Source organism: Boudabousia marimammalium (assembly GCF_001936115.1).
GTDB classification, from domain to species: domain Bacteria; phylum Actinomycetota; class Actinomycetes; order Actinomycetales; family Actinomycetaceae; genus Boudabousia; species Boudabousia marimammalium.
Window position 1 is genome coordinate 230,686 of the sequence record NZ_MPDM01000002.1, and the last position, 107,447, is coordinate 338,132.

The following is a 107,447-nucleotide window of genomic DNA, read 5'->3' on the forward strand; positions in this document are numbered from 1 at the left end:
AGTCGCCACCGTAAAAATCAGGTTCAGTTAGCACTGAAATAGCGGTCGCGTAGCGAGAGTAAGTTTGGGCGATGGCACTGGGATTGTAGTGTTCGCGAATCATCTCACTGGAGGGCGATGCCGCCTTGCATTCCATAATAAAATGATGGTCGCCGCGTTTACCTTCCCCCATGGCCCGGTAGAGGCTCCGCGTCGAGGGAGTAATCTCTTCGTCCTTCACATGGGCGATGCGAGCCGCAATCTCCGGCAGATGTGAGCGCCGTTTCTCCACGATTCTATCGAGCAGGTTTGCTTTCCCGTCGGGGCTGAAAGTGAAGGATTTAAACTTCGGCGTGGCACTCATTCAGGTTCTCCTCTCATTGCGGCAACGTCACCCTACCGTGACGTATCCGCCTAGCTACCACTATATCGTTTCGCTCTGCCCTTGGGGTCAGGACTATCAGACTATTCCTACCAAAACTATCGACCCAGACAGCGATGGGGCCCTACTTTGTAAAAAGTAAGGCCCCGCCGCATTATGGTCTGCTTATAGTTCGTACGCTGGCAGGCGGTTGAACTCTTCGCGTCGTTTCGCTTGCTCAATCGGGTCAGGCACTGGCAAAGCGGTCAGTAGCCGCTTCGTGTAGCCATGCTGTGGGTTTTGCAAGACGTCACGGGCGACACCCTGCTCCACAATCCGGCCCTTGTACAGGACGAAGATGGAGTGTGAGACTTCATCCACCACAGCTAGGTCGTGCGAAATGAACAGGCAAGCAAAACCGAACTGGGTTTGCAGCTCTAGGAACAAGTCCAAAACCGTCGCCTGAACTGACACATCCAGAGCGGAGGTGGGTTCATCAGCAATCAGGAGTTCCGGGTCTAAAGCTAGGCCACGTGCCAGTGAGGCGCGCTGACGCTGTCCACCGGAAAGCTCATGCGGGTAACGGTCAGCGTAGCTGGAAGCTAGCTCTACCGCATCCAAGAGTTCATTAACCCGAGGGCGGGCCCGGTGCGCGTCTTTTGCCATGCCGTGCACAATCAGCGGCTCCGCGATGGCTTCACCAATGGTGAGCAACGGGTTGAAGCTGGCGGCGGGATCTTGGAAAACGTAGCCGATTCGTGAACGGATGGGACGGAAATCGCGTTCCTTCGTGGCGGACCTCCATGTCCCGAGAGCACACCGCAATGGGTCGTCCTTTGAAACGCGGCTCCTTTGTGTCGCCCGGCTCAGCTTCCATCAGGCCGTGCTCCGCATCGGTGCTTCGATTCACTGTGAAGGAAGCGGCGACAGCGCTCAAAGATTCTGAGACTTCACCGGTTTCACGGTCAGCCCAGTCAGCTACCACACTCATATTGTGGGTAATCAGCATCACGGAAGCGCCGAACTCGTTACAGCACTCATGCAGCAGCTGTAAGACTTCGACCTGCACTGTCGGGATGATTACCATCAGGACAGTATGTGTACCCTAAATGACGCGAAAGAGGACATCAAAACCAGAGACGATTGCGCCTAAGCAGTTGCGGGCACTGGGGCCTACTGGGTTCCAAACGACCCCATTGCATCGGAGGTCTGCGCGTAACCGTCGGGGCGATGAGCGAGCCAATCAGTCCAGTTAGGACGAAGAGAACAACAATAGTTAAACCAATCATCATCATGATTCGCTGCTAACTGCGGGCTTGATGTACTAGGCTCAAGAAGCGAAAATGTTTCTCAGATTTCGGTATTTATGCTACCTTTTCTACCGTCTCAGTTTTAGTTACTTGATCGATATTACTCATTAGTATCTCACCCTCGGGTCAATCAGGGCGGCAATAATGCCAATCAAGAAGTTGGTGAGTGCTACGGTCACGGCCAGCATGAAGCCTAGACTCTCCGCTCGAAAGTGGTTTCGGTAAGTACCGCGTCAGCTAGCATCAGCGTAATCTGCATACCCATCACCGTGATGGTAGGAATCAGAGCGGGGACGGAAAGCGTGACGGTTAATCAAACGACGCTCCCCTACGCCTCTGGAGCGAGCCGCATTAACTTGGTCCCCAGAGAAAACACCAATCGTATTGGACAGACCAAGCTAAGGAATGCGGCGCCGGTCAACAGGCCAAACGCCAATGAAGCTGATGCTACTATGCAATCAAGTCCTAGTGGTTTACTAGGAAGTTGTCCTTCACGAAGAGGGGGCCAGGTAGGTATCCGCATCGGAGTAATCCGGGAACCATCCCAGCTGGTACGGCGGGTACACGTCAGCGGAACGATCTTTCAAATACTGAACCCATTCAGTGGACTGTAGGCCAACGGTGAACAGTCCATCCTTTTCTAGCTGAGTCTTAATCATGGCGTATTCATCGCCTGAGGAAGGACCGTAGTGGCCGGGTGAGTACCGTAGCTTCATGTCAACCAGACCGGTTACGCCAGCTTTAGCAAGAGCCTTCTCAGGATCTGCGTCAGCCTGCTTCTCACCGAAGGGCTTGGTGTGGAAGTTGAATACGATGTAGCGGATTTCGCCACCCGGACCGGTTTCAATCTTGACCTTGTCGTTGCTCCGCAAGTCTTCAATATCGGTTGCGGACAATGAACGGAATGGTACATTCACGTCACCTTGCTGCACGCTGAGTTTCAGGTTGGAAGCATCTGCGAAGTACCTGATATTTACGCCACCATTTTGGGCGGGCACGCAGATACCCTAGTAGTTCGGGTTAACCTCGAACTGGACGAGGTTGTTCAGATCGAACTTAGCAATCATGTACTGACCAGCAAAAGCGCCGCCGGAAATAATCTTCGCAACATCGATGATGACATCAGCAGAGAAAACCTCTTCATCAACAATCGGACCAGCTGGGAGGACAGAAAGTATTTGAATAGCTGGTCGTTAGCTTCCTTACAGATGGAAGACAACCGTATTGTCGTCAACAGCGTCAACGGACTCAAGGTTGTAAAGCAATAAGCTGAGGTCCTGTCCGTTAGTGAACTTGAGACCTTCACGAAGCTTTACAGTGAACTCTGTCGGAGCGTTAAACTCATCAGATTCTGCCAGGTCAGGCTTTACCTCAGGCTCACCATAGGGCGAGTTGCAGAGGAAGGCTAAGGCTTGAATAGCTACGTAGAAAGTGCCATTATCGTAGGATTCGGCTGGATCCAAAATAGTGACCTCATTGGTCGCACCCATGGCGATAACTGACTTGACATTGCCGCCAGTACGTTAGACTAGAAACATGAACATAGTCAGCTCCCGCCAAATCTACGAACGTTTAATCCCCCATGTGGACTCCGGCGAGCTCCCAGGCTTCTGCGCAGTAGTAAGCAATAATGGCCACACCGTGGTGGCCAGCGGCGGCTACAGCGATCTCGAGTTAAAGAAAACCATGGACGCAGAATCGCTCTTCCGTCTGGCTTCCCTTACTAAACCTTTAACCGCAGTTTTAACACTCCAAGCAGTCGAGATGGGCGACATCACCCTCGACACTGAATTAGCTGAACTGGTTCCCGAACTAGCCAACCCGCGGGTCCTCACTAACCCTCGGGCCCGTTTTCAAACCACGCTAGATTCCACCGGAAACCCCCGCTACGAAGTGGAAACTGAAGCCCTCAAACGCCCCATCACGGTTTACGATTTACTTACCATGACCTCAGGTTACGGTTTCTGGGTAGGCACCAGCCTGGCCGCCGCCTACAAGACCGCGAATATTAACTTCGGAATCCAACACCATTACAGCAGGGCTGACTTTATTCGCCTTATCGGCCAGATGCCGCTTTGTTTCCAGCCCGGCGATGGCTGGGCCTACAACTGGTCCGTTGAGGTCCTAGGTGTAGCGCTACAACGAGCGACCGGCATCCCTATGGAAACGCTAATGGAAGAGCGGATTCGTCGCCCCCTCGGCCTGAAAAACCTCAGCTACACGATGAACTCCCTGGCTCACGCCACCAGCATGTACAAAGCGAGCCCTTCCGGTCCAGTGCTCCTTGACCCACGCGAAGGCGACTACAGTCGGGAGCCAAAATATTATTCAGCCCGCACCGGCCTAGTCACTACCGCACCCGAGTACCTGCGAATCCTCGATGACCTCTCCAGTGAAGACCCGATTCTGCTCTCCCCTGAGTCAGCTGAACTGATGCGCACGCCAGCTTTGAATGAGCATCAGCTCAAGAATAAGTTCTTTGAGCCCAACGCCAACTTTGGCATGTTCGTTCAGGTGGCAGACGGTACCGGTGTCTTGCCTGAGGGCAGCTACGGCTGGTCCGGCATCAGTGGAGTCAAAGCGTACTCTGACCCTCACACCGGCACCAGTTTCGGACTATTCACGCAAATGTCCACCATCACGACTAGGCCACAGCCCTGGTTCAATGATTTCTGGCATCTGTTATTCGACTAAGTTCCCCGACCCCCGCAGAGAGACGATTAATAGATGAATAAGACGCGAAGCGCCGTGAAAACCAGACCTGAAGCATCTCAAATAGACAGCGACAAGCCCAAGCACTCCGAGAATGAGCACATCAACTATACGGAGCTACCTGCTCTGGAACGCTATTACAGGCCTGCCCCGACCATAAAAGAAGCTTGGGCGCAGCCCGGCCTAATAAATAAGGTCATGCACCTGCTGCAGTGGTGGAACGGAACCCGCATAGGCCGCACGCTCACCCGTTATGGGATTCAACGTGGCGCTTTGATGTCGGGCGGCATCGCTTATTCTGCCCTGTTCTCCATCGGGGCTGGTTTGACTATCGCCTGGACAGCATTCATGTATTTTGTAGGAGACAACGCGGCGCTAAGATTGCGTGTCATCAAAAGTGTCAATGTGACAATGCCGGGGCTGCTGTCCACCCCCAGCAAGGGCGGCCTAGTAGACCCAGCGGACCTAGTAATGGATAATCCCATTAACCTGGCCACCATCATTGCTGTGGTTTTACTGCTCTTCGCCGCGACCTATGTGATGGCGAACCTAAAGATTGCGATCAGGTCAATGTTTGGAATCTCCTATTTCCCATCGAACTTCTTCGGGGAGAAACTGCGTGACCTCCTCGGATTCGTACTTCTGGCAGTCAGCGTCTTGCTCACTACCGGTTTGGGTTTCGTAGTTTCTGCATTGGGAAACTATTTCCTTGACCTGCTGGGGGTAACAGGTAGCGCCTCCGGCATCCTGCTAAAGGGTGTCTCTCTGCTGACTGCTGGGCTAGTGGACGCGGGAATCTGGTGTATGCTGGTTGCTTTTATTTCCGGTGTCAAAGTGCCACTTAAAGAGCTTTTAACTGGCGGCATAATTTTTGGGGTGTTCGCTGGGATTATCCGTTATTTGGGAACCGCAGCGGTTTCTTCCGTATCCGATAAGCCACTGCTCGCGTCGGTAGCGGCTTTTGCCACCCTACTGCTATGGGTCAACCTGCTGTCCCGCGTAGCCCAGATGGTAGCTGCATGGACCGCTAATCCGCCGGCTCCGGCCTACCCGAATGATGCCGCGCAGGTACATATGAATGAGCGTCCAAACTATGTGACACTGTCCAAACCAGAAACTCTGGAGTGGCCGCATCAGAAAGTTACCGGAACTATGGATGTTGACCAAAGCGGCGACCCCTACGTGGAAGTGGCTGAGGAAACACCTCTGGAACCGCGCTTTGGAGGACTGATTGGCGCGTATCAGCGCCACCGCATGGCCCGCCTCGAAGCTAAGTTGGAGAAAGCACGCGCGAACTACTATCAGCCGCAGCGCAAGCAGTAGCTTCCCTCAGGGGAAGTTTCTCCCAAAATGAGGTTCACCCCTAACAGCTTTCATCCCTAACAGCTTTCACCCTAGACAGGTTACAGCCGAGACAGGCTTCGCCCGGGATAAGTTTCACCAAGGACAAGTTATACTGGGGCCGGTCTTCATTTCTGGGGCCGGGGGCTACACACGCCCCTTTCACTCTAGGCCTTCACTGGCCTCCAGCCACTCAAGCTCCAGCTGTTCCAGCTGCTCTTCGGCGGCCTTCAGGTCCTTACTTAACTGGGTCAGCTCATCAACCTTCTCAGGGTTTTCTACAATAGCGGCAGAAGCCTTCTCCATCGCGGCATGCAGCTTATCAATCTGTTTTTGTACTTTATCCATGCTGCGATCAATCCGCGCCACCGCTTTTTGTGCCAGCCGCTGCTGGGCTGAGCTGCTGATCCGGGCTTTATCCTTCACCAAGGTGCCGGCGCCGGAATCCCCCTCGGCAATCCCCTCACTGAGACCCGCCTTCAGGTCGGCGCGACGACGCTGCAGGTACTGGTCCACCCCACCGGGCAAATCAACCACTTTGCCATCCCCATAGAGGGCCACCTGATGATCGGTGATGCGCTCTAGCAGGTAGCGGTCGTGAGAGACCACGATTAGCGTGCCGGGGAAGGAATCCAGCAGGTCCTCCATCGCGGCCAAAGTGTCCGTGTCAAGGTCGTTGGTAGGCTCATCCAGCATCAGCACATTAGGCTCACCCATCAGCAGGCGCATCAGTTGCAGGCGGCGGCGCTCACCACCGGAAAGTTCCGCCACCCGGGTCCAGGCCCGCTCTTTTGTGAAGCCCATCCGCTCCACCATTTGGGAGGCGGTGATTTCTTTATCCCCCACCTGAATGATGGGGGCAACCTCATTGACGGCCTCCACCACGCGCAGATGAGAGACCTCATCCAGCTCATGGGTAGACTGCGAAAGCACCGCAATCTGCACGGTTTTACCGTGCTTGATGCGGCCTTGTGTGGGCTCCAATTGTTTTTGCATGAGCCGCAGCAAAGTAGTCTTGCCGGCTCCGTTGACGCCGACAATGCCGACGCGCTCCGCGGGGGCTAGGCGCCAAGTCACATGGTCAAACAGGGCTTTGGTTCCCGTCTCTGCTGGGGCCGAGGGCGCATCGGCACCTTGACCGTAAGAGAAGCTGACGTCTTCAAGGTCAATCACATCTTTGCCGAGGCGCGCGGTCGCCATCTTCACCAATTCCACCTGATCACGCGGCGGCGGCACGTCCGCTATCAAAGCTTCCGCAGCGTCAATCCGGTAGCGCGGCTTTGAGGTGCGGGCGGGGGCGCCACGACGCAGCCAGGCCAGCTCTTTGCGCAGCAGGTTCTCCCGTTTACTGGCGGCAGTGGCAGCCTGCCGGGCACGCTCCGCGCGTGCCAGCACATAGGCAGCATAGGAGCCCTCGTACTGTTCAATACGTCCCGGAATCTGCGGACGACCGTAGCCGGGGTCGACGCCGGGGACAACTTCCCAAACCCTAGTACAGATTTCGTCAAGGAACCAGCGGTCGTGCGTCACCACCACTAGGGCACCCTTCGCGTGGGGACCGCTAAGCGGGTAGCGTTCTTTCAGGTAGGTGATCAGCCAGTCCACGCCCTCCACATCCAGATGGTTGGTAGGCTCGTCCAGGAACAGCACGTCCGCCTGTTTGGTGAGTTGCGCGGCCAAAGCGACGCGGCGTTTCTGGCCGCCGGAAAGCTCCCCCACTTTGGCAGATAGATCAAGATCGTTGAGCAGTCCGGCATGAATCTGCCGCACGGCGGAGTCCGAAGCCCATTCATGTTCCGCCTGATTGGGGTGCACTGTTTCCACGACGGTCAAAGCCGGGTCTAAAGTATCCGCTTGGTCTAGCATCGCCACACTGACGCCGTCAGTGCGGGTCAGCAGTCCCTCATCGGGGGCTTGCTTGCCTGAGAGCAACCGCATCAGCGTGGATTTACCGGCACCGTTCGGCCCCAAAATGCCCAGCCGGGTCCCGTCATCAATGCCGACGGTAATATTGGCCAGCAGGATCCGTGAACCCGCTAAAGACAGCAGGTTTTGTGCGCCAATCAGGTGTGCCATCTGCTACTCCCCACTCGCGTCAATCTGGGCGCCGGCAACTGGGCCGGTCAAGATTATAGCCTGATGCAAAGTTTCACTGCCTTGCACGGCCGCCTTCACTGCTTCAGCTTCAGCTAGGTTTTGCACCGGCACCGCAATGGTCGGACCGGACCCAGAGATGATGGGTTTGGTAACTACCGGCGTGCCATCTGGTAGCTGAGCTGCGGCTGCTTGCTCCATGATTTCAGCTAGATCAGGACGCAAATCGAGGGCCGGAAGCTGCAGGTCGTTTTCTAACACCGCAAGGAACTGCTGCCAGTTTTCTGCCGTGAAAAGACCGCGGCTTTGCGCTTCGGTGAGCTCTGTGGGGACCTCCGCGGGGAGCAGATAGTTTTGCGAAATCTGGAGGGCGGCGGCGATATCCCCCTCGGCCTCCACCAGCTCAGAGAGTTTCTCCAAGCCGAGGGCGTGCCGGTGGTCCGCCTGCGCGAAAACCCCGGGAGTGGAAAGGCCCCGCTGATTTGTCAGCATCACCCAGGTGCGCGTAGGCCCGTCTGCCAAGGCGGTCAGTTCATCGCCGCGACCGCGGCCCAAGGCTAGTCCACCTTGCAGGCAGAAAGGCACGTCCGCGCCTAGTTGCGCAGCCAGCACATCCAGTTCGCCACTCTCATTCAGACCAGTTGCGAAAAGCGTGTCTGCCGCGAGGAGGGCAGCTGCCGCATCCGCGGAGCCTCCCGCCATGCCGCCAGCCACGGGGACTCGCTTAATTACGTGAATATTAGCGCCCGCATCAATGCCCGCATAGTCCAAGACCGCTTTCACTGCCCGATAGGCAAGGTGCTTAGCGGGGTCTAGGTCGCTTAGCTCTGCGGCCAGCTCAGCTGGCTCATCCGCAGGGGTGCGAGCTTCTTGAGTGAGGTACAGTTCGTGGTCATCACGGCGTTGCAGTCGTACCGTTTCCCGCAGGCTCAAGGCCTGGAAGACCGTGGTGAGGGGATGGTAGCCGCCGGCTTCCGCGGGGGCGCCGCATTGCAAGATCAGGTTAACTTTCGCGGGGGCGCTGGCTTCCACCCAGGTCAGGGCCGAGGGCGCCGCAGTGTTTGCAGCTGACGGTGTATTCATAGCAGCCTAGTTCTCTATCTGTTTTTTCGCGCGCGCCAGAGCAATGAAATCGTTGATTACTAGGCGTTCACCACGTAGCGAGACGTCAACCCCGGCGGCTTCAGCAATCCGGGCGGCGTCCTGTGGGCTACCCGCCCAATTCGCTAGGGCGCTGCGCAAGGTTTTGCGACGCTGGCTAAAAGCAGCATCAACAGCGGCGAAGACTTCTTCCCGGGAGACCTCTTGGTCACTGACGGCAGGGCCACCCTCGGTGTAACGACTAATGCGCACCAAGGCGGAGTCCACGTGCGGGGTGGGCCAGAAAACATTGCGAGACACAGCGCCCGCAGTGCGGGCCTTCCCATACCATTGCACTTTAACGGAGGGCACCCCGTAGGTGCGTGAGCCCGGACCAGCAGCTAAGCGGTTAGCGACCTCAGACTGCACCATGACGAGGACTTCCTGGATGGAAGGTAGTGCCTCTAGCAAAATCAGCAACACTGGCACTGCCACATTGTAGGGCAGGTTGGCGACCAGTTTCGTGGGCGCAGCAGTGACAGGGAATGCTCCCTCGACAACCTCGGTAGCAGAATCTAAAAGCTGCGGCGAGGTCACCTTCATGGCATCCATTTTGAGGACCCTCAAGTTAGCGGCCTGCTCACCTGCCATCGCTTTTACGGTTTGCGGTAGAGCCGAAGCCAGAGCCGGATCAATCTCTACCGCGGTGACGTGAGCGCCCGCTTCCAGCAGAGCCAGAGTTAAGGATCCTAAACCGGGACCGACCTCCAGCACATGCTCGCCGGTTTCAACCTGGGCTTCACGCACAATCCGGCGCACAGTACCGGCATCGTGTACAAAGTTTTGGCCCAGAGTTTTAGTAGGGCGAATATTGAGATGCTCGCATAGTTCACGAACATGCGCTGTTGTTAAAAGTTCCACGTATCTATGTTATACGCGATGGTTTAATACCACCCAACTCGGTGCGAGTGCGCTAAAGCACCACACGGAGTCCCATAGCGCCCCTGAATGTAGCCCAGTCCCCAAGAAATCTGCGTGGCCGGATTGGTACGCCAGTCCGCGCCAGCGGAAGCCATCTTACCTCCCGGCAGAGCCTGCGGAATACCGTAAGCACCGGAAGAACGGTTCTGGGCACGGTAGTTCCAGTTAGATTCGCGGTTCCACAAGCTGACTAGGCAACGGAACTGGTCATCGCCCCAGCCGCGGGCTGAAACCATTTTCTGAGCAATGGCCTGCGCGCCAGCAGGTGAGGTGCCAGCCGCCCCGGAGTCAGCAATCACTGCGGCATCCGAAGCGCTAGCCGAAGCATGTGCTACCGGATCTTTAGTGCCCTTGAGAACTACCTGAGTTACCGGCTGGGTGAGAACACCATCTTGGACTACGACTTCGGCTTTCACTTCACCGTTCACGGTTTCACGGTAAACAACCTTACGGTGCTTACCAACCACACCGGCGGTCTTCACCTTAGTGGTGCCCTTGAGCAAGCTGTCGTCTTCAACTTCCTCAGTTGAGAAAGGAATATCAGTATCAGTGACGATATCGCCACGGGTGACGCGTTCGATTTTTACAGTCAGCTTGCCATTTTCGTGAGAGATCCGGACCCGATCAATCGGGCTGGTTTCAACGTTTTGCTGTTGCAAAAGCTGCTTCACGGTGAGGTGGGCAGGAATCTCGATTGGGCGGCTTTCCCCATCAACAACCAAGGTCCCATGGGTCGCACTCTGAGACAGTGTGGACAGAGGGGAACGCTCGGAGCCACGAGTGGCAGAAATAGTGACATTACGGCCAGTGGCGGCAAAATCATTCAAAATCTCTGAAGAGTTGCGGGCGGTAGACCATAGTTCCACCCGCTGGCCGTCCACATTTACGGTGTACTGACGGGAGGTGAGAACCTGAATCCGGGAACCGTCCAGCAGGTCAGAGTCCAGAGAGGGTGTCACCTCATCATGCTGATTGACCTTAATGTCTGCGGCGTTTAGCGCATCCGATACGCTACTGCCCCAGACAGTTACCGGACGGGAGACCCCGTCAACCTCGATAACTAAGTCATGGTGTCCAGATACCACTCCGAAAGCGGAGATTCCCAGCACAGCTGAGCAGGCGATTGTGGCTCCAGCCCAAACTTTCTGCTGGAAAGTACCCCAATGCCTAGTCTTTTTCACTGATTCAGTCACTGATTCCCCATTTGAGTTGGTGTCACCGTAAATCCAATCACGATGTTTATCATACCGTTACCTTACCTTCTTGTCTCAGAAAAAGGAAGCTGAGCTACTTTACTTAGCGGACACCAATTTTTCGTGAACATGCCGGCCATTGCCCCCACCCGGAGCGGGCCTGCAAGATCTTGGCGCGCTGCAACTGCTCAGCAGGTGAAGCCTGCGAAGGAAGCCCGCTACCACCCACTGAACGCCACGTGGAGACACTGAACTGGTAGAGGCCGTGGTAGCGGCCGTTACGACTCACTGCACGAGGATTACCGCCTGATTCGCATTTAGCTAGCGCCGCCCAGACTCCGCCCGCCGGAGCTACAGCAGGGGCGCCGCTGGTGGTGGAATGCGCGGGAGCTGACTTTGTTCCACGCAAAGTAACCTGTTTCACGGGTTGCGTCAGGATTTGGCTGTCAATCTCTTCGCTGGAGACTACTTCTCCGTTGACCAGCTTGTCACGGTAAGTGATTTGCTTCTTTCCCTTCACACCTTTTTGCTTTACCCTGGTCTGGCCTTTGGTGAGCTTGTCCGTGTTAACAGTTTCATTAGCGAAAGCGATTTCAGTTGTCTCCACGCGGTCTTTGAACTCAGTCCTGGTGATAGCTACCTGAAGTTTTGAGTTGTTTCTAGTTACCTGCACAGTATCGTGCTCACCCAAAGTCACATTGGCTAGTTCCAGAGCCTGAGTGAGCGTGGTACCGGCAGGGAGAACGAGGGTGCGCGACTCTTTCCCAATCAGGAAGGGCACCTCAGTCTCAGTTTGAACGAGGGGGAGCTCTGCTCTCATGGCGCCGCGGGATGCGGTAACGACGGCATCTCGGCCGGCGATTTCTTGTTCTTTAAGTAGCTGGTTAGCTGTATCTGCTGTGGTCCAGACCTCGATGGTTTCACCGTCCACATTGATTTTACGAAGCTTCGCTTTCGCAACATGGATTACCATTCCGTCAGTCAGCGGGGTATCTAGGCTAGGTTCAACCTTATCGTGTTCGCCTAGCTCAATATTATTGTCCTCTAACGCGGATGCGACAGTGCCGCTCCAGGAGTAGCTGGCCAGCACAGTGCCGTCTAAGTCAAGTTTGTATGGGTGGTGGATGGAGGCGGCGCCCACCCCAATACCGGTAAAGGCAAAGGCAAGGGCAGTGATAGCGGCAATCCACCTGACTGAACGTCTCCTAGGTGGACGTGGCGCAACTTCTTCTTCGCCGCTGATATTGACTTGCACAAAGTTATCGGTTTGATGCTCAAAAGTGGGCATTATTGGCTGTTTTCCTTCTGTTCGACAGCAGATAAACGCCTATTCTTATGCAAGTTCCCCTAAAACGCGAGCTATCATGGCGTATCGCACACCAGTTTTCAAGAAAAATCCGCTAATTTCAGAGAGGTGAGTCACCATTTCCCGTAGACGCGGTAAGTGTTCTCCGCCAGCTGACGGCAAGCGTCCTCAAGAGGCATCTCCCACTGTTGGGCAATGAACCTGACAGTGTGAGCCATTACGTAGCTGCCGTTCGGGCTGCCCCGATGTGGTTCTGGCGTCAGGTAGGGCGCATCCGTTTCCACTAGGACTAGCTCCCTCGGCAAGACAGCGAGGGCATCACGCAAACCCTGATTCGCCTTATAGGTGATCGGGCCAGCGAAGGAAGCATACCAGCCGTTTTCCTTGAGAATCTGCGCCATCTCACTATCCCCCGAGTAGCAGTGGAAAACGGTTCTCTCTGGGGCTCCCACAGTTTTCAGCAAGCTAATCGTGTCTGCATGAGCGTCACGGTCATGAATCTGCATCGGCTTATCGAGGGCTTTCGCGATTTCACAGTGAGCAGCGAAAGCCTGCTTCTGTGCTTCCCGCCCAGGCTCCGCGGTCCGGAAATAATCCAAGCCGGTCTCCCCGATAGCGACGCAGAGCGGATGGGCAGCCGCGTCACAGACTGCGCCGATGGCTGAATCTAGCGACATTGAGTGGTATTCCTCAAGTTTCGGCTCTAAGCCATCCGGGCTTTTCTCTGTGAAGCCCGCATGGAGCGCCGCCTCATTGGGGTGAATCGCGACAGAGACTCTCACCTGATCTGGGTGCGCTTCAGCCAGTTCGAGGGCGGGATTGAGGTCCATGACCTCACAAGCTGAAGTAATCACTTTCGGAATATTAACCTCGCGCGCCCATTGCAACTGCTGCTGCAGGGAAGGGCGCACACCCTCGGGACTGGGAATCTCACCCGGATGTAAAGGCAGATGCGTGTGGTTATCGGGAACCGGGTAAGGAAGCGCCTCAGGGACTTCCGGCCACATGCGACGTTTCTTCTTACCCATTTACATCTCCTCTATGTTTTAGGAAGCGGCAAGCTCCCCGGCATTATGCTTCTTCTTTGCCATCATACCGAAGATGACAATCAAGATAACACCCAGAGCGGAGGTGACGAGGGAGCCCTCGAAACCAAAGTTGCCGCCGGAGATGAAATCTTTACCCGGAATCGGCACTGAGGTGAGCACGCTACCCTGCATGGTCAAACCTGACACGAGTGAACCATAGATGAGGCCCTGAGAGAAGTTCCAGACGGCGTGCGCGAAGCCAGCAATCCACAGGCTACCCCAGTTATAGAAAATCGAGGCGAACACAAGTCCCGCCAAAACTAGGTTGATTGCGGGAACAACGGTGATGCCGGGGTTCAGACCGTGCAGCAAAGCGAACATCAAACTGGAGACAACAAAGCTAAACAGAATTCCTTTCGCTTTAGAAAAATGCGGCATCAGATACCCGCGGAACAAGATTTCCTCAAAGGGCCCTTGCACAAGGAAGAAACCAAGCCCCAGCAGCAAAGCCGGAAGCTGGGAGGATTGGAAGTTGCTGCTGACGGAAACGCCACCCAGCAACCAAATCAGGAAAGCGACTGCACTGATTGCAAGAAAACCAGCGAAAGAGCCGGCAAGAGCGCCTGTGATGACCTGGTTTTTGGTAAAACCCAAATTTTGGGGGGTGACTTTGCTGATTCTACGAATCAGGTATAGGGCCACCATGACTATGAGGATCTGGGCAATCAGCCGGCTTAAAGTAAGCCGTTGATTGGGGTCGCCGGTTGGAATCAGGAACAGCACAATCTCAATTGGTACTGAGACACCAATCAAAATTAGTAGTAGCACACCTAAGGGAATCCATAGCAAATGTTTGCTGTCACGGTAGGGAATCGCGTCTTCAAGTTGCTGATACATGATTGAAAGTTTAACCAATAATGAAGTCGGCAACGATTTCTAGCGGGCTACGTTTATCTAGCTGCTGTAAAGCATCTCTTATCGCGGTCGGGTGGTCAGTAATGATGCCATCCACGCTTGAGCGGATGAACTGCTGGATTGACTCTTCCGTGTTGACGGTCCAGACTACGGCTTTCTTGCCGGCAGCGTGAATCTCATCAATGTTCTCTCCGGTGGCTTCACGCTCTTCCATGATGAGGTAGTCGCCCTTAAGGTCTTTCAAGTCACCTGATGAGAAGAAGTAAAGGAATCCGGTCTTGATTTCGGGGTGGCGGAGCGCAGTGTATTCAATGATTTTGTAGTCGAGGGAGAGAATCACACACTCATCTAGCATGTTCTTGTCTTTGATGAGAGCAACGACTTCATCCACCATTTTCTCGTCAGCGCTTTCTCCCTTGAGCTCTACGAACACACCAATCTTGCCTTTGGAGGCGTCTAGGATTTCCGTGAAAGTGGGGACCGGCTGCGCCGGCTGATCGGGGTAGAACTCATTTTTGACCTGAAGTTCTTTGATTTCTGCTAGGGTCATTTCGCCGGGTTTTTTAGCGACCCCGGTGACTCTAGCGAAGTCCTTGTCGTGGTTGATAATGTACTGATTATCTTTGGTGCGTTGCACATCAATCTCAGTCCATGCAACGCCCTGATCGATGGCTTTTTGGATGCCTTGGATGGTGTTTTCCGCTCCCAGATCCCCGCCGCCACGGTGTGCGACCAGTTCAATTTTCTTACCCGTGAGGAAGATTTCCGTGAAATAGGTTTGCATGATGGTCGCCACGGTCAGGTTGAAAGCGGTGATTAGGACCAGCACGCCCACGACCTCGGCCTTGGTTTTGAAACGAATCTTTTGCACCAGCTCTTCGCCGGTGAGAGCTGTAGCTTGGGTGTTAATCTGAAGCTGAATCTCACGGCCATCTTGCTGATTGAACTGGTAGAACAGTTTGGTCAAGTCCCCAATCAGGATGGGAACGGACACGAAAGCGAAGAATCCGAAAAGTTCAACACCGGAAAGCAAAAGTAGCGCGGTGGCACCTTTAACACCCATGAAGCTATAGCTCAGAGCGTAGGACAGGCCGGCCAGGATTGCTCCTAGAATTGCTGCGATACTAAGGAAAATCAGGGCGATTTTAATGATTGCCCAAATATATTTCGGGAAGAAGGCCTTCCAGTGTTTCCGCATGAGTTGGCGTGAACTGCGCAGAGCCTGCAATTCGCTTCGCCCGTCAATCAAAATGAAATGGACGGTGAAAATGTAAATCACTGCCAGCAAGGACAGCACCACTAGGGCGGCAACATAGCCTGCATAGTACAGCGGCTGCTTGAAGATGACTGAGGTGATAAAGTTCGGAATCTGGAACTGGGAGAATGGGCCCAGACTGATACCCAAACCAATCAGCGGCAACACTAGGGCCGTATAGATAACTAAGAAAACACCAATCGGGGAGAAGAAATGCTTCGCCGATTTGAGTGAAGCCCACAAGATATTTCGCATCTTCATATTGAATTTACGCTCTTGCACAAGGGAACTAACAATAATGAAAGTGTTGATATCGATGGCGAAAATAAAAATCAGCATGACTGCGCCGACCAAGATTACGGGCAAACCGTACAGACTAAAAAGGAAACCCTGATAGTCGCCACTGGAAATATTAGTGCGGCCACTGGCATGAACTAGCGCCTGCATCATCATGTTAAAAAGCGGCAGAATGAGCCCAGTAACCAGAAGTTTTGAGATGAGCTGATATTTTGCATACAGCCATAGGGTGCGGCCATTGATCGCGATCTGGTTGGTTTTTTGCTGGTCGCTCATCTATTATTCACATCATTTCTGGTCCAGATTAACCCTCGGGGCAAGCAACCTTACCCTACCAGAAGCTGTTCGTTTAAGGTTACTTCTACTATTTTGGCGGCTGTTTAGCCTCATCTAATGGTAAGCATGTAGTCGTATAGCTAGGCGACGCTCTGGTTTAGCTGCCGGATTCCTTATTTGAAGGTGGTGATTTCTTCGGCTGCTAGCCTAACGGTGTCGTGCGGCTGATAGTTGGCTTTCCCGATCGCAACAATCAGGACGGGCAGGTACCGTTCCGGATCCAGGCCCAGCGCTTGCGCAATCTGGTCTTTTTCGAATCCGCCAATAGCGTTGGTGTCGTAGCCGTGAGCGCGCGCGACCAGCATCAGCTGCATTGCGGCAAGACTGGAGTCCAGCAGGGCTTTGTCCGCAATCTCACGTGGGGTGGCGTTCTCATATTTCGGCATGAAGAAAGCCATCTTCTCGGCTTTGAACTCTGGCGTCATGTAGCCTTTCTCAACGGCCCGGCTGTAGATAGTTTCCGCATTCTCATAGGAGCGTAAATCTCCAAAAATCACGATCATGGCGGCGGAGGTGTCGTTTTGGCGAATATTTTTGCGCACCAGCGGCCGCAAAATATTCTTCCCTTCTTCGCTTTCCACAATGACGAAACGCCACGGCTGCAGGTTCACTGAGGAGGGAGCTTTCGCCGTCTGGTTAATGATCTCCAGCATTTCTTCGCGGGGAATCTTCACGGTTTCATCGAAGACCTTCACTGAGGCACGATTTAGCACAACATCTGTAAAACTATCGTTAATCATGGTTCTCTTTACTAAAGGAATCGTGGGTTTTAATCACCACACATTATAGTCTTGGATTCCCCCGTCAGCTAGCGGCTCTGAGCGGTCAGGCTACGCGGGTAGCTCAACTTTGATGCTGAGCTGTTCCCCATCACTGCTGGCCGCGGCCTTGCCCCGATATTTTTCCACTATTGACTGCAAAATGGCGAGGCCGATTCCGTTGCCGCCGGTGGCGGCGTTGCGGTGCTCATCAAGTCTGGTGAAGCGGTCAAAAATCTCACTGTAGGAGCGTTCTTCCAGCCCGTCCGCATGATTACGGGTTTCAATGATGACCCGCCTCCCGCGCTTGCTCACTGTCAGCTGGGATTCCGTGTTCACGGTAGCGTATTTGCTGAGGTTGGCCAGCAAAATAGTCAAGATTGAGGTACTCCCCCTCGTCCCCATGCGCAACCAGGCCCGGTTCCACCTTGACCTGCAAGGCGCCACCCTGTGCGGCAAGCAGCTGCACGTAATGGTCCGCGATTTCTTCCGCAACCTCGGTGAGGTCAAAATCAGCGGCCGCAAGGGGCTGCCCCTCATCCAGTTTCACCAACGTCATCATGTCGTTAATCAAGAAGTTGAGCCGCTGCGAAGCCGCCTTAATGCGGCCCAACGACTCATGCTGACCAGATAGATTTTTGCCCGGCGGTGTCCTTATGGAAACGGTAGTTTTTGTGGACGCCCTCACCCCTGTCCCCTGCCGCAATGTCACTGACGGCTTCCAGCACGTGGCTTTGATGTCCGGGCAAGCAGTTCCGGCGCAGCGAACGGCTTCGCCAGATAGTCGTCAGCCCCCAGGCCGAGGCCCTCCGCTTTGTCCTGCATCTGAGATTTCGCGGTCAACAGCAGGACAGGCGTGGTTCTGCCTTGTTTTCGGACGCTTTTGAGGACTTCCAGCCCGCTGAGTTTCGGCATCATAATGTCGAGAATGATGATGTTTAGTCGGTAACTGCCAGATAGTTAAGGGCATCTTACCCGTCGTAGACACTGTCCACAGAATAGTTGTTCTTAGCTAGAATCTGGCTGATGGCGTCGCTCAGCCCTTTTTCGTCTTCTGCGTACAGGAATCTCATATCTACAATCACATCACACTTTAGCGGTTTTCGGGGCTGGCTTGACGCTGCGCTGTTTGCTCAGGGCTGGGGCGGTTGCTGTTCTGTTCGGCTCCGCGCCGGCCGCGGTCGTGGTTGCGAGGCCCTTCTTGGCCACGGTGACCATCTTGCCCGCGATGCTCACGGGGACCATTCTGCCCTCAGTGGTCTTGACCGGGGCGTTCACCGCTTTCAGCACGGTTGCGGGTGGTGTTACGCTCCATGTCTTTGACATGTTTTTCAGGTCCGCGTTTATTAGCTCCGGGCACGGAACGAATATCTCCAGGTAGTAGTCCTGACGGGTTTTCCTGTGAGGCTTCTACTTCCTGACGGTCCGCGACGCGGCGCCTTTCATGACGGAGGTCGCGGTCACAGTGAGACTTGTACTCTTCTAGGCTGGTCACCTACATAACAACCGGAGTGGGCTCAGGGGTGGGCGTTTCTAGGTTATTGCCGGAAGGTCCAGCAATGATCGCTACCATCGCTAGTGCGCTTAGTACGCTCATTTTCTTCTCCTAGATAGTTTCAAGTTTTGCAATCAAGCGGGTTTGATTTCTTGCTTACTTTCTAATCTAGGGGGGTGAACCTTAAACGAACCTAAAACGGCACTATTTCGCTTTTGGTTTAGATTTTAGAAGCTCCCTGAGGACAACTCTGTGTTTGATTAGTACCCGAGCTCGTCCATGATTTGGTTGATGCTGGCGAACATATCTTTAATATCGTCAAGGGTTTCCTCCGGGCTGATAGTGATGATTCGAAGCGCGTTTTTGTGGTCAAGTTCCGTAGTGAAGATGCCTGCCACATTATCTCTTCTAAGCCGTTCCGCGAGCGCAATGTTTCGCTTAGCGCTTTCCTTATCGGTTTCGGCTTTGACCCTGAATGTGACGATGGCAAGGCTCGCTTTTGACACTAGCTCTAGGCGTTCAGATTCGACGATTTGGGTCTCAAGCCATTCCGCGTATTTGATTGAAGAGTTAATCATTTTGCTTAGTTTCGCGCTGCCCAAAGTTTTCAGGGTAAGCCAGAGTCGAGGTCCGCGGGGCGGACGGGTGAGTTCCGGGCCTAGGTCCCACCAATTCGGGTATTGGTCGCTATCTTTAACATCTTGCAGGTATTCACCGCCGACACTGTAGGTTCGTAGAAGGTTTCTGAGATCCTTCACAAGGCAGAAAGCGACTCCGTAAATTTGGAACAACCATTTGTGTCCATCCCAAGCGATAGAGTCTGACTTTTCGATTCCTTTGGCGAGATGCTTGTATTCGGAGAGGACTACCGATCCACCGTAGGCTGCATCTACGTGAAACCAGAGGTCTTGGGCTTCGCAGATTTTGGCGATTTCATCGAGGGGGTCAATTGCTCCGGTGTTGGTAGTTCCGCAGGTGCCAATAACAACGAAGGGGATGAGGCCGGCAGCTTTATCCTTTTCGATTTGAGTTTCAAGGTCGCTGGCAACCATAGCGAAGTTATCGGTTTTTATGTAGCGCCAGTTTTCTTCGGGGATCCCGATTAAGTGCAGACATTTGTGGTTAGCGGTGTGGGTTTGATCAGTGAGGTAGACAGTAGCTTTTGAGATATCCCTAAGGCCAACCTTGGCGTCACGAGCAGCGGTGAGAGCAGTGAGCCCCGCCATGGTCCCACCGGAGGATAGGATTCCTCCGGCACGAGGGTTAGTATCGTATCCAACTAAGCCGAGAGCCCAGTTGATAACCTCTTTTTCCATTGCACTAACCCCAGGAGCAAGATGCCACCCTCCGGCATGAGAGTTGTATGCGGTTGAGATAAGATCTCCCAGCCAAGAGACAGCTTGTGCAGGGCCGGGAATGAAACCGTAGTAGCGGGGATGGCGCAGATTAGCGTCACGTTCCAGTAGTTCGATTTCTTCTTTGATAGCGTCTTCCAAGTTTGAGCCGGTTTCCCCAATAGGTGAGATTTCAACTTTCTTGCGTACTTCCTGACGATTTTTGAAGCCTTTTAAGGGGTTGAAGTCGTTTTGTTCGTAATCGTTGAAAATTTTGTGGATAAACTGGCTTGCGATTTCCGCTATTTGACTCTCATCGGGTTGCGCAACAGGGGTGCCTGCCACTTCTTCGTTCCGTGTTGAATCTTCGTCAACCATTCTTTCCCTCCCATTTTCTTTAGCTTTATCGATTGCGTGCAATACCCTATTTTGGGGGCGTTCTCTTAGAGGAACCTCATGGCTCCGACATGTGAACGCCCACGCATTCATTATCGTTCCTTTATTTCATTTCCTCAACTGTCCTAGTTTCGTCAAAGTCTTCGACAAAGTACAGGGCAGGTTTTCGCGGAACTTGCTCCTACTCGGCCTTTTGATTATCTTAAGGATGGGCAATCAGAACCAAGCGGCAGGACAAAGAAAAATGGGGAAAAAGCAGGCTTTCTTAGTGATTGGAATTTTCCTGATTATTTTTGGCCCCTCGACCGCATTGCTATTTAGTAACTACTTTCCGGGTATATTGGTGTCGGTTTCAGGAGTACCCTTCCTTGTAATCGGGCTAACCAAAGACAGCGAAGACGAGGATGAGGATGATTCCTCTGACCTGCACTAGGTGAAGCCTAGCTCTTAGCGCTGAGTTCGATTAGTTTCAGCGTTGTCTTCCAATTTCGGGTTGTGCAGGCGACTTTGAGTTTTCTTTCAAAGAAGGTGTTAGTCAGCTTGGTTTGGTGATAGCTGCCCTTCGCGTACACAAAAATGTACCGGCCTGCAATAGCTAACCTGTCATCACCGGTATCAGCAGCCAAGACCTCGGCAATGTTCTCTTGGTCAGGTTCAGTCTTAAGCGTCGTCAAATATAAATGACCATGGTCATCAGTCAGCTCAAGAAGCGGATTACGTGAACAGGATTCAGTAAACTCTGCAGCGTCTCGAACAATCACCGGGACCTCGAAACCGTACTTCTCCAAGATGGCTTGTTCCAGAGTATCTTCCAGGTCAGAGAGCTCATCATGCGAAGTAAAAATAATATTTCCGCTTTGAATATAGGTTCGCACCTCAGTCCAGCCCAAGCCTTCACACAAAGATCTCAAATCTTGCATCAAAATCTTTCGTGTGGCGCCCAAATTGATTCCGCGCAGAATCGCTATCTTAGTTTCCGTCATGGATTCACCCCTCGTTTCCTAAAATCATATGACAAACCTCAAGCTTAGACATCTATGCCAGGCACGTAACTGGCAAGTGTCGAGAGCTATTTACAAAACGTTGTCAGCCTGCCAGATTACGCTACTGCGAAAGCCGTCATCGGTGAGGCAAACATAGGAATTTCTCTTAACAGCCGACCTTAGGATGATGAAGCTATCCGTTCGATTAATCCGTTCACCCAGTCCACCGCCTCCTGAAGACTCTGCCTCACCGGAAGCGAAGAAGCATATTCCACATAGGGCACTTCCCAGTCCTCGTGGGCTGTTATTAGTGGCGGCCACACTTGCGCTTTCCTGTACGCGAAAAGACGCTCACATACATCCCTAAGTTCCTCTAGCTCAACTTCAGCGTTACTGTCGATAATCTGCAAATCAACGAGATCTCTAACCCTGTCTGTGTTTCCACTAAGAGCATGAATCTTCTGAGCAACCTGATGCGTCAACGGCATCAACGGGACTTCCCTAGGAACTGGCAAACCAACAGCAGTAAAAGCCCGAGCTATGTGACCTGGAGTTTGCCAATTGGCTTCGTCCGCGTCACCGATCTCGTTGTGCCCAACCTCAAAGGGAACAGTGCACCAAGGTTTACCCATGTAGGAGATCTTCACATCATGTGGCCTCATTACGTAGTCTCTCGGAATTCCGTGCGGCGATGGCGGCTCACGTTGCAATACTCGTCCCGTAAACCCCTCCCAGCCCTGATATAAGGTCGCGCTTAAGGACTCAATATATGTTTTCACATCTGAGGTAGCGGCAGTATCTAAATCAGTCGTGAATCTAGTGGCTCTATCGCCAAACCTCATCTTTATGGCAGTCCCTCCTTTAACCACACCGTCAGGCAGCATAGTTGCAACGATCGCGTTTGCCATCATCGTTCTAATCTCAACATAATCGGCGCTTTGATTAGCGCACATACGTCTTATCGCATTGTCGAGATGACGCAAACTCCGTGGTTTCTGACTCATTCGCCTATCTCCTGTTTTAAAGAAGCCGCCTCATCTTTGGAAAGATATCCTTGCTCTTGTGCAACTAAGGCAGCTTGTAAAGCCCTTTCTCTCCCCAAAGTTGCGACCGCAGTTACAACAGCTTCCCGGATTGGTTGTGCCGGAACCCCATCGTAGCAAGTCCGTTCGGGTAGAGGTTTTCTATCCACAATTTGTATTCCGGTTCCGACCTGGCGTCTAACTCTGCTAGTGGAAGCAACCCACATTTTCGTCGGATCTGTCGGCACTAATCCCAATAGAGCAATCACCGATTCCCCATATAGATAGGCGTCAACACCAACCGACTTTACTGCAATAGCAAAAGGTAAAGACGATTGAAAAGGCCAAACCGGCATTTGATATACCCCACGAGCAACCCGCGCCAACTTGCCCCTCCTAGAGAATTGAACCATCTCAGCGTTAGAAACGCCAAGGCGTCGCGCTTCAAAGGAAGTGATTAAGCCGAATTCGTCGACGGCATCATAGATTGAGTCAATCTTCTTCATGTCAAAAGTATAGCATTTTCACACTATTTTTGACTGTCACCTAGATTGTTCTGCTTGTCTAGCACACAAACCTATCTAGCTTCGAAAGACAGGTTTTGAGATCCTTACGAATCGCTTTCAGACTCTTTAGCGCCTTCTTATGCTCATTTTCTTCGTCAGCTTCAGCCTGCTCAATTAGCTCACTGATGAGGTCTAGTTTTTGCATTATCTGTATCCGCGCTGTGCGGGGCACGAAACAAAGCTGATATGGCTCAGTCATAGCTGCCTTTGACAAGGCCAGGACCCTAGCACAATACTCCCGAGTGATCTCCACAGAGTCATCCCCGTACAAGGCGAGTAGGGATAACGCCCCAGAACCAGCGAGGCCGAGGGCGCCCGCCCCACCAGCGATAACTGCGGTACCGCCGGCCATCCCTAAGCCACCTGCGGCGAGGGCCCCACCACCGGCTGCGGCCAGACTAGCGCTAGTTAATGCTGCGCCGCTGAGTCCAGCGAAAGAGCCACCAAACAGGAGCACGGCAAGTTCAGGCGCGAACAGTAATCCTGCTCCCCCTGTCACTATTGCCCCCAAACCGGTGAGTGCGACTCCACCCACAATCTTCTTGGTTGTCCCTAAGAGTGCCCGTCGGGATGAAGAGTATGAGTGTTTCAGCTCCTCAATGGTGTCTTTACTGATCTTTGTTTGGCTAGCTAGGAATACGTCTTGGATATAGTCGGACCCGATTTTGAGTTTCTTGTATTCTTTATCGTTTTCGGAGTTGAGCGGAGCGTAGGGGTTGAAGGCATTTAGTTCTTGCGCAATCAGCAGCGCTTGAAGTCGGTCTTCCTCGCTATCAGATAGGTTCTGCAGCTGCTGGTAGGCGATCTTCTCGGCGAGGGCGGGGCGGGCTTCAATCTGTTTAACGTCCTGCATCGCTTGCAGCCATTCTTGTTTCCACTGTTGCTTCAAAGCGACCTCATCTAGGGAGCTGGCCGACCAGCAGTCATGCTCAATAGCGGCAACCTGCAACGCGGTAACAATGCGGCGGCTATCTTGGCTTAGTTCAATCACGCTGGGTTCAGTGACGGGTACTTCGTCTACATACAGCACCTTGATTTCTTCGCTTTCCGGGTCGCGGTGTTTGAAGTGATTTACCCAGAACTCGCCGATATCACCTTTAAGATAGTCAGAGTCTTGATAGATAGCTACCCCCATCCTGACTACCCCAACATAATTGATTCTGAGGAAGAAATCGCCAACAGCGGCAGGGCTTCCACCGGTTTCCACTGCTGCTTGAACAGCGGCGGTTGTCATGTTTGTGCCCACAAATGTGCTGCTGGCAATGGTGAGCATCCGGGTGAGCGCCCGGCTCTTGTGTGGCATGAAGGCTTGAGGGTCCAAGAGTTTCAAATCTGAGATGCTACGGACGTTCTTACGCTCAATCTCATCTTTGAGCCTGGTAATCATGTAGAAGGCTCGCACGATTGCTTCATTGATTGCGACGGCTTTAAGTTGGCTGGTTGCCTGAGCGAATAGACCCAGTTCTGTTCGCAAATCGAATCGGAGTGGTTTTCCATCCGAAGTTTTGAACATGGTTCCGTTAAAGAGCTTCGACACCCATTGTGAGAACGCAATCTTATCATCCCCATGTTTCAGGTTAATGTTTTTAAATAAAGGTAGCGAGGATAGTTCTTTGAGCGTGCTCAGGAGTGGGCCGGGGATCCCTGTACCTTCACCCGGGTTAGAGCTAGATCCTGCCATGTCGCTAACCAAGTGCATGGCCCAGTTAAAGGTGCCTAATAAGATTTTTTCCCCGAAGGTTTCTCCGATAAGTTGAGCTTCTGCACCAGCGACTCCAGCAGACATCTCGAAGACAGCGAACTTGCCTGCTGTGTTGGTCCCGTATCCTTTTTGCGTGAACTGGGACAGGATGGAGAAGACCAGGCCAAGTGCTGTCGGGTGGTGCGTGAAATCGCGGAGGTGATGTTGTAGTCCTCCCCCAAAATCTGCGGTTAGCTTGTCGGAGGACATCGGGTATTCTTTCTCCAGGTACCTGATTGCCTGCTCAAGGCTAGTAATTCTGGAGCCTTTTCCGGTGCGTTTTGCATCCAGTTTCGCTGCTTCAGTTACGAAACTGCCGACTTTTTCCCTGCCCCAGTTGTGCGCATTTTCAAGGTTGAATTTCTTTTGCAGAAAGATATTTAAAATCCCGGTCAGCATTCCGCTGGAGACAGCAACGAGGCAATCACTTCTGTCAGCTTTTGCGACACTGGGATCGAAATCTGCCTGAAATTCGAAGGTGTCTATTGCCGAGGGCGTCTCAACAACCTCAAACTGGAAGCGCGAGCCGCCCCAAACAATATCAGGCAGCCGGGTAGATAGCTCTGGAAGATTGATTTGCTTCGCTACAATTTCTTTGCCCACGCTGGCCTCCATTGACTAGTTTCTCAGAGCTACAATACTAACTGGCAGTATAAAAAGGATACATGTCCCCTATATTTCTTCTATACCTATCTTTTTCAGATACTCGTATATTCCATCGTAGTATTCCGGTGGCGCGGTAGGGTCATCATCGCTACCTGTGGGAACAAAAATCACCATGCCTTGACGTGCTCTAGTTAAGAGAACTCGATAAGAGTTCTTAAGATACAAGATGTCTTCAGCTTTCCTAACATTCTGCCATTTTGTACCTTTGAAAGCGTAATATGAGAATTTGCCGTCCACCATTCTTAAATCGGCATCCCAACCGACGATGGTCCAGTCTAGTTCGAGTCCTTGGACATCAAACTCTGTTGCCGCTTCTTCCAAATGGCATGACGATCTAACGTCCTCTTTGGCATTAAGAAACCAGACTGGAGCACTGACTTTGCTTTTTACCCAAATACCTTCTCTACGTAGGCGGAGTGCGCGTGAACTTGCTATCATCCCGTAGCGTTGACTACCTTTGGCTTTGCTCTTTACCCATTTCCGAGCAGTTTCTATATTCCGGGTAACCAAAATCGGGAATTTATCCGCAAATCCTGCGTGAAGCTCGCTAGCTGCTTCAACATCGCAGTCCAGCAAGTGCTTCACAAATGTTGAAACCTTTTCGCTCCGGTATGAGCGAAGAGAAACTCCTAAGTGCAAATCTTTTTCGATGTTGCAGTTAATTCCTTCAATGAGTTGCTCTAGCGGTTCACCTTTCGAATACTCTTCATCAGTTATCTTGTCTGAAATATAGACATCCCAATCCCTGAAACTATGCCTAATCGCATCGAACCAGCCTGATATGCCGGCTGATTCACCGCTGTTTATTTCTTGCCCACCGCCAACTAGACAGACAATAGTGGCCCAGTCCAGGTGCCTATCTAATATGCTGATCAAAAACTCAGGTTCCGAAATATCAAAATTCGGATGGTTCTTTTTCTCTTTCATAAACTGTGCAAGCTTTGGCTGATCCCAGGCACGTTGAGCTTCATCAAAGATTACAACTTTTTCTGTTGGAGCTTTCTCTGTGGACAATGCATCATCACGGAAATGATGTATGAGCTGAATGAACTCCTTTGCCTTTCTATCAGCTTCTTTCTTTCGAATATCATTACGTTCATGGTCGTCCCTTGCTAAGGCTTCTTGCAAAACGGCAACTAGGGGACCATTCCCAGAAAGGAAAACCGCGTGTTCGTTCTCGTCAACATTTTGTCTCTGAATCGCAAGATTAAGGCCTGCCAGTGTTTTCCCTGCGCCCGGAACGCCTGTTATGAAACAGATTGATTTCCTTCCCTCACGTTTACTGTGATCGATAATCCTGTTCACAATAGCTGCGGTTTGATTGAGGTTCTTCGCATTTGCATCGCTACGTGCGATATCCTCCACATGGTGCCCGTTGTATAGCACCTTCGCGGCCTCGACAATTGTTGGCGTCGGCTTGTATGCAGATCCCACCCACTGCTGCGGATCAATATGCCTGCCACCGTAGTGTTCTACAACTCTTTTTATATAGCTGGACAGGTCTTGACCGTTTGAGCGGTATACCTCAATGATGTTATCGATATTCTGGGGGACGGATTTTTGACTGGTCATGGATGAACTCGCGCCAGTACAGATTAGGATTGGAGAAAGTATAAGATTATGGCTTTCCTCATGGAAATCCTTAAGATCCAAAGCATAGTCAATAACCTGGTCCAATGCTTCACGGGTATACTGCGTTGCTCCCACCTTGAACTCCAGCAAAAACACAACCCCACCATAGATCAGCACGTTATCGATCCTTTTACCAATTCGGGGAATCGTGTACTCAAACAACAAGTACCCACCGGGTAGTGACGACAAAGCTTCTTTCAGTAGCCTGATCTGCTCTTGCCAGGCGTTCTTTTGCAAATCCCCTGCACTAGATTGATCGTTCTGAATAATCTCTCCGAAGATCGCGTGTTTTTCTGAACCGATAAACTTATCTACGTAGTGAGAATAATATGCCCTTCGCACAAGCTGCTCCCAAAGTTGCTTATCTTTAAAACATTAGATCCGCTTGAACGGCCGTATTTATTGAAAACTAGGCCCCAAGCGAATCACCTTATCGTTACTAGTCTAATCCCATAGCAGCAGACGTATCCCAAGCCTCGCCAAAACTCTCCACACAAAACCAGAAGAGATTGCTTCTTTATAGCAGTTCGGGTACAGCTTGCCGATCACCCACCAAATCAAACAAACCAGCAAGCAAAGCTATCCTACGACCAATCATAGGTGAACAACACGATCCGGCTCTTAGGCTCGAAGAACAGCAAAATAGCGTCGGCCCCGCTGCCGCAATAGTTGTAGCCGGCAACCTCACCCACATCCAAGAACTCTCTGCCCTGATGGGAAAGTGAAATCCTGTCATTAGGTAGCCCCTCCACCGGATCAATCGTCAGCACAAAAGCCAGCGAGTTCTCCCCACCCAAAGAGCGAGACACCAATGAACAACACTCAAATCACCTAGCCCTAAAACCTAGGACACTCCACCAGACCGTTTTCATGTAGTACGAAATAAAATCAGCAACAATAGATAGCAACGGCTAAGAAGCTCATTTTGGTATTATAAGCTGAAAGTACATCTTTGACATCTATGCACCATTTAAAGGAATATCTATATTGAGAGAGTTAATCCTACTCCTTATCGCTGTTACCCTTGCAATTTTGAAAATCCGCAAGCAGAGTTCCACTACTTTGAAAAAAGTTTACTCAGTGGCGCAGTAAGCATCATCACAGCCTTTGCAATCCGAATCTTTTTGCAGAAGTTAGATACCTGTTTACTCACTCCTGATTTCCTCTCAATAACAGCAACAGTATTGTTCCTAACAGGCATCTTTAGCACAGCCTTTGGCCTAATCATTAAAAAACTGGAGAAAAAGTTTGGTTGTTTACCCATAAGACAACTTATTCAACACTTTTTTCACAGTACTTGGAAAAATATTACAGAAATATTCAATAGCATAGCGAAGTCTACTATATCTGGCTATAAAGAAATCATAAATAACGAACAAGAAGAAGAGTGGAAAAAATTCCTCAAATTTTATCTGGCCGCTATTATCGTCCCAGGAGCCATTGCTGCGCTTAGTGCCCCTACCTTAATATCCCAAAGCGAAAACAATACAGGCAACTCCTTCATCACCCTAATTGTTACTTACAATTTTCTTTCCATTATCCCAATTCTCGCTACTTGGCTTTTTTGTTTAGTTGCCCTTGCATTCAGTATGGGAATTTTCAGCGATAACTTAAAGTTTAAAATGAACATAAAAGGAAGCTTCACTACAGTTGCCCGCTTTGTTGGATACGGGACTCTTTTGGGCTTGATAAGTGCGACGCTAATGCCCATTACCGCACGATTTCACTATACAGACAAGCCAAATCTTCAAATAAAACCGGAAGCCTTTATCACATTTCCTTCGTATGGTGCATTCCTATTCTTTTCCGTTGGGTTATGTATAAGCGTTTTCACCTTATGGGATAAATATGACAGCATTATTTGGCGACGGCTGATTATGCCGTTAGCGTCATATCTACTACTATGGGCCGTAATGAGATTCCCTAAATTTAAGCTCACACCGCGAGAAATCTTTAATAGCTCTATCGTCGAACATGCTAAAACCTCGATAAAATGTACACCAGAAGCTATAGTCTCCCAAGAGCCGTCATATACTTTCATAGAAGACTTTTTCCGTAAATGTGGAAGTGCCTCCATCATGAGCGAAGGTGGTTTACTCATATCGGTTGGAATAATCTTTATCGCAAGCGCAATTTACTTCCTACATGAGGATTTTAAATCACGCTTGAGCATCGATGCTGCAAATGATGATATTGACAATCCATTACGGTCTGAACATACAATTTCCTAGATGCCCGTTACTTTATTTAGGAGCCCATATTCTTGCAGTTTTACGACATGACAAGTTTGTTAGTTGCACAATCCCGGTATGGCTGTTTACCCCTTCTATTGAACGATTCGAGGAGTGTTGTTGCCGGGGCCGATGGAGTGTTCTAGGTTTTTAGGTTCTGGTGGTTTGAGGGTTGGCTATTGGCGCCTCACTTTTTGGGTGGGGAGAATAGATGAATAGTGAAGAAGTTTACGAAGCACACTCCAGAACAAATTATTTGCAAGTTGGAAAAGACCCGGGAACTCAAAGAGACCGGATCTGCCACGGCTTAGATTCTGACTCAAACGGACATTTCGCAACACTGGAAATAATTACTTCTTTCTCTTTGGTTTGGGGGCAGGTAGATCATCGTACATTGCGTTAAGTAGACCAGCTAGAAATTCCTTATTGTCCAGTTCCTCTATCAAAAGCATCTTTTTGGCACCCTCGTAAGGTAACTCGTATCGATGGTTTGGCAGGTATTCTTTTGCAGAGTCTACGGCCTTAAGCAAAAATCTATTGTCATAAATGCCGCCAATGATTTTGCCACGATAATAGATAATAAACTCACCCATCATGGACCGATAGGTTATTGATTCCAGCTCAGATAGTTGCTCTAAGATGAACTCCAAATATTCTCGTTCTGACGCTATTGTTCTCACCCACAAAACCTATAACTGTACTGTAATACTTACGACCAATCATAGGTAAATAACACGATTCTGTCTTGGGGTCGAAGAACAGCAAGATAGCGTCGGCTCCGCTACCGCAGTAGTTGTAGCCGGCAACCTCGCCCACATACAGAAACTCTCTGCCCTGATAGGACAGGGAAATCCCATCGTTAGGCAGGCCGTCCGCAGGATCTATTGTCAGTTTGAAAGCAGGCGGCACAGGAGCTGTCTCAGACCAGTTTCCATACCAGATTTCCCCACCGAAACCATCCAGGAAAGCCTGCGGATTATCTTCCTGCCAAGGCAGCAGCTGCCCAGTCGCTTGGAAACGCTCACGACTACGCTGATAGGTAGCTTTCATCTTTTCAATGACTTCAACCATGTCTTCATCCTCGTCCCCATGGGTAGGTGAGGAAACGAAATAGTCTTCGCTAGCTAAAAACCGGTACCTGTTATCTGCGGTCAACTCGAAAGCCAACCAGTTCTCACCACAAAACTCGGTATGGAACTCCTCAGTCCCCTCTCCAATCAAACCGTCATGGGGCTCGAAGGGATTCAACATATGCACAACAGTGCCACGCAACTCCTCTTGCAACAGACCCAAATCGATAGAGATCAACGGCAGAAAATAATTGGCGAGCCAAGGCTGTTCCTGAACAAACACATCCTCAGGGAAAGGCGACAGTCCCGCCACAACCTCGCGAACGTCTTCTTGCTGAACAATCCTTAGCCATACAACTCTCGAATCAGCTCTTGAGCCTGCGGCGAATAGCAAACATTGACGAAGGTTTCACCATCGCGAGACTTTCCTAGATATGCTGCAATGCCTACTTCAGCTCCACGACTCGTTGGAGATAGCATTCCGGCGTCATCACGGGTCAGGTAACCGGCCTCAATCAGTGAGGCATTGAGCTCTTTAGCGCTCGTAGTGCTACCCCAATCTTTCAACATAGCCCCAGCGAGCTTATAACCTTGTTCAGTCCAGTAGGATTTTTCGTAAAGTTGGTCTCCCCCAAGGGCATCTTGGCTGTCGCCGAGGGTGTCTTGCCTATCGCCGAGGGCGTCTTGCGCGTCGCTAAAAACAAAAGGAGAAACAATCGGCACTTGAGCATATTTGCGCACTAGACTAAATACTCTACCTTGGTCCTGCCAACGTGCTTGGCAGCCAACGACCACGAATAAATCCTTCGCCCGCGACACCGCGACATTCATCAATTCCAACGTATTATCAATAAATGCTGCCCGCTCACTGGTTTCCCCATAAACCGATGAAAAGACGATGACCGGCCGTTCTGCACCCTGGAGACTATGCGCGGTGCCAACGGTAATGTTGCGGGCAATATCTGGGCAGCTCTTATGTAAGGCACGTCTGATACGGGCTGCTTGCGCAGCAAACGGCGTAACGACACCGATAACAGCTTTCTCACTCACTCGGGCATCGCCTTCGTCATCCTCGCCGCAGTACCGTGTCTTGAAAAACTCATAGTTGTCTCGGATCCATCTGGCTACGGCTTCGGCCTCCTGTTGATTCACCCGGCTCGAACCAACAGTTTGGTCCTGCGTGCCCGGAACTAGATAAAACAAGAACGGGTTAGAAACCTTATCGGCAAGCTGATAGCCTTTGTCGGGGCGACTGGGCACAAGTTTCCCGTCATAAATAAGTTCGTTACAGAATCCAATAATCCCAGCATGGCACCGGAAATGTTCGGACAAGAACAAGCCTGGGTACGGCTGCCCAGACGATCCTAAATAAGCCCAATTGCCCGCGTGACTGGCTGCTCTCATTACTGAGGACGGCTGTGAGGCAGTTAAACCACACCTCTTCATGGTCTCCCAATACGATTCCACACCGTTCAGCTCCGGCGCGCCACCAGTGGGGTGTTCCTCGCCGGTAGCAAGCCTTTCATCATTGATAGGATCAATATTCCAGATCGGAGAGAGCTGGCGTTCATCCCCCACAACAACGGCACGCTTAGCGAAGGCGAAGGCTGAAGCACCAATCGAGGTATCTATCTGCCCGGCTTCATCAACAATGAGCAGATCTGCGCGAGAAAAACTGTACTGGGGTTGAGCCAGTTTACCCGCCCATAAAGAGAAATATCTCGGCACTTGGTACGCAGTCATCACGAAACACGGAGTTAACGCACAAGCCTGTGGCCAGTATCTGTCCATTACCCTTTCGGTGGTTTGCCACCTATCATCTTCTGGAACAAACGAATTACTCTCTGCTGTGCGCAACCAGGTTGCTTCATAATAGTGCACAGCTAACCAAAACTCGCGATACCGCAGCGTCACATCAAGAAGCTCATCGAGTTCATGAAGAGATTGAAGGCTACGAAACTTCTGACCATGTTCAGCAGTTATGACGCCCTCGGCGCAAAGCTCATCTATGATATTCTCCAGTTCTTGACCAGCTTTCCTCCCCCGAGATACGAGGGCTAGCAGATTTTCGTAACTGTTATCAGCTTCGCGCCATTGACGCTCGCATTGGGACAGTGCCTGGAGATAGAAGTCGAGGACGCCAGCAAGTGTTCGCACTTCCGGCGGGAACGTTTCACCAAGTTGCTTGTTTGCAGCGATCACTAAGTCTTCCGGTTCAGAACGCCGAAAAATCCTCTTCAAAAAGCTTTGCTTAGAGTCTTTTATTGCCTGCCAACGGCGTATGGCCTGCTGGTATTCTTCACATTCTTTTGCTTTGGTGTTGCGTTCTTCTTCTTGGGCTTTCACCTGGGCAGGGTTGGGGGTTTCTATATAGTCTTTGAAACTCATGATAAGTTGACGACGACGGTAGTCAATATTCGCTAGTTGCTGCCTGAGTTTCCGCTGAATAGCCGCAACACTGGCCGCTGCCTCCATTGGGCCGAATCGAAGATATGCTGACGCTTGTCTTTGAAAATATGCAATAGCTAATTTGGTGTATTCCAAGGTCGAATAATCCGTGTACACGCCAGCTTTTTTCACACTGTCAACGAGGTAACCAAGTTTTTTAGCTGTCTCATACTTTGAAACGGACGGACAGTAAGTAGCCAAGCCATGCAGGGGACGTAAACCACCAGAAACGGCTGCATCTGGTAGCCAACGAGCATCTACCCCGCCCGCCTCTTGCGTACCTACTGAGCTAAACGAATCGATAATATTCGTAACCGCTTGATTATTGGTTGACGTACACAATATCAGTGGAGCATCAGCTCCACGCAGCGCATGCCGTGTTACAAGGTTCGCAACTACCGCTTGAAGCATCGTAGTTTTCCCGGTGCCCGGCGGTCCACTAACTGCGGTGACATCGCCCTCGTCATCAGCCAAGAACCCGTGGAGCGCAGTGCGTTGCGATGGTGTCAGCGGAAACTTGCTTCCCATATTTGCGCACGACTTCAGCATGCTTTCAACATGCGTCTCCTGATCGGATAGAGCAGTGTCTATTCTCTGCGTAAAGTCTTGAACCGAAACGAGTTTCTCATATAACGGAACTGGGTGAGCCGCTAACACCTTTTCGAGAACAGAATATAACTCAACAATCGCCTTATTCGCGATAATGTTCTCACCAACAATGAGATAGCAGGTTTCAGAACTTACACTCAAAGTCGAATCGGCATCGAACGACTCCTCCCAGTCGCCCAGTTTCTTCCCCACGACACTTTCAAACAACGAAATCGCATAGGAAAGATAATCTGCCCAAGTATCTACCCGGGAGGCTTGAGACACTCCAGTGCTGACGCGAAAGCTCCAGAAATCAGCAAGCGTACCAATAGTGAAATTGGTGTTCCCGGGATACTCCAACCACTGCGCCGGAATCCAGGGTTCACCGTCAGCAGGGCTGCCAGAGAGAACTCCCTTTTTGTCCACAGTACAAGGAACAAGCAGCAGCCCAGACTTCATATCATTGCGCTCTACCGTCACCAGCGAGACGATAAGGCTACGGCTACTGGATTTATTATCCTTTTTAAAGATTTCTTTAGTTATCTCTGGCGGAAGAATACCTTTTTGTAGTTCTGAAAAAGCAAGCTGGAGAAAAGGCGTACGCGCACTAAATGTCTGCTCAGGTAAGCAGGCGCGCTTTTGCACATCATGGAAATAGCGGGTGATTAGAGGTGCTGAAACGCTAGTTGGTCTATTCAATTTGGCTTCATTGCGCTTTACCACGAGCTTCATCCTTTACTACAGCAGAGTGGTCTTTAGGCTGATACTGCCAACAACCACCACATAGCCTGCCAGCAATATTGCATCACATAATTGTATCTACTATGCAACACTCCACATATACTACTTTTACGAAAAGAGGATCCCTTAAGATTGAGTCAGGCAGTGGAAAATCCAGATTGCATTTCATCCTCTACTCTACGGATTTCTTGATTGCATTGGGCTATCACATATTGTGGTATCGTGTCATAGTCACGAGGATCCAGCTGAAAGAGATAATCATTTTCAACATGAAACGATTCATTGATAAACTTTCTAATCACGTCATTAGAATGATTCTCATTGAATATTATTCGAAATAGCTGCATCTTTTCATAGTTGCTACTACTCTTTCTATACAAATCTATTAGCAGAGTTACGTCCTGTGTTTTTTGATACTCATTCTCATAAGTAAAATTTGGAATCCGACTTCGGATTTCCAGTGACGCTCTCTCAATCTCCGTATCCGTCATCTCACGAAATGTTCCATCTTCGCACTTAACCGTTGGATTTTCCCTCCTATGGAAAACATTTGAGGCCAGTTGCCAAGCAATCCCCTTATCCCCTTCCATCTCCTGCAAACGACGAAAATACACTAGCTTATTCAGAGAATCAATATTCGAGACAAATGCAGCTTCCGCTATATTCACGAAAGATTTTATGTCTTGCCCACGGATGGGCAGTTCGACAAGCTCCCCATCTTTATTCGACAGAAAACTCGCTGTAGGAGACGGTTCAATCTTTCCCGACATATTCTTGATAGCATCAATAACAGTACCGAATTCGTGAGTAAAGAGCAGGACGGTACTATTTTTAAGGCTCGTCTTCCCCATAAATAGCATGTTCAAAATAGCAAACTTCTTGTTTCCATCAAAAGACGATATCGGATCATCCAAAATCACCAAGTCAACATTGTTACTAATGGTTTCATACATAAAAAGCACTAGAGCAAACGCGTTTCGCTCTCCGTAGCTGAGATGCTCGTTAGCATTCTCAAGACGACTATTGCTATCGATATGCCTTAGCAACAAACGATAATTGCTATCTTCTTCATATTCAATTGAGACTTGATACTTGTAGCCAGCATAAAACAAGAAGTCATTTATTTCTTTACTATATTTATCAATTGTATTTTTTATGTGCCTCTTTTGCTGATTAACCTGACCCTGCAGTCTTCCAGCTACTTCAATCACCTTATCCAATCTCGAGTTTAGTTCTTCTACTATGTTACCCATCAGCTCTGATTGCAGATTAGAGCATTCTGAAATCGAAATTCTGTACTCTGCGAGCGCATCTCTTATACTCTCAGAGTATTTGAGCGTGTGAAAACCAAGAGATTTCAACTTATTCAGTTGTTGCAGTACATTATTAGCTTGGTCTTTAATCTCAATCAAGTACTTAATTTGATTATCTGTTAGCCCTATAGAGCTCTTATATATTTGTGTAAGCTTGGTCGTAGTGTCAGTTGACAAGTATGGCTTCAGACCATCAAAAACTGTGAGTAGACGAGTCAGCTTTGTAACTGAGTTGCGATCGTATTCATTTCCTACGTCTAAAATAGTGTCTCGATGCGACTCCTGCAAATTGCTAGCACAATACGGACAGGTATCCGCGATTTCGAGGTACTCTTTGCCTGCAAGCTGCCATCTGAGCCAGTCGACATTTGAGGGTGAATGTAGATAGGGTTCATAGACTTCAAGACCACTAGGAATATTATCTATATTATTACCTTTACCAAGTCCCTTAGCTATCTCTCCAGCTTTAGAGTATCCACTTTTAGCTTTACCAAAACTACGTACGAAAGTTTCAAAAACATAGATTAAATCCCCCAAATCAGAGTCTTCAGCAAATGAACTACTTACACAACTGATCAACTCAGCAATCTCAGATTCGTATCGGTCATAGTTAGCAGTTTTAACAAAAATCTCAAAGCTATTCTTAATAATCTCATCTGCTTGAAACACATAACTTTGAACGTACTCTTCATCAAAAACAGCTACACTTCGAAATCTTTCATACCCAGATAGATCGGGCTCTACCCCAGAATCAGTTTCGCGAAACTTAAACGGTATTAGTTTCTTTTTCTCCTCATCATTGCCTGACAAAAACGCTTGAAGCGCCTTGGAAATAGTAGTCTTGCCGGTACCGTTAACGGCATACTTAATGTTCAGACGATTTTCTTCTATAACAACGATACCCTCGTCTACACTATTGCAATTATTTATTTTTATTTCCATACTCACAGCCCTCTCAAACCCCGTCAAACATCACTCTAAAAGAATGTTTAGAATCACACCACTATAACAAACATTACGGACTTCAATGCGACTTCTGAACAATACCTCATAGACCAGCCACGTATCACATCGGACACTTCTTTATGATGTGTTGCAGACAGAAGCGGAGATAGCTCAATGTCGATGGAAGGATTTCCCAACTTATGAACATGAAGAATAATGCATTTACAATCGGTTTCACTGCCGTGATAACTTCTTCTCACACATAAACCATAGTATTTTTGTCTCTAATAATGACTTCTCATCATAAATACACAAACATGGCGTCTAACCATGGCGTGCAATCCACATAATAGAACCAAGCTTCCACAAGTCGTATCCCACACCTCGCGCTCGTGATATTAGGGAACTACATAGAAGCTTCTCGCTTATACGGCTTGACGTACGGAAAGGCTGTTCTGTAACGTGGCAAAATTTTAGTATCAGAAATCCAAATTCACACGACGAACAGGTTACCTCTCCCGAGAATCGACTGTTAATTACAAAGAATTACAGCATTACAGCCATACCATTTTCAGTGTGTTCACAAATAGATACGCTCTGATAGAGACTAAAGTCCAACTAATCTCAGCGAGAGTGCTGGGAATAGAACCTGGCTAGTATTCCAAGCGTGTAGGACCTATACAGGATTCTAAGTGTTGTCATCCTTGGTAAAGAATGGCGACTGTAACTCACTCAGAGCTTCAGCGTCGCAAGAATTTCGTCGCCCACCATCTCATCGTCTTCAACGAACCCAAAAGATGAGTACAGCCTCCGCGCGGCAGTATTCTCTGCCCCATAGGAAATCCAGCAGACTTCAGCATCTCCAAATGGCGATGATTTTATAAACTCTATCGCCAGTTCCACTGCTTTCTTGCCATACCCCAAGTGCTGATGTTCTTTCCCTATTAACACTCGCAATATGCCATAGTTATTTCTGGCAATGGTTAGACCACTATCCCATGATGCAGCTCGCCCATAGCTGATCATGATAAAGCCAACCGGCAAATCACCAGCATAAACGCCAAAAGGAAAAACCTTTGCGTCACTATTACGTAGAGAGTATGCCTCCGCTAAGCTAACTGCATTAGTTGCAACAAAACGACTTTGGTCATCATGAACTGTAAGTTTCAGAATTTCCCAAATATTAGATTCGTTAATTTCTTCTAAATGCAGCATTGATGCACTAAGCTTTCCAGGCTTACTCCCACTCAATAGTCGCCGGCGGCTTGGAAGTCACATCCAAAACCACCCGGTTCACATCAGGCACACTGTTAGTGATCCGGTTAGAAATCTTCGCCAAAATATCGTAGGGCAGGCGGGTCCAGTCAGCCGTCATCGCGTCCTCGGAAGAAACCGGTCGCAACACAATCGGATGACCATAGGTACGACCATCGCCCTGCACGCCCACAGAACGCACATCCGCTAACAGCACCACCGGGCACTGCCAAATCTCCTCATCCAGACCAGCCTTAGTGAGCTCTTCACGCACAATCAAATCCGCTGCACGCAGCGTCTCCAACCGGTCAAAAGTCACCTCACCAATAATGCGGATACCCAGGCCGGGGCCGGGGAAAGGCTGGCGGGCAACAATCTTTTCCGGCACGCCCAGCTCACGGCCAATCATCCGGACCTCATCCTTGAATAGTTCACGCAAGGGCTCCACCAGAGAGAAGCTCAAATCATCGGGCAGACCGCCCACATTGTGATGCGACTTGATATTCGCAGTGCCCTCGCCACCACCAGACTCAACCACATCAGGGTAAAGCGTGCCCTGCACCAAAAACTCGATATCCTTGCCGTCAGCGCCCGCCTGCGCAATCATTTCCCGCTGAGCGGCCTCGAAAGAACGAATGAACTCACGGCCAATCGCTTTGCGCTTAGCTTCCGGCTCAGTCAGGCCTGCCAGAGCGTTCAAAAAACGCTCAGACTCATCAATCGTGACAACTTTAATGCCCATTGTGGCGGCATAATCGCGCTCCACCTGCTCACGCTCACCGGCTCGCAACAGGCCATGATCAATGAAGAAGCAAGTCAGCTGATCGCCTACAGCTTTGTGGACGAGGGCGGCCGCAACGGAAGAATCCACGCCGCCCGAAAGCGCGCAAATCACCTGCTTATCCCCCACCTGGCGGCGAATCTGCTCCACCTGCTCATCAATAATATTGCCGGGCGTCCAGGTCGGTTTCAGACCGGCACCCTCATACAAGAAGTTCTCCAAAGCGGACTGGCCATAAGCTGAATGCTTCACCTCAGGATGCCACTGCAGACCGAACAGTTTACGCTCCCGATTCTCAAAAGCGGCGACCGGCGTCTGATCCGTCGATGCGGTCACCGTGAAACCCTCGGGTCCGGCCTGAACCGCGTCCCCATGACTCATCCACACGGACTGCTCCAGCGGGGTGTTCGCAAACAGGCAGGAACCCTCAGACACCTTAGTTTCGGTGTGCCCGTACTCGCGGGTGCCAGTGCGGCCCACCTTGCCGCCCAAAGAAGCGGCCATCACCTGGAAGCCGTAGCAGATCCCCAACACGGGGACGCCCGCCTCGAACAGGCTGGGATCCACATTGGGAGCGCCCTCGGCATAAACCGAGGAAGGACCGCCAGAGAGAATAATGGCGGCCGGGTCTTTCTCCAGCATTTTCTCCACACTCATGGTGTGGGGAACAATCTCAGAATAGACGCGGGCCTCCCGCACCCGGCGGGCAATCAGCTGCGCATACTGGGCGCCGAAATCGACGACCAAGACTGGGCGTTCATTAGTACCGTACTGGTTTGAGTTCAAAGCATTCGTAGTCACCCGTATAGATTACCTGATTCCGAGGGTTCCGCGCCCACTACCGCACATATTTTTACAGCGAAACAAAATCTGAGTACAATCATCAGGCAACCTGCCGCCAACAGTGTAGTGGCAGCAGAAATAGTTGCCCCAGCTAGACGTCATCATACGCCAGGAGAAGGCATGAACTTCCTCGCCAAACAAGGATTCCACTCGAAACAGCAGCTGTCCGCATTCCTCACCGTAGTGTTTTCTGGACAAATCATTTACTCAGCTTTCGAGAGTTTCAAGATTCCTTTCTACCAGCGCATTGTTGACTACTACGGCCTCACCGACCAACAGTTCGGCCTGCTGTTCACCATGCTGGGGACAGCCGTGTTCTTCTACATTCCCGCCGGCTGGATCAACAACCGTTTCCATGTTCGCCATGTCCTCATGACCGGCTTAGCGTACCGTCTGGTGACGGCACTGATCATGATTTTGTTCCGCCCCAGCTTCACCATCATGCTGATTATTACTTTCACCTGGGGTGTGTGGGATGCCATCTTCTGGCCAGCCGTCCTGAAAGGAGTCGTGCTCTTTTCAGGGGAAAACAATAAAGGAATCGGCTTCGGCGCACTCACTGCATTCCGCGCCGGCGGAGAAGCCCTCCTGAACGGGATAGCCATCGCCACGCTTGCCCTCTTCAGCGGCATGATGCTGGTTTTCCAAAGCATCATGGTGATCTATGCGCTGCTGACTTTGCCCATGATTCTGTTCATCTACCTATGGGTGCCGAAAGATCCCGCGAAAGACGGCGAAGTCAGTGAGGATACCGAGGTGGTCGCAGTCTCCAGCAAAGAAGCCTTCCAAGGTCTCATCCAAACCCTCAAATTCCCGCGTATTTGGCTGGCCGGCCTCGTCGGTCTTTGCGTGTACTGGGTTTACACCACTTTGGTTTACACGACACCGTTCTTTGTTCGCGTCTACCAGATGAGTGAAACCACAGCCAGCACTTACGCAACCGTGAACGCCCTCGTCCTCGGCCTCGGTGGCGGCCTGGTCGGCGGCTACCTAGCTGACCATATCTTCAAATCCAGCACTCTCACCTTGGGAATCACCATGCTGGCGTCCGGAGCGGTCCTGTTTACGCTGATTATGGTGCCGGGTGAAAAATCCTGGACGGTTCCCGCACTCATCATTATTTCCCTCTCCGCTTTTGTCATTATGATGGCTAAAGCCCTCCAACAGGCGCCCGTCGCGGAACTTAACCTGCCGCATGAGCTGGTCGGCTCCGCCATGAGCGTGAACTCTTTTATGGCTTTCGCTTCAATTCTTTGGGCTTTGCAGCTCAACGGCTACATTCTGGACAGCTTGCCGGGCGACCCGAAGACCGCATTCAACTACATTTTCATACTGATCACTGCTGTCGCTGCGGTCGGGTCCGCTTCCGCTTTTGCACTCCTCTACTTAAACCGACGGGCTAACAAGCGGGAGATTCTCTCTGACCAGCGCACCCAGTAAGAGATCGTCTCAACGCCGGCCTGACTGTAGCTATTTGCTTTCGTGACCCCTAGCTTCCTCAGTGACCGCTTCCATGAGGACCGGGATAATAATCCGGGCGTGCTCACTGGGATCAATCAGGTTTTCAGTGCGACCACTGGTCAAAGCTGCCTCCGAGGCGTGACGAAGCAAAGCCACAATCGTCTCGGTGATAGCGCGGCGGTCGCCCCGCAGTTTCAGGCCGAGGGCGCGCAAAGACAGCTCCAAGAAACTACCCAGCTCCTGATGGAAAAGCTCCCGCGGGACCGCAAGTTTTTGACGTAGCTCCGGTTTGCGAACCATCAATAATGCCAGCTCCGACTGGATCAGATAGAAGTCTTTCCCCAAAGGGATGGCGGCCAAAAGTTTTTCCGCAATCTCGCTCAACGACAGGGCATTATTCGGGTTCTCAGCCAAGACCCGCTCCCATGCCTCCTTCAGGCCCTCTTGCAGTTTTGCGAACTCTTGGGCGGAAACAATAGTGAGAATGTCGTAAATATCGTCAAAGTTTGAATAGAATGCGCCGCGGGTAAATCCTGCCCGCTCTGAAATTTCTTCCACCGAGGTGGCAGCAACACCCCGCTCAGCGATGAGTTCACGCGTCGCGGAAACCAGCTTTGCCCTAGTTGCGGCGCGTCGCGGGGTCACAATCTTTCCTGCACCTCGCCCAGATCCAAGTTGAATAGTGAAACTTTTCACGGTCTTCCCTTCTTTCCACGAAACATTGTCTCATGTATCACCCTGCGACACATTGCCGACATGGATACAGGAGTGTATCGTTTTTATTAATGATACTCGAAAGGAATAATCGTGAAACGACTATCCGGAAATAGAATCGCAAACGGGATTATTATCGCAGCAGTTATCTGCGTCCCCTTGCTCTACAGTGGTCTCCTCACGTGGACTTACGAAGACCCCTTGAACCGACTTGATCGGCTTGACGCAGCCGTAGTGAACCTAGACTCTCCCGCTACCGCAACCACCCCCAGCGGGGATGAAAAACGGATTGATGTGGGCACCGAACTCAGTGACCGCCTCACCCACCCCAAAGATGATGAAGAAGTCGGTTTCAACTGGAAACTAACGGATCAAAAGACCGCCCGTGACGGCCTCACCAACGGCACCTACCGTGCAGTCCTCACCATCCCCGCCGGATTTTCTAAAAACCTCACCGGCCTAGCCGGGGATGACGCAGATAAAGTGGAGCCCTCAGTCCTAAAACTAGATACCGATGACGGGGTCAACTACCTAGCCGGCACCATGGCGCAAAGCGTCTCCCGAGAGTTAGAAAACATCGTTGCCGGGGATGGCGCAGAACGCTACATTGATAACGTCCTCGTCTCCATTGACAGCATCCACGAAGGGATGGACGAAGCCGCAGACGGCGCCGGTAAGCTTGAAGACGCTACCGGGGAACTCTCTGAAGGAGCAAAAAAGCTCAGTGACGGCACCGAAACTCTAGCCGACGGTACTAGGCAGCTAAAGAATGGGGCCCAGAAACTGGCCAGCGGTAACCATGAACTGGCTCATGGCACCACCCGCTTGGTCACCGGTTTACGTGAACTAGCCTCCGGCGCGGTCCAGTTGAACTCCGCTAACGGCCAGATTGCGACCGGCGCAGTCGCCCTCAATGAAGGCGTCCAGAAACTAAACAGTGGCACGCAGCAAGCCCAGGCCGGCGCGAAGCAACTATCCACCGGCGTGCACGGTTACACCGGCGGCGTTGACCAACTAAAGAATGGCGCCGCCGCCCTCCTAGCCGGCATGACAACCTCAAACGACCCGAGCACACCCTCGTACGTAGCGGGCTCCCAGCAGCTAGCTCAAGCTCTCCAAGCTGGAAACGACCCCACCAACCCGACCCTACGCGACGCCACCGGGCAGCTGGTGGCCGGTAGCGTAAAGTATGAAAAGGGCCTCCAGAAGGCCGCCGCCGCAACCAAACAGCTGCAACAAGGAGCCCAACAGGTGGCAGGCGGCGTAGACCAGTTGGCCGCACAGATGAAACTTAGCGACCCCGCCACCACCCCAGATCAGCCCAGCTTGGCTGATGGTGCACTAATGCTGGCGAACGGTTCAGCTCAGCTCAGCGCTGGCGCCGACCAGGTGAATCAGGGCGTCGGTGCAGTCGCTAAGCAGTTCCAGCCTGGCATCGTTGACGGTAAGCCCTCCCTCTACTCTGGGGTTAACGCACTACATGACGGCACCAAGCAGCTGAAATCTCAGACTCCGCCACTATTTGCCGGCATTGCGAAAGTCATTGCACAACTATCCCCGGGCACCGACCCAGCGCAACCAACTCTGCGCGATGGCGTGGGACAACTGGACGCCGGTTTGAAACAGCTCAAGACCGCTACCGCTCCCCTCGCTGCCGCCGATCAGCTTCCCGCGCAGGTAAACCAATTAAAGACCGGGGCGGGGCAGCTAGCGGCCGGCGCGCAGGCAGCCCAAGCTGGCGCCGACCAGCTCCACACCTCGCTGGGCACCCTCAGCCAAGGCACTGACGCAAATGCGCAGATTGTTGCCTCACTGGTGAAGCTCTGCCAGGCCCTCCCCACCGATCCGGTTTGCACCCAGCTTGACGCAGGTTTACGCGCCAAAGGTATTCCAGGAATTCCCGGCTGGTCACAACTGGCTAACCAGGTGAAAGGCGGCGCAACCGCCACCCAGGCTGGCGCCGGTAAAGTAGCGGCCGGTAACCAGAAAGTAGCCGCGGGGGCAAATCAGCTCAACCAGGCAATCATTAAAGCCGGCCCCCAGCTAGAGAAACTGGCGCAAGCCTCCCAGATTCCCGCAGCCGTGACGCAGCTGGAAGCTGGCTCCGCCCAACTGGTCCAAAAACTAGATGAAGCCGCTACGCAGGCGAAACCGCTTGCTGCCGGAGCAACCGCACTACAGGGTGGCATTAGCCAGCTAGATCAGGGCAGCACTCAGCTACTCGATGGCATGAAAGCCAGCCAGCCGAAGCTACGGCAGCTCTCCGCCGGTAGCACTGAGCTGGCGAAACAGCTGAAGGTACTCTCCGCGGGGGCTAAGCAGCTTTCCGACAAGGTGAACGCCGCAGCTCCCCAAGCTGCGCAGCTCAGCGCCGGCGCACATCAGCTCTCTGCCGGCCTCGGCCAGCTGGATACTGCTTTCCAGTCAGCTGACCCGGCGCAGGCACCGAACACTCTGCTGGGCGGCTTCGCGCAGCTAAAGAACGGCATGAACCGTCTCGATGCCGGCGTAGCAAAGGCTGGCGCCGCAGCGCAGAGCCTGCATGAAGGCCTGACCACCCGGATTGTTCCGGGCGTTCGTAACCTGGCTGGCGGCTCCGCCATGTTGGCTGACCGTTCCGCTGAGCTAGTTTCCGGGGCGGATCGCCTAGCCGCCGCTTCCACTCAGATTGCGGATGGCTCTCAGCAGTTGGCTGCCCAGACCCCGCGTTTGGCGGATGGAGCGAAGCAGGCTGCCAGTGGCGCGACCCGCCTCTACGGCGGCTTGGTGACCGCACAAGATGGCGGCAAGTCCTTGCAGTCTGGCGCAACGCAGGCGGCTTCCGGCGCGAACACCCTCGCCAATAAGCTGGGTGACGCACACTCTGGTGCGCGTGAACTAGCTGACGGCTCTGAGCGTTTGGCGGATGGCTCCCAAAAGCTCAATGAGGGTGCCGACACCCTGGCGGAAAAGCTACAGGAGGGAGCGGATAAGATCCCGAGCTTCTCTGATGCTTCAGCCGCTGCGGTAGCGAAGACTGCTGGACATCCGATTAAGGTCGATAGTCAGCGCCTCCATCCGGCTTCCCATAACGGCATCGGTTTCGCCCCCTTCTTTATCGCTCTGGCACTGTATGTGGGCTCCATCGCAATGTTCTTCGTGTTCCCGGCTTTGGACGCCCGCCGCTTCAAGAACGAGAAGTGGTGGCTGTCCGCAACCCGCTCCTTCACTACCACGGTGCTGCTGGGCATCTTGCAGGCACTCGCGGCAGTTGTGGGTCTGCAGTTGCTTCTGGATTTGAATGCGCAGAACTTGGGCACGCTCACTGCAATCATGGTCTTGGCTTCGATCTGTTTCGTTTCCATCAACCAGGCTTGCGTTGCCACCTTGGGGTACCGAGGGCGTTTCGTGTCGGTCGTGCTACTGATCTTGCAGATTTCCTCCATGGGCGCGACCTTCCCGATCGAGACCGCACCGAAGTTCCTGCAGATTATTTCGCCTCTGCTTCCGATGACACACTTGGCTGCCAGTATCCGCACCAATATTGTGGGCGGCGGAATCCCGCTCTCCCACGGTCTGCTGGTAATCCTGTTGTGGACGGTAGTTTCTTGGATTCTGACTCTGTGGGCTGCTAAGGCCCGTTCAGCTCAGCGTCCGCTACCTTTCGATCCGGCTTTGGCCTTCCCTGGTACGGCCGCAGAGAAAGCAACCGACCGTCTCTCAGTGGTGTCTCCTGAGCGCGTCTTGCTCCGCATGGAAGAGCCGAAATAAGCCTTCATCCACGCGGCACCCTGCGCTAGTGCAGAACCAGTGAATCGCCACATTGTTCAATCCGTAACATTGTGGCGATTCACATAGGTCTGGGGACCCATATTGGACTGGAACGTACTAACATTGGCAACGGAAAGACTATTCACACCATTTTCTTTTGGGAAGGAATCCTATGTCTCGCAAATTGTCAGTGTTGACTGTTGCCCCCGTTGAGGCCCGCGACGCCGTAATCAAGGGACTCACGCAGATTCTGGAGGAAAAGGGCCAGTCCGTTTCCCTGTTCCGGTATTTGACGAATGAGCGCACCCTGCAACTGGGTGAAGGCATGCCCACTGGTGCAACCTACAAGGCTTTCCTTTCTGACCCTGACGCGAAGATGACGGAGATTGTGGAGAAGTTCCGTCAGTTGGATTCCGACGCTATCATCTCAGCCGGTTCTGATTACGCTTTCATTGGCGGCTGGGATGAGTTCGGCACCAACCTTGACATTGCGGTGAACACAGGTTCCCCGGTGCTGCTGGTGTTGTCTAACCGGCACGGCTGCCCCTGCCAGGGGGTGCGCACCGCACTGGCTACCGCTCAGGCTCATCACGCGACTGTTGCGGGCGTCCTAGTCGTGGATGCGGGCAACCCGGAACGTAAAGCCAGCCACCTGAAGGAAGAACTAGCCCACTTGAACCTCAGCATCGCTGCTGTGAATGAGCTTTCAGCCGACACTGCCGCGCAGACGCTGCGTGAGGCTTTCGGTGATCAGCTGGATGCTTTGCTGGACACTCAGGTTTCTGGCGTCGTTACTCCGCTCCAGTTCCAGTTGGACCTGGTGGAGCGAGCCCGCCAGCACAAGCGGACTATTGTTTTGCCCGAGCCCGAGGATGACCGCGTACTGCAGGCTGCCGACCGGCTGCTGGCTTTGGATGTGGCGAACCTGATTTTGATTGGTGACGAGGAAGCTGTCCGCGCCCGCGCCGCAGAGTTGGAGCTCAACATTGATGCCGCCAAGGTCATTTCGAACCATGATCCGGAACTGGTAGAGAAGTACGCCGCTGAGTTCGCTAAGCTCCGCGCCAAGAAGGGCGTCACCTTGGAGCAGGCCCGTGAGAAGGTACAGGATGTGTCCTTCTTCGGCACCATGATGGTGTACTTCGGTGACGCTGACGGCATGGTTTCTGGCGCCGCCCACACCACGGCTCACACCATTGTCCCCTCCTTCCAGACCATTAAGACAAAGCCGGGAACTTCCATTGTTTCCTCTGTTTTCTTGATGCTGATGCCCGATCAGGTGCATGTTTACGGTGACTGTGCGGTGAACCCGAACCCGACTCCGGAGCAGCTGGCTGATATTGCGATTTCCTCTGCTGAAACTGCCGTGGCTTTCGGCGTGGATCCGAAGATTGCGATGATTTCCTACTCTTCCGGTAACTCCGGTTCCGGACCTGACGTGGACGCCGTGAAGGAAGCCACCGCCATTTTGCAGGAGAAGGCCCCAGAACTAGTGGCGGACGGCCCGCTCCAATTCGATGCCGCCTACGACCCGCACACTGGCGCTTCCAAGATGCCGGGCTCCCCGGTAGCTGGACAGGCCAATGTTTATATCTTCCCGTCCCTGTCGGTCGGTAACGCCCTTTACAAGGCTGTGCAGCGCACTTCAGGGGCGACCGCTGTAGGCCCGATCTTGCAGGGCTTGAAGCGTCCGGTGAACGACCTGTCTCGCGGCGCCCTAGTGGAAGACATCGTGAACACGGTAGTTATCACCGCTGTTCAGGCACAATCCGTCGAGGGCGGCTCCCTCGCAAAGTAACGGTTTTATTACTGGACTTTCGTAAACCCCAACCCTGTTATACAATCCATTCCGTAAAGATAATTTTAAACTATCTTTACCTGTTAGTTAAAGGAACGTCATGACCCAACGCACCGTGCTTGTTATCAACTCCGGTTCTTCCTCCATCAAATACCAGTTGGTGGACCCGGACCAAGGGACCTCCTTGGCTGTTGGTCTAGTTGAGCGTATTGGCGACACCGGCCGAATCGAGCACACTTACAATGGCGAAGAAACCGAGCTGGACGTTCCGATCCCCGATCACGGCGTGGGACTGCGCTACGTCCTCGACCTCTTTGAAGAAAAAGGCCCCAACTTGGCAGAAGCCAATATTGTGGCCGTCGGTCACCGCATCGTGCAGGGCGGCAAATACTTTGATGGTCCGGCCGTAATTGACACTGCCGTCCACCAGAAGATTCGCGACCTGAGCCCGCTGGCACCCCTGCACAACCCGGCACACCTCAAAGGCATCGAAGTAGCTATGGAGCTACTCTCCGACGTTCCCCACGTTGCGGTCTTCGACACCGCCTTCTTCCAGCACCTCCCAGCCGAAGCAGCTACTTACGCGCTGGAAAAATCTGTTGCCGAAAAATATGAGATCCGCCGTTACGGCGCTCACGGCACCAGCCACCAGTTTGTTTCCCAGACAGTTAGCGCAAAACTAGGTCGCGACGACCTCAAACAGATTGTGCTCCACCTAGGAAACGGAGCTTCCGCCTCCGCCGTCGTAAACGGTGAAGCGGTAGAAACCTCAATGGGTCTGACCCCGCTAGAAGGACTAGTCATGGGTGGACGCACCGGGGATATCGACCCGGCAGTGGTCTTCCACTTGGTCCGTCAAGCCGGCATGACCATTGATGAGATTGATAATTTGTTCAATAAGCAGTCCGGGATGAAGGGCTTAACCGGACGCACTGATATGCGAGAGATAGCCAAGTTGATCCAGGAGGGCAACCCGGATGCACGCGCCGCAATGGACGTTTACGTGCACCGCCTTTTGAAGTACGTCGGCTCCTATACAGCGATTATGGGTGGCCTAGACGCACTTACCTTCACGGCTGGCATTGGCGAAAATGACGCCAAAATCCGGACCTACCTGTGTGATCGTTTGGCCTTCATGGGTGTGAAGCTGGATGAAGAAAAGAACCAGACTCGCTCCAAGGAACCACGCATTATTTCAACCGAGGACTCTGCTGTAACAGTCCTAGTGGTTCCCACAAACGAAGAATTATCAATTGCCCGTCAAGCAATGACGGTTATTTAGCCGAGGAGGCAATCCAGACTTTCAGTGTAGAGGCATGAACTAGTTTTCATGCCTCTTGCTGCTCTGGACACAAGCTCATGCAAACCAATAACAACAGCAGTGCTACTGCACCCCAGACCCTGCCCGGAGAAAACTCAGACAACAACCAGACCGCCCCCAGCGGAAACCGCCTAGAGCGTGGCCTACGCGCCCGCCACCTCATGATGATTGCGATTGGCGGTGCCATCGGCACTGGCCTGTTCGTCGCTTCCGGCGCCACCATCAGTCAAGCTGGCCCCGGCGGCGCACTATTGGCCTACACGGTGATTGGCGCCATGGTGTTCCTACTCATGCAGTCACTAGGCGAAATGGCCGCCTATATTCCCGTCGCTGGCTCCTTCCAAACCTACGCCAGCCGTTTCGTTTCCCCTTCCTTCGGCTTCGCCATCGGCTGGAACTACTGGTTCAACTGGGCGATCACCGTGGCCGCAGAGCTGGTCGCAGCCGCCCTCGTCATGAGGTATTGGCTACCAGAGGTTCCCAGCTGGATCTGGTCCGCTATCTTCTTAGCCATCCTCTTCGTCCTCAACTACCTGTCCGCTCGGGCTTTCGGCGAAGGCGAGTTCTGGTTCGCCGCCATCAAAGTGGTCACCGTCATCGTTTTCCTGATCGTTGGCGTCGCCATGATTCTTGGCATCCTTGGGGGCTCCTCCCCCGGCTTCTCCAACTGGACGCTAGAGGAAGCACCCTTCGTTAATGGCTTCGGCGGTATCCTCGCCGTCTTCATGATCGCTGGCTTCAGCTTCCAAGGCACCGAACTGGTGGGCGTCGCAGCCGGCGAATCAGAGCACCCCGAACGGGATATTCCCCGCGCGATTCACGCCGTATTCTGGCGCATCATGCTGTTCTACGTGGGAGCTATCGCAGTCATTGGGTTCTTGATTCCCTACACCAACCCGAACCTCCTAGATTCCGATGTTTCCGCTATCGCTATCTCCCCCTTCACCATTATTTTCCATAAAGCTGGCGTGCTGGCGGCAGCCTCAGTGATGAACGCAGTCATCCTCACCTCGATTCTTTCCGCCGGTAACTCTGGCCTCTACGCCTCCACCCGAATGCTGTACGCCCTCGCCCATGAAGGCATCGCCCCGGCCAGCTTCGGAAAAGTGAATCGGCGCGGCGTGCCCGTCAATGCGTTGCTGGCCACCACCGCGGTAGGTGCTTTCTGCTTCCTCACCTCACTAATCGGTACCGGCAGTGCCTACACTTGGCTAGTGAACATTTCAGGCCTCTCAGGCTTCATTGCCTGGCTGGGTATCGCCTGGTCACACTACCGCTTCCGCAAAGCCTTCCTCGCGCAGGGGCACACCCTCGACGAGCTCCCTTTCGCAGCCCGCTTCTTCCCCTTCGGCCCCATCGCCGCCCTCGCTCTGTGTTCCATTGTGGTAATCGGGCAAAACTATGAGGCCCTCTTCGTGACCTTCGACGTGTGGGGAATCATCTCCTCATACCTGACAATCCCGATCTTCGCCGCACTGTGGATCGGACACCGGATGGTCAGCGGAACAGGCTTCGTGAAAGCCACCGAAGCTGACCTCTCACGCGAGAGCAAACTGCGTTTCTGATACCCCACGCCCTAGCGGCAATAATCAAAACAGTGAGATAATAGCGGCATGGATTTTCGTAATATTTACCGTCATGGTCTAATCCGCGCCGCCGCCGTCACCCTCCCGGTGACTCCGGCTCAGCCCGCCAAGAACGCTGAAACTATTATCTCAGCTGCCCGCGACCTCGCCCAGCAGCACACTGCTTTAGCGGTCTTCCCGGAGCTTTCCCTAAGCGGATACGCCCTCGACGACATTTTGCTAAATCAGGTGCTGCTGGATGAGGTAGATGAGGCCATTTCCACAACCTTGAAACAGACCGCTGAGCTGATGACCATCCTAGTGGTGGGCGCCCCCTTACGGGTCGGCAACCGCCTCTACAATTGTGTCCTCACCATGCACCGCGGCACTATCTTGGGTGTCGCCCCGAAATCCTATATTCCTAACTACCGGGAGTTCTACGAGAAGCGACACTTCGCCCTCGGCACCGAAACCCCCGACTCCTGGGTGGAGGTCGCGGGACAGACCGCACCTTTCGGCACCAACCTGCTCTACATGTGCGAGGATGTGCCCGGATTTACCCTGTTCACCGAGGTCTGCGAAGACATGTGGGTGCCCATCCCTCCCTCCGCGAAGGCCGCTTTGGCGGGCGCGACCGTCCTGACCAATAGCTCCTCATCCCCCATCACGGTAGGTAAGTCAGATGATCGGCATCTGCTCTGCCAGTCAGCTTCCTCCCGTTGCGCGGCCGCCTACCTCTACTCTGCTGCCGGTGAAGGCGAATCCACCACAGACCTGGCTTGGGATGGCCAGACCATGATCTATGAGAACGGACGTCTCCTAGCGGAATCTGAGCGTTTCGCCGCCGGAATCACCTACTCCATTTCAGATATTGACGTGGAGCGTCTCCATTCGGAAAGAATGCGCAATGGCTCCTATGATGACAATCGCGTACAAGAGCTAGAAGCCACCGATTTTGTGCAGGTCAAGTTTGAGCTGGAACCGCCGACCACCGAAATCCCGCTGATTCGCAGCATCGACCGGTTCCCCTTCGTCCCCGACGACCCCAGCCAGCTGGAACGGGACTGCTATGAGGCCTACAACGTGCAGGTGCACGGCCTGGTGAAACGCCTGCAGGCGATTGGCAACCCAAAAATCGTGATTGGCGTATCGGGTGGCCTTGATTCCACGCATGCGCTGATTGTGGCTGCCCGGGCGATGGACTTGCTGGGTCGCCCCCGCACCGACATCTTGGCTTACACTATGCCTGGTTTTGCCACCTCTGATTTCACGAAGCAAAACGCCATCGACCTATCGCAGTCACTGGGGGTGACTTTCTCAGAGATTGATATTCGTCCCGCTGCGCAGCAAATGCTTTCCGACATGGGTCATCCCTACGCTGAAGGGGAATCGGTCTACGATATTACTTTCGAGAATGTGCAGGCAGGTCTGCGTACCGACTACCTGTTCCGACTTGCGAACCATCAAGGCGGCATAGTTTTGGGCACCGGTGACCTCTCAGAGCTGGCACTGGGCTGGTGCACTTACGGCGTGGGCGACCAGATGAGCCATTACGGCGTCAACGCGGGAGTCCCAAAGACCTTGATTCAGCATCTGATTCGCTGGGTGGTTTCCTCCCACCAGTTCGGTGAGGACACCAACCGCACCCTGCTAGCCATTTTGGATACGGAGATCAGCCCGGAGCTGATTCCCGCGAAGCCGGGTGAAAAACCCCAGTCCACGCAGGCGAAGATTGGCCCCTACCCGCTGCAGGACTTCAACCTGTACTACATGCTGCGTTGGGGGATGCGCCCAGAGAAGATTGCTTTCTTGGCCGAGGGCGCCTGGGCGGACAACAGTCGCGGCGAATGGCCTGCCGGCTTCCCCGAGGATGAGAAGGTCGCCTACCAGCTGCCGGAAATCTTGCACTGGGAGCGTTTGTTCATGTGGCGGTTCTTCTCCTCGCAATTCAAGCGTTCAGCGATGCCGAATGGCCCGAAAGTGATGGCTGGCGGTTCCCTGTCGCCGCGCGGTGACTGGCGGATGCCTTCCGACGTGTCAGCACTCGCCTGGGTGGACCGGATTGACCGCTTAGCGGCGGAACTAGGAATCGAGATTACTTCCGCCTAGCGGCGGTAAATACTTTATTTAGCCAGTGCCGCTTCAATATCCTTACGCAAGGATTCGGGCTTCGTGGTGGGGGCGAAACGCTTCACCGTTTTACCGTCGCGTTGCACTAGGAACTTCGTGAAATTCCACTTCACTTTGTCCCCCAGCAGCCCCTTCGTCTGGCTGCGCAACCAGACGAACAGCGGATCAGCGTCATCACCGTTCACGTCAACCTTCTTAGTCAGCGGGAAGGTAACGCCATGGTTCATCCGGCACACCTCAGTGGTTTCCTCGTCAGACTCCGGATTTTGGTTACCGAACTGGTTGCAAGGGAAGCCTAGGATCATCAGACCCTGATCGCGGTACTCTTGCCACAGTTCCTCAAGCGCATCAAACTGCGGGGTGAGGCCACATTTCGTGGCGGTATTGACCACTAGGATGGGACGGTCTTTCACAGTGTCCATATCGAAATTTTCACCCGAGGCAAGGGTGATGGTGAAATCGGAGAAGGATTGATTATTACTCATGGGAACTCATTTCTGGGTGGCGATTGTTTTTACCGTTCGTGGCTGCTAGTTTGGCACGCGCCGCAGCCTCTGCTTGCGCTTTGGAGAGGGATGTTACACCCTCGACAATGGCCTCAACTGCCTCCTGCGCAGTGTCCACCACCTTCAACAATTCCAGGTCGGGCTCACTAATGGTGCCCTTCGCCAGCAGGGTATCTTTCAGCCAGCCCAAAAGCGGCTGCCAGAATTTGACGCCCACCAGCACGATCGGGAAGTTTTGCACTTTCTTCGTCTGCACTAGGGTGATGGCTTCGAAAAGCTCATCGAGGGTGCCGAAACCGCCGGGCATCACAATATAGCCGTAGGAGTATTTCATGAACATGGTTTTACGGGCGAAGAAGTAACGGAAGTTGATTCCCAGATCAATCCACTGATTCAGGCCCTGCTCATGCGGCAGCTCAATGCCGAGGCCGACAGAACGCCCGCCGGCCTCCCTCGCCCCCTTATTGGCGGCTTCCATCATGCCGGGTCCACCGCCAGTGATGACGGCGTAGCCTTCTTCAACCAGCAGGCGGCCAATTTTTTCAGCTTCCCGATAGTAGGGGTCTTCCGGCTGGGTTCGGGCGGAACCGAAAACGGAGATCGCTGGGCCAAGCTCAGCAAGCGCCCCGAAGCCTTCCACAAACTCAGATTGGATGCGCAGCACGCGCCAAGGGTCAGAGTGTAGCCAGTCGGCATCTTGGCGGGTAGCCAGTAACCGGGCATCCGTCGTGGTCGCAGGGATCATTGACCCGCGTAGGATTACCGGGCCGCTTTGATATGTGTGATTCTCTTTTTTCATCACTTCTAGCATGACTGAAAACTGTGACCTAGCGCAACATGGCGGCCAAGAATCCGCATAACTGCGGGGGCTACTTAGCGGGCGGCGAAACTGACGGCCCGCTGGGTCACTATTTTGCGGTGCACTGCGGGTTTGCACCATCATTGCAGACCACGGTGACAGCCCAGGCGCCAGCACTACCAGTCTGCTCATGGATGGTGACCAGTTTTCCGCTCATTTCCTCAGCCAGCTTGACGGAAACCAGCTGCACTGCCTCATCCGGTTTAGCTTCCACTAAAGTCACCGATGGAGAATCACCAATCCGCACCAGGATGGCACCTTCGCCAAGGTAGCGGGCCTGCAGTTCCATGCCTGAGAGTTTACCGGAGGGTAGTTCAAAAGCAGGGTCAAAGGCTTCGACGGTCCCCTCCACAGGCTCAGTGACAATGGGGCCCAGCTGGTAGATATGATGCGGGAAGGAGGACTTGTCGGCAGTAGCTTTAAGCTCTTCGGAGAGCTTCGTAACCCGCTCCAGGGAGGCTTTACGCCATTCTTCTTGGGCTTGCTTCTGGGGTTCCGCCGAGGGGGCCGAGGGCGCGCTTGTGGCCGGAGGTTTTGGCGGATAGTAAGGATTATCCCCCAGATCTTTACAAGCTGAGAGAGCGGGGACCATAGCAAGCGCAATCGCTGCCACTGCCATTCGCTGTCGCAGGGGGCGGCTGTGCTTAAAACCTGGTTTCAACATGTCTCTAGTTTACCCCTTTACCGGTCAAATACTGGGCTACGAATCCCTGCCAATATAAGTGTGCTATAGGCCGCCTATTAGGATAACCTCTATATATGAGTGATATTGAACAACCTTATTTACAGATCGCCAATGAAGCCGCTGCGGTGATTCGCGAACGTAGCGGCATTGAATCCCACCAGATTGCTCTGGTCCTTGGCTCCGGCTGGGGCGGCGCAGCTGATTTGATTGGGGAAACTGTTTCTGAAATTCCGTCCGCTGAGATCCCGGGCTTCCACGCTCCCGCGGTGGCCGGCCATAATCCGACGATTCGTTCCGTCCGCCTAGCCGACGGTCGTCACGCCCTCGTCCTCGGCTCCCGCACCCACTACTATGAAGGTCGCGGCGTGCGCGCGGTGGCCCACGGGGTGCGCACCGCCGCCGCGGCAGGTTGTGACTACCTGGTTTTAACGAACGGTTGCGGCGGTTTGCATCCGGAATGGGCTCCGGGCACCCCTGTCCTAATTCGTGACCACATTAATCTGACGGCTGACTCCCCCATTGAGGGCGCACATTTCGTGGATTTGACGAACCTGTATTCGCAGCGTTTGCGGGCTTTGGCGCATCAGATTGATCCTTCCCTGCCCGAGGGCGTGTACGTGCAGTTCCGCGGACCTCACTATGAGACGCCAGCGGAAGTGCAGATGGCGGCCCGCCTGGGCGGCGACCTTGTCGGCATGTCCACGACTTTGGAAGCGATTGCGGCCCGTGAGGTCGGCTTGGAGATTTTGGGCTTGTCCTTGGTGACGAACGCGGCTGCTGGCATTAGTAAAGATCCGCTGTCACATGAGGAAGTCATTGAAGCAGGGCGCGCGGCCGGGCCCCGGATTGCCGCTCTCCTTGCTGACATTATCCGTGCTTTACCTAGTAAATGATTTATATGGCACTGCTCCCTGCTCCGCGGCGTCCTCTAGCGGACACTGTGTTGCGCTCCGTCGCGTCGATCAGGACAGTTTTAGGAGGTTCTAATGACGGTCGATAAGACTCGTATTGAACAATGGATTAATGATGATCCGTCAGAAGTTGACCAGCAGAAACTGCGTGACCTTCTGGCTGCTGCCAGCCAGTCAGGCCCCGAGGCTGAGGCCGCCGCAGCTGAGCTGGAAAATGCTTTCGCTGGAGAGCTAACCTTTGGTACTGCAGGCTTGCGCGGCAAGATTGGGGCCGGCCCGAATCGGATGAATCGCGCAGTCGTGATTCGCGCAGCCGCAGGTTTGGCCGCTTTCTTGAAAGAGTCCGTGGGTGAAGACTTTGAGGTCGTCGTCGGCTACGATGCCCGCCACGGTTCCAGCCAGTTCGCCCTCGACACTTGCGCTGTCATCACGGCAGCTGGCGGTAAGGCGAAACTGTTCCCGCGTGCGCTACCTACCCCGGTTACCGCTTACGCTTTGCGGTACTTGGGCGTGGATGCGGCCGTGATGGTGACGGCTTCCCATAACCCGCCGCAGGATAACGGCTACAAGGTTTACTTGGGTGGCCGCGCTGTCACTGGTCCCGGTCAGGGCGCACAGATTGTGCCGCCCTATGATGGGGAGATTTTGGCGAAGATTCAGGCTGCCCCGGCAGCTAATCAGGTGCCGATGGCTGAGTCTGGCTGGGAGATGGTGCCGGAAAGCCTGATTGAATCCTATATTGCTCAGGCTGTGTCCCTTGCCTCTCCCGGTCCGAAGGACTTGCGTATTGTGTTGACCTCCATGCACGGCGTGGGCGGCGAGCCCTGCTTGCAGGCGCTCAATATTGCGGGCTTTAAGGATGTCCACATTGTTGCTGAGCAGCATGAGCCGGACCCTGATTTCCCGACCGTTTCCTTCCCGAATCCGGAAGAGCCGGGCGCTTTGGATCTAGCTATGGAGCTGGCCCGCAAGGTGGACGCCGACATTGTCTTGGCGAACGACCCTGACGCTGACCGTTGCTCTGCCGCGATTCCGGATGCTTCCGTCGAGGGCGGCTGGCGTCAGCTGACCGGTGATGAGATTGGTTCACTGCTGGGTGAGCAGTCCGCTAGCTTCTGGGAGGAAAACTCCAAGCAACGCGAAGCTGATGGCATGAATATGTTCGGCCCGGGTGAGACTGGCACTTTGGCCTGCTCCATTGTCTCATCTCGGTTGCTGTCGCAGATTGCGAAGGCGCACGGCATGAACTTTGAGCCGACCTTGACTGGTTTCAAGTGGATTTCTCGCGCACATAACTTGGTTTTCGGCTATGAAGAAGCGATTGGTTTCTGCGTTGATCCGCAGCATGTTCGCGATAAGGACGGCATTTCTGCTTCATTGCGTTTGGCTTCCTTGGCTCAGAGCATGAAGGCTGCCGGCCGTAGCCTAGATGACCTGCTGAACGATTTGGCGTACCAGCATGGTTTGTATGCGACCAGCCAGCTGGCTGTGCGCGTCACCGACCTGTCCTTGATTGCTGACGCCATGAAGACGCTGCGGACCAAGGGTCTGCCTGATTTAGATGGCTCCAAGGTGGTTGAGTCCGTGGATTTGGCTGAAGGCTATCAGGGCCTACCTCCGACCGATGGTATGCTGTTCCTCTCTGCAGACAACAGTCGCGTGATTGCCCGCCCATCCGGCACAGAGCCGAAACTGAAATGCTACCTTGAAGTAGTTCAGCCGGTTGCCGAGGGTGAAGCAAAGGAAGCACGCGTGGAAGCTCAGAAACGGCTTGAGGCGATTAAGACTCAGTTGCGTGAATACTTAGGTTTTAACTAAGCAAAACTGATTGCTGGGGTGTGGATGCCGGTTGGGTGTCTACACCCCAGCTTTCGTTTTAGCTATTTTCCCGTTTTAGCTCTTTTTTCGTCTGATTGCGGCAATCATTTTCCGCATCTCTTTTGACTTTTCAGAACGCTTGAGAAGCTGATCGTAGATTGGCTCTGAATGGAGTGCGGTCGCCACCAGCATCGCTAGGGCGCAAGCACCCAGCATGGGCGGCAGCATGGCAACCCGACCGGTCATTTCGGTGGCCAGGATAAGTCCAGTAATGGGTGCGCGCACTGTCGCTGTAAAGAACGCGGCCATTCCCACCAGTGCCATCGCCGGTAGGGAGAGGTCCACCCCTGGCTGCACGTATTCGGCGATTTGCCCGACCAGTAGTCCCGTGCTGCTTCCAATCACGAGCATCGGCGCGAAGAGGCCGCCAGGCGTGCCGGCAGCGTAGCAGACGGGCCCCAGCACGAAGCGCAAGCCTAGTACGCCCAGAGTTACCCAGATGGTCCCATGCGCCCAGAGGGCTTCTTGGGTGAGGTAGTCGCCGCCGCCCACTAGGTGTGGGCTAAACCAGCCGATGACGGAGATGACCAGGCCGATTGTGGCGGCCCGAATCCAGGTGGGTATTTTAATCGCGTCAGCGACGCCGAGGAAGAAAACCACCAGCCATGAGTAAGTCACTCCCAGCAGGCCGCAGGCAATGCCGGCGAGGGCAATCCAATGGGAGGTCAGCAGGCTCGGCGGAGGTAGCGGCCCCATCCTAAATTCAGTTTCGGAGCCAACAATCGCAATTGAGGCTACGAAGCCACTGGAGGAGGCCGTCAATGTAGCCAGCGTGGTGCGCACATCAAAGCGCCGCACCAGCTCTTCCAGAATAAACACACCACCAGCGATGGGAGCGTTAAAGGCGGTGGCAAGACCGGCAGCGGCGCCGGCCCCAATGATTACACGCAAGTCCGTTTTGTTGACTTTGATGAACTTGTTGACGGTGGAGGCAATGGTACCGCCCATTTGGACGAGGGGGCCTTCCCTGCCCAACATTAGCCCAGCGCCGATCGCGAGGATGCCGCCCACAAATTTGACGGGTAGGATACGGGTCCGGCCCGGTCCGACATCTCCGGCCACGATCTGTTCAACATGCGGAATACCCGACCCTTCGGCGTGCGGCTCAATCTTCGTTACGAGGATGGCTGCCACCGCGGTGGCGCTCATACAGATAACTAGGAAAGTGAAGAAACCTAGGGTCGGGTATTCGCCATGTAGGTATCCGGTCAACCAGATTCTAAACATTTCAGCGAGGCGCAGGAAGATTTTAAAATATGCTGCCACCACGCCGGTAAGCATTCCCACGATGCCGGCCACTACCGTGAGGAGGATGAGGTTGAAAGACTCTTCCGAAATCCTCGGAGCTTTAGGCATTCGCATTGTGTTATCGGCTTACTCTTTAGTAATCAGTCGGTTTTCCAGCTTGTTGAGTGTTTTAGTCTTCGTAGCCTTCGAGAACCGCGGCAGAGGAAGACAGTCCGAGGCGGCTGGCGCCCGCCTCGATCATGGCCTGAGCGGTTTCCGCATTGCGGATACCACCGGAAGCTTTCACGCCGAGGCGGTCGCCCACAGTTTTACGCATCAGTGCGACAGCGTGAGCGCTAGCTCCACCGGCAGGGTGGAAACCAGTTGAAGTCTTGACGAAGTCGGCGCCGGCAGCTTCAGAAGCTTCACAGCACTTGACAATCTCCTCATCGGTGAGGGCTGCTGATTCAATAATGACCTTCAGCAACTTGTCGCCGCAGGCTTCCTTGACTGCGTGAATATCAGCCTGAACTGCGTCCCAGTCGTGCTCTTTGACCAGCTTCAAGTTGACGACCATGTCAACTTCGTCTGCGCCTTTAGCAACTGAGTCGGCAGCTTCAGCGGCTTTCACCACGGTAGCGTGAGCACCCGAGGGGAAACCACATACGGTGGCTACTTTCACTGAATCAGGTGTCTCGATTGGCAACTGATTGGGGGAGACACAAACGCTGAAGGTGTGCAAGCGAGCGGCTTCTTCAATCAGCTCTTTTACCTCAGCTGCGGTGGCCTGCGGGGCCAGCAGTGTGTGATCAATCATTTGTGCCACATCGTTACGTTTCATTATTTCTCCTTTAACAATTAGTGGTTTTCCTACCCTGATTGTACTAGGTAAGTTCAGTGAAGCAACTAGGCCAAATAGAGACTATTTTGTGGCTACTCTACTCCGCTTTAGCTTCCGCTCCGGAGCGCCCGGGCAAGAAACTGGAAACCAGGTAGGTAACCAACATATTGGCCGCGAATCCAGGCAGTATTTCGTAGAGATCGAAAATACCGCCGCTGAGGTTCTTCCAGAGAATCACCACTAGAGCGCCGGCAACTAGACCTGCTACAGCTCCCCTAGATTCAAGCTTCTTCCAGTACAGGGCGAGGATAATGGTGGGCCCGAAGGAGGCACCGAATCCAGCCCAAGCGAATGCTACGAGCTGCAAAATGGTGTCCGAGGGAGACCATGCCAAGATGGCAGCCACCACGGCCGTTGCGAGAACGGCTCCACGGCCCCATAACACGCCAGCCCAGTCGCCCAGCGGTTTCTTAGCCACTGCATGGTAGATATCTTCGACCAGAGCCGAGGACGTCACCAGCAGCTGGCTGGAAATCGTGGACATGATAGCTGCCAAAATAGCAGCTAACAAGAAGCCGGCAATTAACGGGTGGAAAAGCAACTGGCTGAGCGCAATGAAGACGGTTTCACCGTTTTCTAGTGGTTGCCCCTTGGCGGTGTACATGGCGATACCTACCAGTGCGGTAAGGGTTGCACCAATAACAGCTAGGAGCATCCAGCCGATGCCAATCCGACGGCCGCGCTTTGCTTCACCGGCGCTACGTAGCGCCATGAAACGAACCAGAATGTGCGGCTGTCCAAAGTATCCCAGGCCCCAGGCCAGGGATGAGAGGACTCCAATGATGGTAGCCCCACCCGTGAGGGAGAGTAGCTTCGGGTCGACCTGATTAATCGCGTCGATGACTTCACCTACCCCACCGAGTTCGTAGATGCCTACGACCGGCACCATCACGAGTGCGGTCACCATCATGAGGCCCTGAACGAAATCCGTCCAGGACACAGCAAGGAATCCGCCGATACCGGTGTAGGCCACCGTAATTGCGGCGACGATGACCATTCCCAGTCGGTAGTCGACACCGGAGAAAGACTCGAAGAAAACGCCGCCAGCAACCATGCCTGAAGAGACATAGAAAGTGAAGAAGACCAAGATTACGATGCCGGAAGCGATGCGGATGACATGGTGTTTGTCGCCCACCCGGTTCGAAAGGAACGTCGGAATCGTAATCGAGTTATTGGTCTCCTCACTGACAGCGCGTAGTCGCGGCGCCACCACTTTCCAGTTCACCCATGCACCCACAGTCAACCCGACTGCGATCCAAAGGTTCACTAGACCTGCGGCGTAGATCGCGCCAGGCAGGCCCATGAGGAGCCAACCTGACATGTCTGATGCGCCAGCGGAAAGTGCTGCGACCATTGGCCCCAGACCGCGTCCTGCTAGCATGTAGTCGTCAAAAGTGTCGTTCTTTCGATAGGCACTAAAGCCGATGGCAATCATTCCCAGCAGATACACCACCATGGCTATTGCTAGATAAGTGTTATCGGTCATGGGACCTCCTTACATAAGTCTTCTCCTTTTGCTAGGACAAACGTCCTAATATCACAGAGGATGCCAGATTGGGAGCTACTGTGTCAAGCGTCACTGCATTTTCGAGTGTTTCGAGTGCCCGCTCGAAGCGTTCCGGGGTCTCCGTGTGCAGTGTCATGATTGGCTCGCCACGTTTCACTTGGTCCCCTGGCTTCACGTGCAGCTCAATCCCGGCGACAGCCTGTACCGGATCTTCCTTACGGGCTCGACCCGCACCCAGACGCCATGAAGCCACGCCTACCGCTAACGCGTCCATGGTGTGCACATAGCCGTCAGCGTCCGCCGTCACGGTGTGAGTTTCCGGAGCGACCGGCAACGGGGCATCCGGGTCTCCGCCCTGGTCAGAAATCATCTGACGCCAGCGATCCATCGCCCGACCGTCCTTCAAGGCGGCTTCCACGTCCTCGTCGGGGCGTCCCGCACCAGCCAGCATTTCCCGCGCCAAAGCCAGCGTCAGCTCCACCACGTCACTGGGGCCGCCACCAGCTAGCACCTCTAGGGATTCACGAACTTCGAGGGCGTTACCAACGGTCTTACCCAAAGGAGTGGACATATCGGTAAGTAGTGCAACGGTATGCACACCCGCGTCCTTACCCAAGTCAACCATAGTCTGCGCCAGCTCACGCGCCTGCTCCAAGTCCTTCATGAAGGCACCAGATCCGACCTTCACATCCAGCACTAGAGATCCGGTACCTTCCGCAATCTTCTTCGACATGATCGAGGAAGCAATCAGCGGCACACAGTCCACAGTGGAAGTGATGTCACGCAACGCGTACAGCTTCTTATCGGCGGGGGCAAGACCAGCACCGGCTGCACAGATCACTGCACCCGGACCGGTCCCCAGCATCTCCATGATCTTTTCGTTCGAGATCTCAGCCTGCCAGCCGGGAATCGACTCCAGCTTGTCGAGGGTGCCTCCGGTGTGACCCAGCCCGCGGCCAGACAGCTGCGGGACAGCCACGTCAAAGGCTGCTACAAGCGGAGCCAGCGGCAGAGTAATCTTGTCGCCGACACCGCCAGTGGAGTGCTTATCCGAGGTGGGGCGCGGCAGGCTACCGAAGTCCATACGCTCGCCCGAAGCAATCATCGCAGCAGTCCAGTGAGCGATTTCTTGACGGTTCATACCGCGCAAGAAGATTGCCATAGCCAGGGCAGACATCTGCTCATCAGCCACCACACCGTGCGTATAAGCGTCGATTACCCAGTTGATTTGTGCTTCAGAGAGAACTCCCCCGTCGCGTTTCGCGCGAATAATATCTACTGCATCAAATGTTTTACTCATACTTATTATCTTTCTTATTTAGAGTCGTCCTCCGCTGGAGCGTCAGCGCTCAACGAAGAGACAACTGTCCGTAAATAGTCGGGTCCGAAAGCATCGGGTAGCACTTCTGCCATCCGCTTCATACCGGAAGGCATCAAGATTAGCAGTTCAGGCCCGCCATGTTCATATAGTAACTGGCGGCAACGTCCACACGGCATGAGTAGCTCATCCTTACCATTGACGCAGACGAAAGCCACGAGGTGGCCGCCACCGGTCTTGTGCAATTCTGACACTAGGCCGCACTCTGCGCACAGAGTGGAACCATAGGCTGCGTTTTCAACATTGCAACCAGAAACAATCCGCCCGTCATCAACGAGGGCGGCTGCCCCTACTGGAAATTTTGAGTAGGGAGCGTAAGCGTGACGCATAGCCGACTGGGCGGCTTCACGAAGAGCCGCCCAGTTAGCCTGCGACACCTGATCAAAAGACGGTGTCATATTCAATTCCATTTTCTATGCAGGATACGGTTTACCTTCAGCTGCCGGCGCCCGGACCGCACCAACGAATCCGGCCACAGCCAGAATCGTCACCACGTAGGGCAGCATCAGCATAAATTCCGCTGGAAGCGGCGAACCAACTGACTGCATGATAGAGCCGAGGTTAGTTGCGAAGCCGAACAGTAAGGATGCAGCGACTGCACCCTTGGGGTTCCAGCGACCAATAATCATAGCAGCTAGAGCGATGAAGCCGTTACCGGCGGACATTTCCTTGCTGAAGGCAAGACCAGCGCCGAGGGTGAAGAATGCGCCCCCTAGGCCGGCCAGAGCGGAGGCCGCCACGACGTTAATCCAGCGGGTTACATTCACCTTAATGCCGACGGTGTCAGCTGCCTTCGGGTGCTCACCGCAAGCGCGGGTACGCAAACCCCAGCGAGTGTTGAACAGCGCGAACTGCAAACCGATGGCGGCCACGTAAACCAGATATACCAGCAACGACTGATTAAAGAAAATCGGGCCGATGAACGGAATATCCTTCAAGATCGGAATCGGAATCGGGGTTAGCGCGGTAACTACATTCAAATCTGGGTTATCGCTCAGCACAGTCGAGTAGAAGAATGAGGTCAAACCAATGACCAGCATGTTCAACACGACACCCACAATGATGTGGTCAGTGCGAAGCGTAACCGTGAACAGTGCCAACAGTACACCCACTAGGGCGCCACCAATCAGCGCACCAATCAAACCAAGGTAGGCGTTGGAGAAGATTGACGCGGTCACTGCACCTAGGAAAGCCCCGAAGAGGAGCTGACCTTCAATAGCAATGTTAATAACGCCAGAGCGCTCACAGACCACACCGGAAAGCGAACCGAAGATTAGCGGCACAGCTAGTGCCAGACCACCGACCAGCAATGAGACTACCGGCATGATGGAGCCCTGTTTGCCTGCCACAGTCCAGATCAGGAAGGCGACCACGAAGATTACGCCAACCCCACCAAAGTAGAGTCCAGATAGGCGCTTGCGGGCAACTGCACGCTGCCAGGCCAAAGCTGTCAGAACTACTGCGATGACGCTAAAGGCCCAGAGTGTGGGAACTGAAGGCACACTCAAATCTGGAATATTAAACCAGCCAGTAGCACCAGCGAAGGACATTACTGAAGTACCGCTGGTGGTGACAGCCATGAAAATCACTAGTACGGAAAGAACCGTCATCGAGATAGGGTCGCGACGTTTAATGGGAAGTTTGTAGTCTTCCGGAAGTTCAACCTTATTTTCCATCTTGGTTGAAGCAGCCATCAGGCCACCTCCTTTCGCGGAGCTACAGCAGTTGCTTTAGCTGCGGCCAGCTTCTTCGCTTTAAAGTACTTACGTGCCTCAGATGCCGCAATCAGCAACACGATGATTGCCTGAGTCACCTGAACAATATCAATCGGGATCCCAGCGGCCGCCTGCATGGTGGAACCACCAGCATTGAGGGCGCCAAAAAGAATACCAGCCAATACTGTACCGAGCGGCTTCGAGCGACCCAGCAAGGCGACGGTAATAGCGTCGAAACCAAGTGAACCGGCAGTACCGGAGGTCAAGAAGTGCTCAGTGCCCTGAATCGGGGCGGTGGCGGAAAGCCCAGCCAGAGCACCCGAAATGGTCAGGGTCAGGAAAATTACGCGGTTAACATTAATGCCGGCAGTGGCAGCGGCGGACGGGTTAGCACCCGCCGCGCGAAGCTCAAAACCGAAAGTGGAGCGCTCTAGTAGCCACCAAACAAAAACAGCGGCCAGCAAAGCGATCACGAATCCGAAGTGCAGGCGGAACTGGCTGCCCATCAGCATCGGGTACCAAGCGTTAGCCTGCGTGTTCAAGGACTTCGAGGGCAAGCCGTCACCAATCAGGATGGGCTGCTGAAGAAGCCATCCCACCAGGTACAGCGCAATCGTATTGAGCATGATGGTGACGATAACTTCATTAGCGCCAGCGCGGGCTTTCAGCAGGCCAGGGATAGCACCCCAGAGGGCGCCGCCAATAACTGCTGCCAGCATGGTGACGATAATGCCCAAAACCGGAGGCAACGGCAGATTAATACCAACGATTGAACCAACAATCGCACCCAAAATCAGCTGCCCTTGTACACCAATATTGAACAGGCCAGCACGGAATGCCACGGTAATGGCCAAGCCAGAGATAATCAGTGGGGTGGCAAAGACCAAAGACTCCGTGATGGGACGGAACATACGCGCTGCCGAAGCTGCTTCCCAGTCGAAGATTGAGCCACGTATCAAAGAAGCAAAGAAAGCTACGAAAGCTGATCCAGCTGCTGAGAAGAAGTCCGACGGGCGGGCGAGCAGATAGCTAGCAGTCTCTTGCACCTTCGGATCGAAGGCAACCACTAGTAGAGCGCCCAATACTAGCGCCAAAGCAATCGCACCAGCGATGGTTCCTACATCGGGACTGAAGAATGTCTTCACAATCCGGGTGAGGAAAGGAGTCTGAGACTTTGTGGGAGCCTGCTCCTGGGTTTCTTTCAATTCGTCGCTCACTTGGCGACCTCCTTCTGTGAAGCCTTGCTGAGAGCTTCCTCCAAGGGCACACCGGCCATCATCAAGCCAAGTACGGAGCGCGGCGTATCGGGATCAACGATTCCAACGATACGGCCGTGGTACATGACGGCGATGCGGTCAGCGAGGCCAACAACTTCGTCAAGCTCAGTGGAGACCACGATGACGGGGATACCACTGTCACGTTCTGCGATGATGCGTGAATGCACGAACTCGATGGAGCCGACATCCAGGCCACGAGTCGGCTGCGAAACCACCAGAAGTTCCAGCTTCTTGGACATTTCTCTGGCCAAGATAGCTTTCTGCTGGTTACCACCTGACAGAGTGGAGATAGGATCGTGGACCGAGGTGACACGCACGTCGAATTCTTCACGAAGCTTTTCAGCATGTTCAGCAATGGTCTTCACCCGCATGGAGATGCCCTTAGCGAAAGGCTCTTCATCATACTGGTCGAGGATGAAATTCTCCGCGATGGTGAAAGAGGCAATCATACCGTCTAGGGAGCGGTCTTCCGGCACGAAGCCGAGGCCGCCGTGGAGACGTTCCTTAATGCCTTTACCGGTGAGCGGGCTTCCATTTAGGGAAATACTTCCAGCGGTGGGCTCCACGGAGCCGAGGATGGCTTCCGTAAGCTCAGTCTGTCCGTTACCCTGCACACCGGCTATACACAGAACTTCGCCGCCCTTAACTTCGAAGGAAACCCCGTCAACTAGCACCTGGCCAGTGTCAGCGGCGACAGTAAGATTGTCAAAGACAACCGAGCTGTCGTTAAGCTTCGGCGGATTCTTGGTAACTGAAAGATCAACCGGACGACCCACCATGGCGGAAGCGAGTTCCTTCTCGGTGGAGGTCGGTTCAGCTTTACCTACAACTTTTCCGCGACGGATAACAGTAATTTCATCCGCGACGGCTTTGACCTCACGTAGTTTGTGAGTAATTAAAATAATAGAGGTGCCCTGGTCGCGTAGCTGCTTCATAATGGCGAGAAGCTCATCAGTTTCCTGCGGGGTTAGCACAGCTGTAGGCTCGTCTAAAATCAAGACTGAAGCATCGCGTGAGAGGGCTTTAATAATTTCGACACGCTGCTGAGCACCTACCGGAAGGTCTTCAATCAGCGCATCAGGGTCAATATCGAATCCGAAACGATCCGCTAGTTCACGAACGCGCTTACGGGCTTCTTCAAGTTTTAAAACTCCACCGGTAGCGGTCGGTTCATATCCCAAGGCGACCGATTCGGCGACAGTAAAAACGGGGACCAGCATAAAGTGCTGGTGCACCATTCCGATTCCAGCGGCAACAGCGTCGCCAGGACCGTTAAATTTAACTTTTTTATCATCAATCAGGATGTCACCACCATCAGGCTGGTACAGGCCGTACAACACGTTCATTAGCGTTGATTTACCGGCACCATTCTCACCCAAGAGCGCGTGAATAGTTCCTGGTTCAACAACCACGTCGATGTGGTCATTGGCTACGAGCGGACCAAAAACTTTGGTGATTCCGCGTAATTCAAGCTTCACTATAAGCTCCTAATAATAAATCAATAGCGACGTGGCCCAAGCCGAAAGCTCGGGCCACGTCGTAGCTATCATTGACAGTTAGCTGTTATTTCGGGATCCCGAAATGAACTGTCTACTTCGGGCTGTTAGGCGACTCAATCTTGAGCTTGCCGGAAGCGATGTCAGCGGATAGCGCTTCCAACTTAGCCTTCAGATCAGCAGAGACCTTGGCATCGAAACCATGGAACGGAGCTAGGGCAACTCCCTTGTTAGCAATGGTGCCGATGTAAGGCTCAGAGGTGAAGGGCTTGCCATCAACCAGATCCTTGGTGGTGTCGAAGACGGCCTCACCAATCTGCTTCATCACTGAAGTCAAGATGACGTCTTTAGCGTCAGGGGTGGTCTCAACACCATCAGCGTCAACCCATACAACGGAGACGTTCTTACCTGCAGCATTAGCTTCCTTAGCGGCAGCCAAGGTACCTGCACCCACCGGGCCAGCAACCGGCATGATAATGTCGGCGCCCTGGTTGATCAGGTTAGTGGTGGTTGCTTTACCCTTGTTCTGGTCGGAGAAGTCACCGGTGGCCTGACCATCCTGGGCCTTCTTGTCCCAGCCGAGAAGCTCAACGGATGTGCCATTGTCTTCGTTGTAGCGCATGATGCCGTCAGAGAAACCATCAGCGAAAATAGCGGTGGTCGGGAGCTTCATGCCGAGGTAGGTGCCAACCTTGCCGGTCTGGGTCATGCCAGCGGCAACATAGCCAGCGAGGAAGCCAGCTTCAGCGGTGTTGAACACCAAGGGGCGGAAGTTGGGCAGCTTTTCCTTCTTCGGGGGCTCGGTGGAGTCAATCAGAGCAAAGTGGACATCGGGGTGGGCCTGCGCTGCAGCGTAGGTTGCGTCAGCCAGCTTGAAGCCAACACCGAAAATAATGTTGCATTTTTCAGCAACTAGACGATCCAAGTTGGGTGCGAAATCAGCATCATTCTTAGACTCGGTGGCCTTAACCTCAATACCGAGTTCCTTACCTGCACGCTCAAGACCTTCGTGCCCAGACTGGTTGAACGACTTGTCGTCAAAGCCACCCTCATCTGAAACCATGCAAGCCTTGAAATCTTTAGCCATAGTGCCGGTTTCTTTCGTAGGCTCTGCAGTTGCAGGACCGGCCTTTTCAGGGGCTGCCGAGCAAGCACCCAGGGTCAGTGCTGCACATGCTGCAAGAGCAGTAAGGCGAAGCGAATTCTTCAATTTAGTCTCCTTATAATTAGAGTTTCCCCACACAGCCCGGATCTATTCCGGGCTGTGCTAATGCAATCTTAGTCACAAACTACTTAAACTGCTATGCAACGGTGGGAACGTAACCCATTTGTGAGCAATTTTGAAACAAAATCGGGCCCGTCACTATCACTAGTGGCGGGCCCGAAACGCTAGGTTTTGAGGTCGCAAATTCAGCAACCCGATTTAGCTAAAATCACTCAGCGTCTTCAGCGGCAGCTACTTCACCCTCGGAGGTTGCTTCACCCTCGCCCTCGGCGGGCTCCGGCTCAGCCTCAGCCTGCGGCACGGAAATTGAAACAATCTCAGTATCGGGATCAAGGGTGCATTCAGCATCCTCAGGCAGAGTCATGTCGGATAGGCGAATAACTGTGCCTTCTTCCAAGCCCTCGACAGAAACTTCGATGCTCTCGGGAATGTCGACGGCGGGAACGGTAATTGGGAGAGTGTGAGCTTCCAAGGTGTGGATGGTGCCGGAAGCAGATTCACCCACGACAACGACGGGCACATCCACGTCGACTTTTTCCTTGCGGCTAATCGCCAGCAGGTCAACGTGCTGCAGGTTGCGGGAGACGGGGTGACGCTGCACGTCCTTCACCAGCACCAGCTGCTTTTCGCCACCTTCGATGTTCATTTCGATAACGGCGTTAGCGGAGCTCTTCAGCACCATGAATACTTCGTGGCCGGGCAGGGTCACGTGAATCGGAGCGTCCAAGTGACGTGAGTAAATCACGCCCGGGACCTTGCCGGCGGCGCGGGTACGACGAGCGTAGCCCTTACCAAAATCGCTACGCAGCTCAGCGTTCATACGGTTCTTTTGCATTACAAACCTCCAGGTATGTCTTCTTTGTCCGGCCCCGGATGGTCGCATACGCGAGCCTTGTCGATAACGGATCAACCCAGGTTGGGTCTCCCTCGCCGAGGCAACTGTTTGATATTAGCGCAAAGACTGGCTCTAAGCCACTCCGTCAAACAAAGAAGTGACGGAGCCATCATCGAATACTTCACGGATGGCCTTAGCCAACAGCGGGGCAATCGACAAGATGGTGAGCTGTTCAAACTTCTTGTCATCAGTGATCGGTAAAGTATCGGTGACAACCACTTCACGTGCACCACAGGTGGATAGGCGCTCACGGGCCGGTCCGGAAAGCACGCCGTGAGTGGCGGCGACGATAACGTCCTTGGCACCTGAAGCCATAAGCACCTTGACGGCCTCCGCGATGGTGCCGCCGGTGTCAATCAGGTCGTCAGTAATGATGCAGGTACGGCCTTCCACTTCACCAACCACGCGGTTAGCGACCGCCACGTTGGGACGGGAAGTGTCACGGGTCTTATGGATGAAAGCTAGTGGGCAGCCCCCCATCTTGGCGGCCCACTTCTCCGCCACGCGGATACGGCCAGCATCGGGGGAAACTACGCACACATTACTCAAGTCAACACGAGTGCGGACGTAGTCAACCAGCACATCCATGGCCCACAGGTGATCGACGGGACCATCAAAGAAGCCCTGCTCTTGCGCTGCGTGAAGATCGACACTCATGACGCGGTCAGCGCCGGCGGTCTTGTACAAATCAGCGACGAGGCGGGCAGAAATAGGTTCGCGACCTAGGTGCTTTTTATCCTGGCGAGCGTAGGGGTAGAAAGGAGCTACCACGGTGATGCGCTTGGCAGACGCACGCTTGAGAGCATCAACCATAATCAGCTGTTCCATCAGCCATTCGTTGATGGGATTGGTGTGGGACTGTAATACGAAAACATCACATCCGCGCACTGACTCATTGAAACGAATGTAGATTTCCCCGTTCGCAAAGTTGTATGCGGTGGTGGGGAGAAGATCAATGTTGAGGCTCTTAGCGACCTCTTCAGCTAACTTGGGGTGAGCGCGACCGGTCACAAGGACCAGACGTTTCTCTCCGGATGTGATGATACCTGTCATTTGAGCGTTGCTCCTTTTAGCGGGACGGATAAGTTGAGAGCAAAGTTTAGGGGTCCCGAGGGCGTAGCGAACGCCAGCATAACCGCATCGGCGGAAGCGGGACAGGTACACGGAGTATCCAAACAGGCAGAATTACGATGCACTTCACCCGGGCTAACGCCTAAGCTATTAGCCTTCACCTCGCAGGCAAGTGGTTGCATGAGATAGTGCGCCTTTTCATTGTTACCGGTTCTCCGGTTCATCATAGGTCAGTTTCCTACTGATGTCATGGCTTTCGCCATGTTGAGCTCCGCCCCCAGGATTCGAACCCGGACTACAAGGCACCAAAGGCCTGCGTGCTACCATTACACAAGGGCGGATTATGCGAGTTTTATTTTGCCATCTTAGCTCCCGTTCAGCAACCTTAAACTCAGGTGAATAGCCTTCCTAAAACCCTCTCCCCAGACGCTTTTCACCTGTCTAAATTCGTTCGCAAGAATGAGGAATTCTGCAGATTAGCGTGATTATACTGGCAAATATGGAAAACGAATTTGTTTCAGATACACCCGATAATATTGGTTTAGAACTCCCAGCGCAGATCTCTCCTTCGCCTCAAGTGCAAGAAAAACCACACTCAGAAATTGCTCTTTCAATCCGTGGCTTAGTGAAAGTTTTTGGCGACTTTGTCGCCTGCGCCGGTATGAACCTAGATATTCCTGCCGGATCGTTCTACGGCATTGTGGGACCTAATGGGGCAGGCAAAACCACTATGCTGTCGATGGCTACCTGCATGCTCACTCCGACGGCTGGCACGGCTTTGGTGCACGGTGTTGATATTTGGAAGGATTCGGCCTACGCGAAAAGAACCCTCGGTATTCTTCCTGATGGCGTACGCACCTTTGACCGCCTCAGCGGCGGTGAGCTGGTCACCTACACGGGTCTGTTACATGGCATGGAGCCCGAGGTGGTGCGCAGTCGTACCACTGATCTGCTCCAAGCCCTCGGACTCGACACTGCCGGAGACAAACTGGTAATGGATTATTCGGCGGGCATGCGAAAGAAGATCCTGCTGGCGTGCGCCTTGGTGCATTCCCCCTCGGTACTGGTTTTAGATGAACCCTTTGAAGCGGTAGACCCGATTAGTGCAAAAACTATCCTCAATATGCTTAACCATTTCCGTTCGCGTGGCGGGACCGTGATTTTGTCCTCTCACGTGATGGACACCGTGGCCCGCATCTGCTCCCATGTGGCAGTGATTAACCAAGGGCAGGTTGTCGCCTCTGGAACTTTGGCGGAGGTCGAGGACGGAATGGATTTGTTCACCCGCTTCGAAAACTTGGTGGGAGCTCGCAGCGAAGGGGGTGACCTAGCTTGGTTGGCACCCTCGTCAAATTAAGGTTCAAGCTGACTTGGAATAATCTTAAACGCAACACTGCCCAACTGGTTGGCGCTATCTTCGGATACCTCTATTTAGTGGGATTGCTGGTGGGAGCGGTCGCTGGTCTGATAGCGGGCGCCTACGCCGGCTACATGAGCCAGATTGGGCAGCTGCTTCCGATTGCTGGATTGGGATTGCTACTGTTGTCAGTGCTCGGTCCGGTTGTGCTAGCTTCTCTGGATGAAAGCGTCGAGCCCAAACTTTTTGTGAACACTAATGTTCCCGACCGAAAGTTTGCCATCAGTTTCATACTGGCAGAAAACCTTTCCAGTGATGGGCTGCTAACCGCAGTACTGCTCCTCCTCCCTGCCGCAGGCTGGTTAATCGCCGGAGATATTCCTGCCGCATTTGTTACTTTTCTGATTGCTCCCGGCGCTTACCTCCTGGTTGCGGGCGCCTCACGGGTGACCGCCGTTTTAGCAGATCGGATTATTTCAGCTAAACGCGGAGTAAAAACGGCTCTAAACCTAATCCTATTCGCTTTGATGATGCTGTTTTTCATTGGCTTTGGTTACGGCATAAACGTAGTCATAAAGTACGGGATTGGCACCCTCGACATTCTTTCCACTACCGCTTGGGTCTTGGGTTGGACTCCTTTGGGTGCTCCATTTATTGCCGCACATTACGCTAGTTTGGGGCAGTGGTGGGCGGTTACCCTCACGTTGCTCATCACCTACGTAACCGCTGCACTGCTAATCTGGGTGTGGATTCGCCTCCTCCCACAAGCCATGTCGGGGGTGGCAGAGAATTGCCCCGACTGGGAGCGTCTCTACGCCCAACAAAACTCCCGTACAGCCCATCTCACCGCCGCCCGACTAGACAGTTCTCAGCAACGGTTCTTACCTACTACGGATTGGTTCCGCCGCCTGGGTGCTTCCCCCGCAACGGCTGGCACTGCCGCTCGAAGCCTCAAATATTGGTTTAAAGATCCACGCTATTCAATGGGTTTAATTTTGCCTGCAATTTTCATTCTAGGTGCCTACCTGATGGGTCAGGTTGCCACCTTCAACCTTGATGTGGACGAGGCTTCCGGTGTCGCTACCACCAACAACTGGCTGGTCTACTATTTCCTCATCTTTGCTTTCGCTAGTACCGGCATGATGACCATGGCTGACACTGCCATGGATTCCACCGCATTTTGGCATCACGGGACCAGCGGGATGAAAGGTCGCGAAGACCGCTTGGGCAGATTATTGGGGGCACTAATCTGGCAGTTGCCCTACTTGAGCGCGCTACTGCTCTTGGCTGTCTTCTTATTCGATATTAACTGGATACTGCTAGTTACCCTGTCATTCCCGCTTCTATTCACTTTGCAAGGCGTTGGCCTATTCGTCTCCGCCCGTTTCGTGTATCCCACCAAAGCGCCCGGCACCAATGGGCTCTCCAATAGTGGGGCGGGGGCCTCCGGCTGGCAGGCCTTGGTTCAGTTCGTCACCTACTTGGTGGTTTCCGTCCTGACCTTCCCCGGCTGGGGGCTCTACCTGATCTTGAGCTACACCGCTCCCGCATATGTCTGGGTTAGCATGGTGACAGGTTTCGGGCTCAGCCTGCTCTATCTCACCATTGGGGTTTGGAGTGGTGGAAGAATCCTCGACCGGAACTGGGCGAAAACGATTTCCACTATGAGGACCTGGCCGGGGCACGCGATTTAGGCCGAGGATTTTCAGACAATTTGCTAACTCAAAGATTTGGGGCGCTGTGAGATTCTTCTCTAAGCACCCCAAATCTATCTCAAAACTGCCCAATCATGACCGGATTTCCGACGAAACTTGCAGCTTCGCACTTTTCCCACAAAATCTAGGGAATAAGCCCTAGTAAAGCTGGGGTATCACCGTTAGTCTGGGATAACCCTTGCCACACTCCGAGGTGTGAAAATGGGACCGTATTCTTCAACAGTAAGGAAAATTTCATGGCCTCTTTAGAGTCTGATATTTTGACGCATGTTGGCGGAGTTGACAATGTCAAATTCTTGACCCACTGTGCAACCCGTCTGCGTTTTACTCTCAATGACAGCTCGAAAGCTGAAATTGAAGCACTAGACCATCTTGATGGTGTCCTCGGCGTCATTCCTCAAGGTGACACGGGCGTACAGGTCGTGATTGGTGGCGGCGTCGCCTCCGTCTACGACCAGATTATGCACGAACCCGGCATGTCCGGGCGCGGTGAAACCGAGGCAGGCTCCGACGCTGATGTGAAGGCTGCAGCCCGCTCAAAGGCGCGCGGCAAGAACGCCATCGTTGACGCCTTCTTTGAGTACCTATCTGACTCTTTCCGCCCGCTGCTGGGTGTACTGTTGGGCGCATCCTTGTTCATCACCTTCGCAGCGGTGCTGGATGCGGTCGGCGTGGTTGATTTCCGCTCCCCTGAGAAGGGCGCCACCTGGGTCTTCATTGACGCTATGTGGCGTTCCGTCTTCTACTTCCTGCCCATCATGGTGGCCTACAATGCCGCTAAGAAGCTCCGCATTGACCCCTGGGTTGGCGCCGCAGTCATGGCCGCCGTTATGACCCCCGAGTTTGGGGCGCTCTCTAAGCTTCCTGGCACCGTCTGTGTCACCAACGAGGTTTTGGGTACTGAACAGTGCACCGCCTACGTATTCGGCGGCCTGCCTATGCAACTGAACGGCTACGGCGGTCAGGTCTTCGTGCCGCTGATTATGGTGGCAATCTTGGCGTTGGTTTACAAGGGTTTCCAGAAGGTTATCCCCTCCGCCGTGCACATGGTTTTCGTCCCGTTCCTCACCATGGCTGTAATGATTCCGATGACCGCCTTCCTGATTGGCCCGCTGGGCATCTGGTTGGGCAACGGCTTAGGCTTCGGCTTAGCTTGGCTAAACGGTAACGCCCCGATTGTCTTCGCAATCATTATTCCGCTACTTTACCCCTTCTTGGTGCCGCTAGGTCTGCACTGGCCGCTCAACGCTTTGATGCTGGTCAATATTCAGACTTTGGGTTACGACTTCATTCAGGGCCCCATGGGTACTTGGAACTTCGCTTGTTTCGGCGCTACCGCTGGTGTTCTCTACCTGTCTATGCGCTCTAAAGATAAAGCAATGACCCAGACTGCTACCGGTGCTCTCGCTGCCGGACTTTTCGGCGGCATTTCTGAGCCCTCCTTGTACGGCATCCACCTGCGTTACAAGCGTATCTACCCGCTGATGCTGGTGGGCTGTTTGGTTGGCGGCTTGACCGTTGGTCTTGGTGGCGGCATTAAGGCTCAGGCCTTCGTGTTCACCTCACTGCTAACAATCCCCGCTTTCGACAATATCCCCTTGTACGTGATTGCCATTACTTTGGCTTTCTTCACCGCCATGTTGCTGGTTATCTTCTTCGATTACCGTACCCCTGAGCAGAAGGAAGCCGCCCTCGCTGCTGCTGGCGTAGCTGCTGGCACTTCCGCTCCGGCCGCAGCTCCCGCAGCTGTCGCTACCGCAGCAACTGCAACTAAGGTGGCAGAAGCCCCCGCCAAAGCTGCCGTAAAGACAGCCCTAGAGCCGGGTGCGGTGACTACCTTGACAGCTCCTTTGCAGGGACAGGCCATGGATTTGTCAGAGATCCCTGATCCTGTCTTCGCTCAGGGCACCATGGGTAAGGGTGTGGGCGTTCGCCCCACCGGCGACCAGGTGGTCGCTCCGGCAGCTGGCACCGTTGTGGTGGCGCCTGATTCAGGTCACGCAGTTGGCTTGAAACTGGACTCCGGCGTGGAACTACTGGTTCATGTCGGCATTGACACCGTGCAGATGAAGGGTGATGGTTTCACCGTTCACGTTTCCCGCGGCGACCGCGTCGAAGCTGGCGCCCCGCTGGTATCCTTCGATTTGGCAAAGATCGAAGCTGCTGGGTATTCTCCCGTCACTGCTGTCTTGGTTACCAATACGAAGAAATTCGCTGAAGTGACCGGCCCGCTGGCTGACTCTGCCGTCATCAATGCGCCTCTGTTGCAGATCACTGCTAAAGACGCCTAACACTAGAGCTGGGGAGTTCGTTCCTTAGCTACCTGGTAATTGTTTGTGGCCCCAACCGAAAGGTTGGGGCCACAAACAATTCAGTGACTAATGAAGTATCTCTATTGTGTAAGCCTGCTAGTTAGCCGGCTTCCCGCCTAGAGGTCGTAGCTGACTAATAAAGGCGCATGATCTGACCAGCGGCTATCGTAGCTCTCTGCCCGATCAACCCGGAATTCACCGGCCACTCCAGCTAACTGCGGGGTTGCCATCTGATAGTCAATCCGCCAGCCGGCATCGTTATCGAATGCCTTGCCGCGCTGCGACCACCAAGTGTAGGGGCCTTGCGCTTCAGCGCCAGCCAGCTGTCGTTGCACGTCAACCCAGCCGGCCCCGAACCATTCATCTAAATAGGCGATTTCCTCATCCAGCACACCAGCGGTCTTATTGTGGTTCCCCTTCCAGTTCTTGATGTCGCGCTCAGTGTGAACGATATTGAAATCACCGACCATTACAACATGGCTTTCTTCGCGTAGCTTTTGCAGACGCTGAGAAACCCTAGCCAAATGGGCGTACTTGAAATCCATTTTCTCTGTGCCGACCACACCAGAATGCAAATATGCGGATACAACAGTGACGGGAGTCCCACCCAGCTCCACCGTCGCTTCAATCCAACGGCCGGTATCAACATCGGGCTCTTCCTCGACCAGTCCATAACGAACCTGCTCCAAGGGGTGACGCGACAAGATTGCGACTCCCGCGCGGCCTTTCAGCTGGCTGGCCTGCGAAACCAGATGCCACTGATCATCAACCAGTTCACGCAAAATCTCATCAGGCGCGCGCACCTCCTGCAAGGCGACCACTTCAGCTTCAGTTTCAGCCAGCCACTCCCCCATGCCTTTACGGTAGGCGGCGCGGACCCCATTCACATTGCAGGTAGCGATAGTTACGCTCAACTTCAGTCATCTCTCCTTTTTCTGTCAGGCACGCTGACAGGCTACATTTCTTCCAACTGCTCTTTCAGGCCGTTCACAGTCTCCCAAGCAGCGTGGTTCTTCCAGCGCGGGTGCGCAAAAATCTCCTCGATGCGGGCAATAGCTGCCCGCGCAGAAACCGCATCCCGCAACTCATTCACGTAAATATTAGCGGCGTAAACCAAAGCACGAACAGCTTCTTCACGGTCACGAATCAGATAGTTCTCCGCAGCCTGCTGGAAAAGCTCAGCCGCCTCACCATTACGATCGCAACGCCACAGCACATAGGCGCGGTCATCCATTGAATCTCCCAGCTCATACTGCTGAGAGAAGGTAGAGTCATCCTTCACGGTCCGCACCAAAGCATCAGCATCGTCCAACAGAGACAAAGCCTCATCCAAGTACTGCTCCGCTACACGCGGAGTCACACGCATCACCAGAGTGCGTGCACGGCGACGCTTAGCCCGGGCCAGATTCAAAGTCTTCACTTCGCTATCTTCCACATGCTCAGCCATCATTTCTTCGCGCTCACGCAAAGTCTCGGCGGCCTCATCGGAACGCTCCAGGCGCTGCAGAGCCTCCGCTGCTGTCATCAGCATCCGAATCGCCGCATCATAGTCACCTAGGCCGACCATAGTTTTCACGGCCTTGCGGGCTTCCTGCACGACTCTGTCATGCTCGCCGAGGGTGTCAAGGCATCCCACCAGGTAGTGCCGCAGTACCGCAATCAAACGCACGTGCCCCAGAGTCTGGATTTCTTCCAGCACCTCTTCAAGGACTTCCGCCGCTTCCAGATCACGATCTTGTGCGGCCAGCATTCTGGCTAGGTACAAACCCAAAGAGCCCTGTATCATCCGCAAACCAGCGTTGGAGGCCAGAGTGAGAGCTTCCCGAATCTGCACTGACGCTTCCCGGTTATCATGCACGTCCTCAGATGCTTTAGCCAGCATCAGGCGGCCCTGAATCTGATGACCCAGGTTATCGGGGGTTTCCAAATGCATGGCCTGATCCGCGGCAATAGCACCATCGTAGACTTTACCGCGAGACAGCAAATCACGGGCCGCAGACAGCTGGTAGGTGGATTCAAGAACCGGATACCGGGACGCAATCTCTTTCTCTAAAGCTAGCGCCTCATCGACTTTCTCATAGTCGTTCACGGAGGACGCCAATTTCTGGTATGACATCAGCAGATAGAAACGTTCAGCTACCTGCAGGCTAATGAACGGATCAGTTTCATCCTTTCTGGGCTCAGCAGAGCGAGAGAACAAGGAGCGCAGACCACGCTTCGGCTGCTCTGCTACCGGCAGTGCCTCCCGAGCCAGCGAAAAGACTTGATCGTGGACTTCTTGGAGCCATTCCAAAATGGCGTACTTACCTTCGGTTTCCATATCGAAAGCAGTGTCATGCGCTTCGATTTCCAGTCGCACTTTCATGACCGGGTCGTCAGCATTCTCCGCACCACGCTCATAAAGGTCCTTAGCTACTTCCCGCTGCAACAAGCCATAGTTCACTGAGGCAAGGGAATAGAGCTCTTCCGGGTCGGTAATATCGTCGTAGCTATCAGGCATCAGGGAGATAATCTTATCTTCCAGCTGCTTGTAGAAGGTCGCATACTCAGGGATGCGGTGGTCTTGACGATGTTTAATTTCAAAAGCGACTAGCTCTGAGACACTGTCAAAATGAGGCACCTGCTGACGGTTATAAGTGGGCAGCGGATAGTCGGGGGCATCTTCCGGCAAAGGCAAAGAGGCTGAAACTAGCTGCGGGATTCCTTCCATTTTTGGTAGCGGGTTCTTTTCCGCCTCAATGAAGCTGAAGATTTCGGAGCTGTTCTTACCGGCATCCGGATAGTGAGGCGCATCGAAGATGGCGTTAACGCGCTTGCTAATGGAATCGTTACCATTGCGTTCATCAAACTGCTTCGCAATCGTCAAGGCAGTGTCACGGACAATGGGTAAAGCCTCAGCCACCGTCAGGGTAGACTCCAGACCGGGGAACCCAACCGGCTCATTAGCGGAAGCGCGCACCCCCAGTTTTTCGTCCCCATGACCGGTCTGGGCCAGCGACTCCAGCGCCACAGTCAGACCCGCAGTGAACCACATGGTGTCCACAATAATGCTGGTTTCAGACAAGAATGGAAGCACCTCACGAATCGCGCGCAGGCTACGGTTGGTGGCCTCTAAGCGCCCCAGGTAAGTCAGATGCCGCCCCATATGAACTAGATCGTCCACGTCCGAACGCATTGCCCGCCATGACGACAGGTGACACTCCCAAGCGGAAGCGGCACGCCCGGTGCGTGACAGTGCATCAAGCACAGCAGTCTGGGTTCTGAATGGCTGCGCCTCACAGGTATCAGTTTCCGCAATGCTCGGCAGACCGGAGGCAATAGTTTCGTCCCACTGCTCATTCCAGTCAAAGAAGATAATCTCCTGCAAGGGATCACAGCCCAAACAGTCACTGTTCTCATCGCGGGTAGAACTGCGCCACAGGTTCAAGTACTCTTCTGCGCTTTCCATGCGGCCACAAATCATATCTACCTGGGCGTGTACCCGGTAGTAGGCGTGGAGGCTGGCACCGTCCGCCAGATAGTAGGTGTGCATCTGCTCCAGCAGACGATCGATTTGTTGCAGGGAAACGCTGGGGTTATTAGCCAGTGTCGTAACAGCGGTCTTAAAGAACCAGCGCACCATCTCGCGGACATCATCATCACTGTCCTCAGGGTGCTGTTCAGTCAGGTTGAGTAGCCACACGAAAGGCGCAATCATTCTTTCGTCCTGACCGCCCCGCAGATAGGCGTTAATCAGGTCGATGCGGCCGCGGATTTGCAGCTTGGTGTATTCCCCCTCGTCGGCCCACGTGACGGCCTCAGCGATAGCTGCGGAGCGGGCCGGGCCCCAGGGGAATCCGGTGGCCTCTTCAAGTTTGTTTTCAATTTCGATTTCGTCGCGCATGAGTTACTCCTCGGTGGGTTCGGACGGGGATTGATAGCTCGACTCTAAGGCTCGATCTAGCAGGGTCATATAAAGATCGTTAGCCCAAGCACGATCTTTCACATTCATCGGGTGCCGTCCCGACATGAGGGCTTGCACCCACAGCGTGCGGACCATGATTTCGACTAGTTTCAGGTCCTGCAGTGAGCACAGTTTCGCAATCATCGGGTTGGCACGGTTGAGCACCAGGCGTTTCGTGGCAGTGCCATCGAAAGGATTGACTACGCCCAGCACTTCCTCCCAGATTCCGGCGGCAGTTCTCCGGCCGGACTGGTCTACTAGTTCGCCGGCAAAATCCGCATCCACCAGGTAGATAGTCGGAATCGTCGCCGGCTCAAAACGGCGCAAAACCACGTTGACTTCGCGGTCTTGCAGAATCTGATCAGCCATCAGAAGCAGGTCACTGGCCTGGGACTGTTCAGCCGGGGAGGGTTGAGCCAGCCTTCCCACGATTTCGCTGGGATCAATCAGGCCGATTTCCGCGCCGGTATCTTTCACCCAGGCGCGCAGGATTTCCTCATCAAAAGCGTAACCGGCGTTGACCAGGCACACACCTTGGGCTTGGGCCACATCGACGAGGGAGCGGAACTGGTCCACGGTGCGGGTGTAGCGCACCAGCATTCCAGAAGAGAACACGTCACGCAATGGGCGCATCCCCAAGGCGGATTCGAAAGGCAGATTCTCCACCACCAGCTGACGCATATGCGCATCAGTGACAGCCACAGATTTAAGAGCGGTGCCGTGCACATCCAAGAACCGCTTGAAAGTGCTGGGGGCATGCCGACTGATTCGCGCAATCCAGTCCCGAATCTGATCTGAGATTTCTTCTCTCACCTGCTGCAGCAAGTCATCGTCGAAAAGCGCCTCACGGGAGGCAGTGGGACGCAGATAAGCGGAATCCACAATCAGACGCGCAAAAGGAGCCCAATCGTCCACTAGGGATTTCACATCATTGTTGATGAGCATCCCCCGCAGATAGACAGAGTGTGACTGCCCGGAGCTGGCGACCGGCTGGTCAGGGATGAAAGCCAAACCACGCAACCCAGCAGCCGGAACCAATACTTCAATTACGTCTAGGGGCTTGAAACCGAAGTTGCTGCGGCACCAGGCTTGCCGTGCGGAGGCGCCCAGCTCCCACGGGAATTCTGAGGTTGTGCACAAATCAAACTGGTGCCCCTCCCCAACCAGGACGGGAACTTCCAGGTAACGACCATAGTGACGGACCAGCTGAGCGACCGTGTCGACCTTGAGCCAGGATTGCCCGGGACGCTGCTGTAACTCCACGATGGTGCCCGCTTCAGGCAGCTGCGTTTCAGCGTATTCAACAGTGAAAGTACCGCCAGAGTCACCGCGCCAAATAATTGTGCGGGCCTCAGAGGTTTTCGCAGAACGTGAGGTCACCGTGATGGAATCCGACACCAAGAAACAGGAAAGCAAGCCAATGCCGAACTGTCCTAGGAAATCTGAGCGCGCAAAGCCCAACTCATCGCGTTTAGAGGACGCCCCGATGGTGGCTAAGAGCTCTTCTGCCTCTTCATAGGTCAAGCCGATTCCATTATCTTTGCAGCTCAAAGAGCTACCGGTTGCGGTAATGCGGATGACCGGGGAGATAGAGCTGTCAATCTCTTTTCTGGCGGTGATTGCATCAACTGCGTTCTGCATGAGTTCGCGGATAAAAACTTTCGGTCCCGAATAAAGATTTCGAGAAAGCAGTTCCACCAAGCCACGCAAATCGACTCTAAAGTTAGCCACTAAAAAATATTCCTCACTGCTACGACGATAAATTTAAAGTAGGGGTAGTCCCCTACCCCTACTTTAAACTATGCAGATTCCGGCTGGATACCCAAGAACTCTTGGGCGTCCGAAAGCCGGCTAACAATCGTCTCTAGGCTCACTCCCATAACCATCTTCAACTGATCCTCAGTCAGACCAGCTTCACAGGGAGAATAGATTTCGGAGTAGACCTGCAAGCCGTCTTCATCCTCAACTAGGTAAGTCTTCGGGAAATACTCTTGCGTGTGGCGCTCATTCACCCATTCCGTCAAGCTCTGGCGGGTTTCGCTTGCATCCAGATTGCTGCCCAGCCAAGAACGAACCAAGAGCATCTTGTTTTCGTTTTCGAGGGCGAAAATTGTGTTAAAACCGTTGAATCCCGCATGCAGGTATTCGCCTGACTCATGCACTCCCACGGTGTACCCATCAGACTCTAGAGCCTGCTGCATACGTTGAATCGTTACGGGTTCGGGGCCTACGGCGGCCGCGGGCTTATTCCACCATGCCATCTTGGTCTTCTTCCTTCTCAACTAGGTAGGGTAACTCTTCAGTCAGGTGCTGAGCATAGCTAATTAGCTGTCCCATGCTGACGTGGAAGAAGTTCTTTAGCTGTTCGTCGGTCCATTCGGTGAGCGCCATAGTGCACTCAGCGGCCAAGTGAACAACTTGGTTGCCGTCCTCATCTTCACCAACAGCCCAGTAGGCTTTCGGGCCGGTACGCTCACGGTTGCAGGTTTCAACCAGTTCAACTACGCGAGGCAGATCTTCAAGCTTGGCGTCGCCGCGAATATTTCCGCGGAGGTTCATGAGCTGCTCTTTCAAGGTAATCCAGACGATAACCTCATCGAAGGGGATACCGATTTCACCATCATCATCAATGGCGAAGCGCAGTTCTTCACTGGTGGTCAAAAAGTTTGTTAAACGCTCTTGCGTCAACGGGGCTAGTGTCATTAACCGCTCCTTTCATGTGAACCGTATCTTACCAGAAAAGAGCGCGAGTTTTTAGAGCCTTTCAGCGGCTTCCACGACGTTTACGATGAGCAACGCCCTCGTCATGGGTCCAATCCCGCCCGGGTTTGGGGAGAGCCAAGCAGCTACCTCATCCACTCCGTCAGCCACGTCCCCAGTCAGCTGGAACTTGCCAGTCTGCGGGTTCTGGACGCGGCTAATTCCCACATCCAAGACCGCTGCACCGGGCTTAATCATGTCCGCGGTAATCAGCCCCGGAACCCCGACGGCACTAATGACAATATCTGCCACCCTAGTGTGTTCGGCAAGGTTTCTGGTACCAATATGACAGGTCGTGACGGTAGCCCCCGGCTGCACGCGTGAGGCCAGCAGACCGAAGCTGCGTCCGACCGTCATCCCATTCCCGACCATACAGATATTGGCCCCTTCCAGCGGCACGCCACCCCACTTTAGGAGCTCCAAACAAGCGCGAGGTGTGCACGGGGCAGGAAAGTCGAGGGGGCCTGACAGGCTGGCAACCAGTTTTCCCAGATTCATCGGATGCAAGCCGTCAGCGTCCTTCTCCGGGTCGATCGCGGCGATTATCCTAGCCGTATCAATCTGCTCCGGCAACGGCAACTGTACAATGAAGCCGACACAGTTAGGGTCTTCATTTAGCGCAGCTATTTCAGCTAAAACAGCGTCCTGGGAGGCGTCTTGCGGCAAATCGACGCGGCGGGAAGCTAAGCCGATCTCCACACAGTCCTCATGCTTATGTTTCACATAGGTGGCTGAAGCCGGGTCATCCCCCACCAGGATGGTGGCCAAGTAGCAGTTCTTTCCTGCGGCTTTGAGTTTTTCCACTCGCGCAGCTAAGTCTGCTTTGATTTCCTTAGCGCACTGAATGCCATCCAGTTTTTGGGCTGAACCCGACCAGCCTGCGCGCATTAGATTCCCTCTTGGTCTGATGTGATGGAGCCGCCCTTAGCGGTGTAGGTGCCGGTGTCACCAAGTTCAGAGTAGAGCGGGAATTTCATGGTCAGCGCATTCACCCGATCACGTAGCTGCGACAGGCGGCTATCCGTTTCAGCGGCGGCCACGACGTCGCGCTCCCCCTCGGTCTTCCCGGAAGCTAGCTCCACACCCAGCAGCAGGGTTTGCGCAATAATGTCAGCAACCTCAGCGAACTCCTTATCCCCAAAGCCGCGCGTAGCTAGCGCAGGCGTACCAATGCGCAGGCCGGAGGTGACTCGCGGGGGACGCGGATCGAAGGGGATGGCGTTACGGTTCACGGTGATTTGCACACGGTCCAGCAGGTCCTCTGCTTCCTGACCGTTCAGCGGTGAGTGCTGCAAATCTACCAGCACCAGATGCACATCGGTACCGCCGGTGAGGACATTAATACCAGCTTCTTGCAAATCAGCTTGTGTCAGGCGCTGCGCAATAGTTTTCGCGCCTGAAAGGGTGCGTTCCTGTCGGTCTTTAAACTCATCGGTCATGGCCAGCTTCATGGCGACCGCCTTGGCGGCAATCACGTGCATGAGCGGGCCACCTTGCTGTCCGGGGAAGACCGCGGAGTCTAGTTTCTTGCCTAGCTCCGGGTCACGCGACAGTAACAAACCTGAACGCGGACCACCCAGTGTCTTATGCACAGTCGTGGAAACGACATCGGCGTAGGGAATCGGGGAGGGGTGCAGACCGGCAGCAACCAGGCCCGCAAAATGCGCCATATCCACCCACAGGTAGGCGCCAACCTCATCCGCTATCTCCCTGAACAGCGCGAAATCAATCACGCGCGGGTAGGAAGACCAGCCGGCAATGATGACCTTGGGGTGGTGCTGATGGGCTAGTTCGCGCACCTCATCCATGTCCATGAGGCCAGTCTCTTGGTTCACATGGTAGGCGATCGCCTGATAGTTCTTACCGGAGAAATTTATCTTCATGCCGTGAGTGAGGTGACCACCATGAGCGAGGGCGAGGCCGAGGACGGTATCTCCGGGATTCGCTAGGGCGTGCAGTACCGCGGCATTAGCCTGGGCTCCAGCATGTGGTTGCACATTGGCCCACTGCGCTGAAAAGACCTTCTTGGCGCGCTCAATCGCTAGTGACTCTGCAATATCTACGAATTCACAACCACCATAGTAGCGGCGACCCGGGTAGCCTTCAGCGTACTTATTGGTGAGGACTGAGCCTTGTGCTTGGAGAACTGCCGGGGGAACGAAGTTTTCCGAGGCAATCATCTCAAGGGTGGATCGCTGACGCGTCAGTTCTTGATTAACTACGCGAGCAATCTCAGGATCGAAGGTGGCCAAATCTGAGTTCATTACTGAGTCATGCATAGGAAAAGTATAACCGGACAGGGGCGATTACGTAACCATACTTACCTGCCAGATAAAAATCCTGCCCCGCAAGTAGAAACTCACGGGGCAGGAGGCAGAGATTTGGTTCTGAAAGTGGCTGATTATCCCTTCACTGAACCGGACATTAGCCCACCAACGAAGTACTTGCCTAGCAGAATGTAGACAACCAGTGTCGGAATGGAAGCAATCAAAGCACCAGACATGGACGCGCCATAGTCCGCCATGATGGAGCCGTGAGCGAGGTTGTTCAACGCAACGGTTGTGACTGGGCTTTCTCCGCCACCGAAGAACAGTGCGAAGAGGAAGTCATTCCATGCCGAAGTGAACTGCCAGATGATAACCACCACGAAGGACGGGATGGAAATCGGTAGCACCACGCTGAAGTAGGTGCGCAGCATGCCGGCACCATCTACACGGGCAGCCTCAATCAGCTCACTGGGGATAGTCTCATAGTAGTTACGGAAAATTAGGGTGGTGATTGGAATACCGTAAACCACGTGCATCAGAATCAGGGTGTGGATTCCGAAGCCAATCTCCGCGTTGATGACTACCCTCATCAGCGGAATCATGACTGCCTGGTAGGGCAAGAACATGCCGAACAGGATCAGTGTGAAGACTAGGTTGGCGTAGGGGAAACGCCACTTAGAGAGCACGAATCCGTTCATCGAACCCAGCATGGCTGAAATCAGTGAGGATGGGATTACCAGCATCAGCGAGTTCAACAATGAGGGGGCGAGGGTGTGCCATGCGCGGCCCCAGTTCGTTGTGTCCCAGACCTGAGGAAGGAACCAGGTACGTGACGGGTCAGCGTCTGCTGACGTCTTGAATGAGGTCACGAACAGTACATAGACCGGAATCAGTACTAGGAATAGCGACAGAATCAAGAAAATGTAGCGGAACAGGAGGGACCAAGCGAAAGGTTTCTTGTCGTGCTCAGTTGAGACTAGTACTTCCCCACTGGCGGAACCGACTGGGGCATCCACTGTTGCTGTTGGAGTTTTGTTTTCAGTTGCAGTGCTCATCGTTCTTTACCCGCCTTTGAATCGTGAATCAAGTAGGGAATCACGAAGATTGCCACAATCACTAGAAGCACAGTGCCGATGGCAGCCGCATTGGAGTAATCATTATCAGTCATGGCATTGTACATGCCGATAGCGGGCACTTTAGTTGAGTAGGTCCGTTGGTCGGTGATTGCCATAATCAAGTCGAAGGACTTCAACGACATGTGGCCGATGATAACAACTGCGGAGAGCGCAATAGGAGCAAGCTGGGGGAAGATGACCTGACGGTACATCTGCCATTCGGTGGCACCATCTACACGGGCGGCTTCACGGAGTTCTTCGGGGATGCCACGGAAGCCTGCTAGGAACAGCGCCATGACGTATCCGGCTAGCTGCCAGATTGCGGGAAGAGCAATCGCGCAGATACCGAAAGTAATGTTCTGAGTCCAGCTGTTTTGCAAGAAACCGAGGCCCACCTGCTGGAATAAGCGGTTCAAACCGGAGGCGCTTTCACCCATTGCCGGGTTTAGCAGCCAGCGCCAAACCACACCGGAGGCAACGAAAGAAACAGCCATCGGGAACATGAAGATGGATCGGAAGATGCCTTCACCTTTGAGGGGACGTTCCAAAACCCAGGCCCAGACGAAGCCAATAATGAGGGTGCCCACTAGGAACACCACAGTGAAGAGGATTAGATTGAGTAACTGATGCTGAAAATCGGGGTCACCAAAGAGCTCGATGAAATTATCGAAGAATACGAAATGAGATGGTTCGCGGCCGCTGACCTGTGCGGCAGTGTGCGTGTCTTTCATCGAAGTCCAGATATTGGCGCCGATAAGCCCGTACACAAAAATGCCAATCAGAATAACTGAAGGAGAGATCAGTAGTACGCCGGGACCCCAGGAAGCCATTCTTTTCTTTGACGACACGGCTTTTGTTTTCTTAGCCATGATGATGTTTACTCCATTTCTGGATCGTTGTTTTAGTTCAGCCACCCTGCTGAACCGTTAACAGGAGCATAAATGCCCTATTAACCAGATTAGAGTTGGGGGCGGATACTTTCAGAGGGTTCCACCCCCAACTCTAATCAGCTAGTTTTTTTACTTCAGATTCTGGGTTGCTTTAACCAAGTCAGCCTGTAGCTGAGTAGCATCTGAAGCTCCCTGACCGAACTTGGCCAGAGCATCGTTGATTTCGTTAGAAACCGGGGCCGGTACGGCAGCACCGTGAGCGATGGAGGAAACAATGGTGTCCTTCGCGAAGTCAGCCATTGCGTCCTGCTGGTACTGCGGGAACTTACCCAGCTGCTCAGCGGTTAGGTCAGAGCGGGCCGGGATGGAGCCCTTGATGGAGTTGAAGGCAACCTGGCCTTCAGGGGAAGAAATAGTCTTCAACCAGGCCTTAGCAGCTGCCTCATTCGGTGCCCCTACGGGGAGGGTGAAGGAGTCAGCTAGGAAGTTGAAGGTGCCCTTGGTGCCAGGAACCGCGAAGTAGACATAGTCGGCAGGAGCCTTCTTGTCTGCGCCGTTGAATGCGGCTAGTGCCCAGTCACCCATCACGTTGTAGGCAGCCTTGCCTTCAATGATCGGCTTCATAGCGGGCTCCCAGTCCTCATTCATGAGGGTCTTGTCGGCCAGTTCCAGAATCTTCGCGTAGTGGTCGATAGCTTTCTTTACGCCTTCGCCATTCCAGTCGGTCTTGCCGTTGAACAAGCCGGAGTAGCCTTCTGCACCGAGATCAGCCAAGAGGATGTTCTCAAACAGGTGCAGCTGAGTCCATGCCATACCAACAGTAATTGGGGTCTTTCCAGCTGCCTTGACCTTCTCCATGTCAGCAATCCAGGCGTCAACGTCGGCCGGCGGGTTGGCCGGGTCGAGGCCCGCTTCCTGGAGCACTGCCACGTTAGCCCACACCACGTTGGAGCGGTGGATATTGGAAGGAACAGAGTAAATCTTGCCATCAACCGTGAGGCGATCCAGCAAGGACTTAGGGAATGCGTCTTTCAGTTTGAACTCATCGTATAGGCCGGAGACATCCTGCAGGTAGCCTGCGTCAATATTCTCGGAGAGTTCCGCACCCGCGTGTGCCTGGTAGGTGTCCGGCGGATTCTTGGCTGCTAGGTCAGCAGCTAGCTTCTGCTTAGCCTGTGAGCCGGCACCGCCAGCCACGGCTTTGTTTACGAACTTGTAACCCTCGTTCTGCTCTTCGAAGATCTTGACTAGAGCTTCCAAGCCTTCTTTCTCAGATCCAGCGGACCACCAGGTAACTACACCGACCTCTTTGGCGCCATCGCCAGCGGGCTCGGAGCTGCCTCCCCCAGTTGTTCCGCCTGAAGAGCAGGCGGTCAGCATCAGCGCAAACGCCGCAACTCCAGCGGTAATGAATTTCTTACTCATGTTGAATCCTCCATATACGGGAAATCCGCATTGATTATTGTGAATATGAGGCTAGGGTTTTGAACAGCTTTGTTCAAACTTCCTACGTGACCACTTTAACAGTGTCAGAGGTCATCAGACCACATTTTATGAAACTGTGACCTACCCAGATTGTGCACACAAATGTAATAATGCCCTCCCAGCGCAATGCTGAAAGGGCACTATTGACTGTTATTTCGCGATTATTTTCGCGAAATTGAGCCAAACTTAGAGCAGGCCAAGTTCGCGGACAGCGTCACGCTCAGACTCGAGGGCTTCAATGTTCTTTTGGATGCCGGCCTTAGTAGCTTCGGAAAGCTCCAGCCCCTGAACAATCTCCCACTCTGCACCCTTCGAGGTGCAGGGGAAGCCGTAGATGAGGCCTTCGGGAACGCCGTAGGAGCCGTCAGAGGCAACGCCAGCGGTAACCCAGTCGTTCTCCGGGGTGCCGTTCACCCAGTTGTAAACATGATCGATAGCTGCGTTAGCGGCTGAAGCAGCGGATGAGGCTCCACGGGCTTCAATGATGGCTGCGCCACGCTTAGCAACGGTGGGGACGAAGTACTCTTCCAACCAGGCGCTGTCTACCATGTCCGCGGCGGGCTTGCCGGCAACAGTGGCGTAGGAGACGTCGGGGTACTGGTCTGCGGAGTGGTTACCCCACACCAGCATCTTCTTAATGTCGGCAACCGGCACGTTCAGTTTCTCAGCCAGCTGAGAGATGGCGCGGTTGTGGTCAAGACGCATCATCGCGGTGAAGCGGGAAGCGGGAACGTCCGGAGCTGCAGCGGAAGCAATCAGAGCATTGGTGTTGGCGGGGTTACCCACGACGAGGACGCGGATGTCGTCTGCAGCGTGATCGTTAATGGCCTTACCCTGGGGGCCGAAGATGCCGCCGTTGGCCTTCAGCAGATCAGCGCGCTCCATACCTTTGGTACGGGGACGAGCACCAACGAGGAGGGCAACATTGGCACCGTCGAACCCCTTGTTGGCGTCATCGGTAATGTTGATGCTGTCAAGCAGCGGGAAAGCACAGTCGTTAAGTTCCATGGCGGTGCCCTCGGCAGCCTTCAAGGCAGGCGGGATTTCCAGCATGTTGATCTTGACGGGGGTGTCAGGGCCCAGCAGCTGGCCAGAAGCAATGCGGAACAGTAGTGCGTAGCCAATCTGGCCGGCAGCGCCGGTGACGGTTACGGTAACCGGGGTTTTAGTCATGAGATAGTCTCCTTCACGAAACCGTAGATGCGGGGCGTTATCCCCGCCTGTTATGGTTACCTGACGGCAACCCGAACCCTTTTGGGCACTACCTCAAGTCTAACGCGGTCTATATCACTTTGATATCTCAAAGCGGAAAGAAATCTTTTATCACACTGATCCACCGCGCATTAAAGTGAGCAAAACTACACTTTCGGGTCAAAAGTACGATTTACTGAGTCATCCCCATAAAGCAACAAGAGATTATATTAACAGCGAAAATAAACTAAAATGAAGACAAGTTTGAATCGAATGTGAGGAGGGACCGATGAGCGGGCCAAAGGAACACCACAAATGGGCACTTGACCCCAGAGCTGCACTAAGGGTGGGCGAAGGCTTTGATTTGTCTACTTTTGACTATGCTGCGACCCCCGGCTGGGAGGGCGATAAGAAGTCAGCAAAAGCTTTCCGGAAGAATCGCGATGATGAGCTAGACACTTTGCAGTCCAAACTTTATGCGCAAGGACTTCATGGCGGGAATAAGGCGATTCTGATTGTGGTGGAAGGGGCCGAAGCTTCCGGTGCTGGCCGCCTAGTCCGGCATTTAATGGCGACTGTTGATCCGATGGGCGTACACCTTTGCACTGAAGCGAAGCCTGCACCAACCGGGAATATTGCAGAGCATATCGAAGACACCCGCGATACCCTACCGGGCCCAGGCATGATTACTTTCCTGCACCACAGCTACTACCGTGAGCTGAGGGCCTTAGTGAAAACTGGCGCACCGTTGTCCCAGATTCAAGAATACGGAGCTATGATTAACCAGTTCGAACAGGAACTGGTTGATGGCGGCTACGAAATTATTAAGCTATGTCTACTGCTCAGCCAGAATGAGCAGGGTAGAAGGCTAATGAAACGCCTTACCCGCCCAGATTTGCGATGGAGATGGTCGGAACTGGATCTGCAGATGCGTGAGCACTGCCATGACACAGATAACCTCTATCAGACCGCTCTCGGCTATACTTCGACCAATATTGCGCCTTGGTTAGCTGTGCCCTCAGATGAGAAATGGTATCCACGCCTAGTGCTCACTGAGGTGCTGGCCCGCACTTTGGAAGACATGAATCTGGAATGGCCGGAGCCTGACTTTGATTTGGACGCCGCGAAGCAGCGTCTGGCTCTGACAATGCCACCATTCACCAGCGAATAAACTGATTCAAACTAAGCAGCGGCTGAGGAAAAGAAATACTCTCTTTCCCCAGCCGCTGCTTTTCACTCAGGCCTGAATCAGTGCCTCCGTTGTGACAGGTAGTAACGGATTAGTGAGCGGGTGGAGTCGTCTTGGGCGGCCAAAGCGTCCTCGTCCCCTTCAACAGCAGGGAAGATATCCAAAGCAAGTTTCTTGCCCAGTTCCACACCCCACTGGTCGTAGCTGTTGACGCCCCACACTGCTCCCTGCACGAAAGTGATGTGCTCATAGAGGGCAATCAGCTGGCCCAGCACCGACGGGGTAAGGGCGGGCGCCATGATTGAGGTGGAAGGACGTGAGCCCTCGAAAATACGGGCGGTAACGATTTCCTCCCTCGTCCCCTCGGCGCGAACCTCGGCCTCGGTCTTACCGAAAGCCAGCGCCTGCGTCTGCGCGAAGAAGTTAGACAAGAACAGCTCATGCACGTCCTTCTTTCCATCCTTCAACGGATAGGCAGGATTCGCGAAAGCAATGAAATCTGCCGGCACAATCTGGGTGCCCTGGTGAATCAGCTGATAGAAGGCATGCTGTCCGTTAGTGCCGGGTTCACCCCAGAACACTTCACCGGTCTCATAGTTCACACCCGCGCCGTCCCAGCGCACCGACTTGCCATTCGACTCCATGGTGAGCTGCTGCAGGTAGGCTGGGAAACGGTGAAGCTGCTGGGCGTAAGGTAGCACGGCGTGGGAGGCAGACTTGCAGAAGTTCACGTACCAGATGTTGAGCATACCCATCAAGAGGGGCACGTTCTTCTCAGCTTCAGTTTCCGCAAAGTGACGGTCCATTTTGTAGAATCCGTCTAGGAAGTCGCGGAAGTTGTCGGGGCCAATGGCGATCGCCAGCACTGTGCCAATCGCTGAGTCAACCGAGTAGCGGCCACCCACCCAATCCCAGAACCCGAAGGCATTGGCCGGGTTGATGCCGAACTCTTTGACCTTGTCCAAGGCGGTGGAGACAGCCACGAAATGGGCGGCGACCGCCTCAGCTTCAGTAGCATTGTCGAGGGCGCCGGCAGCGCGCAGTGAATCCAGCAGCCAGGTGCGGGCCAGCCGCGCATTAGTCAAGGTCTCCAAGGTGGTGAAGGTCTTGGAAGCCACAATGAACAAAGTGGTTTCAGGGTCTAGTCCGGCGGTCTTCTGGGCGACATCGGTCGGGTCAATATTGGAAACGAAACGGCACTCTAGGCCCTCTTTGACGTAGGGTTCGAGGGCTTCATAAACCATGACTGGGCCGAGGTCGGAACCACCAATACCAATATTCACCACGTGGGTGATGGCCTTGCCGGTGACGCCTTTCCATTCTCCGTCGCGGACCCGGTCAGCGAAGGCAAATACCTTGTGCAAAACCGCATGGACGTCGTCGACCACGTCCTGTCCGTCAACATTCAGGCGTTCCTTCGCGGGCCGCCGTAAAGCAGTGTGCAAAACAGCGCGGTTTTCGGTGTTGTTGATGTGCTCACCGTTGAACATCTGGTCGCGGCGCTCTTCAACATTGGTGACGCGCGCCAGCTCCAGCAGGTTACGTAGAATATCCCCGTTAATCAGGTTCTTTGAGAGGTCGACCAGCAGATCTCCCGCCTGATAGGTCAGTTTTTCGACGCGCTGGCGGTCCGAATGGAACCATGCCCGCAGGTCAGGCTTCACTACGTCTTTGAGCTGGTTAAGACGATTCCACGAATCAGTGGTCGTGGGATCAACCGGAGTGTTCATTTGGGCTCCTTCATAGGGATATTAGGTCAGGGGTTAAGTCTAGTTCACCGATACGTTCGCCATGGGGGCCAGTAGGAACAGGCCGAGGGCGAGCAGGGCAAAGAATCCGCTGTCGATACGCCAGTCTTTCGCCGCGAACCAAACTGATGGTTCCCGGTAGAGCGCTCTGGATATGGCAGTAACCGCACATACGGCGGAGAGCGCGTAGACAGCGACGCGAGGATACCCCAGTAACGCCACAGTGACAACCAAGATTAGTGTCACCACCACGATGCTGGTCACTAGTACGAAACCCGGACGCTTATTCTTCACTCGTTGATTCTATCTCGCCCGGGGTGGAGATGACAGGATTGGAGGCCTCAACCAGTTCGACCAATTCTTCAATCTGGGGTTCGTTATCAGTGGTTTCGGCTTTCGGTTTGAGACTTAGGTCTGAGAGTCCCGTCGCGATTTGACCGCGCCATAGCTTGATTCTGTCTACTACTTCAGTGCAGGTGAGCAACCTAGCTAGCGCGTACACGCCCCAGGTTTCTAGGAAGATTAACGCGAAGGCGCTCAGGAAGGGGACGCCAACCATTTGTAGTCGACCCGGGCCAATGGCACCTTTAGAGGTCCATACCAGTAGCGCATCGACTAGCAGAACTAGGATTGCAGCGCTGGGCAGGATGACCCGCAAATCTTTGCTGGAGCGACGCGACCTCCAGGAGGAGAATAGCGCGAACACTAGGAAAATGGTCCATAGTGAGGGCCACACCTGCGCAGGGGTGGTGGGGACTGCACCCAAGATAGGGATGGCTGGTAGCGCTTGGTGCGTCACTGTGAAAGCTGACTGGTAGGAATCTGTGGCCGTGTAGAAACCGCCTCCGGCCAGCCAGGAGAGCGAAGAAGTAACGAAAAGCGGCAGGTACAGTAGTTGCGTCAGCGCTACGAAGACGTACTCCCAGCTGTTTGCCCCGATCAGGCTGGAGATTTCAACTATGCGCGGCCAGCCATTCCAAATGGCGAAAATTAGGGCGCCTAAACCGACCAAGAAAGTAATGATGATTAGGTGGAATCCTAGTTCCAGTCCTCTGAAAACATTCCGTGGCCAGGAGGCAATCCAGTTGAGGAAGGCGTCGTCAATACGATAGTCGCCGACTAGGCCGAGGGAGCGGTCTAGGTCTTTACGGTAGCAGCGGACTCGTTTGAGGATCTGGATTAGTACCGCGAGGAAGCTAACTAAGAGAGAGCCGAGGGAGAGGCGCAGTAGCCCGCCGCTGGTTCCAGAGGCTGCGATGATCACAGAAATCAGGGTGAAAGAAACGGGGAAGGCGAAAAGCGCGGCAGTGTCAACGTCTTTTCTCAGCTGCAAGCTGAGCTGCGCAATCGCAATCGCAATGAGGGTGAGTCCAGCTGGCAGCAGGGTCGCTGCGATTCCCCCGATTGGGTAGGATCCAAACAGGCCGGCCGCCCAAAGATCAGTACCGAAGCCGAAAACACTGGCCCAGCCGATTTCAGCCAGCCACTGGTTCCCCGATTGGAACCAGTAGGCCAACCCGACTGTTAGCACGCATAGTGCCCAGAGGATTAGGGCCACCTCAACCCCAGCGAGGATGACTCGGGTCCAGCCACTAGGCAGCTCAATGCGGTCTGGCTCTGTGGGAGCTAGCTCTGTTTCATCGATGGTTTGCATGTGCTGGAACACCTCCTTGTTCTGGTTCGGCTTTGGTTTTATTTGCTGTCATAGTGGCTGTGGATTTCTTTGGACAGCTGCTTGAGGGCGGTTTCGATTACCTCAACAACGGCGGTTTCGCCGGGGCTGCTGGGGTTAATGCGGTCGGTTTGGATGAACTCTGGGTGTTCTTTCGCGACGCGCGCCCAGTCTGCCACGATGACATTCGCATATTTTTGGGCAGTATCGCTAAGGTACCGGTTGGTTTCGTCCACAAAGTTGGCGGGTGAATGAATATTCACGAGCACTACTTGACGGGTGGGTCCGAGGGCGGCCAGCACTTCATCCAGCAGTGCAGGGTCTTTGAGTCCCCCGCGAGTGCCGAGGGCGATTACCACACTGCGGCGCAGCTGCTGCTCCCCTTCGGCTTGTTTAATCATTTCCAGGGCGTTCGACCAGCCTTTCGACGGGCCGGCGTTAAGGGAGACGCCCGGGTATTGTTTAGCGATTTCTTCACGGGCGGTCAGCACTATGGAGTCGCCAATAATGGTGAGTTCATCCCCACTGGGTTTAACCGGGGAGGGTAGCTTCTTCGTGGCGTATTGTTGCGCGATTTCTTCTTTTTCTTCGACACTGAGCGCCTCGGCATTGACTTCGTGCACTCGTTGAGCGGCGTCCAGCTGGGAGGATAGTGTCGTCGCTTCAGTGACGATGGTTAACCGCGTGTCCTCATTTAGTCCTTCCACTGTGCGGGTTACTAAGCTGGCTGGCGGTGCCAGCATGGCTGCGGCCAGTGTGGCAATAGCGAGGACAGACACTGTCACCGTCACGGGCCGGCGATAGAGCGCGGTGGCTTCCCGAAGCTGTTTGGAGATCTGGCCGATGCCTTGTTGCCGCATGGGGGTTTCCACCCATCGGTAGGAGAGTTCCGCAAGGGAGAGGGTGAGGCCTACGATTACTAGTCGCTCCACCCAGTATTTCCAACTGCCGTCGTTCACTGGCCAGATTTCTTCGGTAATCAGCAGCAGCGGCCAGTGCCACAGGTAGATTCCGTAGGCCCGCTCCCCCAGCCAGTTGGTGACCGGGTTATCAAGGTAGTTTTGGGCACCCTCGGGGACCAGTAGCGTTCCGAGGATGAGGAGGCCAATGCAGAGAGCAAAAAGCAGCATCCCACCCCAGTAGGTGAAGGAGAGTTTTTCGCTCAGGAACACGAAGGAGGCGATGGCCCCGATACTACCGACGGCCAGCATGAAAGAAGTGGAGCCGAGGGTGCGAAGTCGACTGAGTGGCTGGCCATTCTGGGTGCCGCAGAGCAAAGCTAGGAGCACACCAATCAGGAGGCTGAAGGAGTGGGTATCTAGCCCGTAATAGACACGGGTGGCGTCCAGGCCCGGCTGATAAAGATAGGCCATGGAGGCGGCGGAGAGGACAGCGAATCCGGCAATAATCCCGATCTTTGCGGACCAGTTTTTGACGCCCCAGTTGAGCGCGAAGAAAAGGAGTGGCCACAGCAGGGAGAACTGCACAATGAGGGAAAGGAACCACAGGTGCGCTAGCAGCTGCGGAGAAGTAGTGTCAAAGTATGAGGATTCGGCGGCGATTTCCACCCAGTTGTAGGTGAAGGTGAAAACCCCAAGGAGTTGCCTTCTGATACCGACCATAAAATCTCTTTGGACGAGCGCGGCGATAGGCACAACCACCAGAATCATGAGGGTGAGGCCGGGGAAGAGGCGTCGGGCGCCTTTAAGCCAGAAGTCTGCTAGGTCTAGTTTGGCTTCTGCTTGCCATTGTTGAATGAGGCTGAAGCTGATGAGGAAGCCGGAGAGGACGAGGAAAATATCCACGCCTAGGTATCCGCCAGGTAGGAAACTGGGGTGAAGGTGGTAAAGCAAGATGACTAGGAGCGCCAAGCTGCGGATTGTGTTCAGTCCGCCAAAACGTGCTGTCGCTGCACCTGCCGCAAGGCTAGTTTCCTTGGGCTGGGCGTCTTCTCGCCTACCCGTGTCTGGTGTTCCAGTTTCTAGCTCTCCGGTTTCCAGTTTGCCAGTTTCTGGGAAGGCGGGCTCGGCTTTAGCTGCTTTGCTTTCGGCGGCGTCAGAGGATGACAGTTCAACGGTATCAGTCACGTTCTCTGGTTCTCCTTGGACGGCGGTTTGTGCGTAAAAGCAAGTTGGGCGCGTAGGCGCGCACCCTAGTCTTTCTTAGCGTACCTTGAGGTTTTGGCGTCGCCAGTTTGCAACGCCGCGTGACCTTAGAGGCGCTCCAGTTGAGCGTAGCGCAGCATCAGGCGTTTGACCGTTCCATCACCGAAATCCACGGTGGCGACTTCTGAGCGGCCCGCGCCAGAAAGCTCAATAATTGTGCCCATTCCGTAGGACTGGTGGGAGACTCTATCCCCCACGACAAGACCATGGGCGGACTTCTGGTCAGCTCCGGCGGACCGGTTCGCGGCCGCTTTCTTAGCTGCACGGGCTGCCGCAGTTGCCCCCATGGAGGTTACTTTCACTGGACGTGACGAGGGCGAAGGCACCTTGACTTTGGGTTTACCAGAGCCAATCGCCGGCCCAAAATCATCGTCATCATAGCTGGAGCTGCGCCCTGAGCTGCCTCCCCTGTAACCGCCCGCACTGTAACCACCTGAACGGTAGCTGCCTGGGTATCCTGCAGAGTATCCGCCAGAGCCGTAACTATCTCCGGCACGGAGGCGCTCAGTGAAGCTTTGTTCGCGTCGAACTTCTAGTACTTCCGCAGGAATGTCGGTGAGGAAGCGGGAAGCGGGCATATCTTGAACTTTGCCCCAGCTGGCCCGCACTGCGGCGCGAGTCAAATAGAGCTTTTCACGGGCCCGCGTGATTGCCACATAGGCGAGGCGTCTTTCTTCTTCCAGCTCATCAGTATCTGAAAGGGAGCGGCTGTGTGGGAAAGTGCCATCTTCTAAACCGGTCACGAATACCACTGGGAACTCTAGTCCCTTCGCGGTGTGCACGGTCATGAGAGTGACTTGACCGGCTTCATCCCCAGCTAGCTGATCCGTGTCGGAGACCAGCGCGACCCGTTCTAAGAAGTCAGCTAAAATACTGGGCTCTCCCCTGGTGAGCGCTAAGCCGCTCTCCTCAGCGGCCGCTACGTCACCCCCTGCCGTGGGAACGCTGGCCGGCGGCCCCTCAGGGCGCGGGTTCCCCGCGTTCACAGCGCTTTCGCTGCCCGCGACGCCAACTGCTGGAGCGGCCACGGTCGTCGTCGCCAAACCCGCATCGAACTCGGAGGCAACCGCATGGAGTTCAGCTAGGTTCTCAATCCGTGAGGCATCTTGCACATCATCGGAGGCGCGCAGCATCGCCATGTACCCGGATTCATCTAAAACATTGTCCAGCAAATTCGCGACCCCGCCGGAACGAAGCTCACGCATCCGCATGATTAGGTTCCAAAAACTTGCCGCGGATGAGGCAGCCCGGGCGGAAATACCATCAACTTCAGGGAGTGCGGATAGTTGCGGCCACTGCTGATTGATTTGTTCCCTAATGCTGTCTGAAGGATGCTTAGAGTCCAGGCAAAGTTTCGCTAGCGCCTCCCCTAGGCTAAGGCCGAAACGGTCAGCGTAAGCTGAAATCATGGCTTGGGCTTTATCCCCGATGCCACGCCGGGGAGTGTTCAAAATCCGCAGGATTGACACCGTATCAGCAGGGTTGTCAATCACGTGCAGGTAGGCGATGGCGTCCTTGATTTCTTTCCGGTCGTAGAACCTAGTGCCGCCGATCACCCGGTAGGGGATGCCGTTGCGGATAAAGCTTTCTTCAATCACACGCGACTGCGCGTTAGTACGGTAGAAGACCGCGATATCGCCCCATTTTTGTCCGGCCGCAGTCAGAGCATCGATTTCTTTCACCAAGAAGTTCGCTTCATCCCGATCAGATTCGGCGGCATCGGTGACGACGGGGGCACCGCCGTCATGGGCGGTCCAAAGTTTCTTGGGTCGGCGCCCAGAGTTCAGCGAAATCACCGCATTAGCGGCGGTCAAAATGTTCTGGGTGGAGCGATAGTTTTGCTCCAGCATCACAATCTGAGCGTTCGGGTAGTCTTCCTCGAACTCCTCAATATTACGGATAGTGGCACCCCGGAAAGCATAGATTGACTGATCGGAGTCTCCCACTACCGTCAGTTCAGCGGGCGGCACGCCCTCGGCCCCCTCAACCCCAACTAGTTCCCGCACCAACACATACTGCGCATGGTTGGTGTCTTGATACTCATCCACCAGGATGTGGCGGAAGCGGCGATGGTAGTGCTCCGCAATGGCCGGATGGTTTTGCAGCAGCTGCACAGTCAGCATAATCAGGTCATCAAAATCGACCGCATTGGAGCGCAGCAGCCGGTCCTGGTACTCCCGGTAGCAAAGCGCCAGCTGCCGAGAGATCGGGTCATTCGGGGCAGTTTCAGCGTATTGTTCCGCGGTAGTGAGCTCATTTTTCAGGCTGGACACCCGGAAGCTGAAGGATTTCGGGTTGAATCGTTTAGGGTCTAGGTTTGCGTCTTTGACGACCATCGCCATGAGGCGCTGCGCATCCGCCTGATCGTAGATCGTGAAGGTGGATTTCAGTCCAGCAGCAGCGGCATTTTCCCGCAGGATTCTCACGCAGGCAGAGTGGAAAGTGGACACCCACATGCGGTGAGCTTCCGGCCCCACCAAGGAGACGACGCGCTCACGCATTTCCGCGGCCGCCTTGTTCGTGAAAGTGATAGCGAGGACTTCACCCGGGCGAGCGCGCCTAGTAGCCAGCAGATGCGCAATCCGGTGCGTCAGCACCCTAGTTTTACCTGAGCCGGCGCCGGCGATGACTAGCAGCGGCGTTCCCGCATGGGTGACGGCCTCCAGCTGTTGTGGATTAAGCCCTTCCAGTAGGCGCCTAGCTTCCGCCTGGTTGTCAGGAGAGTCCCACTGGTAGTCTTCGTCATTTAGCTGGTAGGCGGCGTTAGCTAGAGCGGCCGCCGCTGACGGTGAAGGGGACGCGTAGGAGCCGAGGTTTTTGAACAGGTCATGCATGATGGCTATAGCCTATCCGTCCGCCGGGACATTATCAAAGTAACCCGCCTAGCTTCCGCCCCGCGGTAACATGGTCGGGCAAGAGCGTGAAGGGAGGGGCCGTGTCCAGTCCAGTGGATTTTTTGCTTCCGCAGCAGTGGTCTGAGCTGCTGGATCTTTTGGGTTCCGCACCGCTGAAATCCCGTCCGGGCAGGCCTGCCGCTGTCTGTTTACTGGATGGTCCTTCGGGCACGGGTAAGTCCACTTTGGCGCGGGCCTTGTTGGCGGCATTGCCGAGGACGAGGGGGCCGCGTTGGGCTGGCCTCCAGCTGGTGCAGATGGATGATTTTTATCCCGGCTGGGAGGGTTTGGCCGCCGGTCAGCAGATTCTGGCGAAGTCGGTGCTGTCCAGTTTTGACACGGCCGACAGTGGCGAGGCGGCCGCCGCTGAGACTGCCTCCAAAGCGGCAGGATACGGTTACTGGCGTTGGGATTGGGCGGCCGACAGGGCCGGGAAGTGGCGTACTTTGCCAGCGGGTGCGCCCCTGCTGGTGGAAGGTTGCGGCGCGCTCACCCGTGAAACGATATCACTAGCTGATTTTGGCATCTGGATTGAAATGGATGAGGCGACCCGGAAGGCTCGCGCTCTAGGGCGCGATGGGGATATGTTCGCACCTCATTGGGAGGGCTGGCTGTCTCAGGAGCAACAGCACTGGCAACAGAATCATCCCGCGCAGCTAGCGGATTTGTGTTTTTCAGCCAGCTTAGAAACTGACCTTTAGCTACTTGGTTGAGAGTTTTGCGGCGGCGGCCCGGTCAGCTGATGTGGCGGTCAGATGATGTGGCGATCTGCCGCCCAGCGGGCCAGCTCATTGCGGTTTGACAGTTGTAGTTTGCGTAAGACCGCTGACACATGGGTTTCCACGGTTTTCACCGAGATGAATAGTTCTGAAGCCACTTCCTTATAGGTGAATCCGCGCGCAATATAACGCATGACTTCGCGTTCCCGACTGGAGAGCCGGTCTAGCTCTGTTCCCGTGTCGGGCGCTGTGGCAGCCCCGAAAGCATCCAGCACGAAACCCGCTAAACGCGGTGAGAAAGCAGCGTCCCCACCGGCGACGCGGCGGATTGCGTCCACCAGATCAGGGGTGGAAATAGATTTGGTGACGTAGCCGCGCGCCCCGGCGCGAATCACCGCTACTACATCCTCAGCGGCATCAGAGACTGACAGGGCGAGAAACTTTGTGTCCACCGCAGTGGAGCCGGCGACAACGTCCACTCCCCCTCGTCCTCTCCCACCGGGAAGGTGCACGTCCAGCAAAACCACGTCCGGCTGGGTTTGCGCAATCACACGGATGGCGGAGTCCACGTCGGTAGCTTCTGCAACCACCTCGATTTCTGGGATTTTCGCCAGCTCACCGCGCACACCCGCCAGAAACATCGGATGATCATCTACCACCACTAAACGGAGTGGGACAGTAGTGCTTTCCGGTTTACTCATTGCTTTCACCTGCTTGTGTTGATCCGTTATTGCCAATCGCCCAAGGCACCGTGATGGCAACCTCAGTGCCCTGCTGTAGTCGCCGGATTTTAACGCTACCGCCTACCTGCTGGGCGCGTCGCAGAAGGGAGTCCCTCACCCCGTGCCGGTCAGTGGGAATCTGCTCCAGCTCATCCAAACTAAAGCCCGGGCCTTGATCTTTCACGAACGCCTCGAACTGCTGCCCGCATTCCACATAGACGCTGATGGGTTCAGCTCCGTGTTTAGCAGCGTTCATGCAGGCTTCCCGCACTAGGGACTCCATGATTTGCCCGTGCTCCCCCGCATCATAGTCGCCCACAATCACAGTCTCAATATTGACTTCACAGGCGTCTTCGACCTCTGCGGTGACCCGTTCAATTAGGTCTTTGACCGAGGTCCCCGCCACCTTCTTTTCCGGGTACAGCCAGGCGCGTAGCTGCCGTTCTTCCCGCCGCGCTAATCGCGCAACGTAGGCGGCATCCTCCGGATGGGATTGAATCAGGGTGAGGGTCTGCATCACGGAATCATGCAGGTGCGCCGCCACGGCAGCCCGCTCATCGCTACGAATCTGCTCCAGCTGGGAAGAAAGCAAGGAGTTACGCAGATTCACCCAAAGCGGGAACAGCATGATACCCAGTAGAAGCAGCACCACCGCGACAATAGCGAAACCAGCCAACAGATTTAGCAGGCTTAAACGGCTCAAGATAAGGGGCACAGCACCCAAAATCACGTAGGCCCCGCCCAGCCCGCACATCCACCAGTTGACGTGGAGGCGACCCACGTTCCACCAAGCCAGACCATATCCCACCATTAGGCAGAGCAAACCAAGGAAGGTTTTCGCGGTGCTCTGGTAGGAAGAGTCGGAGAACAGCACATAGCCGGCAATGCCCAGCAGAACCAGCGCAGACCCGCCCATCATCAGGGCCGGGTCTGAGATAGCGCTTTGCACGTTCTGGTCTCGATTGAGGGTGGCCGAGGGCGCTTCCTCGGCTCCTAACAGCGGTTTGGTGTAGGCGGTAGCTGACGTGCTTCGTTCCTGAGAGTCCCCCAGATAGGGTAAGGTGACCGGGGTTTCCCCAGCGACAGGCAATACCAGTATCATGACAAAATAGAAGAAGATGCCCACCCCAAATAGGGAGGCCAAGATCATGAGGAATCGCACCAGCCCAACCGGCAGGTTGAGGGTGTATGACAGTCCCGCGCAGACTCCGCCGAGAACCTCGGTGGGAGCAGCGGGAAAAATTCGCTGAGGTTTACGCACCAGTGGTGGCTGAGCGCGCTCCGGCGGGGCGGGCTGTACCCATTGCGATGCGGGCGTGGGGTGATGCGGTATTGTCATGGTTCTAGTCTGCCACTTCGGCGGGACATTATTCACCCCCTGAGGATGCTTTCAGGGATAACTCAGTGCCACCCCCCTGATCGTTTCAGGGTTAAATCAGGGAATTACCCGATTTCTTTCTGGCGTCAGCACAGGCATGATGGAAACATGAACGATTACTACACTTCTCCAGCTGAGCCAGCAGGCTCAGGATTCTTTAATCTTCTACGCAACAGCGGCTGGTTCCGCGCTGAGCCGTCCGTCTTTGGTGGCGTCTGCTCCGGTATCGCTTACAAACTGGGATGGGACCGAACCATAGTTCGAATCTTATTCGTTATCCTGACCTTGTTCTTCGGCATCGGAGTTGGCCTCTATGGTCTGGCTTGGCTGTTGTTGCCTCATGGCCGGGATGGCTCCATTGTCTTGGAGCAGGCCGTGAAGGGAAACCTAACCGGCGGCTTATTCCTGAGCGCGCTCTTCATTTTTATTGGCAGCTCCTATATCTCAGCTTCTCTGGTGAACGTTCCACTGATTACTGCGTTAGCTGTTCCCGTTGCGGTAATCGCCGCGATTGCCGCCCTCATTTACTTCATAGCTGGCGAGTATAAGGCGAAGCCGGGCGTGCAGCCAGGTTACTCGGGGCAACCTCAAACACAGGCTCAGCCGCAGGCGGGCCCTCAGGCCATGCCATTCGCCGGACCGCAAGCAGGCCCACAAGCCATGCCATTCGCTGGACCGCAGGCCGGAGCGCAGACTGGACCCGCTGCTGGCACTACTTCACCCGCAGAAGCCGCAAATTCGATGGGCACCCAATCCGCTTTTAATGCTGGCACGCCAAACCATCAGCCTTTTGCCGCATCACAACCCCAGCCGCAGCAGCCCTATGCCGCCCCGAAACCGGTAGCGCCCAAACGCCCGCTACCGTCTCGCCGGTTCTCTTTGATCACGTTGGCTTTGATGCTGCTGGCAATCCCAGCTAGCTATCTGGTGACGCGACACCAGTCACCAGACCGCATTATCTTCTTCACCCTGTGCGCGATTACTCTGGTCTTGGCTGCCGCGATTTTGCTGCATTCCATTATGGGCCGCCGCTCAGGTTGGATGGCAGGAGTTGGGGCAATCATGGCAATCGTTTTGGGGCTGAGCGTCCCTGTCGCCGCTGCACACATCTACTATCGTTTCCCAAGGTGGGATCGTCCCGCACTTAGCTGGGAAATGGGAGAGCGAGTGCACCACCTTTTCGGAGACTACGAAGCCGGATCGGAGCTGAATTACAGTCACGATGGAGGAGATGTTGAGCTGATTGCGCCAGAGAATATTCCCACCACAATCCGGGTGACTGTAGGTGTCGGCGATATCAAGTTGGACCTGCCCACTAGCTACCGTTTCGTGGAAAGTTCAACAGGCATTGGCGACATTAAAACACATAAGATTTCCGGAACCGACATTACTGCAATCATCACGAATACCGAAGACTATGAGAACGCAAAGATCCAAGCGACCCTTGACTTAGGCTTTGGCTCTGTCAGGGTCAGCCCCTCAGATGAGGATAGTTTGGATGACTTCGATGACGAATATGAGGATACAGACGACCAGCCCACGAAACGCCCTCGTCCCCAGCGGAACCAGAGCAGAACCCAGGGTTCCCAAACCTTAGAGGCCACCCCCTCTAGCCCCGAGTTCTCCTCCAACTAGCCCACAGATTCAAAGGAAAAGACAATGACTGAGCAAGAGAAACTATCTGAAGATCAGGTGACTTTCGTTTCCACCCCGGAGGGCGAAACCGTAGAGCTAAAGGCCGAGGATGAAGCCGTAACCACCATCTTGGAAGACCCGGAAACTACCGCAGCACTGGAGAATCCGGAAGATACCGCAGAACTGGAAGAGCCGCAAGACACCACCGTCTTGGAAGAGCCGGAGGAACCCGCAGCTTTTAGCACTCCCGCGGAGCCGACCACTGATCCGCTGCCACCCCAGCATGACCCACAGCAGCCTCAGTTCTCCACCCCTGCCCCGCAGGCCACAATGCCTCCCAGCCAGCCAGGCTTCGGGCACCCAATGGTGCCGGCGCCTGCCCCGAAGGGAGTCAATATTGGCGGAATCATTTTAGCGGTGATTCTGGCGATGCTGGCCACCTTAGGAATCTTGGTGGTTACAGGCATCCATCTGAACTGGATGTATATTGCCATCGGAGCGCCGACGGTCCTGGCGGTGCTCCTCCTGATTGCGGCGCTGGTGCCTCATAGCGAAAAATAGTGGGAACCGGCCGTAGTCAAAGCACCCCCATAGTACACTGATTTTAATGAGGCACTATGGGGGTGCATCTTTATTTCTGGGAGGAACCCAAATGATTTCCGAACCGCAAATTCCTACTATCTCTAATGCTGACGCGCAGGCCAGAGTACCTGGCGGCGCGCAACTGATTGACGTTCGTACTGACGCCGAATACGCTGAAGACCACGCCAAAGGAGCGATTCATGTGCCGCTAGATTCGCTACTTAAAATGCTCCCGCAAGCTGTCGATACGGATGCCCAGATTTTGGTGATCTGCAAATCGGGTGGGCGTTCCGCCCAGGCGGTGAAGCAGTTGCGAGAGCTCGGCTTCGACGCTTACAACGTAGAAGGTGGCACTGATGAGTGGCGCGCCAGCGGTGGCCCCATGCTGGAGCACAACACTGCCCGCCATGTGAGCGCCCTCAAAGCGCAGGAACTACTAGCTGAAGGGGTTGCGGCAGTCGATGTGCGCTCCCCTGAACAGTACGCGGCAGGCCATGTAGCAGGTGCGGTTAATCTTCCGTTCTCCGGTGATGCGGAGCAGCTGAAAGCCCAGTTCTCCAAAACTGAGCCGGTTTTGCTGTTTTGCAATACTGGCGGTTTTGCTTCCTTGGCGGGCCAGGCTCTCACTGAGGCCGGTTGGAATCCGCTGGTGGTAGCGGGCGGAACCAATGCGTGGAAAGCACTTGACGGAAAGATGGAGTTCGCAGGTTAAGCATCTTCTTCATCTTCAACAATTGATTAGGGAGGGGACGGTATTTGCCATCCCCTCCCTGCTGTTTTAGGCTGTTAGGCTTCGGGAGTCATTCCGTAGCGTTCTAGTTCTTCCGCAATGATTGCTTCATCGAGTTTTTGGAAGATTGGCTTCGGCTTGGCAACCGGGGTTCCCACCACGATTTCACGTGGCTGCCACGGCGTCACATTCGTGTAGTCGCCGGTAATGATCGGGTAGTCCAGGTCGGAGCCGTCTTCGCGTTTAATGTCAAGGTCGATTACTTCTTCAATCCGCGGCATGGGCGCGACATCGCCCTTCCCGCCGAATAGCTCATCCACTTGGTTCGCCGCGAAAGGTAAGAATGGGGACAGCAAAATGTTCAGGTTCACCACCGCCTGCGCCAAAGTATGGAGCACGGTTCCCAGACGTTCCATCTGGTCTTCGGATTTCATCTTGAAAGGCTCCGTGTCGGTCACGTAACGGTTAGCTTCACCGACCAGTCTCATGGCGGCAGCCAGGGCGGCTTTCTGCCGGTGTTGCTCAATCAACCCACCAACTTCAGCGAAACCGTCCTCAATCATGTTGAGGAGGTTCCGGTCGATTTCTTGGAGTTCGCCCGGCTGCGGGATTTCTCCGAAACGTTTCGCAATCATGGCGCCGGTACGGTTTACGAGGTTACCCCAGCCGGCCACCAGTTCAGAGTTGGTGCGGCGCACGAACTCTGCCCAGGTGAAATCGGAGTCAGAGTTTTCCGGTCCGGCAGCGGAAATGAAGTAGCGTAAAGCGTCAGCCTGGTAGCGGGACAGCATGTCGCGCACGTAAATCACGATGCCGCGGGAGGACGCGAACTTTTTGCCTTCCATGGTGAGGAACTCGGAGGAGACCACTTCGGTCGGCAGGTTGAGTTTGCCGAAATCGCCGGGCTCTCCGCCCTTGTCGCCGGCGCCGTTGTATCCTAGCAGTTCGGCCGGCCAGATCTGTGAGTGGAAGACAATATTGTCTTTACCCATGAAGTAGTAGGACAGGGCTTCGGGGTCGTTCCACCATTTCCGCCAGGCTTCCGGGTCACCACTGCGGCGGGCCCATTCGACGGAGGCGGACAGGTAGCCGACGACCGCGTCGAACCATACGTATAGGCGTTTCGAGGGCTGGTCTTCCCAGCCGGGCACGGGAATACCCCAGTCAATGTCACGGCTCATCGCGCGGGGGCGGATTTCTTCTAGGAAGTTCTTACTGAACTTGATGACGTTGGGACGCCAAGTGCCGGACTTTTCTCTGTCATCCAGCCATTCAGAGAGCGCCCCAGCGAGGGCGGGAAGGTCCAGGAAGTAGTGGTCTGATTCCACAAATTCGGGGGTTTCACCGTTGATTTTGGAGACGGGGTTGATTAGGTCGGTGGGGTCCAGCTGGTTGCCGCAGTTATCGCACTGGTCGCCGCGGGCGCTCGCATAGCCGCAGATTGGGCAGGTGCCTTCGATGTAACGGTCGGGCAGGGTGCGCCCGGTGGAGGGTGAGATAGCGCCGTGTGTGGTCTGCACAATCATGTAGCCGTTGTCGCGGACCTTCTCAAACATGGCTTGCACGACCCGGTAATGGTTGCCGGTGGTGGTGCGGGTGAACAGGTCGTAGGACAGGCCCAGCTGCACTAGGTCTTCCACGATGAGACGGTTGTTGATGTCAGCTAGCTGCCGCGCGGTCATGCCGGCTTTGTCGGCTGCCACCAGGATGGGGGTGCCGTGCTCGTCGGTGCCGGAAACCATGAGGACCTCATGCCCAGCCATGCGCATGTAGCGGCTGAAAACATCTGAGGGGACACCGAATCCGGCGACGTGACCAATATGACGGGGCCCGTTAGCGTAGGGCCAGGCGACTGCTGAAAGTATACGACTCATGGGTTACAGTTTAGTGCCGTGGCGCGGCCCATGCACGCTCAATTGGTGCGGTTTTACTGTTCGCGAGCTTCCAGCACTGCTTTGTACAGCTGGTTTTTCCGCAGGCCCGTGACGGCAGCGATTTCGGCGGCGGCTTCTTTGAGGGTCATTCCGCTTTCGACGAGGGCGAGGACGTCTCTAATGTGGTCTTCTGGTTCACCGCTGACGGCGGTGGCGCCTTCCACTACGATGCAGATCTCCCCCAGCATTTCGCCTTCGGTCTGGGCAACCAGCTGTGAGAGGGTGCCGCGGAGGACTTCTTCGTGGGTTTTGGTGAGTTCGCGGCAGACTACGGCGCGGCGGTCCTCACCGAATTGTTGGGCCATCACGATCAGGGAGTCGTGAACTCTGCGGGGGGAGTCGAAGAAGACGAGGGTGCGTTCTTCGCTGGCCAGCTGTTCCAGCATGGTGGCGCGTTGCCCGTCTTTACGGGGCAGGAATCCTTCGAAGCTGAATCTGTCGGTGGGTAGGCCGGAGATCGCCAGTGCGGTCAGCACGGCGGAGGGTCCGGGGATGACGGAGACTTTGACACCGTCGTCAATGGCGGCGCGGGCGAGCCGGTAGCCGGGGTCGGAGATGGTCGGCATACCGGCGTCGGAAATTACGAGGATGCGCGAGCCGTCGTGTGCGTGGCTGATTATTTCAGCGGAGCGGTCGGCTTCGTTGTGTTCATGGAGGGAGACGATCCGCCCGTTGATCCGGACCTCTAGCCGGGACGCGAGGGCGAGGGCGCGGCGGGTGTCTTCGGCGGCGACTAGGTCTGCTTCGCCGAGGGCTTGGCGTAGCCTGGGGGATGCGTCGGCGCTGTTCCCGATTGGGGTGCCAGCTAGCATAATGGTTCCGGCCGGGATCACGGGGATCGCCCTGGCGGATTCGCGGGAGGTGTTTTCCATGTTTTTCTCCATACTTGCCTTATTTGCGATTCTACACAACTTGTCGTGTGACCGCGGTGTCAGGTAGTTAAACTGGCTGTATGTCTAAGCATAGTAAGCACAGTCAGTTAGGCACTGCCGCCTTGCAGTTTTTACATGATGCGGGGGCGGAGTTTGAGGTGCTCCGGTATGAGTCGCATCCTGGTTCGCCGCATGGTTTTGCTTTGGATGCGGTGGAGCAGTTGGGGGTTGATCCGGCTGCTTTGTTTAAGACTTTGGTGGTGGATTTGGAGCATGCGGATCCGGTGTTTGCGGTGATTCCAGCGGATTCGTCTTTGTCGCTCAAGCGTTTGGCGCAGGCGGCGGGGGCGAAGCATGCGCGTTTGTTGCAGCCGGCGAAGGCGCAGCGGCTGACTGGTTACGTGGTGGGCGGCATTTCAGCTTTGGGTTCGAAGACTGCTTTACGCGTGTTTGTTGCCGAGGAAGCGGCCGTGCTTCCGAAAATGGTCGTGTCCGCTGGGGCGCGCGGTGTTTCTGTACGTTTAGCCCCTGAGCTTTTTGGGGAGCTAACGGGCGCGGTTTTCGCTGAAATCACGCAAGGTTAAAAGGGCTCCAGTGTTACCAAAGCTGGCCATGTTAGAACCGCTACGTTGATACCGTGCGCCGAGGAAGGCACATCGGGATAGGGATCAATATATACCCGACGGTTTTTGTTATGTTGTGTGTTTGTTTTTGTGGGGAATTGTTTTAGGGGATAAACACGGTGTTGTTCGTGTTTATCCCCTAAAAACTGTTTTCTTATGTTTAATGTGGCGGCGTCTTACTCTCCCACACCCTAGCGAGTGCAGTACCATCAGCGCTGGCGGGCTTAGCTTCCGGGTTCGGAAAGGGAGCCGGGCGTATCCCCGCCGCTATGACCACCACAAAA

Annotated in this window: 87 protein-coding genes, 1 tRNA gene and 1 rRNA gene (1 of these 89 running past the window's edge); 21 read left to right on the top strand and 68 right to left on the bottom strand. The window is 54.2% G+C overall.

The genetic code is table 11. The annotated features are described in order from the left end of the window. From trpCF to BM477_RS08465, 5 genes are all read right to left on the bottom strand, one after another. Positions 1-343 carry the 5' end (the start) of a bifunctional indole-3-glycerol-phosphate synthase TrpC/phosphoribosylanthranilate isomerase TrpF gene (gene trpCF / locus BM477_RS02600; protein WP_075361115.1) on the bottom strand. The gene continues 1,241 nt to the left of window position 1, outside the view, so 343 of the gene's 1,584 nt are visible here — the first part of the coding sequence; its start codon is at positions 341-343; its stop codon lies beyond the left edge, outside the window. A 183-nt stretch (positions 344-526) separates the two neighbouring features. Beyond that, positions 527-1,108, bottom strand: coding sequence for an ABC transporter ATP-binding protein (locus BM477_RS02605; RefSeq protein WP_245792845.1), 582 nt, complete (start codon positions 1,106-1,108; stop codon positions 527-529). Next, positions 1,038-1,427, bottom strand: a complete 390-nt coding sequence (locus BM477_RS08535) for a hypothetical protein (RefSeq protein ID WP_245792822.1) — start codon at positions 1,425-1,427, stop codon at positions 1,038-1,040. Before BM477_RS08535 ends, BM477_RS02605 begins: the two co-directional genes overlap by 71 nt. A gap of 714 nt (positions 1,428-2,141) precedes the next feature. Continuing rightward, positions 2,142-2,648 (bottom strand): ABC transporter substrate-binding protein, encoded by a 507-nt coding sequence (locus tag BM477_RS08460; RefSeq protein WP_075361116.1) that lies wholly within the window; start codon positions 2,646-2,648, stop codon positions 2,142-2,144. 204 nt (positions 2,649-2,852) lie between these two features. Beyond that, on the bottom strand, positions 2,853-3,140 hold the full coding sequence (locus BM477_RS08465; protein WP_075361117.1) for a periplasmic substrate-binding domain-containing protein: 288 nt from the start codon (positions 3,138-3,140) through the stop codon (positions 2,853-2,855). Between the two features lie 46 nt (positions 3,141-3,186). Between BM477_RS08465 and BM477_RS02620 the strand changes: the two genes are divergently transcribed. Further along, positions 3,187-4,344: a serine hydrolase domain-containing protein gene (locus BM477_RS02620; RefSeq protein ID WP_075361118.1), complete on the top strand. Its 1,158-nt coding sequence runs from the start codon at positions 3,187-3,189 to the stop codon at positions 4,342-4,344. Positions 4,345-4,377: 33 nt separating this feature from the next. Next, positions 4,378-5,685 carry a YihY/virulence factor BrkB family protein gene (locus tag BM477_RS02625; RefSeq protein ID WP_084543661.1) on the top strand — a complete coding sequence of 436 codons (1,308 nt, stop codon included), beginning with the start codon at positions 4,378-4,380 and terminating at the stop codon, positions 5,683-5,685. Between the two features lie 180 nt (positions 5,686-5,865). Here BM477_RS02625 and BM477_RS02630 read toward each other — a convergent pair whose 3' ends face one another. The 14 genes from BM477_RS02630 to BM477_RS02695 form a co-directional block, all read right to left on the bottom strand. Beyond that, entirely contained in the window at positions 5,866-7,779 is a 1,914-nt protein-coding gene (locus BM477_RS02630; protein WP_075361119.1) for an ABC-F family ATP-binding cassette domain-containing protein, read from the bottom strand. Between the two features lie 3 nt (positions 7,780-7,782). Continuing rightward, entirely contained in the window at positions 7,783-8,880 is a 1,098-nt protein-coding gene (locus BM477_RS02635; RefSeq protein WP_075361120.1) for a GHMP family kinase ATP-binding protein, read from the bottom strand. 6 nt (positions 8,881-8,886) lie between these two features. Continuing rightward, on the bottom strand, positions 8,887-9,798 hold the full coding sequence (gene rsmA / locus BM477_RS02640) for a 16S rRNA (adenine(1518)-N(6)/adenine(1519)-N(6))-dimethyltransferase RsmA (RefSeq protein ID WP_075361121.1): 912 nt from the start codon (positions 9,796-9,798) through the stop codon (positions 8,887-8,889). 23 nt (positions 9,799-9,821) lie between these two features. Further along, the gene (locus BM477_RS02645; protein WP_084543662.1) at positions 9,822-11,051 is read right to left on the bottom strand and encodes a resuscitation-promoting factor; all 1,230 of its coding nucleotides are present in this window, start codon (positions 11,049-11,051) and stop codon (positions 9,822-9,824) included. Positions 11,052-11,154: 103 nt separating this feature from the next. Further along, positions 11,155-12,339, bottom strand: a complete 1,185-nt coding sequence (locus BM477_RS02650; protein WP_075361122.1) for a resuscitation-promoting factor — start codon at positions 12,337-12,339, stop codon at positions 11,155-11,157. Between the two features lie 131 nt (positions 12,340-12,470). Continuing rightward, complete coding sequence (locus tag BM477_RS02655) at positions 12,471-13,385, bottom strand: TatD family hydrolase (protein ID WP_075361123.1); 915 nt, start codon at positions 13,383-13,385, stop codon at positions 12,471-12,473. An 18-nt stretch (positions 13,386-13,403) separates the two neighbouring features. Next, positions 13,404-14,282: a CPBP family intramembrane glutamic endopeptidase gene (locus BM477_RS02660; protein ID WP_075361124.1), complete on the bottom strand. Its 879-nt coding sequence runs from the start codon at positions 14,280-14,282 to the stop codon at positions 13,404-13,406. Positions 14,283-14,292: 10 nt separating this feature from the next. Further along, the gene (locus BM477_RS02665) at positions 14,293-16,128 is read right to left on the bottom strand and encodes a glycerophosphodiester phosphodiesterase family protein (RefSeq protein ID WP_075361125.1); all 1,836 of its coding nucleotides are present in this window, start codon (positions 16,126-16,128) and stop codon (positions 14,293-14,295) included. A gap of 173 nt (positions 16,129-16,301) precedes the next feature. Next, entirely contained in the window at positions 16,302-16,928 is a 627-nt protein-coding gene (locus BM477_RS02670) for a nitroreductase family protein (RefSeq protein WP_075361126.1), read from the bottom strand. A gap of 90 nt (positions 16,929-17,018) precedes the next feature. Then, complete coding sequence (locus BM477_RS02675; RefSeq protein ID WP_245792824.1) at positions 17,019-17,285, bottom strand: ATP-binding protein; 267 nt, start codon at positions 17,283-17,285, stop codon at positions 17,019-17,021. Next, complete coding sequence (locus tag BM477_RS08345) at positions 17,230-17,634, bottom strand: hypothetical protein (protein WP_245792826.1); 405 nt, start codon at positions 17,632-17,634, stop codon at positions 17,230-17,232. Before BM477_RS08345 ends, BM477_RS02675 begins: the two co-directional genes overlap by 56 nt. 20 nt (positions 17,635-17,654) lie before the next feature. Then, positions 17,655-17,882 carry a response regulator gene (locus BM477_RS08615; RefSeq protein ID WP_425425736.1) on the bottom strand — a complete coding sequence of 76 codons (228 nt, stop codon included), beginning with the start codon at positions 17,880-17,882 and terminating at the stop codon, positions 17,655-17,657. A gap of 316 nt (positions 17,883-18,198) precedes the next feature. Continuing rightward, on the bottom strand, positions 18,199-18,441 hold the full coding sequence (locus BM477_RS02690) for a hypothetical protein (RefSeq protein WP_075361130.1): 243 nt from the start codon (positions 18,439-18,441) through the stop codon (positions 18,199-18,201). Between the two features lie 260 nt (positions 18,442-18,701). Continuing rightward, positions 18,702-20,153 (bottom strand): pyridoxal phosphate-dependent decarboxylase family protein, encoded by a 1,452-nt coding sequence (locus tag BM477_RS02695; RefSeq protein WP_187337392.1) that lies wholly within the window; start codon positions 20,151-20,153, stop codon positions 18,702-18,704. Between the two features lie 262 nt (positions 20,154-20,415). On the opposite strand from BM477_RS02695, the gene BM477_RS08275 reads away from it, so the two are divergent. Next, complete coding sequence (locus BM477_RS08275) at positions 20,416-20,604, top strand: hypothetical protein (RefSeq protein ID WP_158024341.1); 189 nt, start codon at positions 20,416-20,418, stop codon at positions 20,602-20,604. Between the two features lie 7 nt (positions 20,605-20,611). On the opposite strand, the gene BM477_RS02705 is transcribed toward BM477_RS08275, so the two are convergent. From BM477_RS02705 to BM477_RS02730, 6 genes are all read right to left on the bottom strand, one after another. After that, a complete protein-coding gene (locus tag BM477_RS02705; RefSeq protein ID WP_075361132.1) occupies positions 20,612-21,154 on the bottom strand; it encodes a DUF1697 domain-containing protein in 543 nt (180 codons plus the stop codon). 179 nt (positions 21,155-21,333) lie between these two features. Then, positions 21,334-22,158: a nucleotidyl transferase AbiEii/AbiGii toxin family protein gene (locus BM477_RS02710; RefSeq protein ID WP_075361133.1), complete on the bottom strand. Its 825-nt coding sequence runs from the start codon at positions 22,156-22,158 to the stop codon at positions 21,334-21,336. Then, complete coding sequence (locus BM477_RS02715; protein ID WP_075361134.1) at positions 22,155-22,682, bottom strand: type IV toxin-antitoxin system AbiEi family antitoxin domain-containing protein; 528 nt, start codon at positions 22,680-22,682, stop codon at positions 22,155-22,157. Before BM477_RS02715 ends, BM477_RS02710 begins: the two co-directional genes overlap by 4 nt. A gap of 58 nt (positions 22,683-22,740) precedes the next feature. Further along, on the bottom strand, positions 22,741-25,086 hold the full coding sequence (locus tag BM477_RS02720; RefSeq protein ID WP_075361135.1) for a hypothetical protein: 2,346 nt from the start codon (positions 25,084-25,086) through the stop codon (positions 22,741-22,743). A gap of 69 nt (positions 25,087-25,155) precedes the next feature. Then, positions 25,156-27,123, bottom strand: a complete 1,968-nt coding sequence (locus BM477_RS02725; RefSeq protein WP_075361136.1) for a DUF2075 domain-containing protein — start codon at positions 27,121-27,123, stop codon at positions 25,156-25,158. 242 nt (positions 27,124-27,365) lie between these two features. Then, complete coding sequence (locus BM477_RS02730) at positions 27,366-27,590, bottom strand: hypothetical protein (protein WP_075361137.1); 225 nt, start codon at positions 27,588-27,590, stop codon at positions 27,366-27,368. Positions 27,591-27,905: 315 nt separating this feature from the next. Between BM477_RS02730 and BM477_RS02735 the strand changes: the two genes are divergently transcribed. Further along, complete coding sequence (locus tag BM477_RS02735; protein ID WP_143230181.1) at positions 27,906-29,012, top strand: hypothetical protein; 1,107 nt, start codon at positions 27,906-27,908, stop codon at positions 29,010-29,012. Positions 29,013-29,362: 350 nt separating this feature from the next. On the opposite strand, the gene BM477_RS02740 is transcribed toward BM477_RS02735, so the two are convergent. The 6 genes from BM477_RS02740 to guaA all read right to left on the bottom strand — a co-directional run bounded on the left by BM477_RS02740 (position 29,363) and on the right by guaA (position 38,953). Next, positions 29,363-29,608 (bottom strand): TfoX/Sxy family protein, encoded by a 246-nt coding sequence (locus tag BM477_RS02740; protein ID WP_425425737.1) that lies wholly within the window; start codon positions 29,606-29,608, stop codon positions 29,363-29,365. 25 nt (positions 29,609-29,633) lie between these two features. Then, complete coding sequence (locus BM477_RS02745) at positions 29,634-30,395, bottom strand: hypothetical protein (protein ID WP_222842267.1); 762 nt, start codon at positions 30,393-30,395, stop codon at positions 29,634-29,636. Between the two features lie 32 nt (positions 30,396-30,427). Next, complete coding sequence (locus BM477_RS02750; protein WP_075361139.1) at positions 30,428-33,841, bottom strand: DEAD/DEAH box helicase family protein; 3,414 nt, start codon at positions 33,839-33,841, stop codon at positions 30,428-30,430. 155 nt (positions 33,842-33,996) lie between these two features. Further along, complete coding sequence (locus tag BM477_RS02755; protein ID WP_245792846.1) at positions 33,997-36,114, bottom strand: AAA family ATPase; 2,118 nt, start codon at positions 36,112-36,114, stop codon at positions 33,997-33,999. A gap of 735 nt (positions 36,115-36,849) precedes the next feature. Next, positions 36,850-37,332: a GNAT family N-acetyltransferase gene (locus BM477_RS02760; RefSeq protein WP_075361141.1), complete on the bottom strand. Its 483-nt coding sequence runs from the start codon at positions 37,330-37,332 to the stop codon at positions 36,850-36,852. 22 nt (positions 37,333-37,354) lie between these two features. Then, positions 37,355-38,953 (bottom strand): glutamine-hydrolyzing GMP synthase, encoded by a 1,599-nt coding sequence (gene guaA / locus BM477_RS02765; RefSeq protein ID WP_245792830.1) that lies wholly within the window; start codon positions 38,951-38,953, stop codon positions 37,355-37,357. Positions 38,954-39,061: 108 nt separating this feature from the next. Between guaA and BM477_RS02770 the strand changes: the two genes are divergently transcribed. After that, a complete protein-coding gene (locus tag BM477_RS02770) occupies positions 39,062-40,435 on the top strand; it encodes an MFS transporter (protein WP_143230182.1) in 1,374 nt (457 codons plus the stop codon). A gap of 30 nt (positions 40,436-40,465) precedes the next feature. On the opposite strand, the gene BM477_RS02775 is transcribed toward BM477_RS02770, so the two are convergent. Further along, positions 40,466-41,152: a TetR/AcrR family transcriptional regulator gene (locus BM477_RS02775; RefSeq protein WP_075361143.1), complete on the bottom strand. Its 687-nt coding sequence runs from the start codon at positions 41,150-41,152 to the stop codon at positions 40,466-40,468. A gap of 111 nt (positions 41,153-41,263) precedes the next feature. Here BM477_RS02775 and BM477_RS02780 point away from each other — a divergent pair, with 111 nt between their 5' ends. The 5 genes from BM477_RS02780 to BM477_RS02800 all read left to right on the top strand — a co-directional run bounded on the left by BM477_RS02780 (position 41,264) and on the right by BM477_RS02800 (position 51,713). Then, positions 41,264-44,920 (top strand): YhgE/Pip domain-containing protein, encoded by a 3,657-nt coding sequence (locus BM477_RS02780; protein ID WP_075361144.1) that lies wholly within the window; start codon positions 41,264-41,266, stop codon positions 44,918-44,920. A gap of 172 nt (positions 44,921-45,092) precedes the next feature. Beyond that, complete coding sequence (gene pta / locus BM477_RS02785; RefSeq protein WP_075361145.1) at positions 45,093-46,718, top strand: phosphate acetyltransferase; 1,626 nt, start codon at positions 45,093-45,095, stop codon at positions 46,716-46,718. A 100-nt stretch (positions 46,719-46,818) separates the two neighbouring features. Next, on the top strand, positions 46,819-48,000 hold the full coding sequence (locus BM477_RS02790; RefSeq protein ID WP_075361146.1) for an acetate/propionate family kinase: 1,182 nt from the start codon (positions 46,819-46,821) through the stop codon (positions 47,998-48,000). A 77-nt stretch (positions 48,001-48,077) separates the two neighbouring features. Next, positions 48,078-49,604, top strand: a complete 1,527-nt coding sequence (locus BM477_RS02795) for an amino acid permease (RefSeq protein WP_084543665.1) — start codon at positions 48,078-48,080, stop codon at positions 49,602-49,604. A gap of 48 nt (positions 49,605-49,652) precedes the next feature. After that, the gene (locus BM477_RS02800) at positions 49,653-51,713 is read left to right on the top strand and encodes an NAD(+) synthase (RefSeq protein WP_075361147.1); all 2,061 of its coding nucleotides are present in this window, start codon (positions 49,653-49,655) and stop codon (positions 51,711-51,713) included. Between the two features lie 14 nt (positions 51,714-51,727). Here BM477_RS02800 and BM477_RS02805 read toward each other — a convergent pair whose 3' ends face one another. The 3 genes from BM477_RS02805 to BM477_RS02815 form a co-directional block, all read right to left on the bottom strand. Next, entirely contained in the window at positions 51,728-52,219 is a 492-nt protein-coding gene (locus BM477_RS02805; protein WP_075361148.1) for a glutathione peroxidase, read from the bottom strand. After that, entirely contained in the window at positions 52,212-53,039 is an 828-nt protein-coding gene (locus BM477_RS02810) for an LOG family protein (RefSeq protein WP_075361216.1), read from the bottom strand. Before BM477_RS02810 ends, BM477_RS02805 begins: the two co-directional genes overlap by 8 nt. A gap of 109 nt (positions 53,040-53,148) precedes the next feature. Next, positions 53,149-53,763 carry a hypothetical protein gene (locus BM477_RS02815; RefSeq protein ID WP_075361149.1) on the bottom strand — a complete coding sequence of 205 codons (615 nt, stop codon included), beginning with the start codon at positions 53,761-53,763 and terminating at the stop codon, positions 53,149-53,151. 95 nt (positions 53,764-53,858) lie between these two features. Between BM477_RS02815 and BM477_RS02820 the strand changes: the two genes are divergently transcribed. Both BM477_RS02820 and BM477_RS02825 read left to right on the top strand, forming a co-directional pair. Beyond that, the gene (locus BM477_RS02820; RefSeq protein ID WP_075361150.1) at positions 53,859-54,677 is read left to right on the top strand and encodes a purine-nucleoside phosphorylase; all 819 of its coding nucleotides are present in this window, start codon (positions 53,859-53,861) and stop codon (positions 54,675-54,677) included. A 93-nt stretch (positions 54,678-54,770) separates the two neighbouring features. Next, positions 54,771-56,513 carry a phospho-sugar mutase gene (locus BM477_RS02825; protein WP_075361151.1) on the top strand — a complete coding sequence of 581 codons (1,743 nt, stop codon included), beginning with the start codon at positions 54,771-54,773 and terminating at the stop codon, positions 56,511-56,513. A 75-nt stretch (positions 56,514-56,588) separates the two neighbouring features. Here BM477_RS02825 and BM477_RS02830 read toward each other — a convergent pair whose 3' ends face one another. The 12 genes from BM477_RS02830 to BM477_RS02890 form a co-directional block, all read right to left on the bottom strand. Further along, complete coding sequence (locus tag BM477_RS02830; protein WP_222842268.1) at positions 56,589-57,935, bottom strand: chloride channel protein; 1,347 nt, start codon at positions 57,933-57,935, stop codon at positions 56,589-56,591. A gap of 55 nt (positions 57,936-57,990) precedes the next feature. Continuing rightward, on the bottom strand, positions 57,991-58,641 hold the full coding sequence (gene deoC, locus BM477_RS02835; protein ID WP_075361153.1) for a deoxyribose-phosphate aldolase: 651 nt from the start codon (positions 58,639-58,641) through the stop codon (positions 57,991-57,993). Positions 58,642-58,738: 97 nt separating this feature from the next. Next, a complete protein-coding gene (gene putP / locus BM477_RS02840) occupies positions 58,739-60,187 on the bottom strand; it encodes a sodium/proline symporter PutP (protein WP_075361154.1) in 1,449 nt (482 codons plus the stop codon). A gap of 31 nt (positions 60,188-60,218) precedes the next feature. Next, a complete protein-coding gene (locus tag BM477_RS02845) occupies positions 60,219-61,508 on the bottom strand; it encodes a thymidine phosphorylase (RefSeq protein WP_075361155.1) in 1,290 nt (429 codons plus the stop codon). A gap of 14 nt (positions 61,509-61,522) precedes the next feature. Continuing rightward, on the bottom strand, positions 61,523-61,984 hold the full coding sequence (locus tag BM477_RS02850) for a cytidine deaminase (protein ID WP_075361156.1): 462 nt from the start codon (positions 61,982-61,984) through the stop codon (positions 61,523-61,525). Between the two features lie 15 nt (positions 61,985-61,999). Then, a complete protein-coding gene (locus BM477_RS02855; RefSeq protein WP_075361157.1) occupies positions 62,000-63,280 on the bottom strand; it encodes an ABC transporter permease in 1,281 nt (426 codons plus the stop codon). After that, positions 63,280-64,518, bottom strand: a complete 1,239-nt coding sequence (locus BM477_RS02860) for an ABC transporter permease (RefSeq protein WP_084543666.1) — start codon at positions 64,516-64,518, stop codon at positions 63,280-63,282. The genes BM477_RS02855 and BM477_RS02860 overlap by 1 nt, the downstream gene beginning before the upstream one ends. Continuing rightward, positions 64,515-66,056 carry an ABC transporter ATP-binding protein gene (locus BM477_RS02865; protein WP_075361158.1) on the bottom strand — a complete coding sequence of 514 codons (1,542 nt, stop codon included), beginning with the start codon at positions 66,054-66,056 and terminating at the stop codon, positions 64,515-64,517. Before BM477_RS02865 ends, BM477_RS02860 begins: the two co-directional genes overlap by 4 nt. A 112-nt stretch (positions 66,057-66,168) precedes the next feature. Then, the gene (locus BM477_RS02870) at positions 66,169-67,284 is read right to left on the bottom strand and encodes a BMP family lipoprotein (RefSeq protein WP_075361159.1); all 1,116 of its coding nucleotides are present in this window, start codon (positions 67,282-67,284) and stop codon (positions 66,169-66,171) included. A gap of 223 nt (positions 67,285-67,507) precedes the next feature. Then, on the bottom strand, positions 67,508-68,134 hold the full coding sequence (locus tag BM477_RS02875; protein WP_075361160.1) for a 50S ribosomal protein L25/general stress protein Ctc: 627 nt from the start codon (positions 68,132-68,134) through the stop codon (positions 67,508-67,510). A gap of 132 nt (positions 68,135-68,266) precedes the next feature. Beyond that, complete coding sequence (locus BM477_RS02880) at positions 68,267-69,247, bottom strand: ribose-phosphate diphosphokinase (RefSeq protein ID WP_075361161.1); 981 nt, start codon at positions 69,245-69,247, stop codon at positions 68,267-68,269. Between the two features lie 287 nt (positions 69,248-69,534). After that, positions 69,535-69,606: transfer RNA gene (locus tag BM477_RS02890), tRNA-Gln, on the bottom strand. A gap of 158 nt (positions 69,607-69,764) precedes the next feature. On the opposite strand from BM477_RS02890, the gene BM477_RS02895 reads away from it, so the two are divergent. From BM477_RS02895 to BM477_RS02905, 3 genes are all read left to right on the top strand, one after another. Beyond that, positions 69,765-70,622, top strand: coding sequence for an ABC transporter ATP-binding protein (locus BM477_RS02895; RefSeq protein ID WP_075361163.1), 858 nt, complete (start codon positions 69,765-69,767; stop codon positions 70,620-70,622). Next, complete coding sequence (locus BM477_RS02900) at positions 70,598-72,316, top strand: ABC transporter permease family protein (RefSeq protein WP_075361164.1); 1,719 nt, start codon at positions 70,598-70,600, stop codon at positions 72,314-72,316. The genes BM477_RS02895 and BM477_RS02900 overlap by 25 nt, the downstream gene beginning before the upstream one ends. Before the next feature lie 257 nt (positions 72,317-72,573). Next, positions 72,574-74,628: a glucose PTS transporter subunit IIA gene (locus BM477_RS02905; protein WP_075361165.1), complete on the top strand. Its 2,055-nt coding sequence runs from the start codon at positions 72,574-72,576 to the stop codon at positions 74,626-74,628. Positions 74,629-74,765: 137 nt separating this feature from the next. Here BM477_RS02905 and BM477_RS02910 read toward each other — a convergent pair whose 3' ends face one another. The 11 genes from BM477_RS02910 to BM477_RS02960 form a co-directional block, all read right to left on the bottom strand. Continuing rightward, a complete protein-coding gene (locus BM477_RS02910; protein WP_075361166.1) occupies positions 74,766-75,563 on the bottom strand; it encodes an exodeoxyribonuclease III in 798 nt (265 codons plus the stop codon). A gap of 41 nt (positions 75,564-75,604) precedes the next feature. Beyond that, the gene (locus BM477_RS02915) at positions 75,605-78,532 is read right to left on the bottom strand and encodes a hypothetical protein (RefSeq protein WP_075361167.1); all 2,928 of its coding nucleotides are present in this window, start codon (positions 78,530-78,532) and stop codon (positions 75,605-75,607) included. A gap of 3 nt (positions 78,533-78,535) precedes the next feature. After that, complete coding sequence (locus tag BM477_RS02920; protein WP_075361168.1) at positions 78,536-80,323, bottom strand: HSP90 family protein; 1,788 nt, start codon at positions 80,321-80,323, stop codon at positions 78,536-78,538. Between the two features lie 68 nt (positions 80,324-80,391). Continuing rightward, positions 80,392-80,853: a YbjN domain-containing protein gene (locus BM477_RS02925; protein ID WP_075361169.1), complete on the bottom strand. Its 462-nt coding sequence runs from the start codon at positions 80,851-80,853 to the stop codon at positions 80,392-80,394. Further along, positions 80,837-81,295: a YbjN domain-containing protein gene (locus tag BM477_RS02930; protein ID WP_075361170.1), complete on the bottom strand. Its 459-nt coding sequence runs from the start codon at positions 81,293-81,295 to the stop codon at positions 80,837-80,839. The genes BM477_RS02925 and BM477_RS02930 overlap by 17 nt, the downstream gene beginning before the upstream one ends. 51 nt (positions 81,296-81,346) lie before the next feature. Then, positions 81,347-82,240 (bottom strand): bifunctional 5,10-methylenetetrahydrofolate dehydrogenase/5,10-methenyltetrahydrofolate cyclohydrolase, encoded by an 894-nt coding sequence (locus BM477_RS02935; protein WP_075361171.1) that lies wholly within the window; start codon positions 82,238-82,240, stop codon positions 81,347-81,349. Continuing rightward, positions 82,240-83,631, bottom strand: a complete 1,392-nt coding sequence (gene glyA, locus BM477_RS02940; RefSeq protein WP_075361172.1) for a serine hydroxymethyltransferase — start codon at positions 83,629-83,631, stop codon at positions 82,240-82,242. The genes BM477_RS02935 and glyA overlap by 1 nt, the downstream gene beginning before the upstream one ends. A gap of 122 nt (positions 83,632-83,753) precedes the next feature. Then, positions 83,754-84,674: a carbohydrate ABC transporter permease gene (locus BM477_RS02945; RefSeq protein ID WP_084543668.1), complete on the bottom strand. Its 921-nt coding sequence runs from the start codon at positions 84,672-84,674 to the stop codon at positions 83,754-83,756. Then, the gene (locus tag BM477_RS02950) at positions 84,671-85,603 is read right to left on the bottom strand and encodes a carbohydrate ABC transporter permease (protein ID WP_075361173.1); all 933 of its coding nucleotides are present in this window, start codon (positions 85,601-85,603) and stop codon (positions 84,671-84,673) included. Before BM477_RS02950 ends, BM477_RS02945 begins: the two co-directional genes overlap by 4 nt. Before the next feature lie 150 nt (positions 85,604-85,753). Next, entirely contained in the window at positions 85,754-87,049 is a 1,296-nt protein-coding gene (locus BM477_RS02955; protein WP_075361174.1) for an ABC transporter substrate-binding protein, read from the bottom strand. A 246-nt stretch (positions 87,050-87,295) separates the two neighbouring features. After that, a complete protein-coding gene (locus BM477_RS02960; RefSeq protein WP_075361175.1) occupies positions 87,296-88,282 on the bottom strand; it encodes a malate dehydrogenase in 987 nt (328 codons plus the stop codon). A 307-nt stretch (positions 88,283-88,589) separates the two neighbouring features. Between BM477_RS02960 and BM477_RS02965 the strand changes: the two genes are divergently transcribed. Continuing rightward, the gene (locus BM477_RS02965; RefSeq protein WP_075361176.1) at positions 88,590-89,471 is read left to right on the top strand and encodes a polyphosphate kinase 2 family protein; all 882 of its coding nucleotides are present in this window, start codon (positions 88,590-88,592) and stop codon (positions 89,469-89,471) included. A gap of 77 nt (positions 89,472-89,548) precedes the next feature. Here BM477_RS02965 and pgi read toward each other — a convergent pair whose 3' ends face one another. The 5 genes from pgi to BM477_RS02990 all read right to left on the bottom strand — a co-directional run bounded on the left by pgi (position 89,549) and on the right by BM477_RS02990 (position 97,908). Then, positions 89,549-91,219, bottom strand: a complete 1,671-nt coding sequence (gene pgi / locus BM477_RS02970) for a glucose-6-phosphate isomerase (protein ID WP_075361177.1) — start codon at positions 91,217-91,219, stop codon at positions 89,549-89,551. 39 nt (positions 91,220-91,258) lie between these two features. Continuing rightward, on the bottom strand, positions 91,259-91,531 hold the full coding sequence (locus BM477_RS02975; protein ID WP_075361178.1) for a hypothetical protein: 273 nt from the start codon (positions 91,529-91,531) through the stop codon (positions 91,259-91,261). Next, positions 91,521-92,891: a cell division protein PerM gene (locus tag BM477_RS02980; RefSeq protein WP_075361179.1), complete on the bottom strand. Its 1,371-nt coding sequence runs from the start codon at positions 92,889-92,891 to the stop codon at positions 91,521-91,523. Before BM477_RS02980 ends, BM477_RS02975 begins: the two co-directional genes overlap by 11 nt. A 38-nt stretch (positions 92,892-92,929) precedes the next feature. Further along, positions 92,930-94,996, bottom strand: a complete 2,067-nt coding sequence (locus tag BM477_RS02985; protein ID WP_075361180.1) for an acyltransferase family protein — start codon at positions 94,994-94,996, stop codon at positions 92,930-92,932. Positions 94,997-95,121: 125 nt separating this feature from the next. Then, a complete protein-coding gene (locus tag BM477_RS02990) occupies positions 95,122-97,908 on the bottom strand; it encodes a UvrD-helicase domain-containing protein (RefSeq protein ID WP_084543669.1) in 2,787 nt (928 codons plus the stop codon). 101 nt (positions 97,909-98,009) lie between these two features. Here BM477_RS02990 and BM477_RS02995 point away from each other — a divergent pair, with 101 nt between their 5' ends. Further along, the gene (locus BM477_RS02995) at positions 98,010-98,669 is read left to right on the top strand and encodes a nucleoside/nucleotide kinase family protein (protein ID WP_143230183.1); all 660 of its coding nucleotides are present in this window, start codon (positions 98,010-98,012) and stop codon (positions 98,667-98,669) included. Positions 98,670-98,719: 50 nt separating this feature from the next. On the opposite strand, the gene BM477_RS03000 is transcribed toward BM477_RS02995, so the two are convergent. Next, on the bottom strand, positions 98,720-99,388 hold the full coding sequence (locus tag BM477_RS03000; RefSeq protein WP_075361181.1) for a LuxR C-terminal-related transcriptional regulator: 669 nt from the start codon (positions 99,386-99,388) through the stop codon (positions 98,720-98,722). Next, positions 99,381-100,748 carry an ATP-binding protein gene (locus tag BM477_RS03005; protein WP_084543670.1) on the bottom strand — a complete coding sequence of 456 codons (1,368 nt, stop codon included), beginning with the start codon at positions 100,746-100,748 and terminating at the stop codon, positions 99,381-99,383. The genes BM477_RS03000 and BM477_RS03005 overlap by 8 nt, the downstream gene beginning before the upstream one ends. Before the next feature lie 147 nt (positions 100,749-100,895). On the opposite strand from BM477_RS03005, the gene BM477_RS03010 reads away from it, so the two are divergent. The 3 genes from BM477_RS03010 to BM477_RS08280 all read left to right on the top strand — a co-directional run bounded on the left by BM477_RS03010 (position 100,896) and on the right by BM477_RS08280 (position 103,716). Beyond that, positions 100,896-102,422, top strand: a complete 1,527-nt coding sequence (locus tag BM477_RS03010) for a PspC domain-containing protein (RefSeq protein ID WP_075361183.1) — start codon at positions 100,896-100,898, stop codon at positions 102,420-102,422. A 24-nt stretch (positions 102,423-102,446) separates the two neighbouring features. Then, positions 102,447-102,983: a hypothetical protein gene (locus BM477_RS03015; RefSeq protein ID WP_075361184.1), complete on the top strand. Its 537-nt coding sequence runs from the start codon at positions 102,447-102,449 to the stop codon at positions 102,981-102,983. A 91-nt stretch (positions 102,984-103,074) separates the two neighbouring features. Beyond that, positions 103,075-103,716, top strand: a complete 642-nt coding sequence (locus tag BM477_RS08280; RefSeq protein WP_075361185.1) for a rhodanese-like domain-containing protein — start codon at positions 103,075-103,077, stop codon at positions 103,714-103,716. 74 nt (positions 103,717-103,790) lie between these two features. Here BM477_RS08280 and metG read toward each other — a convergent pair whose 3' ends face one another. Then, positions 103,791-105,608: a methionine--tRNA ligase gene (gene metG / locus BM477_RS03025; protein ID WP_075361186.1), complete on the bottom strand. Its 1,818-nt coding sequence runs from the start codon at positions 105,606-105,608 to the stop codon at positions 103,791-103,793. A gap of 53 nt (positions 105,609-105,661) precedes the next feature. Next, the gene (rsmI, locus tag BM477_RS03030) at positions 105,662-106,540 is read right to left on the bottom strand and encodes a 16S rRNA (cytidine(1402)-2'-O)-methyltransferase (protein ID WP_075361187.1); all 879 of its coding nucleotides are present in this window, start codon (positions 106,538-106,540) and stop codon (positions 105,662-105,664) included. Between the two features lie 80 nt (positions 106,541-106,620). On the opposite strand from rsmI, the gene BM477_RS03035 reads away from it, so the two are divergent. Continuing rightward, positions 106,621-107,124, top strand: coding sequence for an aminoacyl-tRNA deacylase (locus BM477_RS03035; RefSeq protein ID WP_075361188.1), 504 nt, complete (start codon positions 106,621-106,623; stop codon positions 107,122-107,124). Positions 107,125-107,326: 202 nt separating this feature from the next. Here BM477_RS03035 and rrf read toward each other — a convergent pair. Beyond that, positions 107,327-107,444, bottom strand: a 5S ribosomal RNA gene (gene rrf / locus BM477_RS03040). Between the last annotated feature and the right edge of the window lie 3 nt (positions 107,445-107,447).

Bases quoted from the DNA above. Each gene is read 5' to 3' on its own strand.
- BM477_RS08535 (WP_245792822.1), bottom strand. From the start codon at position 1,427: ATGGTAATCATCCCGACAGTGCAGGTCGAAGTCTTACAGCTGCTGCAT.
- BM477_RS08465 (WP_075361117.1), bottom strand. From the start codon at position 3,140: ATGGGTGCGACCAATGAGGTCACTATTTTGGATCCAGCCGAATCCTAC.
- BM477_RS02620 (WP_075361118.1), top strand. From the start codon at position 3,187: ATGAACATAGTCAGCTCCCGCCAAATCTACGAACGTTTAATCCCCCAT.
- BM477_RS02625 (WP_084543661.1), top strand. From the start codon at position 4,378: ATGAATAAGACGCGAAGCGCCGTGAAAACCAGACCTGAAGCATCTCAA.
- BM477_RS02630 (WP_075361119.1), bottom strand. From the start codon at position 7,779: ATGGCACACCTGATTGGCGCACAAAACCTGCTGTCTTTAGCGGGTTCA.
- BM477_RS02635 (WP_075361120.1), bottom strand. From the start codon at position 8,880: ATGAATACACCGTCAGCTGCAAACACTGCGGCGCCCTCGGCCCTGACC.
- BM477_RS02650 (WP_075361122.1), bottom strand. From the start codon at position 12,339: ATGCCCACTTTTGAGCATCAAACCGATAACTTTGTGCAAGTCAATATC.
- BM477_RS02655 (WP_075361123.1), bottom strand. From the start codon at position 13,385: ATGGGTAAGAAGAAACGTCGCATGTGGCCGGAAGTCCCTGAGGCGCTT.
- BM477_RS02660 (WP_075361124.1), bottom strand. From the start codon at position 14,282: ATGTATCAGCAACTTGAAGACGCGATTCCCTACCGTGACAGCAAACAT.
- BM477_RS02665 (WP_075361125.1), bottom strand. From the start codon at position 16,128: ATGAGCGACCAGCAAAAAACCAACCAGATCGCGATCAATGGCCGCACC.
- BM477_RS02670 (WP_075361126.1), bottom strand. From the start codon at position 16,928: ATGATTAACGATAGTTTTACAGATGTTGTGCTAAATCGTGCCTCAGTG.
- BM477_RS02695 (WP_187337392.1), bottom strand. From the start codon at position 20,153: ATGGTTGACGAAGATTCAACACGGAACGAAGAAGTGGCAGGCACCCCT.
- BM477_RS08275 (WP_158024341.1), top strand. From the start codon at position 20,416: ATGGGGAAAAAGCAGGCTTTCTTAGTGATTGGAATTTTCCTGATTATT.
- BM477_RS02705 (WP_075361132.1), bottom strand. From the start codon at position 21,154: ATGACGGAAACTAAGATAGCGATTCTGCGCGGAATCAATTTGGGCGCC.
- BM477_RS02710 (WP_075361133.1), bottom strand. From the start codon at position 22,158: ATGAGTCAGAAACCACGGAGTTTGCGTCATCTCGACAATGCGATAAGA.
- BM477_RS02715 (WP_075361134.1), bottom strand. From the start codon at position 22,682: ATGAAGAAGATTGACTCAATCTATGATGCCGTCGACGAATTCGGCTTA.
- BM477_RS02740 (WP_425425737.1), bottom strand. From the start codon at position 29,608: ATGATGGGTGAGTTTATTATCTATTATCGTGGCAAAATCATTGGCGGC.
- BM477_RS02755 (WP_245792846.1), bottom strand. From the start codon at position 36,114: ATGGAAATAAAAATAAATAATTGCAATAGTGTAGACGAGGGTATCGTT.
- BM477_RS02760 (WP_075361141.1), bottom strand. From the start codon at position 37,332: ATGCTGCATTTAGAAGAAATTAACGAATCTAATATTTGGGAAATTCTG.
- pta (WP_075361145.1), top strand. From the start codon at position 45,093: ATGTCTCGCAAATTGTCAGTGTTGACTGTTGCCCCCGTTGAGGCCCGC.
- BM477_RS02790 (WP_075361146.1), top strand. From the start codon at position 46,819: ATGACCCAACGCACCGTGCTTGTTATCAACTCCGGTTCTTCCTCCATC.
- BM477_RS02795 (WP_084543665.1), top strand. From the start codon at position 48,078: ATGCAAACCAATAACAACAGCAGTGCTACTGCACCCCAGACCCTGCCC.
- BM477_RS02800 (WP_075361147.1), top strand. From the start codon at position 49,653: ATGGATTTTCGTAATATTTACCGTCATGGTCTAATCCGCGCCGCCGCC.
- BM477_RS02805 (WP_075361148.1), bottom strand. From the start codon at position 52,219: ATGAGTAATAATCAATCCTTCTCCGATTTCACCATCACCCTTGCCTCG.
- BM477_RS02810 (WP_075361216.1), bottom strand. From the start codon at position 53,039: ATGAAAAAAGAGAATCACACATATCAAAGCGGCCCGGTAATCCTACGC.
- BM477_RS02815 (WP_075361149.1), bottom strand. From the start codon at position 53,763: ATGTTGAAACCAGGTTTTAAGCACAGCCGCCCCCTGCGACAGCGAATG.
- BM477_RS02820 (WP_075361150.1), top strand. From the start codon at position 53,859: ATGAGTGATATTGAACAACCTTATTTACAGATCGCCAATGAAGCCGCT.
- BM477_RS02825 (WP_075361151.1), top strand. From the start codon at position 54,771: ATGACGGTCGATAAGACTCGTATTGAACAATGGATTAATGATGATCCG.
- BM477_RS02830 (WP_222842268.1), bottom strand. From the start codon at position 57,935: ATGCGAATGCCTAAAGCTCCGAGGATTTCGGAAGAGTCTTTCAACCTC.
- deoC (WP_075361153.1), bottom strand. From the start codon at position 58,641: ATGAAACGTAACGATGTGGCACAAATGATTGATCACACACTGCTGGCC.
- putP (WP_075361154.1), bottom strand. From the start codon at position 60,187: ATGACCGATAACACTTATCTAGCAATAGCCATGGTGGTGTATCTGCTG.
- BM477_RS02845 (WP_075361155.1), bottom strand. From the start codon at position 61,508: ATGAGTAAAACATTTGATGCAGTAGATATTATTCGCGCGAAACGCGAC.
- BM477_RS02850 (WP_075361156.1), bottom strand. From the start codon at position 61,984: ATGACACCGTCTTTTGATCAGGTGTCGCAGGCTAACTGGGCGGCTCTT.
- BM477_RS02855 (WP_075361157.1), bottom strand. From the start codon at position 63,280: ATGGCTGCTTCAACCAAGATGGAAAATAAGGTTGAACTTCCGGAAGAC.
- BM477_RS02875 (WP_075361160.1), bottom strand. From the start codon at position 68,134: ATGCAAAAGAACCGTATGAACGCTGAGCTGCGTAGCGATTTTGGTAAG.
- BM477_RS02880 (WP_075361161.1), bottom strand. From the start codon at position 69,247: ATGACAGGTATCATCACATCCGGAGAGAAACGTCTGGTCCTTGTGACC.
- BM477_RS02895 (WP_075361163.1), top strand. From the start codon at position 69,765: ATGGAAAACGAATTTGTTTCAGATACACCCGATAATATTGGTTTAGAA.
- BM477_RS02905 (WP_075361165.1), top strand. From the start codon at position 72,574: ATGGCCTCTTTAGAGTCTGATATTTTGACGCATGTTGGCGGAGTTGAC.
- BM477_RS02915 (WP_075361167.1), bottom strand. From the start codon at position 78,532: ATGCGCGACGAAATCGAAATTGAAAACAAACTTGAAGAGGCCACCGGA.
- BM477_RS02925 (WP_075361169.1), bottom strand. From the start codon at position 80,853: ATGGCATGGTGGAATAAGCCCGCGGCCGCCGTAGGCCCCGAACCCGTA.
- BM477_RS02930 (WP_075361170.1), bottom strand. From the start codon at position 81,295: ATGACACTAGCCCCGTTGACGCAAGAGCGTTTAACAAACTTTTTGACC.
- BM477_RS02935 (WP_075361171.1), bottom strand. From the start codon at position 82,240: ATGCGCGCAGGCTGGTCGGGTTCAGCCCAAAAACTGGATGGCATTCAG.
- glyA (WP_075361172.1), bottom strand. From the start codon at position 83,631: ATGCATGACTCAGTAATGAACTCAGATTTGGCCACCTTCGATCCTGAG.
- BM477_RS02945 (WP_084543668.1), bottom strand. From the start codon at position 84,674: ATGAGCACTGCAACTGAAAACAAAACTCCAACAGCAACAGTGGATGCC.
- BM477_RS02950 (WP_075361173.1), bottom strand. From the start codon at position 85,603: ATGGCTAAGAAAACAAAAGCCGTGTCGTCAAAGAAAAGAATGGCTTCC.
- BM477_RS02955 (WP_075361174.1), bottom strand. From the start codon at position 87,049: ATGAGTAAGAAATTCATTACCGCTGGAGTTGCGGCGTTTGCGCTGATG.
- BM477_RS02960 (WP_075361175.1), bottom strand. From the start codon at position 88,282: ATGACTAAAACCCCGGTTACCGTAACCGTCACCGGCGCTGCCGGCCAG.
- BM477_RS02965 (WP_075361176.1), top strand. From the start codon at position 88,590: ATGAGCGGGCCAAAGGAACACCACAAATGGGCACTTGACCCCAGAGCT.
- pgi (WP_075361177.1), bottom strand. From the start codon at position 91,219: ATGAACACTCCGGTTGATCCCACGACCACTGATTCGTGGAATCGTCTT.
- BM477_RS02980 (WP_075361179.1), bottom strand. From the start codon at position 92,891: ATGCAAACCATCGATGAAACAGAGCTAGCTCCCACAGAGCCAGACCGC.
- BM477_RS02990 (WP_084543669.1), bottom strand. From the start codon at position 97,908: ATGCATGACCTGTTCAAAAACCTCGGCTCCTACGCGTCCCCTTCACCG.
- BM477_RS03000 (WP_075361181.1), bottom strand. From the start codon at position 99,388: ATGAGTAAACCGGAAAGCACTACTGTCCCACTCCGTTTAGTGGTGGTA.
- BM477_RS03005 (WP_084543670.1), bottom strand. From the start codon at position 100,748: ATGACAATACCGCATCACCCCACGCCCGCATCGCAATGGGTACAGCCC.
- BM477_RS03010 (WP_075361183.1), top strand. From the start codon at position 100,896: ATGAACGATTACTACACTTCTCCAGCTGAGCCAGCAGGCTCAGGATTC.
- BM477_RS03015 (WP_075361184.1), top strand. From the start codon at position 102,447: ATGACTGAGCAAGAGAAACTATCTGAAGATCAGGTGACTTTCGTTTCC.
- BM477_RS08280 (WP_075361185.1), top strand. From the start codon at position 103,075: ATGATTTCCGAACCGCAAATTCCTACTATCTCTAATGCTGACGCGCAG.
- metG (WP_075361186.1), bottom strand. From the start codon at position 105,608: ATGAGTCGTATACTTTCAGCAGTCGCCTGGCCCTACGCTAACGGGCCC.
- rsmI (WP_075361187.1), bottom strand. From the start codon at position 106,540: ATGGAAAACACCTCCCGCGAATCCGCCAGGGCGATCCCCGTGATCCCG.
- BM477_RS03035 (WP_075361188.1), top strand. From the start codon at position 106,621: ATGTCTAAGCATAGTAAGCACAGTCAGTTAGGCACTGCCGCCTTGCAG.